Raw genomic sequence first — 114,416 nt, 5'->3', positions numbered from 1 at the left:
ATCGCTGGGTGCGCATCACCCTGTACCAGGGCGCGCCATTCCCCCATGAATTGACGAAAATGCCGGCGGACGATTGGTCCTGCCCGAGTCTGGACAGTCAGGAGCAGCATCGTGAATGCGTCGTTGAATGAAATCGAAAACCTCTGTAAGAAGGCCGCTCGCGGTGCTGGACTGTCTTGGGGACTGGCTGAAGAGGCGGGCAGAGCAGCGCGCTGGCTTAGCGGCAATGGTCTGGATGGTCCGGCGCTGTTGGCTGCGCAGTTGCGTCTGGATGACGGTTGCGTGTATCCCCAGCTCACTCCTGATATTGGCACTGAATGCTGGGAACGGGCGGGGAGGTCGATGTGCCCGCTGATCGCCGGGGTAACACTGAGCGACCATGCCTACTTGTTACACGAAAACGGCCGAGTCCTGCTCGGGAAAGTGACCCATCCACAGTTGCTAATGCCCTTTGCCACCGCCAGTGCCAGGCAGCTGGGCATTGCGCTGCAATTGTCATGGCAGGGTTGCACCCTCGAGTTTTCGCCAGCCGGGCAGGCCGTTCTTATACAGGCCGACAATTTCGCCAGCGCGCACGTCGAGGGCGTCAGTTGCATCTGCATCAAAACTACCAGTGGGGCTGGACAAGCGCTAAGCGGCTCTATCCCGACACTCTCCAACAGCGTCCACGACTATCTCGACAGTCTGGCCGCCCGCACCTACGTGCCCGCCTCCGAAGCCTCACGCCTGTCAGGCGCAGGGGCTGGTTTGAGCGACAACCTCTGATACCTCCCTACGTTAACCGAGAGCATTGCAATGTCGGAATCGATCCAGAAAATCGGCACCACCCCCCGTTTCAGCGAAACGGCAATTCACAATCAGACCGTCTACCTGTCGGGCAAGGTATCGCAAATGGTTGACGGCGATATTCACGCCCAGACCGCTGATGTGCTGAAACAGATCGATGAAACCCTGCAGAGGGCAGGCAGCGACAAAGGCCAGCTGCTTAGCGCGCAGATATGGCTGAAGGACATGGCAGATTACCAATCAATGAATCAGCTCTGGGATGCGTGGTTGGCCGACGTCGCAGCACCTGTGCGCGCTTGCGTGCAGGCGCCGATGGCCCAGCCGCATTACCGTATTGAAATCATGGTGATCGCGGGCCAGCGTATGCCGAATCTGTCTTGAGTGATGGGACTGTCGTTTGATTTGCCATTCTGGGAATCAAGCGCCGATCAAGCTCGATGGCTTGGAGCAGCCATATGCCGGCTTTGGGTGGATTTCTGCCGGACAGGCGGCTTTGGGCTAATTGCGGACGTTCGACTTCGATCGCCTACGACTCGGAATAGCCCTTACAGCGGGCCGGGTGCAGCTCTTTTGCTGCCCGACCCGTTTCTGTAACATCCCACTTCGCGGGTTAGCCGGCCGTACACCCAAACGCGGTCGAGTCGAAGCGTGCGTTGCTTTCACCAATCGAAATGTCAGACCGCCATGAAGCCGCCATCCAAAAAAAGTTCGTCCCCTGCAACGAAACTGCTTTCGTCCGACGCCAGGAAAAGCACCGCCCGGGCGACCTCATCTGGTTCACCGAGCCTTCCGAAAGGCGTCATCTGCTTTAACGCTTGCTCCGAACCCGCGTTATTTTGCAGGTACGTCTGCATCGCAGGCGTGTAGATCATACCAGGGGATATCACGTTAACGCGGATGCCCAGGCTTTTCAGATCGGTCGTCCAGGTTCGCGCGAACGAACGGATCGCGGCCTTCGTAGCGCTGTAGATCGACAGGCTGGGGAATCCTTTGCTCCCCGCTCCTGAACCGGTAAGGATCACTGTGCTTCCGGCCATCATCAGCGGTAACGCCTTTTGCACGGTGAACACCAGACCTTTGACGTTTGTGCCGAACACACGATCAAAGTGTTCTTCGTCAATCCCACCAAGCGGCGCGGACTCGGAAACCCCCGCATTGGCAAACAACACGTCGACCCTGCCGTAATCACGCTGGATACGCTCGTACAACCGGTCGAGATCCGCGGCCCTGCCAACGTCTCCCTGGATCCCTACGGCGCCGCGACCAATTTCCTGCACGGCCTTGTCGAGCCGCTCTTGTTGTCGTCCCGTCACGTACACATGCGCGCCTTCCGCCGCGAAGCGTTTGGCTGTCGCCAAGCCGATACCGTCACTGCCACCTGTGATCACCACGACCTTGTTTTCAAATCGATCTGTCATTTCATTTGCTCGCTTGGAGATTAAGTGGAGGATTGCTCCATTTAAAATATGGAGGTACGCTCCACTTAGCAAGTAACATCGAGAAAAAACTTTGACTAGCGAAAACCCATTGCGCGCGGATGCACAGCGAAACCGTGAACGTATCCTGATTGCAGCTGAAGAGGTCTTTCTGGAGCGGGGCGCAGGGGCCTCGCTGGATGACGTAGCAAAATGTGCAGGCGTGGGCATTGGAACCCTCTATCGGCGATTTCCAACCCGTGAAGCGCTTTTGGCGGCAATGTACAGCGAGCGTTTCCTGTCATTGGCAAAGGCGAGCCTTTCCCGCGATGCCGAGCTGGATCCTGCGGGTTCGGTACATATCTATCTTGAAGAACTGGTCATGCACACGAACATTTATCGCGGGCTCGCCACGTCGCTGGGAACGGTTCTACAGGCAGGCACGCCCGGCTGCCATGCGACGAGCCAGGAAGGCATGCGCCTGCTTCGTCGTGCGCAGGAGTCAGGGGCTTTGCGTCAAGACGTGAGCTTCGCCGACCTGGTGTGCGTGGCGACCGCGATCTCCCTCGCGGTTGAACAGGACGGCTCGCCGAAATCACGTGTCGCTCATTTGGTGGGGCTGTTCCTGAATGGTATTGCCACGCGTTGAGGCCGTTGGAAGAGCCAACCTGCCGGAAGCGGCCCTTTGCGGAAGGCCGCTTCCGGCCAATTCTGTTGAAAAGTCGGTTCTCCCAAACTGCCTGAAGATTGATCGGTGAAATCGCCTTCTTAGCACGGGCAGCAGGGACCTTATCACCCAAATCCCCAGGACGTTCTCGAACGCATGAACGTGTTCCAGGCGACTCGTTGAGGATGGAGAAAGTTAACGGCGTATAAGTGCTCAGCGCAGTCCGAGACCCTGGCACGAAATCCTGAGGCAGCTACCGACCCGTTGCAGACGCTCCTTATCGACCGCCGAGGTAGATGAGCCACGCTATGGCAGCTGCGAGAGGAGCGAGCAATACCAAGCCTCCGATGGCGACTGCCAAGCCCCACCCGAACCCGCTCTCTCCCTTGAAGCGACCGCGGGTCAGCAAGCTCAGCGCCAGAACGCCAATACGATGCGCGAGCAAATTGATTACAACATCTGATATGAAGTCCATCTGCTCTCGTATCCCGCATGGGTTTTATTGTTATGCCCTAACGACTGCTCTTGGACGAAAGTAGCCGCTCATTCCCTCTCACTGTTCGTTAAACCTATGCGCAGCCACAAGTCTACTCACACTCATCTCACCCCACTGAAAGCTCGTGATACTGCCGGTTGAAGTAAATCAGGCCACGTGCCTGCTCGCTGACGGTGATCGACATGATCTCGCAGATCAGGATGTCGTGGGTCCCCACTTCGGTGATCTGGCTCAGGCGGCAATCGAACGACACGCTGGCGTCATCTAGAAGCGGGCTTCCCGAGGCCCCCATCGACCAATCGCCTGCCGCAAAGCGCTCATCCATGGGCGTCTTGCCGCCGAACAGGTTGGAAATGTCCTGATGGCCCGCGCCGAGGACGTTCACGCACAGTACGCCGTTGCCCTTGAACGTCTGGTAGACGGAGGCGCTGCGGTTGAGGCAAACCAATAGGGTAGGCGGCTCATCGGTCACGCTGCACACGGCAGATGCTGTGAACCCTGCACGGCCTGCCGGGCCGTCGGTGGTGATGATGTTCACTGCCGCACCCAGGCGCGACATGGCATGACGGAAATCGGTTTTGCTGAGCATGACGTGATCGGCCTTGGGAGTGATGTTGCGGGTGGCGGCAAGTGAGGTGTGCATGATCGGATACCGGGTTCGAAAAGGGTCAGAGCAGGGTGCAGGCTTGGTCGAAGTCCAAGCGCGGCAAGCGGTCGTACAGTCGGGTTGAGTCACCATGGCCCAGGTTGATGATGAAGTTCACTGTCCAGGTGGAATCACTGAAAAATGCCTCGTTAACCCGCTTCGCGTCGAACCCCGACAAGGCGCCTGCATCCAGCCCCAGCGCCCGGGCTGCGATGATCAGATAGGCGCTCTGCAACGACGCATTGCGAAACGCGGTGTCGTGCGCGGCCTGGGGGCTGTGGGTGAACCAGCTTTTGGCGTCGGCGTGAGGAAACAATGTCGGCAGGTGGTTGAAAAACGCGGTGTCCCAGGCGGCAATCACCGTGACCGGGGCGGTCATGGTTTTCTCCAGATTGCCCTTCGATAGCGCTGGCGCCAGGCGTTGTTTCGCTTCGGCAGTGCGCAGGAATACAAATCGGCCGGGGGAGCAGTTAGCCGAGGTCGGGGCCATTTTCAACAGGTCGTACAGGCGATGCAAAACGACATCCAGCACTGGTTCGTCGGTCCAGCCGTTGTGGGTGCGCGCCTCGGTAAACAGCAGGCGCAGGGCGTCGTCGGCCAATGCAGGTTTCATGTTCATCCTCTGGAAATCGACGGGCCGAGGGTGGCGGCCCGTTTTCAATGTGTCGGTTACAGACGCGCGATGCGGCCTTCGATGGGGTGGTGCGGGTCCACCGGGCCCAAGGTCGAACTCTTACCGGGGGACACCAGTGCGTCACAGAAGCGCTCGTCTTCCTGCGTCCACGGGCAGGCCATCGCGGCGAGCGCGTCGTCCCATTGCTCAAACGTTCTGGGGCCTACCAACGTGCTGGTGATATGGGCGTTGCGCATGACCCAGGTCTGGGCCAGATGCGCAGGCTTGCGCCCGGTCTGCTCGGCATAGGCCACCAGTTTCGCTGCGACAGCCAGCGATTCGGGGCGCCACTCGGCTTCGAGCATGCGCGGGTCGGCGCGGGCGATGCGACTGTCGGCCTCGGGGGCGGCCCCTTCGCGATATTTGCCGGTGAGAATGCCCCGTGCCAGAGGGCTGTAGCAGACGGTGCCGACACCGTAGTGCGCTGCCGCTGGCAGGATTTCGACCTCGGCTTCGCGGTTGACCAGGTTGTACAGCGGCTGTGAGGCGACCGGGCCGCAAATGCCGGCTTCACGGGCCAATCGCACGGTTTCCGCCAGGCGCCAAGCCTTGAAGTTGGAGACTGCGAAATAGCCAATCTTGCCTTCGCGAATCAGATCGGCGAAGGCCAGCACCATCTCTTCGAGCGGTGCGCCGAAATCCGCTTTGTGCATGTATAGAATGTCGATGAAATCGGTGCCCAGGCGCTTGAGCGAGCCATGGGTCGCCTCACGAATCCACTTGCGCGATATGCCGCTCTGATTCGGCAACTCGCCCATTGGGTTGCCGACTTTGCTGGCCAACACCCAGCGATCACGCTGATGGGCGATGGCGCGGCCAACGGTACGTTCCGATTCGCCTTTGTTGTACATGTCAGCGGTGTCGATGAAGTTGACCCCGTGATCAGCCGCGCTGGCGATGATCCGCTGCGAGGTCGCTTCATCGGTGGCACCACCGAACATCATGGTGCCCAGGCACAGTTCGGAAACCTTGAGGCCACTGCGGCCCAAATAGCGGTATTGCATGTCAAACACCCTCACTTACAAACACAGATGCAGGTCGCCCAAAGGGCCGCGAGCTTTGCCCCAGCCCTCACGCGCTACTCAGGACGGGATGACTGCCGTGCTGGCGATCTCGACCAAGAATTCCGGCTTCACCATTTCCAGCTTCACGCAGAAACGGGCGGGCAGCAGCTTCGGGAAGTAGGTGACGTAGATCTCGTTGAAGGCGTGGTAGTCGTCCAGATTGCGAAGGAAAATCTGGTTCATGGTGACGTGATCCATGCTGCTGCCAGCGGACTCCAGCACCACCTTGATGCTGTCGAGCACGCGGCGGGTCTGCACTTCGATATCGCCTTCGCCTACCAGGCTGCCGTCAACCGGATCGGTGGACAGCATGCCTGCGACATACACATGGTTGCCGGCCTTGATGCCCCAGTTGAGATGATTGAGGCCGGTGGCGGTTTTGCCGATGATCCAGCCTTCAGGGTTGATTGCTTGGTTCATGTGTCACTCCTGATTGATGTGTCAAAACGTGGGTTGAATGGGTTCAGCGATGGCCGTGGATCAATGTCCGGCGCCGCGTAAAAACGGTTTGCCCAGATCACCCGGTGCAGCGCCTACGCGCCCCATGACGACCCACGCGACGAGGGCGACCACGAAGGGCGTGGCCATCAACAATGGGGTGGCAATCTGAATGCCGAGGTATTGCCCCTGAAATTGCAGGGCTTCCAGCAGGCCCAGGGCAAACGCCACCAGCAGCGTGCGCAGTGGCAGCCAGCGGGCGAAGATGCTAATCGCGATGGCCAGATAGCCGCGTCCGGCGGTCATGTCGTCGATGAACGTACCGCCCGACGCGATGATGCACAGGTAGGCGCCGCCCAGACCGGCCAGCATTCCGGTGAACAGTGCCGCGCCGAAACGCAGCCGCAAAACGGGCTGTCCGGCAGCGTCGAGGGCCGAGGCGTTTTCGCCCGCCGCGCGTAGCAATAGGCCCAATCGAGAGAAGCGAAACATCAGCCACAGCGCCACAGCCAGCAGAACCGCGGCATAGAACACCGGGCTTTGAGAAAACAACGCACGGCCCACCACCGGCAGATCCGAAAGCCACGGCAGCTTCATCATCGTCACTGAGCGCAGCGACCCTGCCGGGGGCGTATCGCCCAGTACCAGTTGACGGATCAGCGACGTGACGCCCATGGCCAGCAGGTTGAAACCGATGCCCATCACGATCTGGTTGGCTCGGGCCAGCACGGTGCCCAATGCCAGCACCACCGCCGCGAGAGTCCCGCCGAGCATGCCGATGGCCAGCGCCGCGACAGGAGAGCCAGTCATGGCCAGTCCCACCGCTGACGCAACGGCGCCGAACAGCATCAAACCTTCAAGGCCGATGGTGAAAACCCCCGCGCGTTCTGACACCAGTTCGCCCAGTGCCGCGAGCAAGACCGGCACACTCATGCGAACACCTGCGGCCAGAAACAGCGCGATCGTTACCGAGTTGAGGTCCATACAGGCTTTCCTTTGATGAGCATGACGCCGCTGATCACGGCCAGAAGAAGGATCGGCAAGCCGCTGAGCACGTCGGCCAGCGCCGCGGGGATCGACAGCGAACTTTGCAAGGCCAGGGCGGCGCTGTTGATCGCGCCGAAGTACAGCGACACGACCACTGCACCGAACGGTTCCAGGCCTGCGAGGAAGGCGACGGCCAGCCCTTCGAAACCGAGCCCCGAAGAGAAACCGTCGATCAGACGGTACTGCACGCCCAGCACTTCGAAAGCACCGGCCAGCCCGCCGATGGCGCCAGACAGCGCCATGCTCGACAGCGCCACCCGGCCCGCCGACTGGCCTTGCAAGCGCACGAAACCGGGGCTTTGGCCGCTGGCGCGTAGCTTCAGGCCGAACGCGGTGTGTTGCAGCAGGACCCAAATCGCGAGGGCGATGACCACCGCCAGAATCACGCCCAGATGCAGGCGAGTGCCGTCGATCAGCGGCACAAAGATGCCTTCCCGTGGCAGTTGTGCCGACATGTTGAAGGTCGACCCCACAGGGCGCATCGGACCCTGAACCAAATACTTCACGAAGTAGATGGCGATGAAGTTCATTAACAGCGTGACGATGATCTCGTCGGCGCCGCGCCACAGTTTCAGCACGGCCGGGATCAACCCCCACAACGCACCGCACAGTGCGCCACTAAGAATCGCCAGCGGCATCAGCAGCGGACCGATATCGCCAAACGCCAGGAAGGGCAGCATCGCGCCGATGGCCCCCATCTGTAGCTGGCCTTCACCCCCAAGGTTGAACAAGCCGCCACGAATGGCGATCAAGGCACCGAGGGCGACCAGCAGCCTTGGCGTCATGAACACCAGCGTGTCAGCCATGGCCCGCGCATCGCCGAACGCCCCTTCCACGGCCACGCGCATCGCTGACAGCACCGGAAAACCAAGCATCGCGATCAAGACCAAGCCCAGGATCAGCGAACCTGCGAACGCGCCGAGGGTGACCCGCAGCGAAAGGGGAACGCTGAGTTTCGCCAGTAACAGGCGCAGCGCCGCCATTTGTTGGGTGGGCTCAGGCATCGGCCGTCTCCAGTGCACTTGAATGGGATTGCCGACCGAGAGTCATCAACGGGCCGATAGCTTTGACGGACATTTCGGCGCCTTTGACTTCACCGGTCATTCGCCCGCCGTTGACCACCAGAATGCGGTCTGAAACGCGGATCAGTTCTTCGATGTTCGAGGAGATGACCACCACGCAGGTGCCGTTGTCGGCGGCTTGCGCCAAGCGCGTCAGAACCGCTTCGGCGGCGGCCACATCGAGGCCTCGCGTTGGCTGATACACCACGACGACGGACGCCGCCTGATCCAACGCGCGGGCCAGCACGATCTTTTGCTGATTGCCCCCCGATAGCGAGCGCGCTGGGGTGGCGTGGGAGTGCGTGCGAATGTCGGAGACATCGATCATCACCTTGGCCTGTTCGCCAACGGCGCCATGATCAAGCAGCCCGCCGCGACGGAATTCGCCTGCCATGATGCGTGGGTAGAGCAGGTTCTGAGCCACCGACAGGTCGAGCGACAGGCCTTCGTGGTGGCGATCCTGGGGCACCAGCGCCACGCTGATGTCCTGAGTGCTGTGCTTGAGCGAGCCGCTGTCCGGCTGACGCTGCCCGGCCAGCAGATCGAACAGCTCGGTCTGGCCATTGCCTTCGACACCTGCCACCCCGACGACTTCGCCTGCACGCAAGGTCAGGTCGATCTGATGCAGGCCCGGCGAGCCGCTCGAAGGACGTAGCGACACGTCACGCAATGCCAGGCATTCAGTGCCGGGCGTGCGCTCTGCGCCGATCCGGGCCGCGTTGGACACGGCATGCCCGACGATGCGTTCGACCAGCTGCGCCGAGTTCGTTTCAGCGATCAGGCCAGTGCCGTTGGTACGGCCACGCTTGAGCACGGTGTAGCGATCAGTATTGGCCAGCACCTCGTCGACGTTATGGGTGACCACGGCCACGGCGGTGCCTTGATCACAAATACGGCGCAGCGTGAAGTACAAATTATCGATTTCGGCAGGCGTCAGGATGGTCGACGGTTCGTCGAGCAACAGCACGCGCGTTTCGTTGACCAGCGCCTTGAGGATCTCGACCCGCTGCTGCAAGGCCAACGGCAATTGCCCGACCACGGCGGCTGGGTCCAGATCGATGCCGAAACGTTCCATAAAGGCGCGAGCGTCGGTGTGACGGCGAAACGCACTGCGCTTGGCGCCCTTGGCGACCAAAGCCAGGTTTTCGGTCACGGTGAAGGGCATGACCAGCTTGAAGTGCTGGTGGACCATACCGATCCCGTTGGCGATGGCATCAGCGGGGCGCCGGTGGACGACCTCGCGGCCCTCCATCAGCACGCCGCCTTCGGTGGGCTCATGCACGCCGTAGAGAATGTTCATAAGCGTTGATTTGCCGGCCCCGTTTTCACCCAGCAGGGCGTGGATGTCACCCGTGTGAAGGGCGAGCGACACGTTCTCCAGGGCGAGAAAGCCATTGGGGTAGCGTTTGGAAACGTGATCGAGCTGAATGATCGGGACTGGCATGTTCGTCACTCTTCAATCTTGATGTTGCCGGCCTTCAAGTCGTCCATGACTTTCGTGACCTTGGCTTGAACATTGGAATCAACGTGGGTAAACGGCATGACCAGCCCCCAGCCGTTGGAAGCCAGGTTTTCGGTGACGATGCGGTTGCCAAGCTTGCCCGCTGCGTAGTCCTCGCCGATGTCGGCGTAGGATTTTCTGAAGTTCATAACTGTGGAGGTCATGACCGAGTTGGGATACGCCTTCGACTGGTCGCCGTAGGAGCCGATGGTCAGGACGCCTTCTTCGTCGGCGGCCTGCTGCACCCCAGCGTCGGCGGTGTCGGCGGAAGGAATCACGAAGTCGGCACCGCGAGCGATTAGGCCGGTGGCAATCTCTTTGGCCCGTGCGACGTCAACGAACGAGCCGACGTAGGCTGAATCCACCTGCACCTTGGGATTGACGTACGCCGCGCCCTTTTTGATGAACTCAATGGTGCGTTCAGCCGAGGGAATCGGCTCGCCAGAGATGACTGCGATGTGCCCCGATTTACTGGCCGCTGCCGCCAGCGCACCGAGCACGAAACCGTATTCGTCCCAGTCCACCGACCACGCCGAGTAGTTGGGCAGGTTGGCGGTGGAACCTTCATAGGAATAGAGCACGAACTGGGTATTCGGGTAGGAAGGCGCCACTTCCTTGATCGCGGCCGAGTAGCCCGACGAGTGCGCGACGATGAGTTTCACGCCATCGGAGGCCAGTTGCCGCAGTGCTGCGGGCGCGGCTTCGTAGGAGGTGTTTTCCAGGTAGCTGGGCTTGAAGCCGTCTTTGTCGGCCATTGCCTTGAAGCCCGCGTAACCCGCGCTATCCCATGTACCTTGAGTGACTGTCTGAGTGAACAACGCGGCCACGCGCGGGGCGTCGGCTGCATTCGCTAATGAGCTCAAGCCCAGCGTGGTGGTGGCCGCGATCGCTAAGATTTGATGAACGTTCATGTCGAAACTCCTGGTCGCACCGCGACGATTGGCAAAGGGGCTGGCTTGAAGAATCTGTTCAGTCCTGCGGCAGAATCAGGGTCACGTCGATTTCGGCGAGCAGGTCTGCATCGGCAAGCCCGGCCACCACGACGAAGGTGCTGGCGGGCAGGTCGTAACCTTCGAAGAACGCCGAACGGGCGCGATGCAACGCCGGGATGGTTTCCCGAGACAACGCATAGGTGTTGAGCTTGACCACCACTTCCGGGCCGACCCCGAATGCAGCGAGAGCCAGGCCGATGTTTTCCCAGATCTTCTTCGCCTGGGTGTCGATGTCGCCTTTGCCGACCACGTTGCCGTCAGCGTCCCAGGCCACCTGGCCGGTCAGAAACACCGGTTGTCCGGCCCGCACCACCGCATGGTTGTAGTAGGTCTGCTGCTTGAGGCCTTTGGGGTTGCAGGGACCGATCTTCATCAGCGCTCCGCCTTTTGGTGGGCGCGTGCGTTGGTCTGCACGCCGTTGAGTTCGAGCACTTCCAGCACCTCGGTGCCTACGACTTTCAGGTCGTCGATGAAGTCGGGAACGATCACCGTCACGCCATCGAGCTGCGCGCCCTTGATGATTTCGGCGAGCTTGTTGCCGATGGTTTCCGGCGAGCCGACGAGGGCGGCGCGGGTCATGGAGTTGCGTTGTTCGCCCTGGGAGACGAACCGCTGGGCCATGGTGTTCTGCTTGAAGCTCTTGTCACCGGAGTATTCGCGGGTCTGGTTGTCCAGCGCGATGGTGTCTACGCCCGAGTCGTAAAGGGCGACGCGTTCGCGGGCTTCGGCGTCGGTGGCGCCGGGCACGATGGTGAACAGACCATAGGTCTTGAAATCCGTCTTGCCTTGTTGGGTCGCTAGTTCCTTGGCCCGCAGACCGGTCTTTATGAAGTCATCGTGATCGGAGCCCAGCATGAAGCTGCCGGTGCAGTGCTGCATGGTGAACAGGAAGCCACGGTCTGACGCACCCGCGCAGATGATCGGCGGCGGTGTGACGGGTTTCGGGTTGGACATGCAGTCGGTCAGTTCGTAGTGCTTGCCTTTGTGATCGACACGGTCCTCGGTCCACAGGCGCTTGAGCACGGTCAGCCACTCTTCAGCCATTTCATAGCGCTCGGAATGGTCGAGGTCTTTCCACAAACCCATCTGGCCCTGGTCGGTGGGGTTTGAGCCGGACACGATGTTCAGGCCAAAACGCCCGTTGGAAATCTGATCGAGCACCGCCGCCATCTTGGCCACGACGGCTGGGTGAAACACCATGGTGTGCACCGTGCCCCACACGCCGATGCGGCTGGTGGCTTCGGCGAGACCGGCCATGGTGGTCATGCTTTCCAGGGTGATGTCCCAGTGTTGCGAAGGGCCGCCGTAGCCGCGCCACTTGGCCATGGATAACGCGAAATCAAACCCCAGCGCTTCGGCCAGAATCGTGACTTGCTTGTTGTAGTCGTAGGTCGCAGGAAGCTGCGGGCTGGTGGTGGAGGTGATCCAGCCGCCGTTACCAACGGGCAGAAAAACACCGAACTCCACGCTTTTGCTGTCGTTGCCGGGCATGATGAACTCCTTGAATCAGAGGACTGAGGCTTCGGTTTTCAGGAGACCGATGCGAGATAAAAACTCGGAGACGAGGCCGTTGAACGTCGCGGTCTCGGTTTCCGAAAAACTGTGGCCGCCCTTGGGCACGATGCGCAGCTCGGCACTGGCGATGGACTCGGCCAGTAGGCGGGACTGATAGGGCGGCGTGAGAATGTCGTCCTCGGCGCAGACCACCAGGGTCGGGATGCGGATCATCGACAGCTGAGCCGTGGCGTCATGGGCCATGATCGCGTCGATGCGACGCAGGACGATTTCCCGAGCCGGGAAGTTGGCGACCGACGCCAGCAAGCCGGGAGAGAGCGACTCTGCGTGGTCACGGATGTGCTCAGGCGGATACAGAAACAGCGCGCTGCCGTGAACGTACTCATCCAGCGAGGTGCCTTCCAGCAGCGTCCGGCGCATCCGGAAACACCAATTGAAATGCGCATCGGATTTCGACCAGCTGGCGTATAGCACCATGCCAGCCAGCAGCTGAGGTTCACGGGCGCCCAGTAGCTGGCCGATCGCACCCCCGGTGGAATGGCCGATCAGCACGGGGCGGTCTAGTTCCAGCCCTTCGATCAACGCCTGAAGGTCATCGGCCAGCGTCTTGATGCTGTACGGTTCGTCCGGGTGGTCAGATTTGCCGGCGCCGCGTTGGTCGTAGGTCACGACGGTGAAGTGCTTGGCAAACAGTTCGACCTGAGGTGCCCAATAGCCGCCGGCGCCGCCAAGTCCGGAGACGAAAACCAGCGCGGGTCCACTGCCTTGAACCTGGTAGTGGGTCTGGATTCCATTGGTAAACATGCTCGGCATCTCGCTTCCCCTGGTCGGTTTTGTCGCGAATGTCAGATGGGTAATCTTCGCGGATGACTATTTATTGCACGGGGAATAGGGCGGTACGTAACTGCGATTGCTGCATGCCATGTTGCCCAAATTCGAACACCCTCACGCCGGGTGACCTAGCGGGAAACGGCTCTTGAGAAACTTGAGAAAAGCGTTGGTGGCGTAGCTCGGCACCCTCTCCTGGTGCACGCAGACCGCCGAGCGCACGTTTCTGAACGCGTCGAGGTCGATGGGAATCGCCTTGAGCAATCCGGCGTCGATCTCTCGCCGTGCCGAGATCTCCGGACCGATCGTCACGCAGGCGCCGAGTACCGCTGTGGCCCGGAGAATGTCCAGATTGTTGGCTTCGACGATGATGCGTGGCTTGAGTTGACGAGCCTCCGGGGTACGGTCGAACAACTGACGTAAACCGAAGCTTGGGCGAGGGAGAGCGAGCGGCCTTTTGCACAGTTGCTGCATGGTCACCACGGGTTCGCAGGCCAGCTCATCGTGCTCGGCGACCAGGCAAACCACGGGCTCCCTGCGTTCAGCCACCACACTGATCTCAAAGCGCAGCTCTGGGTTGTAGATGATGCCAATGTCGGTTTCATCGCGGATCAGCGCCTCGACGATGAGGTCGCTGGAGCACGTAGTGACCTGAAAATCGATGCGTGGGTGCAGTTGAAGAAAGGCCGCGATCGTTTCAGGGAGGAAGCTCGACAGTACACCTTCCATCGCATGGATTTTCACCTCGCCCTGATCCAGAGAGCGAAACGCGGCGATGCCTTCGCGTACACGCTCCAGGTCGCGAAACAGGGTTCGGGTGTAACGCTCCAACATGACGCCTGCGGCAGTCAATTCCACACCCGTATTGGTGCGTTCCAGCAGTGGCGTGCCCAGTTCATGTTCAAGCAGGGCGATTTGTCGGCTGACGGCGGAAGGTGTGACGTGCAAACGGTCGGCGGCGCGGCGGATCGCTTTGGATTGTACGACTTCGTTGAAGTATCTGAAGGCGGTGAAATTCAAGGTGTTCTCCAGACCGACCTTGGGGTGCGGATGCGTCTACCGTTGTGATCTGGTCAACAGTCAAGACGAACGGATTCGGTGCATTAGCCCGATCAGGCAGCGCATTGCGTCATCCAAGGTGTCGAGTGGGACGGCGGGCCGAAGGTCCTTGGCCGGATACTGAGCAGCTCAGCATCAGTGCCCATGCACAAGATGTGCCCTGGAGTTGCCAGACTATCGGCCTCGAAGTCGTCATAGGACTGGATGCCTCTTTAGATGCGCTGCTTACTCTGGCTGGCTACCCCCGCCGTGAGGGCGCGTGAGGAGCTAGTTCGAGACGCATACTTTTGAGTTGGGATGCCAGTTTGAACTGGCTTTCTGCGTGGCAGCCTGCTTGCCGACTAGACCGCTTTCGACCCATTACTGACGCTCCCTATCGACCTTTGAGGTAGATGAGCCACGCTATGGCAGCTGCGAGAGAGGCGAGCAATACCAAGCCCCGATGGCGACTGCCAGGCCCCATGCGAAACCGCTCTCTCCCTTGAAGCGGCCGCCGGTCAGCAAGCTCAGCAAAACGCCAATACGATGCGCAAGCAGCTTGATTACCACATCTGATATGAAGTCCATCTGTTCTCGTTTTATGTTCACCTGCTGGAGGGAGGCCACTCGGGGCTGGTGCGGCTGAATCGGCCGTCACAATGGAGAAAGTCAACCGATCCGGTCGGCGAAAGGGGGGCAAACACCGCATTCGATCCGGGGTGATGCCCCAGAATTTCATCATCTGTTTGCCACCGATGATGAGACATGCAAACCACCTCGACCGTCCTCATGGTTCGTCCAGCCTGCTTCGCATTCAATGCGGACACTGCAGGCAACAATCCTTTTCAGCACGATGACCTGGATCCCGTCCAGGTAAGAGTTCTAGCCTTAAACGAGTTCGACGGCTACGTGGCAGCGCTGCGTGATCAAGGGGTTCGGGTGCTGGTGGTGCAGGACACGGAAGTTCCGCATACCCCCGACTCGATCTTCCCCAATAACGGCTTCAGTACCCACCCGGATGGCACGCTGGTGCTGTATCCGATGCAAGGTGAGAACCGCCGGCTGGAGCGGAGTAAGGGGATTGTGCCAGCGCTTTGTGCGTTCGCCATCCACACCACGCTGGATCTGACGGCAAATGAGCAACAACAGCGTTTCCTCGAAGGTACTGGCAGTCTGGTGCTGGATCGTGTGGCTCGAATCGCATATGCGTGCCGTTCGATTCGCACCCACGATGCCTTGCTCGATGAGTTCGCCGAGCAGATGGGATACCGCGTGGTGGCATTCGATGCAGTCGACCGACAGGGCGTTCCGATCTATCACACCAACGTGATGATGAGCGTTGGCAGTGCCTTGGCGCTGGTTTGTTTAGCCAGTGTTGCCGATCCGAAGCAACGACAGAATCTGCTGCGCACTTTGCAGGACTGCGGCAAACACGTGCTGGATCTGAGCCTTGATCAGTTGGAGCGTTTCGCCGGCAACATGCTGCAGGTACACAACGATCAAGGCGACGCCTTGCTGATCATGTCGCGCAGCGCCTGGCGTTCACTTTCTCCAGAGCAGCGCACTTGCATTGAACTTCATGTGTCCCCCTTGGTAGTCGCCATCGACACCATTGAGCGGGTAGGAGGGGGCAGCGCCCGTTGCATGCTGGCGGAAATCTTTCTCCCACATAACGAGGTGCAGTTATGAGCGTTCGCGCGGATTTTGACCGGTTGATGGTGCCCACCTATGCCCCGGCCCCCTTTGTCTTGGTGCGAGCCGAAGGTTCGCGTGTTTGGGACAGTGAAGGGCGCGAGCGTATCGACTACACCGGAGGCATCGCTGTCAACGTGTTGGGCCATTGCCACCCGGTGCTGGTCGAGGCGTTGCGCAAACAGGTCGGCGAGATGTGGCATGTCTCCAATGCGTACACCAACGAGCCTGCGCTACGCCTGGCCCGCCGTTTGACGGAGGCGACGTTTGCCGAGCGAGTGTTCTTCTGCAACTCGGGGGCGGAAGCCAACGAGGCAGCATTCAAGCTGGCGCGCCGGGTGGCTTTTGATCGTGGCGGTGCTGGGCGGTACGAGATTGTCGCGGCCCACGGCAGCTTTCACGGGCGTTCATTGTTTACCGTCAGCGTCGGCGGGCAGCCCAAATATTCGCAGGGCTTCGGCCCCGCCATCGAGGGCATTCGTCACGTGCCGTTCAACGACCTCGATGCCCTGAGAACGGCGGTTTCCGGCAGCACCTGTGCGGTCGTGCTTGAGCCAGTGCAGGGCGAAGGCGGGGTGATACCCGCTGACCGTGAATACCTGCAAGGCGCCAGGGACATTTGCGACGAACACGGCGCCTTGTTGGTTTTTGACGAGGTGCAGACCGGGGTAGGGCGCGTCGGTGAGCTTTACGCCTATCAGCATTACGGCGTGACGCCGGACATCCTGACCAGCGCCAAGGGCCTGGGCGGTGGCTTTCCAGTGGGGGCCATGCTCACGCGTGCCGAACTCGCCGCGCATTTTCCTCCTGGCACCCATGGCACCACTTACGGCGGCAATCCGCTGGCGTGCGCGGTGGCGGAGGCGGTGCTGTCGGTAGTCGATACCGATGAGGTGCGCCAGGGTGTTATGCAGCGTCGTGCCGCGTTCGTCGACCGGCTCGACGCACTTGCGCTCAAGCACGGCATGTTCGGGCCTGCGCGCGGGCTGGGTCTGTTGATCGGCTGCCCCTTGCTCGACAACTGGAAAGGGCTGGCCAAGGTTATCGTCACGGCAGCTGCCGAGGAGGGTGTGCTGTTGCTCCAGGCTGGGCCTGATGTGTTGCGGTTCGCACCGAGTCTGGTGATCGACTCTGCAGACATCGACGAGGGTCTATTTCGGCTGGATCGTGCATTGAGCAAGATCAGAGAGGCTCGGGCATGAGTCAATGGATCGTTCGCCCAGCCCGACTTGCTGATTTGGATAGGCTTCATCGTCTGGCACAGCAGAGCTTGGTCGGGGTGACATCATTACCGGATGATCAAGCAAGGCTCGAGCAGCGGTTACATCGTTCCGAGGCATCGTTCGCCAGTGAAGTGGACTATCCCAGTGAGGAAGATTACCTGTTCGTGCTGGAGGATGGGGTCAGTGGCCAATTGCTCGGATGTGCCGGAGTTCAGGCCAATTGCGGTTTCAGCCAGCCGTTTTACAGTTTCCGTCACGATGTGTTCGTACATGCGTCGCCATCGCTGGGGATCAAGCACAAGGTGCACGCCTTGTCGCTGTGCCACGACCTTGGTGGTAACAGCTTGCTCAAGGGCTTTCATGTGACGTCAGCCTTGCGCGAGGGGCCAGCCTCACAGCTTATGTCCCGAGCCCGCTTGCTGTTCATTGCTGCACATCGCCGCCGGTTCTCTTCACGATTAGTAGCCGAAATGGTGGGTCATACCGATGAGGACGGGCATTCGCCGTTTTGGGATGCTCTTGGCCAACACTTCTACGGCATGCCCTACGCCCAAGCTGAGGCGCTGGACGCTTCCACCAATCGCACCTATTTCGCCGAGCTGCTGGCGCATTACCCGATTTATGTGTCGTTGTTGTCGGAGCAAGCGCAGGGGGTAATTGGGCAGGTACATGCCGGCGCCAAACGACCTTACGACATCTTGTTGCGCGAAGGCTTCGAGAGCGAGCGCTACGTTGACGTCTACGACGCCGGGCCGACCCTGGAAGCCAACACGGCTCAGGTACGCAGCGTGTATGACAGCCATGTCGTGCCGTTGCGTATAACCAGTCATATCTCCATGCCCACTGCGCCGGCTTGGCTAGTGAGTAATCAGCGGTTGGCGGGTTATCGCGCAGTGATCGTCCGCAGCAACTGGCTAGCCGGACGTCCATTGGCGATCAGCGCGGTCGAAGCCGCTGCGTTGCAGCTAAACGAAGGCGACCACGTGCGCCTGGCAAGGTTGTAGGAGAACAGCATGATCGTACGTCCCGTTCGTCAAGATGACTTGCCCTCACTGCTGGAGCTGGCGCGCAGTGCAGGTTCCGGATTGACCACCTTGCCTGCTGACCTGGAGCGCCTGGCCCACCGTGTCGGCTGGGCGGAAAAAACGTTCGCCGGAGCGGTGGAGCGCGCCGATGCGGACTACCTGTTTGTCATGGTGGATGATGATGACCAGGTGCTGGGTATTACCGGTCTCGCCGGGGCCGTCGGGCTGCGTGAGCCCTGGTACAACTACCGGGTCGGCATGACGCTCAGCGCTTCACCAAAACTGGGCATCTATCGGCCAATCCCCACGCTGTTTCTGGTGAACGACCTATGCGGCCTTTCGGAGGTGTGCTCGCTGTTCCTGCGCGCCGATAAACGTGTCAGCACCAATGGCAAGTTACTTTCGAAATCCCGGTTTCTGTTTCTCGCCGAGTTCGCCCATCTGTTCAGTGAGCGGATCATTGCCGAGATGCGCGGGGTGTCCGATGAGGAAGGGCGCTCGCCTTTTTGGGAGGGGTTGGGCAGGCATTTTTTCAAGATGCCGTTCGCGGAGGCCGACTACCTGACCGGCATTGGCAACAAAGCGTTCATTGCGGAGCTGATGCCGCGCTTTCCGTTGTACACGCCTTTGTTGCCGGAGGCTTCACGGGCGGTGATAGGCAAGGTGCATTGTCACACGGAAGCGGCTTTACGCCTGTTGCAGGGCGAAGGGTTCAGTCATCGCGGATACGTCGACATTTTCGATGGCGGTGCTGTGATCGAATGCGAAACCTCGCAGATTCGCGCCGTTCGGGATAGTCAGACTCTGGTTCTCTCGGTCGGCACTCCGGATAACGGCGAGGACTACTTGATCTTCAATCGCAGTTTGGCTGATTGCAGGATCACCTGCGCCCCTGCACGTCTCGCGGCGGGCAGCTTAGTGGTCAGCGCGACCACTGCTAGGCGCCTGAAACTCGATGCCGGTGCACAAGTGCGTGCCGTGCCATTAAGTGTGTCTTCATCGCACGCCCATTTGAGGGAACACCTGTCATGACCACACATTACATCAATGGCCAATGGTGCTCGGGCCAAGGGCAGTCCTTCAGCTCTGTTAACCCGCTGGATCAAGCATCATTGTGGCGAGGCCAGGAAGCGGACGAGCTCCAGGCAAATCAGAGTGTAGCCGCCGCTCGTGAGGCATTCGAAGGCTGGGCGTGCTTGACCAATCTTGAGCGCGCCGGGTATGTCCGGCAGTTTGCCCAAGTACTGGAACGCAATGCCGAGTCGCTTGCCATCGCCATCGGTGAAGAAACTGGAAAGCCGCTGTGGGAGGCCCACACCGAAGTTGCGAGCATGGTGGCCAAGGTCGAGATATCGATCCGAAGCCAAGCCGAGCGAGCCGGCGAGCGCCATACTGAAATGACCGATGCAAGCGTCTCACTGCGTCACCGACCTCATGGTGTTATCGCGGTGTTTGGCCCCTACAATTTTCCTGGTCATTTACCTAACGGTCATATCGTTCCGGCGTTGCTGGCAGGCAATACCGTAGTGTTCAAGCCCAGTGAGCTTACGCCCCGGATTGCCGAACTCACCATGCACTGCTGGATACAGGCCGGGCTGCCCAAGGGCGTGTTGAATCTGTTGCAGGGCGGACGTGAGACCGGTATCGCTCTGGCCAATCAAGCCATCGATGGTCTGTTCTTCACCGGTTCAAGTGTCACCGGGGCAGCCTTGCATCGACAGTTCGCAGGCCGTCCTGAATGTTTGCTGGCGCTTGAGATGGGGGGCAACAACCCGTTGATAGTCGAGCCGGTGACTGATCTGGACGCTGCGGTGTACACCATCATCCAGTCCGCATTCATTTCCGCCGGTCAGCGTTGCACTTGTGCCCGACGTTTACTGGTGCCACAGGGAGAATGGGGTGAACGGCTTTTACAGCGATTGGTTGAGGTTGCCCGGAGCGCGCGCATTGGTGCGTTCGATGAGCAACCGGCGCCGTTCATGGGAACTGTGATTTCGCTAGCGGCCGCCCATCAGTTGCTCCGGGCGCAACTGGGGTTGCGTGAACACGGCGCAAAGGTGTTGTTGCCTATGACGCAACCCGATGCGCAATCGGCCTTACTGACCCCTGGGATCGTCGATGTCACAAGTCTTGCCGAGCGACCGGACGAAGAGTTCTTTGGGCCGTTGTTGCAGGTCATTCGGTACAGCGACCTGGACAGTGCCATCAAGGAAGCCAACAACACTCGGTTCGGTTTGGCTGCGGGGATGATTTCGGATTCACCAGCGTCGTTCGAGCGCTTCAGCGTGTTGAGCCAAGCGGGCATCGTGAACTGGAACAAGCCGTTGACCGGTGCTTCCAGCAGTGCGCCGTTTGGTGGTGTGGGCGCCTCTGGCAACCACCGCCCCAGTGCGTGGTACGCCGCAGATTATTGTGCGTGGCCAGTTGCCTCACTCGCGGCTGATCAACTGACGCTACCAGCGGTGTTGGCGCCGGGGGTGCAGTTGTGAGCCTGGGTGAGCTGTTGCCGATCACCCTGTCGAACGAGTTGCCTGCGATCACCCGCCAGCCGCTGGATAATGGCGTAGTGCTGCGCTGGGTGGCCGAAGGCGTGCTACGAGTCGATCCCCCGCTGCCCGGCACGTGGCACCTGTTGCTATCGGCTGGTGTGCATGGCAATGAAACGGCGCCTGTGGAGTTGCTGGACCGTTGGCTGCGCAGGATCGTAGCGGGCGAAATTGTTCCGCGTCATTCGCTGATGTTGATGCTGGGAAATCCTGCGGCATTACGCGCGGGAACCCGATATGTCGAGCAGGACATGAACCGCCTGTTCAATGGTGCACATCTGCAAAGCCCAGGCTTGGAGGGCAGGCGAGCTGCTCGATTGGAACGCTTGGCAAGCGCTTTCTTTGAAGGTGCAACCGCCGGACTGCATTACGACCTACATACCGCGATCCGCCGCTCGCGTTTCGAAAAATTCGCGCTTTACCCCTGGCAACCAGACCGCTCTCTGCCGGACGCTGAATACCTGCGATTGGCAGTAGCCGGTATGCAGGCGGTGCTGAGTCATGAGCGTCCAGGTCACACATTTTCAGCATTCACTTCCCAAATCCCTGACGTGGAGAGTTTCACCCTGGAGCTTGGAAAGGCACGCCCTTTCGGCGCAAATACCGGTTTGGACACTGCGGCGTTCGAGCAAGCAATTACGGCGTTAAGCGAAGCTCGTGAGATGGCCACCCATCCTGACCTTGCTTTACCGCCGCGAATGCGGGCGGCCAGCAGTCTGATCAAACTCAGCGATGCCTTCCGTTTCCATCTTGACGATGAAGTGGAGACTTCAAACCACTGGCACCGGGCGCGCTCATTGCGGTGGACGGCTCGCGGCGTTGGTACGTCGAGCACGACAGGGCCTACCTTCTCTTCCCTAACCCAGACGTGGCAATCGGACAGCGCGCTGGATTGATCGTGGTGCATGAGGAGGGCATTGCGCCCGAATGCGGTGCAGAAAGGAACGCGATAAATTGACTATAAGTTCACTGACGAGAAGTTCTGTTTCGTATTTGGCAACCGTTAACCGCTGAAATAACCCACGTATGCAGGTTGTTCGCCATGCTTTGAAAGCTGGCCTGTTAATTGCTGGATAACAAAAAAGTACTTATCAGGTAACTGGCGATCATCATGTCAAAAACCCCGAAGGCCCAAAACCGTGCGATTGATGCGCCCCCCATCGGCATTGAGGGTTTCAACGTAGGAAGCCGTTTGCGCGCGGCTCGTCAAGCCAAAGGCTTGTTGATTGAGGATGTGGCGCAGCGTGTGGGAGTGAGTAAGTCGTTCATCAGTCGGTTCGAGCGGGACGTCGTGCAGGCATCAGTAGCGACCTTGCTCCGAGTCTGCGACGCCATCGGGATCAAGCCCGCCGAGTTGTTCTCGCCGCCTTCCACCGCATTCGTTCCAGCGGGCGAGGGCACGCCAATCAGTCTGGGCGGCGAGAAGATGCGCGAATACCTGATAGGCGGCGCGGGCAACGAACACATGATGGCGCTGTATTCAATCATTGAACCAGGCGGGGGTTCGGGGGATGAAACCTTCACCATCAAAGCTGACACCGACATGGTTCACGTGCAAACCGGCCAGATGGAAATGCGTGTGGGCGGGGATGTTTATCTGTTGAAGGCTGGGGACACTTTGACTTTCCCACCCACCATTGCTCACTCGTGGCGAAACCCGTCGGAGGACGAAACCTGTACCGCTTTGTGGGTGATCGTGCCTCCACCTTTTTGAGTGGTTGGATTTCAGGTTCATTTTAATTAGAGATCATGATGGACAAGCTAATCGTCACTGACCTGCACAAGCGCTATGGCGCCCATGAAGTTATCAAAGGCATCAGCCTCAATGCCAAGGCAGGCGACGTGGTGAGCATCATTGGCTCCAGCGGTTCGGGCAAAAGCACTTTTCTTCGTTGTATCAACCTGCTGGAGCGCCCTCACAAAGGCGAGATCCGCGTTGGTAACGAGTTGCTGGCGACGACCGTCGACCGCCGTACCGGCGAGCTGATGGCAAGTGATGCGCGTCAGTTGCAACGGATCCGTGCCCAACTGTCGATGGTATTTCAGAACTTTTGCTTGTGGTCTCACATGACCGTTCTCGAAAACGTCATGGAGGCGCCGATGCACGTGCGCGGTCTGACTCGATCCGAGGCACGAGAGTTGGGTGAGGCGAATCTGGCCAAGGTCGGGCTGCTGCCCAAGTCCTTCGGACAGTACCCGGCTCATCTGTCCGGTGGGCAGCAGCAACGGGTCGCGATCGCTCGTGCGCTGTGCATGGAGCCCGAAGTGATGCTGTTTGATGAACCCACCTCGGCACTGGATCCCGAGCTGGTAGGGGAAGTGCTAAAGGTCATGCAGGCGCTGGCCGAAGAGGGCAGAACCATGGTGGTCGTGACTCACGAAATGGGCTTCGCCCGTAATCTCTCGACTCAAGCCCTGTTTCTGCACCGGGGCTTGATTGAGGAGCAGGGCCATCCGGGCGAGTTATTTGACCGTCCACAGAGTGAGCGTTTGCAGCAGTTCCTCTCTGGCCGCCTGAAGTAAGCGAGTAGAGCCTGATGACCACTACGCCCAACGGTTCGGCTGCAAGTCTCGATCGCATCGACCTTGCGATTCTCGACGTACTGCGGCGCGATGGCCGGATTAGCTATCAGAAACTCTCTGAACGTGTGCACCTCACGCCGCGCCCGTGTCTTGAGCGTGTACGCAAGCTGGAACAGCGTGGATTCATCAGAGGTTACAGCGCGGTGGTCGACGAACAGCTGGTCTCACCAGGGCTTTGTTTGCGGGTGCTGGTCGCGCTTTCCAACCAGAGTGGGCGGGCTGCTCAGCGCGCATTTGAGACATGTGTGCGCGAGTGCGTCCAAGTCACCGAATGCCACTTGGTCAGCGGCGCCTTCGATTACACCCTGCGTATGCACTGCAGGGACATGAATCATTACCTGCAGGTGACCGAGCAGTGGCTTAACGATGCCAGCCTGCATATCGACAAGCTGGTGAGTCACCCGGAGCTGACCAGTATCAAGTTATCCAATGGGCCGCCTACGCGACCGATTCCGCTGTAACCGTTTCAAGCAACAACCGAATGCGCTGTCTATCGCGCCCCTAACGACCGGTTTTAACCCGGTCGTAGCGGCATGCTGGCAGCCATAAAAAGACCAGCACCACGCGTATTGACTCTGCCCCAACACACGACTCGACAGGAAATGCACATGACTTCCAAGTACAAATTGCTGTTCGCCGCCATGGCTCTGGTGATCTCGGGCAGCGCCGTCGCCGGCGACACCGTCACCATTGCTACCGATGCAACGTTCCCACCCTTCGAATCGGTCGATGCCAACGGCAAGCTGGTGGGTTACGACATCGAACTGGCAGAGGCTGTCTGCAAAGAGGCCAAGCTGGATTGCAACATCATCGGCGCCGCCTGGGAGGGCATGATCCCTGGCCTGATCAGCAAGAAATACGACGCGCTGATTTCTCAGCTGACAGTCACCGACGCACGCCGCAAGGCCATGGCGTTCAGTGAAGTGTATGAGTTGCCGACCTTTCGTTTCGTTGCACGCAAAGGCACGAATCTGACCATCACCCCGGACGGCCTGAAGGGCAAGACCATTGCCGTGCAGACCGGTACGCCGATGGATGCCTACGTCACCAAGAACTTCCCCGGTAGCACCATCAAGCGCTACGCCGGCGGCAGCGAGCCTTATCTGGAACTTGCGGCGGGCCGTGCCGATGTCCATCTGAGCTACGAAGCGCAGATTCTCTACAGCTTCCTACGCAAGGACGAAGGCAAGAACTTCGAACTGGTCGGCCCACGCCTGACCGGCAAGGACGCGCCAGAGTTCGGTGAAGGGGTGGCGATTGCCATCAACAAATCCAACAAGGCTTTGGTCGAGCGCATCGATGAAGGGCTCAAAGCTGTGCGTGACAGCGGCCAGCTCGACAAGCTCGATGCCAAGTACTTCGGCCCTCAAGAGTAAGCACGATGCTGAGCGACTACATCGCAACCGTCCTCGGCGCAGGCTGGATCAGCCTGCAACTGGCATTCATCTCGCTGGTACTGGCGGTCGTGCTGGGTTTGCTCGGCGCGCTTTGCAAACGCTCCGGCAGCCGTGTGCTGCGCTTCATGGTGGGCGTCTACACCACAGTCGTACGCGGCGTTCCTGATCTGGTGCTGATGCTCCTGATCTTCTACAGCTTTCCGGCCTTGCTCAACCAGTGGTTCGAATCCATGGGCTCGATGTACACCGTCGAGTTCAGCCCCTTCGTCGCTGGCTGCGCAACGTTGGGACTGATCTTCGGTGCGTACATGACTGAGACCTTTCGAGGAGCACTGCAAGGCATTCCGCATGGCCAGGTCGAGGCAGCGTATGCCTATGGCCTGGGGCGAGTACGCACGTTTCGCAGCATTGTGCTGCCGCAAATGATCCGGTTGGCCCTTCCCGGTTTCACTAACAACTGGTTGGTACTGGTCAAGGCGACTGCTCTGGTTTCGCTGCTGGGCTTGCAGGACATCATGTTCCGCGCACGCGGCGCCGCTGAGGCAACTGGCAAGCCGTTCACGTTCTACCTGTTGGCGGGCGGTTTTTACCTGGCGATCACGGTGCTGTCGCTGGGTGTGTTGGTCTGGGTCGGACGTCGGTACTCCATGGGTGTGAAGGAGTTGAGCCGATGAGTTGGGATGTCATTGCCGATAACTTCGCACGGTTTCTCGACGGCGCGCAGCTTACGTTGCTGCTGACGGTCATCGCGCTGGGAATCGCTTTCACCTTATCGATCGTTCTGGCGTTACTGCGCGATTCGCCTCGCTGGTGGCTGCGCCACATGATTGGTGCCTATACCCTCGTGTTTCGCGGTACGCCGCTGCTGATCCAGCTGTTTCTGATCTACTACGGCTTGGCGCAGTTCGAGATGTTGCGTCAGAGCTTCGTTTGGCCGTGGCTGTCGAGCCCGCTGATCTGCGTGCTGATCGCCTTCGTGCTGAACACGACCGCGTACACCACTGAAATCTTCGCCGGTGGTCTGCGTCATCTGCCGCCTGGCGAGATCGAAGCCGCGCGCGCCTACGGCATGTCGCCATGGACACAGGCGCGACGGATTTTGTTGCCGGCGATGCTAACCCGGTCGCTGTCGCTGTATGGCAACGAGACCATCATGATGCTGCACGCCACGTCTTTGGCCAGCACCGTGACCCTGATGGAAATCACCGGTGTCGCGCGCAACATCACCCTCAATTACTACATCCAGTTTGAGCCCTACGTCACGGCGGGGGCCCTCTATCTGCTGCTGACCTTCGTGCTGGTCGGTGCTTTCCGTTTCGCCGAATGGCGCTGGGCTGCCTACCTGCAGCCTCGCCGTGGCTGATTTCAACCTTCTGCAAGAGTGATCAATGATGAGTGAAAAACGCGGTTTCGACCTGCTGGGCGTACCTTTCGATGGCGAATCCACCCTCGGCTGGCCCGGTTCCCGGTTCGCCCCCGCCAAGGTGCGCGAGGCGGCCAAGTGGATCAACATGCGTATCCAGCAGGGCAAGGTCTACTGCCTGGAGACCGACAGCTTCATGGACGTGGGTGAGAATCTGTTCACCGACTGCGGTGACGTGGCGGTAGTGCCCCACGACACTCAGAAGACTTTCGATGCGACCAGCGCCGCCGTGCAACAGTCCATCGCCAATGGCCGTGTGCCTATCGTCATCGGCGGCGACGACAGTCTTCTGTTTCCTGTAGCGCGCGGTGTGCATGACGCCTTACCCGGGCGCATTGGCATCATTCACTTCGACGCTCATCTGGATTTGATGGACGAGAGTCCGAAGCAAGGTCGCTACAGTCAGTCGAGTGGCATGCGCCGCGCCCTCGAACTGGATCGGGTTCAGGCCGCCGATTGCATTCAAGTGTGTGAGCGTCACTTCAACTTCCCGGCATCGGGACAGTTCAAACACGATTACGGCCTGGTTCACATTTCAGCACGTGAAGCTCTTCGTTTGGGCCCGGTGGCAACGGTTGAGCGCATTTTGGAGCGCGTGAAGGGCGCCGATCATATCTATCTGTCGTTCGACATCGATGCGATCGACCCTTGCTACGCGCCAGGTGCCGGTGCGCATGAGCCGGGTGGGATCAGCTCTGATGAAGCATTGCAGATGATCGAGCTGCTGGCTCCGCATTGCGATGCGATGGCGATTACCGAGGTCAATCCGAGCACCGATGTGGGCACCATGACCTCGACCCTGGCGGCGTATCTGGCGTTCACGTTTGCTGTGTACGGTAGCCAACGCAAGGACTGAAGTCCCGATTGAACCACCTTTGATCTCACACACACAATCAACGTTCTTTCGGGGCTTGCAATGCGAATCAGAGTTGAGCGGCTGCAGGAAATTTATAAGAAATTTGCACTGAGCTATGGCGCTAATGATGCTGATGCTCAGGTTTTCGCCGACTGTCTGTTGCGAGCCGATCTGCGCGGCCACAACACACAAGGTATCGGGCTGGCTCCCTATCTTGAAGAGTTGTTCGCCAGCGGCGTGACTCGTTTTGGCCAGGCTTTCGAGGTGGTTAAAGAGTCTCCCGCTACGGCATTAGTCGATGGTCACGCTGGGGTTGGTCAGATCATCTCTACTCGCGCAATGTCCATGGCCATCGAAAAGGCTAAAGCAGTGGGGATTGGGCTTGTGACGGTGCGTAACTCAGGTGACTGCGGGATGGCATCCAATTATGCGATCCAGGCGATGGAGCAAGGGTTGATTGGTATTTCCATGAGTACCGGCCCCTCTTTGGTAGCCCCGTGGGGTGGTCGCGATGCACGTTTCTGCACTAACCCGCTGGCACTGGCCGTCCCTGCTGGAAGCAAGGATCCCATTGTCCTTGATATGGCGACCAGCGCCTGCTCGATGGGCGCAGTGGTTCTGGCTGCTCGGGATGGCGTCTTGCTGGATGGCAAGAGCGTGGTTGATGGAGAGGGCGTTTACACCGATGACCCTTCCCGAGTGATCCTCAACAACATGCACCGAGAGTCGCGGATGTCCGGCGCGCTTCTGCCCGCCGGGCCGAAAGGATTCGGCATGGTGTTGTTGGTCGAGCTACTGGCGGGTCTGTTGAGCGGCGAGCGATCCTGGGAGAACGAGACCGTGGCCACTTCGCAGGAGCGTCCGGCACACTACTCGCAGACGTTTATTGCCATCTCTATCGAGCATTTTCATGTGCCGTCCGCGTTCCTCGCAGCAGCCGAGCGGATGGTCGAAACACTTACAGGCAGTCGCCCAGCAGAGGGTTTTACGAAGGTTCGCCTTCCTGGTACCGGTGCTGTCGATAAGGAAGATGATTACCGGAAAAATGGAGTCATCGTGCGCGAAGAAGAGTGGGAAATGCTCGTGGCAATGGCTTCTCGTCTTGGGGTCGAAGTACCTGCGGCCTGAATCGGGGAGATTTCAATGAAGCGAACCAGGTATCGATTGCGCGTCACAGACGTACACGTAGGAGGTGATGTCCACCAAATCATACTGGGAGGCATCGGTTCGATACCGGGGCAAACAGTACTGGAACAACGTGACTTTCTACGTGATCGGGCGGACGATTTGCGCCGCATTGTTCTGGATGAGCCTCGTGGAGGGCATCCCTCGCACTTCGCCGATCTGGTGTTGCCTGCGAAAGATCCTTCTGCAGCTGCCGGGTTCGTGATCATGGAGTATCTGGGATACCCGCTATTTTCCGGGTCAAACACCATGGCAACTGCGATCGCATTGGTGGAAGAGGGCCATATCCCGTTATCTGATGGCTTACATACGCTCATGCTCGAATCGCCGGGAGGGTTGGTCGGGGTCGAAGTTGAATTGAGCGCAGCCAAAGTCATATCGGTTACGTTCCGACCGGACGACACGGCCAGCTTGATTGCAAGCGACTTGTCAGTGATGGTTGAAGGGCGTGGCGAGGTTGTTTACGACTTGGTGTGGGCTGGTTGCTGGTACGCCGTGGTCTCTGCAGAGCGATATGGCTTTGACCTAAACCGTGACGAAGAGGCCGCGCAGGGTCAGTTTGCTTACGAGCTCATGGAAGCTTTGGCATGGCTTGAAAACCCCAGACATCCCGTGCTTGGCGACCAGGGTCGCGTGGCACTGGTTCTGTTCGCCGCGACACCGACGATCGGCTCGACGACTGACTTCACTCGTCGCATTTCTCCTGTTGTCTACCCTCGTTCGGTGTCGCGCTGCCCAGCCGGCACAGGGACAACTGCGGCAGTGGCGCAAATGGTAGCGAAAGGTCTGATGTCGCGGGGTCAGACCCTCGAAGCCGTGAGCAGCTGGGGCACTTCTTTTCGCGGGGATTGCTATCACATACAGCCAGATCTCGGGGTTCGTGTTGCAGTATCTGGCCACGGCTGGATCATATGTCGGAAAGAAATAATCCTCGATTCGACAGATCCTTTGACCCCCGTTGCAACAATACGCAAATTACTCTCTGACTGTTTCTGAAAAAAAGTCGAGCGCACATGGGAAAACACGCTCTTTGATTTTTCTCAGTGGCAGATGACTTCACCGAGCACCTCCTCAGAGTTTTGTTTTCGAGCAAAGCTCGCCAGCAGCCGATAACGCTTCAAAGCAGGGAAGTCAGAAGTTTAAACAGTCTCGGCAGGAGCCCGAGAGGGGCAGCGACATCCGGCCCCTACCCGTATTAGGCTTCTTGCACCTTACTCTGGATATATACAGTCTGACTGTATATATTTGCTCTTCAAATATTGTGGAACTTGGAGGCGTCATGTCGGCAGCGAACAAATCTATCGTCTGTGATTTCAACCTTGAGGTCATTGAGAAATGCAACCGCGAGGCCTTCGAAATGCTCGTCGCCGAAGACTTCACCAACCACTCGGTAGCCGCCGGGCAGCCCAGCGGCCGGGAGGCGTTATGGCACACTTTCCAGGATGTTCTTCATCCAGGCTTATCCAGTCTGAAGGTCGAGGTGTTGGATCAGATCGCAGAAGGAGACAGGGTTACTACCCGAAAGCGCATTACTGGCTGCCATTCAGGCGCGCTTCTGGGCATACCGGCAACGGGACGCGCAGTATCTATCGACGTTATCGACATTGTGCGAATCAGTAACGGCCAATACATCGAGCACTGGGGGATCAATTCGTTGCCTGGTTTGCTGGCAGCTTTGCGATTAGCCTGATAAGCCGTTTTGATCTGTGGCCACTAGTTGCTCCAGGATCCTTACCGCAGCTTCCAGCGTCTGTAGCTGTGCTGGGGTGGTCTTCTCTTCTAGCTGACGAGCCAACCAGTCGCTGCGTTGATGGCGACTAATCTCCAGCGCGTCTCGACCCTGGCGGGTCAGTTCGATGAGCTGCTTGCGGGCGTCGTTCGGATCAGGCCCGCGGGACACCAGTTGGTGTTGCTCGAGTTGAGCGACCACCAGGCGCATGCTCTGGTGCTTGACATGACGATGCACGGCCATGGCGCTGATGCTGCTTGGGCCATGACGGTCGAGCAAGCCCAGCGTTTCGAACTGCGCAGAGGAAGGGGTCTGCGCTCCAGTACGCACTTCGCGGACAAGATTCCCGATCACTCTTCGCAGATTCTCGGCCAACTGATCAGCCGGCCCTCTGGTAGGGTCGGAATTATCACGGACAGGGGTTAAAGGCGAGGACAAAGCGCTTTCTCTGATATGGCTGTGTACCGTGCAAGCATACATCAGTCCGGCCGTCCGCTCTTGGCCGACGGCCGCCATCCACACTGCGGCTGCTCAACTGTCTGCAATGAATTGCCGAGCCGCTATGCGTCGGAGGATCGCTGATGCAAAACGAATCGGGGTGTGACCACCCATGAAGGGCTGATTTCAGTCTCAACTCATGACTTTCGTTGCGAGAGGGGTTTGGATTTGTCAGAATTGAGAACCATTTTCATTAGTGATCCTCGCAATGGCAGCCCATCCCAGTGTCGCCTGCGTCAACCTGACTGCTCGCCAGAGCCTGCTCCATCAACTGTTCGGCGATCACCATGGGTGGTTGTTCGACCGGTTGCGGGCGCGATTGGGTTGTCCCAACGATGCCGCTGACATGGCATCGGAAACCTTTGCCCACGTCGTGGCATTGGACGATCCACATTCGATTCGCGAGCCACGGGCACTGTTGACGACCATCGCCAAGCGTTTGATGTACGCCAGTTGGCGCCGTCGCGATCTGGAGCGTGCCTATCTGGAGGCGTTGGCCAGCGAGCCTGAGCAGTTTGCCCCGTCAGCAGAGCAGCAGGCGCTCGCAATCGAAGCGCTGGTCGAGATTGATCGCTTGCTTGAGGGATTGTCGTCCCGAGCCCGAGCGGCCTTCCTGTACAGCCAGCTCGATGGCATGACCTACCTCGAAATCGCCCGTGAGCTGGGGGTATCCGCGCCGCGGGTTCACCAGTACGTGGTCCAGGGGCTGCGTGCCTGTTTCGAGGCGCGGCTATGAAAGCTGCGTTACCTGCTGCCGTGCAGCAAGCCATTGACTGGATGGCCTGTCAGCGTTCCGGTTTCTTCGATGCGCAGCAGCAGCTGTCTTTCGAGCAGTGGCTGGCGGCCGACCGACAGCATCAAGAGGCCTGGCAACAGTTGCAGCAGAGATTGCAGGCAACGTTTGCGGGTGTAGACGGTGTGTCGGGCCGGATGCTGTCCAAGGACCGATCGATCCGTCGTCGTGCTTTTCTGCGTGGGGCGTTGGGGCTGGGCGGGATGGCTGCCGGCAGCTATTGCCTGACCCGACCGGGCTGGCAGTTGGCGGGGCTACGCTCCGATCTGAGTACCGGCACCGCCCAGCGCGAACGCATCGCTTTGCCAGACGGCTCGTCTTTGCTCCTCAACGCGCAAAGCGCCGTGAATCTGCGTTTCGAGGGGCACACGCGCGACGTTGAACTGCTCGACGGCGGTGCCATCGTCGACGTGCGGGCCAGCGAGCGGGATGCCCTGCGGCTGTGCTGCCGCCTGGGAATTGCGAGTATGGCCGAAGGACGCTGCATGATGATGCTCTTCCCGGATGAAACCCGGGTCTGGGCGTTGCACAATAGCGTGCGGGTGACACACCTCGATGGCTCGGGCGTGACGCTGGCGGAAGGGCAGGGTGTGCGGCTGACCGCCCGAGGCATCGCGCCGATCGGTACGTCCGCGAACAGTGCGTCGGCCTGGTCGCAGGGCATGCTGGAAGCGCACAACCAGACGTTGGCGACGGTCATTGAGGCGCTGCGACCTTATCACAGAGGCGTGCTGACCCTCAGCCCTGAAGCTGCGCGACTGAAAATCTCCGGCGTATTCAGCCTCGATCGAAGTGACCAGGCCCTGGCTGCAATGGCCGACGTCCTGCCGCTGCGCGTCGAGCATTTTCTGGGCCTCTGGACGCGTGTGACCCTGGGCTGAGGCCCGCCGGAAAATATTTTCAGTCGGCCCTTAATATTTCGCTGGCTCATCGCACAAGGAAGACAGTGCTGTGCCGTTTGCAGCTGTTCTGTCCTGACACCGGAGAGTCATTCATTCATGCGTCCCCAGCTTCTTTGCCCGTTGGCCATTGCTGTCAGCATTGTCGTTGCGCCTGTAAACATCACTTTCGCTGCCGAGCCGGTCAGCGCGGCGGCGAGCCAGATGTACGCCTTGCCCGCAGGTCCCCTGGAGGCGACCCTGATCGCGATCGGTCAGCGCAGTGGCCGTCAGGTGGTGTTCCTGCCGGATGACGTCAAAGGGCGACAGGCCCATGGCGTTTCCGGTCAGTTGACGGCAGAGCAGGCCGTCGAGCAGGCGTTGCAGGGCAGCGGGCTGTCGCTACTGATCAGTGGCAGCGGAGCGCTGAGCGTACAGCCCGAGACGGGTGCGCTGACGTTGGGTGTGTCGAACGTCAATGCAGTGTCCGATCAGGAATCGGCTTACGCTCCGGTCTACGGCTATGTGGCCAAACGCGCCGCCAGCGCGACCAAGACCGATACGCCCCTGATCGAAACGCCGCAGTCGATTTCCGTGGTTACCCGCGCCGAAATGGACGATCGCAAGAGTGACACCCTGGCCGATGCCCTGGGCTATACCCCTGGGTTCGTCAGCCAGCCCAATGGTTTCAGCCGGGTGGCGGACGATTACACCTTGCGCGGCTTCAACGTTGGCTCCGGGACCGGCGGCATTCTGCTCGACGGCATGAAACTGCAGTCCAGCGTCTACGACGGCGGCATCGAGCCGTTTGGTCTGGAGCGCGCCGAAGTACTCAAGGGTGCGTCTTCGGTGCTGTACGGGCAGTTGTCGCCGGGCGGGTTGATCAACGCGGTGAGCAAGCGGCCCACCGACACGCCGTTGCACCGGGTCACTGCCGAGTACGGCAGCCATGATCGCAAGCAGTACACCTTCGATCTGAGCGGTCCGCTGGACGAGCAGGGCGAATTCTCCTATCGGCTCGATGGTCTGTGGCGCGACGCCGACACTCAGGTGGACCACATCCGCGACGACAAACGCTACATCGCGCCCTCGTTCACTTGGAAACCGAACGACGATACGTCGCTCACCGTACTCGCCAGCCACACCGAAGCGCTGACCGGCCTGACGCCGCCGCTGACATACGCCATGACCACCTACAGCCCTACTTCGGGTCGCAAGATCGGCCGCGATGATTTTGTCGGCGAGCCCGGTTACGATCACTTCAACAGCCGCATCGACACCCTCGGCTACGTCTTCGAACATAGCTTCAGTGACACCCTCAAAGTCCGTCACGCCCTGCGCTATTACCAGTCCAACGTGTCGTGGAATTACCTGCTGCCGTACAGCATTTCGGGCAACACGCTGACCCGCCGTTACAGCGAACGCGAAGAACGCTCCACCGGCTGGACCAGCGACAACAACGTTGAATGGAAGATCGACGCAGGCCGCTGGCGCCACACGCTGTTGGCGGGCATGGACTACTACCACAAGACCTATGACACCCATCGCCACATCAGCGCCACGGCGGCGCAACTGGCACCTAGCCTGAACCTGTCGACCTTTGCCTATACCGGCGTCGGGGCCAACACCGCACCGGAGTCCGGCTGGGATATCCACAGCCGTCAGGTGGGTCTCTACCTGCAAGACCAGATCACCTTTGACGACCATTGGGTGTTCCTGCTGGGCGGTCGTCAGGACTGGGCGGAAAGCCGTAATTATTCCTTCGTCAATGGCGACCGTACGCCGCGCAGCGATCAGAAACCTACCGGCCGCATCGCGCTGTTGTATCTGTTCGATAACGGCGTGGCGCCCTATGTCAGCTACAGCCAGTCGTTCCAGCCTGCCGATGTCGCCAACCCTGGCGTAGCAGGGACGTTCGATCCGATCGAAGGCGAGCAGTACGAAGTGGGCATTCGCTACCAGCCACCGGGCAGCAACACGATGCTCAGCGCAGCGGTCTACGAGCTGACTCAGACCAACGCCATCACCTACGACGCCCTGACCGCGCAGTATGAGCAATACGGCAAGAGCCGCTCCAAGGGGCTGGAGCTCGAAGCCAAGACCGACCTGACCGACAACATGAGCATGACGGCGGGCTACACCTATACCGATGCCCATGTGCTAGAAGACAACGTCGTCACCAACATCGGCAAACGTCTTGAAGGGGTGCCATACCACAACGCCTCACTCTGGACAGACTATCGTCTGGCTGCGTTCGGTCTGCCGCAGGTCAAGGTCGGCGTGGGCGCGCTATACACCGGCACCACCCGCACCACACCGACCGTCACCGATCGCAAGATTCCCGCTTACACCCGCTTCGATGCGCGGGTCAGCTACGACATCGACGAGCATTGGCAGTTGGCCGCAAAGGCACAGAACCTGACCAATGAGTCTTATCTTTCATGCACCACCTCGTGCCGTTACGGCGACGAGCGCAGTGTCATCGGTTCTGTGAGTTACCAGTGGTAGAGCCTGGCAAAACCCTATTGTCCGGCCGCTATCGGCTAGCGGTACTCTTACGGATATTGACAGCGAGGGCAGGCGGATATGCCCACCGCGCTGGTCACCGTGTGCCCTGGGGTTGCCCCGTATCGTAGTGTCACAGCCACGCGGCGAGACGGTGTTGGCCCGCGACGTTGCCAGCATTCGCGATTCTGTGCATCGCAGTGATCGGGGTATTTGCGGCACGTTCAGCGCTGGCGCGCCAGGTCGGGGCCGCTCGCTGCGTGTCTGCTATCTGGGGGCGGGTGTTTCTGGTTGTCCGCGGCCTTGTGTCGGGAGCTGCGTGATGAACCAAGGGTTACACCAAAGCACGGCCTGGCTGGTTACAGACCTGGTTCGTCGTTTGGGTGAGCGGGAACGACGACGCTTAAGAGCTGCAGTCCTTTTGCGGCTTGGTGTTCGCGTCGTCCGAATCGAGTCCCTCCATGACAGGGTCTGCTTCCTTCGATAATGCACGGAGCGGTCCGACTCAGCAGTCCTTCAGCATCTTGCTAGGGCAACGTGTCGCGCTCGGCGAAGATTTTCGCCATGTGCGCCGCGTTCTCGGTTCCCCAGGTGCACAGGGGGATGATCGCGTCAGCCAGGCTGCCGCCGAGGGAGGTCAGGGTGTAGTCCACGCGCGGAGGCACCTCTTTGTAGTCGGTCCGCGCCAGCACTTGATCAGCTTCCAGATCCTTCAATGACTGGATCAGCACCTTGTCGCTCACGCCCGGGATCAATCGCTTGAGTTCGCCGTAGCGTTTCGGGCCGTCGCGCAGGAAAAACAGGACCAGCGGTTTCCACTTGCCCGAGATGATGCGCAGCGTGGCGTTGAGCCCGCATCCGGTACCGCAGATTTCAGAAGACGTCGTCATTTTTTGATACTTACCAAAAGGTGCATACTTGTCCTTAGGTTATCAGCGCTGCATCCTCATTCTCAAGCAGGCAATTCGTGCTTGCGTACAACGCCAACGAAGGATGCGCGATATGACGAGACTGAACGGAAAGACCGCAGTGATCACCGGGGGCGCCACCGGCATCGGTCGCGCGGCGGCAAAACGTTTCATCGCCGAGGGTGCCTTTGTCTTCATCTTCGGCCGTCGGCAGGAAGCGCTCAATGCCGCTGTGGCCGACCTGGGGCCCAATGCCCGCGCTGTGCAGGGCTCGGTCTCGGATGAGGCTGACCTCGACCGGCTCTACGCGGCGGTGAAGGCCGAGCGCGGCGCCCTCGATATCGTCTTCGCCAATGCTGGCGCGGGAAGCCCACTTGCGCTCGGCCAGATCACCGCCATGCACATTGACGAAACTTTCGACACGAATGTGAAGGGCACGATCTTCACGGTCCAGAAGGCCCTGCCGCTGATGGGCCAGGGCGGCTCGATCATCCTGACCGGATCGAGCGCTGGAACCACGGGCGCCCCTGGATTCACCGCCTACAGCGCGAGCAAGGCGGCAGTGCGCAATCTGGCGCGGACCTGGGCAGAGGACCTGAAGGGCACCGGCATCCGGGTAAACGTGCTGTCGCCCGGGGCGACGGCGACTGAACTCGCGAAGGAAGCGCTGGGCGAGGAGGGTCAGAAGGCCTACGGTGCGATGACTCCGCTTCAGCGCATGGCCGATCCGTCGGAGATCGGAGCCGTTGCCGCCTTTCTCGCGTCATCGGACAGCAGCTTCATGACCGCCAGCGAAGTCGCCGTCGACGGGGGCCTTGCGCAACTCTGACGTGCCAGGCCGCCAGTCATTCCATTCGATAGTCGGCGCCCCAGGGGCGCGGTAAACCAACAGGAAAATATATGAGCTACGCAATTATCGGCTTCGGCAACATCGGTCAGGCGCTGGCCAAGGCGTTTGCTCGCAACGGCATCAAGGTGTCCGTTGCCACCACGCGCGAGCCGGAAAGCTTTGCGTCCGACGCGGCCGCGATCGGACCTACGATCATTCCCAAAACACTGGCGGAAGCCGTCAAGGCGGACATCATCCTTTTGGCCGTTCGTTTCGAGTCGCACCCGGATGTCGCGAAGGCGCTGCCCACGTGGCAGGGGAAGATCATCGTCGATGTGACCAATGCCTACGGCGTGCCTCCCGAGAAGCTGGGGGGGCAGCCTTCTTCCAGGGCAGTGGCGCAGGCCTTCACTGGCGCACGGCTGGTCAAGGGCTTCAATCATTTGGTGGCAGCGGTCCTTGACCAGGATCCGGCCGTACAGGGTGGCAGGAGAGTCGTGTTTCTGGCGAGCGACGATGACGCTGCTGCAGCGGAGATTGGTGCGCTTGCGGAAAATCTCGGCTTCTCGCCGATCAAGCTTGGCGGGCTTTGCGAGGGTGGGCTGTTGGTTCAAGCGCGCGGAAATAGCTGGGGTCAACTGATCTTCAAGGACTTGGTCAAGTTCGAATGATGGAGCCGTGCGCAAATTTCGATCCGATCCTGCCTTGGTATACAACGCCTCCCACGAGTTGATTGAAGTTGGCTGCACGGGCAGCTTTCGACCCATGGCAGTCACCGTCGTAAATCACCTGTGATTAGGCGTGCAGAGGTCATCGCGAAGCCACTGCATGATAAGCGCGAAGGCAGGATGGGCCATCGCTGCGGGTTGCAAACGCAAAACGTAGACGCCTCGTGTCTTCAGAGGTTTTCCGAACGGAATCATCAGCGCACCTCGTTCTATCGATTCCGCTGCTAGCGTAAGGTCGGTCATCGCGACGCCCAGCCCTCGCGCAGCGGCATCCAGTGCCAGCTCATCGAGATTGAACGGTATATGCCGATACGTGTGTAGAGGCTTGCCGTCGTTGGCGACTAGCCACTTCTCCCAATCCAGGTTGTCCGCTGAACGATGTAACAACGAGAACTGTGCAAGCTCCTCCACGCAGGTCAAGGGCTGCCACCGCACAGCCATGAACCGGCGGATTACAAAAAAGCCGAGGCTGCGTTGTTTAAAATCCGGCCTTACATCCAGTATTTCCATGCGTCCAAATACATCAGCGACCTGGCCAACGGTAACGTCTGTGCGGTGATCGGCTTTAACGGCGACATCGTCCAGGCCGCTGCCAGCGCCAAGGAAGCGAAGAACGGCATCAACATCGGCTATTCGATCCCGGACGAAGGCTCGACCCTGTGGTTCGACATGGTGGTCATGCCGAAAAACGCGCCCCATGAAGCCAACGGCTACGCCTACATGAACTACTTGCTGACGCCGCAAGTCATCGCCAACATCAGCAACAGCATTAAATACTCCAATGCGAACCTTGCGGCCGACGCATATGTGGTTCCCGAAGTGAAACAGGACCTGGCCATCTATCCCCCCAAAAATGTGCTCGACAAGCTGTTTACGGTCGAGGAACTGCCGGCCGCCATTGCGCGATTGACCACCCGGCTTTGGACCAAGCTTAAAACCAACACCTGACAACAATTGCTCCCCCTAGGCCTTGGAAAGCTTGTCAACTGATCCATAGCGGGCTTTTCAAAACGTCGTAGGGTGGGCGGTGAAAGGGACGGTTTCACGTATGTTTTATTCAGCGGGTTCGCCGTTGGCCGTCACCGTTCCAGGCGCCGCTGTTCCATCTCGGTCAAGCGTTCGTCTATTCGCGCAATCCGCTGGTTTTGTGCCATTACCTGGACGCCTTCCATGAGCAGGGTTAGTTCCGGGGCCAATTGCTCCGGTTCGACGAGTTCAGGTTGGGTGCAAAGGATGGTCAAGCGAGAACATTGCTTTCGTTTTTGGGTATGGATCGTCGTCGGACCGTGTGCGCGGGTAATCTCTGATAGCGTGGGCTCAGTAAAAGAGCGGCCATCGTTTAATGATCGTCGCTCCGTTTAAGACCTCCTTGATCCAGTAGTTAAATCGTGCACCGAATGCAGTCGGCTATTTGCGACGCACACGCGGTGCGATACCCAACAGCTGTTCCCGCACGGTTGCCCAGGCAATACGCAAGACATTGCGCAGCGCTACAGCGTCCAGGGTCAGGATGCGTACCGAAACTCCACTGTCATTGGCTAACGCACTGACCCCCAGGTAGCTGTCAGGCAGGTCGCGCAGGGCCTTGCGCAACAGGGTTTTCAATACCTCGATCGGCAAGCCCTGGCCGATGAGCATGAAGGTCGCCAGCGCTTGAAACGGCCCACTCACACCCGGTGACCGCCGCGTCATGTCCAGGCCCGTCAGCGCCAGGCGATCTCCCGCCAGCAGTTGTCCGGATGGGGAGCGCACCTCCAGCTCTGCCCGGTAAAAGTCGAACAGGCCGCTGTTGCCCTGCGGCGTGTGCAGACAAAACGCATCACACAGCATTACCCTGGCGCCGGGATGCAACGTTATGTTTACCCGGCTGAGCAATTTGGCCTGGGGGAACAGGATCGTGGCCATCGGCAGGTACTCCAGCAACGCCCCCGCTTCGGCTGTCAGGCTGACGGTCTGTCGTGCCGACGCTTCGAGCATGCTGTGAGCGATGGTCGCCGCGCCAGTACTAACGTGGGCCTGGCTGCCCGGACCGGCCCGCAGCTGCACGTGCAAATCCTCGCCAGCGAAGATACCCCCCGAGCAGGATTGCAGATACACCGCCGCCATGCCGGCCGGATCATCCGGCAGCTTTAACGTGCGGCCCAGATGAAAGGGATAGCCCACCTGCTGGCCGCTGATATAACTGGACCCGGACGGCGCCTGGCTAAAAGCGATGCGTGCCTGCGCTTCAGGTTCAGCGCGTGTTGGAGGAGCCAATGGGCGAAACAGCTTTTGCGTCGCGTTCATGGTTGGTCGAACAGCACGGCGCGGCTGATGGCATCGACCACAGCATCGACTCCGTCACCGGTGGCGCAGTTGGTGAACAGCACAGGGCGCCCGTCACGCGCCTGGGCGGATTCGCGACGCATACGCGGCAGATCAACACCAACGTAGGGCGCCAGATCGTATTTATTGACCACCAACAGATCGCAACTCAACACCCCAGGCCCGCGCTTGCGCGGGATGTCGTCACCGCCCGCCACGTCGATGACGAAAATCCAGTAATCCACCAGATCCAGGGAGAATGTCGACGCCAGGTTATCGCCGCCAGATTCGATGAGGATCAGATCAAGGTTCTTGAAGCGCGCCTCCAGCGCATCGGCCATCTGCAGGTTGAGCGTCGGGTCTTCACGGATCGCCGTGTGCGGGCAGGCGCCGGTCTCCACCGGGATTACCCGTTGTGGATCGATCAGGCCGCTGCGCTGCACCCGCTCGGCGTCCTCCCGGGTGGCGAGGTCGTTGGTGATGATCGCCAGTTCAATACCGCGGGCGATGAAACGCGGGATCAGTTGCTCCAGCAGACGTGTCTTGCCCGAACCCACCGGGCCGCCGATGCCGACGCGTGCGGCGCCAGGATGGGCTTGCGGCAGGGGCAGGGCGTTCAGTGCAGTGCTCATCATAATGTTCCTTTTTATCAGACGCGATCAGCGCAGCATGTAACGCTGGGACAGGGGAACTGCGCTGACCGGTTCGCAGGTCAGGCGCTCGCCGTCGGCGTACACATCGAAGGTTTGCGGATCTACACGGATGTCCGGGCAGGCATCGTTGTGCAGCATGTCGGACTTGCGCAGCGTGCGAGTGCCGAAGGCCGGCAGCATGGCCTTTTTCAGGCCCAGCTTCTGCGCGGTATCGGCCTGCACCGCAAGGCGGTTGACGAAGTTCACCGACAGCGCTTGTTTGGCTTCGCCGAAGGCGCCCCATTGCGGGCGCATCATCAACGGCTCGCAGGTGTACAACGAGGCGGCGGAGTCGCCCATGACGCCATGCACGATGAAGCCGCCCTTGACCACCAGCTCCGGCTTGATGCCGAAGAAGGCCGGGCGCCACAGCACCAGATCGGCGATCTTGCCCGGCTCCAGCGAGCCGATGTAGCTGTCGATGCCGAACACTCGCGCAGCGTTGATCGTGTACTTGGCGATGTAACGCTTGATGCGTTCGTTGTCGCCCAACGCGGTTTTCTCCTCTGGCAAACGGCCGCGCTGATCCTTCATCTTCGACGCCAGTTGCCAGGTGCGGCAGATCACCTCGTTAATGCGGCCCATGCCCTGGCTGTCCGAACCGAGGATCGAAATGGCCCCGGTATCGTGCAGGATATCCTCGGCTGCAATGGTCTGCGGACGCACCCGTGATTCGGCGAATGCCACGTCTTCCGGCACATCCGGATTGAGGTGGTGACAGACCATGATCATGTCCAGATGTTCGTCGAAGGTGTTCACGGTGTAAGGGTTGGTCGGGTTGGTGGAGGAGGGGATGCAGTTGGATTTTCCCGCCACGCTGATGATGTCCGGCGCATGTCCGCCGCCCGCGCCTTCGGTGTGGTACATGTGGATCGTGCGGTCGGCGATGGCGGCCAGCGTGTCCTCGAGAAAGCCCGATTCGTTCAGCGTGTCAGTGTGCAGTTGCACCTGAAAATCGTACTCGTCGGCCACCTTCAGGCAGGTGTCGATGACCGCCGGCATGGCGCCCCAGTCCTCATGGATTTTCAAACCCAGGCAACCGCCGCGCAGCTGGCCCAGCAGCGATTCCGGCCTGCTGGAGTTGCCGCGTCCCAGAAACCCGAAGTTGATCGGCCAGGCTTCGGCCGCTTGCAGCATCTTGCCGACGTTCCATTCTCCGCCGCAGTCGATGCCCACAGTGATCGGGCCCAGAGAACCGCCAATCAGTGTGGTCAGGCCTGCCGCCAACGCGTGGTCGCATAGCTGAGCGGAATCGAAATGCACATGCACGTCTATGCCGCCGGGCGTGACAATCAAGCCCTCGGCGTCGCGCACGGTGGTGGCGACGCCGCAGATCAACTGTGGGTGCACGCCATCCATGACCTGCGGATTGCCGGCCTTGCCGATGGCGACGATCTTACCGTCCTTGATTCCGATGTCACCTTTGACGATACCGATCACCGGATCAATGATCAGCGCGTTGCAGATCAGCATGTCGAGGGCGCCGTCTTCACTGTCGTGACCGGGCATCAGGCCCATGCCATCGCGCAGGGTTTTACCGCCGCCGTGCAGGCATTCATCGCCCGGCATCGAATGATCGAATTCCACTTCGGCCAGCAGCGATGTGTCGCCCAGACGCACGGCGTCCCCTGTGGTGGGGCCGTACATGGCGGCGTATTCCTTGCGAGTCATTGTTGCCATGTTTCAAGCCCCCTTGAAGAACCGGGCACGGGCACGCTCAAGGGCAATCGCCTTGCAGGCCGGATCGTGCAGGTTGCCATTGGTCAAGCCACTGAAGCCGTGGATGTCGCCGCTGCCGCCGAATTGCACCAACTGCACCTCGCGCAACTCACCCGGTTCGAAACGCACCGCCGTGCCGGCCGGGATGTCCAGGTGCATGCCGAAGGCGATTTCCCGGGGGAAATCCAGCGCCTTGTTGACCTCGAAAAAGTGATAGTGGCTGCCGATCTGCACCGGTCGATCGCCGGTGTTGATCGCTCGCAAGCGGGCGGTGGGGCGTCCACTGTTGAGCTGGATATCTTCGTTCGGCGAAAGAATCTCGCCGGGGGTAGGCATCACCGCCAACGGCAAAAAGCCGGGGCGAATCGGCTGATGCACGGTGACCAGTTTGGTGCCGTCGGGGAACGTACCTTCCACTTGCAGTATCGGCAGCAGCTCGGCGACGCCGGGCATCACGTCATCGGTGTCGAGAATCGTTGAGCCGAAGCCGATCAGTTCGGCGACGCTGCGGCCCTCGCGGGCGCCTTCGAGAATTTCATCGGCGATCAGGGCCGAGGCTTCGGGGAAGTTCAGGCGCAAGCCTTTGGCGCGACGCTTGCGCGAGAGTTCGGCGGCGGTGTACAGCGTAAGCCGCTCAAGCTCGGTGGGGGTCAGCAGCATGTTGAAGCTCCTGTGTCGGCGGCAGGCCGTGAGCCTGCCCGCTCAATTGGCGAAAAGACGAAGGTTCTGGGTCTCGTGGCGCATCACGGCGATCTCGGCCATGGGCGTAAAACCGCTGGCGTCATCGGGCGCACAGGGCGCTTCGTCCAGTAGTTCCAGAAGCAGCGGCTGGATGTCAGTCAGCACCCGCTGTGCGTCCACATGGCCCATCACGCCCAACCGCACCGCAGCGCTGACCAGTCCGGTGCACAAGCCATGGGCAGCCGCCAGTTGGCAGTGATCGCGGTGCATGCCCAGCTTTTGCCAGATCAGGCCCTGAACCACCGGCAGATGCCCCGACGTCGTGCCCGCCAGGATGTTCTGCTGGTAGGGCGCGGCGCCCGGCGTACCCAGCGCGACATGCACCCCCAGCAACGATTGCCCGACCCGCCGCGATCCCTGGCGCAGTTCTTCGGCCAGTGTCAGCGCTTCGACCTGGGCGTCCAGCAGCATCAGCGATTGCAGGTCGTCGGCGGCCTGCCAGGCGGCGTCCAGAAACGCACGATCAAAACTGTTCCAGCGATGACGCAGCTGGCCTTCGACGAAGGCGCGCACCTCTTCGCTGCGGTCGTGCCTGAGGCCTCTCTGGCGACGCCCGATGGTGGTGATCGGCGACGTGCCCAGGTGCGCGTCCGCCACCAGTGTTTCCAGCCCCCATGACCAGGCGACGGCGCCGCCGGGGAAAAAGCTGTCGGCCTGTTGCAGTGCCAGCAGGCTGCTGCCGAGCGGACTCATGCGCGCTGCACCCGGCCGTCGGCGAGCATCGGCGCCAGGCGCTCCAGATAGTCGGTTTCGGGGCCGTTGAGCGGAATTTGCAAGGTGTCGCCGGCAAAACGCACGGTCCAGTGCATGTTGCCGGCGAAATAACCGAGTTCCAGCGCGGCCGCTGTATCCCGCGGTTGCAGGCTAAGGAACTGCTGGTCCTGCATCTGCACGACAATGGCGCGCTGGGCGTCGAGCATCAGCACCGAGCCGTTGCGCAACTGTTGATGGCGCTCCAGGCGAATGGCGCAGTCGGTGCCGCGATCACTGGCCAGGCGCAGGCGATGGCGCTGGATGTCACTGCCGGACAGACTGAGGATTTCTACCTGGCCTGCGTGGCTCAGGTCGTGCAATCGGTCGGCGAGGGCAGGGTCGCTGGCCTGGCCGAGGATGCGGTCGAGTATCAACATGGCGTGCTCTCCAAAGGTCGGATTCAGATCGTCAGGTAACGCAGGATGCGTTCCCGGTCGACGGTTTCGCGGACTTCGCTGTGGACGAATTCGCCCTTTTCGATGATCAGGTAACGGTCAGCCACCGCCATGGCGAACGACAGCACTTGCTCGGAGACGATCAGCGAGAAACCGCGCTCTTTTTTCAGCAGATTCAGGGCGCGGGCGATGTCTTTGATGATCGACGGCTGGATGCCTTCGGTGGGCTCATCAAGGATCAGCACCTTGGGGTTGGAGACCAGCGCGCGGGCGATCGCCAGCTGTTGCTGCTGCCCGCCAGAGAGGTTGCCGCCCTTGCGCCCACGCATCTCGAACAGCACCGGGAAGTACTCATAGATGTAGTCGGGAATCGGGGCGACGGGGGCGCCCTGCATGCCGGTGAGGATGTTTTCCTCCACTGTCAGGTAAGGAAAAATCATCCGTCCCTGAGGCACGAAGCCGATCCCGGCGGCGACCCGCTCATAGCTCTTGCCTGTGGTGAGTTCCTGCCCGGCCAGTCTGATGCTGCCGCTACGCGCTGGCAGCATGCCCACCAGGCTCTTGAGCAGGGTGGTCTTGCCCATGCCGTTGCGGCCCATGATCGCCAGCGACTCGGCAGGCGCCAGTTCCAGGTCGAGATTGCGCAGCACATGGCTGTCGCCGTAATACACATTCAGTTGATTGACGCTCAGCATGCTCAGTGCCCCAGGTAGACATCGATGACGCGAGGATCGTTTTGCACCTGATCCATCGAGCCGTAGGCCAGGGTCTTGCCCTGGTGCAGAACAGTGACCTTGTCGGCCACTGACTTTACGAATTCCATGTCGTGCTCGATGATCACCATGGCGCGCCCCTTGGCGATACGCTTTAGCAGGCCTGCGGTTTTTTCCCTTTCGCCGGCGCTCATGCCCGCCACCGGCTCATCAAGAAGCAGCAGTTCCGGGCGTTGCATCAGCAGCATGCCGATCTCCAGCCATTGCTTCTGGCCGTGGGACAACAGCCCGGCCTTGCGCTCCAGCTGGTCCTGCAGAAAGATCATCTCGGCGGTCTGTTCGATTTCCGCTTGCAGGGCTTTGTCCTTGCGGGCGAACAGGCAGTTGAAGATTCCGCGTTTGTCGGGCGAGGAGATGTCCAGGTTCTCGCGAACTGTGAGGTCTTCGTACACCGACGGGTTCTGAAACTTGCGGCCGACTCCGGCGCGGGTGATCCGGTATTCGATCATGTTCGCCAGTTGCAGGTCCTTGAAACGGATGCTGCCGGCACTGGGGCGGGTCTTGCCGCAGATCATGTCCAGCAGCGTGGTCTTGCCCGCGCCGTTGGGTCCGATCACCACGTGCACCTGGTTTTCCTCAACGTAGAAGTTAAGGCTGTCCACCGCCTTGAAGCCGTCGAAGGACACGGTCAGGTCTTCGACACTCAGCAACATGGCGCTCATTACTCCACCTCCTTTTTGCTCACGCGTTGCAGCAGGCCGGCAAGCCCGGTGGGCAGGAACAGCACCACGCCCATGAACAGGAAGCCGATGAAGTACTGCCAGAAATTGACGAAGTTCTCGGACAGGTAGGTCTTGGCCACGCCGATCAGCAGCGTGCCGTACACCGCGCCCACCAGCGACAGGCGTCCACCGAGGGCGGCGTAGATGACGATCTCGGTCGAAGGGATGATGCCTACCAATGAAGGTGACGCCAGGCCCACTTGCAGGGTGAACATCACGCCGCCCAGCGCCGAAATCAGCGCCGCGACCGCGAAGATGAACGCCTTGAACAACGCCGTGTTGTAACCGGAAAACCGCACACGGTCTTCGCGGTCGCGGATCGCCACCACCACTTTGCCCAGCCGGCTGTGCAGGATGAAGCCGCACAAGGCGACGCAGCCGAGCAGCAGCAGCGCGGTGATCAGGTACAGAATCCAGGGCGTCTGCGGCGTTTGCAGGCTCAGGCCGAAGGCGGTCTTGAAGTCGGTGAGACCGTTGACCCCGCCGGTGTAGCCTTGCTGACCGATGATCATGATCGACATGATCGCGGCCAGCGAGAGGGTGATGATCGAGAAGTAGACCCCGCCCACACGCTTCTTGAAATACGCGTAGCTGAAAAGGAAGGCCAGCAATGCCGGGAGGATGAGGATCGCGGCGAAGGTGAAAGTCGCCGACTCGAAGGGCTTCCACCACCAGGGCAGGGCGTCGACGCTGTTCCAGATCATGAAGTCCGGCAGTGCCGAACCGTAAAACGCGGCGAGGGCGCTGGCCGCTTCATCGTTAGCGGTGGCTTCAAGCTTGAGGTACATCGCCATCATGTAGCTGCCCAGGCCGAAGAAAATCCCTTGGCCCAGGCTCAAAATCCCGCCGTAGCCCCAGATCATCACCATGCCCACGGCGCAGAACGCCAGGCTCAGGTACTTGCCGGCCAGGCCCAGGCGGAAATCGCCAAGAGCCAAAGGCAGGATTACCAGCAACAGGATCGACAGCCAGATCAGGCTGTAGCGCTCGATCATCGGTAACAAGCCGCCACTGAACCAGTGCGGCACGTGCGCCGGAGCCTGTGGGCGATGGGCATACTTGTCTGTCATGTCATTCATCTCAGCGTCTCACTTTCGCGGCAAACAACCCGTTGGGGCGCAAGAACAGCAGCACGATCACCACCAACAGGGTGATGGCCTTGGCCATGGAACCGGTGGTCAGGTACTCCAGGGAAATCTGCGTCTGGCCGATGGCGAATGCCGAGAGGAAGGTACCCAATAGACTCTCGACACCGCCAAACACCACGACGATGAAGGTGTCCACAAGGTACTGCTGGCCGCTGACCGGGCCGGTGGACGCAAGCATGGTGAAGGAGCTGCCGGCGATCCCGGCGAGGCCGCAGCCCAGCGCAAAGGTCACGGCGTCGACGCGGGCGGTGTTGATCCCGGCGGCCCCGGCCATGGCGCGGTTCTGGGTCACGGCGCGGATGCGCAGGCCCCAGCGGCTGCGGTAGAGAAACAGAAACACGGCAGCGGCGATGACCAGGGTCAGGCCGATGATGAAAATCCGGTTAAGCGGCAATTCCAGTCCTTCGCTGATCTTCCAAGCGCCTTGCAGCCATTGAACGGTGGGCACGGTAACTTCCTTGGGACCGAAGACCTGACGGAACAGTTGCTGCAGCACCAGGGAGAGGCCCCAGGTCGCCAGCAACGTGTCCAACGGGCGCTTGTACATAAAACGGATGAAACAGCGTTCGAGCAGGAAACCAAAGGCGAACGTCACCACAAAGGCGACACCGATGCCGATGATGAAATACCAGCCCATGTGGTCCGGGAAATAGCGCTGGAACACCACGGAGGTGACGTAGGTCATGTATGACCCCATCGCCATCAACTCGCCATGGGCCATGTTGATCACGCCCATCAGACCGAAAACGATCGTCAGACCCAGCGCCATCAGCACCAGCACCGAGAACAGCGAGAACCCGCTGAATATCTGCATCACCAAAATATCGAATGTCATTGCGTCGCTACCTGTTGCTGCACGTTGACCGGCCACATGGGCGGAAAAGGGCGCGCATCACATCGCGCCCGACCCTACATCACAGTTTCGGAAATGGATTGGGCTCGATGGGCGCGGACTCGTAGATCACGTCAACCTGACCCTGCGCGTTGATGGTCCCAATGCGTGCGCGCTTCCACAGATGATGGTTGTCCTTGTGCACCTTGATCTCGCCTTCAGGCGCATCCAGAACCAGTTCGGAAGAGGCTGCGATCACTGCCGGCACATCGAAGGTGCCGGCTTTTTCCACCGCTTTCTTCCACAGGTAAACGGCGGTATAGGCCGCTGCCATCGGGTCGCCCACGACGCGTTTGTCGCCATAACGGGCCTTGAACGCAGCGACGAATTTTTCGTTGATCGGGTTTTTCAGGCTTTGGAAGTAGCTCATGCAGGTCAGAAAGCCGGTGAGGTTTTCTGCGCCGATGCCGGTGACTTCTTCCTCGGTCACGGCCAGGGCCATCAGCGTCTGGTTGCTGCTGTCGATTCCGGCGGCCTTGAGCTGTTTGTAGAACGCAACGTTGGATCCGCCGACGATGGTGGACAGTACGATGTCCGGCTTGGCGGCCTTGATTTTGTTGATCACCGAGGAGAACTCGATGTTGCCCAATGGCAGGTAATCCTCGCCGACGATGGAGCCGCCCTGCTTGGTCACCGATGCCCGCGCAAGCTTGTTGGTGGTACGCGGCCAGATGTAGTCCGAGCCCACCAGGTAGACGCTCTTGCCCTTGTTCGCCATCAACCAGGTGACGGCGGCCAGAGTTTGCTGTGAAGCTTCGGCGCCGGTGTAAATGATGGCCGGGGATTTTTCCAGGCCCTCATAGAACGTCGGGTAGTAGAGCAATCCCTTGTTGCGCTCGAACACCGGCAATACGGCCTTGCGCGATGCGGAGGTGTAAGCGCCGAACGTGGCGGCGACGTGATCGTTTTCCAGCAGTTTGCGGGCTTTCTCGGCGAAGGTCGGCCAGTCGCTGGCGCCGTCTTCGACAATCGGCTCAATGGTTTTGCCGAGCACGCCACCGCTGGCGTTGATTTGCTCGATGGCCAGTTTTTCTGCATCCACTACCGAAGCTTCACTCATGGCCATGGTGCCGGTCAGCGAGTGGACGATGCCGACTTTCACAGAGTCTGCCTGTGCCTGGCTAACCAGCGAAAACGGCAGCAGGCTGAAGGCTCCCAAGAGCAGAGCGTGCTTGATCAAGCGGCGTTTCTCGTTGTGCATTGCGTTTCTCCCCGGAAATAAAAAAAGCCCGACGTCCCGGTTAAATCAATAACCGAGAGGTCAGGCTTCTTGTGCCGAATCTGGCGGGACAACTGTGTCCGATCCAGTCGTACGCCAGGTGTCTCCCTACTTGCCAAGCGGGGCGTAGGGCAAACAGCTGGCGCGATGTCTCAGAGGAGTTATAGCAAGGGCGGTGCCAATTACCGACAGCTCGGCTTTTCGGCATCTGTGCGGTGGTACGGTTCATGTCCCTGCATTTATAGAACCGTCGAAGCCGCCTGCGCCGCTTTGGCGCGAAACGGTCGTCCGCGCACCAAAACTGTGAGCCAATGCGCCGGGATTTTATGAGACGGCGTTACGCCCAATACCGAAATTAAGCCTTTGCAGTAGGGGCGCTGACGAGCACCGCAAGGCTGCGATAGGGCTCCAGGATGTTCTGCGGTAATCAGGCTTGCGTTGGCGATGGCCCACTATCTGCATTAGTCTTGGACGACACCCTCGCAGGGTGCCTTGTCACACGCCCATTCTCGGCAGGTGTGGAAGGCCTCTCGCATGACTGGCCCCGACAGCGTTGTCGCGCCAGCCCCAGGCACAACCGGCCTGAGAGCAGCCGTTGCGGTATGACGGCGTTCCGCTCAGTCTTCCTTCGCACAGTTTCCAGACCCCCGACCACGAGCGGGCGTCTCATCCCACGTTGAACAAGGTTTTTACCCATGGTTGAGCAGTCGATCCGCATAGGCGGTCTGTTTTCCGACACCGGCGTCACCGCTGCCGCCGAGGGCTCGACGATGCGCGGTGCGCAGTTCGCGATCCAGCAGATAAACGCAGCCGGTGGTGTCGATGGCAGGCTCCTGGAGCTGATTACCCGTAATCCCGACTCGACCCCTGCGCTATACGCCATGCACATCGAGTCGCTGATCCGCGAAGAACACCTGCGTTTCTTCTTCGGTTGCTACACCTCCGCCGCGCGCAAAGCGGCGCTACCGATTGTCGAGCGTTACGACGCACTGCTGCTTTACCCGGTGTACTACGAAGGTTTCGAATATTCGCGCAACATCATTTACACCGGTGCCACGCCGAACCACAACGCACTGCCGCTGGGCAACTACATGCTGGAAAACTTCGGCAATCGCGTGTTGATGATCGGTTCGGAATACGTCTATCCCTACGAAACCAACCGCCTGATGAGCGACCTGCTATACGAACGCGCAGGCACCAAGCTGGGGGAGTATTACCTGCCGCTGAAAAATGCCCGGCCTGAAGATTTCGCCAGGCTGATGCTCAAGGCGAAGGAGCTGAAACCGTCGTTCATCTTCTCCACTGTAGTTGGGGAAACCATGGGCCACTTGTATCAGGCCTACGCCGACGCCGGTTTCGATCCTGCGATCATGCCGATTGCCAGCCTGACCACCAGCGAAACCGACCTCAAGCAAATGGGTGTGCATCTGGGGGCGGGGCACATTTCAGCGGCCACGTATTTCCAGTCGGTGGACACGCCGAACAATCGTGAGTGCATCGCGCGGTACCGTGAGCTGTTCGGTCAGCATCAGGTCACCGACCGCTGTTGGGAGGCCGCGTATTTTCAGGTACACCTGCTGGCCAAGGCGATCATCCGCGCGGGCAGCACCGAAGTGGAGGATGTGCTGCAAGCCATGCGCGGCCTTGAGTTCGAAGCGCCGCAGGGTCGCATCCGAGTAGACGCCAACAACCACCACACGTACCTGTTTTCGCGGATCGGTCGAGCCAACGCCGAAGGCCAGTTCGACATTCTTTACGAAAGCCAGGCCGCGCTCAAACCCGATCCTTACGCCATCGCACCGAATTTCAATGACTGGTCCAGCTCCGCCGGGAGTCTGCCATGACCTTGCGTGCCGCCAAAAAACGCCTGCGCAGCGACAGCGCCGGGGGCATCAAGGATCTGCGTGACATCAGTGTGCTGGTGATGCACCCGGACGATGACGACGGCCGCAACCTGATCGAGCAGTTGCAGCGCATCGGCTGCCAGGTGCGTGTGCAGTGGCCGATCCCGGAGCGTTTGACCCTTGAAACCGATGTCATCGTCCTGGCGGTATCGCCGGAGAGCCTGTCAACCAACACCCCGTGGCTGTTGCACGCCAGCACGCCGCCGATCATTCCGGTGATCGCTTATGAAAACCCGATCATCGTCGAGGCGCTGGTGCAGCTCAATGCCTGCTCGGTGATCCCTTCACCGGTCAGATCATTCGGTCTGCTCACCGCGCTGGCGATCACCCTCAGCCAGTCACGCAAGGCCCGCGAGCGCGAAAAGCACGTCAAGCGGCTGGAAGGACGCATGGCGGTAATGCGTACGGTGCAGCAGGCGAAAATAATCCTGATCGAAACCAAGGGCATGTCGGAAATCGATGCCTACAACGCCTTGCGCGATCAGGCCATGGCCAAACGCGAACCGGTGGAGAAAATTGCCGAGGCGCTGGTCAAGGCCCACGAGTTGTTTCAACGCGCCTGTACCTGAACAGTCTTTGAGCCCGGCCTTCGCGGACCGGATCCTCTTCTGCGTGGACGTTTGCCATACGCCCTCACTCGGCAAGTATGGAGCGCTGCGTGGCGACCGGCCTGGACAACGGAGTCCTCCGGAGAGCCGCAGCCTGTGCATCGAGCACAGCCGGTTCGAGTCGATGATCGCCCGATCTGCGGGCCATCGTTAATCTGATCTGGAGAACACACCATGTCCGTAAAACGCCCCAGCAAAGCCGACTTTTTGATCGCTGCCGAAGATCATGGCTATCACCTGTCCGACAGCCAGATGGAGTCCTTCCTCAGCCTTGCTGATGAAACGCTGGATTCCTACGAAGCCATCGACAAGCTGTACGCCGCCAACGTTGCGCAGCAGCCACCCAAGCGCGAGTACAGCAAGGCGCCCGACGCCGATAACCTGCATGGCGCCTGGTACGTGAAAACCAGCATCGCCGGTGCCGCACAGGGGCCCTTGGCGGGCAAGACCGTTGTGATCAAGGACAACGTGTCGGTGGCCGGTGTGCCTATGGCCAACGGCTCGTTGAGCCTGGACGGCTACATCCCTTCCGAAGACGCTACGGTGGTCAAACGCCTATTGGCGGCCGGCGCTACGGTAGTCGGTAAGTCAGTGTGCGAAGACCTGTGTTTTTCCGGGGCCAGTTTCACCGCCGCCAGCGGTCCGGTGAAAAACCCCTGGGACATGACTCGCAACGCCGGCGGATCTTCCAGCGGTAGCGCAGTTCTGGTTTCACTCGGCGAGGTCGACATGGCCATTGGCGGCGACCAGGGCGGGTCGATCCGTATGCCTTCGGCCTGGAGCGGCGTTGTCGGGCATAAACCGACGTACGGCCTGGTGCCGTACACCGGTGCATTCCCCATCGAACGCACTATCGATCACGTCGGCCCAATGGCTAATAACGTGCGCGATGTGGCGATGATGCTCGACGTCATCGCTGGGGCCGACGGCCTTGATTCACGGCAGAAAAGCCCGCCTGCGGTCAACTGCGTTGCGACCCTGGATCAGGGCGTGGCCGGCCTGAAAATCGGCTTGTTGCGCGAAGGGTTTGCCATTCCAGGCGTCTCTGACCCCCAAGTCGACGCATTGGTGAAAGCGGCCGTCGAGCAGCTTGAAAAACTGGGCGCTACCGTCGGTGAGGCCAGTGCCCCCTGGCATTCGGGCGTCGCCATGAACCTATGGAACGTCATCGCTACCGACGGTGCGGCCTACCAGATGCTGCAAGGCAATGGCTACGGCATGAACGTCGACGGCTACTACGATCCGGACATCATGAGTTACTTCGGTGAAAAGCGTCGCGAACACGCAGACGCGTTGTCCAGCAGCGTGCGAGCGGTCGCCCTGACCGGTCACTACAGCCTGAAAAACCTGCACGGCGCGTACTACGCCAAAGCGCGGATGCTGGTGCCTGAACTCACCCGGCAATACGACGAGGCATTCAAGCATTTCGACGTGCTGGTAATGCCGACCATGGCGTTCCTGGCGACTCCGTTGACCGCGGCTGATGCGCCTGTCGAGGAGTATGTGCACAGCGCCCTCGACATGCTGGCCAACACGGCGCCGTTCGACTTGACCGGGCATCCGGCAACGTCAATTCCAGCCGGCCTTGCAGACGGCTTGCCGGTCGCGATGATGATCGTCGCACCACGCTTCAAGGACGCCTTGGTACTACGTGTTGCCCAGGCTTATGAGCTGGCCCGCGGAGCATTCCCTAAACCGCCGCGCGTGCAAGCACGTTAACGATGACGCAGCGCTGGCGACGTGTTCGCTGGCGCCTGCGTTCACTCCCGGGCACTCTTTTAACAACTCCTGGTTAACCCATTATCCTTCGCCGAAATCTGCCGGATGCATCGTTTCGAGTTGTCCGTTTAAAACAGGTGCGCATCTGGTCGATAGCGGTCACTCACATACGCAATCAACAGCATGACCATGCCTCCTCGACAGGTCGCGGCCAACTCGGACAACCTCACGAATAGGACGCACGAACTTCAGGGAAGACTGTACGAGCTCGCCGCGACCCAGCAATCCGGGGCATTCAGCGCGCGGACTTGGCTGAGAATCCTCATCCGTGCTGGATCGTCCGCAATACGTTCTTTCAACCACCGTTGCTGCTCCATGAATTTACTCGGATTGTCCGTCATCTCGAATGATCTTCTACGCCGAGGACTGAATTCAGGCGGTGAGTGGTTTCAGCAGCGTGTGTCGAGTCCAAGGACCGCAGTACTCAGGCACCTGGACGAGGGTGATGTAGCCTGTTCGTTGATACCATTGGGCGATGCCGTTATCCAGGGTCTCAATAATGGCGTCTACACAGCCTCGTTCAGCGGCGAGTGTCTCGATCCTGTGCAATGCCTGCGCCCCGAGCCCATGGCCTCGCCACTGCGGAGCGATCCATAGAAAGTCGATGAATAGCCGTTTGAACTCGGTGCGGCCTGTGACGCCTCCGACCAGCGACGAATGTTCGGTGATGGCGCAGGCAATTGATTGAGCGTTCCCGCCATACGTCCGGGCCAATTCACGGCCCGTATCGATCACACCGCTTCTGATCGCCTGCATGAAGCTTGTATCGACCTGCTGATTCGTGATCCATTCTTTCATCCCATGACTCCGTGCGTGCTCAGGCTGCCGATGCACAAGCAATTGAAGGGCCAATCAGGCTGGAGCCATTGCATTGCCAAGCAGCGGGTCGGCGTGGAAGGCGCGGTCAAAGCATCAGGCGCATTGATTACGAGGAAAGTATTAAAATAGGTTTCATCGTGCGACAGCGCAGTTGTCTGCAATATCGCGAATAGGAGCATTAAAGAGAATGGATAAGTCGATCAACTGCCGTCAGGCTACCGCCGCTGATGTGCCTGCTATTTGTGAGTTGGGTCAGTTGCTCAACACGATCCATCACTCGGCACGGCCAGAAATCTACACCGCTGCTACACATGACCCCTCTCGGGATGCCCCCCATTGGATGAGTTTTTTCGAGAGACCGGGGCAGATTGTCTTCATGGCACATGTCGGTGAGATAGCGGCGGGGTTCATCACTGCCAGCCTATCGGCAGGCAGTGGTCCCCTGATGCAACCAATGGAATTTGTTCGAATCGGCTCGGTATGCGTGGCGCAGCGCTTTTGGGGGCGCGGTATCGGTCGCAAACTTGTGCAATTGGTCCAGGCGTGGGGGATTGAACACGGCGCCAAAGATATAAGATTGGCCGTTTGGACGTTTAACACCCCTGCGATTCGGTTGTATGAGGAGCTAGGGTTCGAGACGCGTGCTTTTGAGATGGGAATGCCACTTTGACCTGGTTTTTACGTGGAAACCCGCTCGCCCGGCCGACCGCTATCGACCCATTGCGGATTTCTCCAGACCTACTCCCTTGCATCTTTCTCCCCATTTCGGCGCTCAGAACGTTATAGATGACTGTACCCTGGAGACGCCTAGCTCAGTTTAACCGCTGCCGAATTATGAGGGTGGTACTTCGTGACAGCGCTCGCCGCTGTATCCCCGAGGCGGCTCAGAACCTCCTCCACAGAAGCATACCGAGTACGCCGATCAGCGCCGTACGTCAGGAAACGCCACCTCAAATCGTTCAGCCCATGGGCGCAACCGCGATATGATTTCATCGCTCAGAGAAATGCCCTCAGATAGTTGCCGTTCGCGGTTAGCCATTGCTCGTTCCCCAGGCAATCTGACCCCTGCCGATCCAGCGCGAGGTCTGCTTTGTCGACAGCTGGCAACGAGATACTCCATCTCGTCCAGGAAAAGTTCGCGTCCAGCGAAGCTATCTGGATCGATGACTTGAATGAAGACTCCCTGGCCATACATATCCGGTGATTGGCGCCTACCGCTCCCACCTAACGCCAGGCTGAAGGCTTCGACCATCAGACCCAAACCAAAACCTTTGTACCCCTGATCCAGTCCTCCTAAAGGCAAAATGCTTCCTGGCGGTGTGCGTTGCAGCACCGCAGGGTCAAGGGTTGGTTCTCCCTCACTGTCAAGCAACCAGGCGGCTGGTAGCTCGCGGCCTTGCGTGGCGAAGTCCCTGAAAAAAGTGTTGGTGGCCACCGAGGTGCATTGGTCTATGAGAATAGGCGTACCTCGCGTTGGAATGCCCCAAGCAACCGGGTTGGTCGTCAGCACAGGATCTCTTCCGCCGAAGGGCGCTACTGAACGAATTCCTGGGTTTGTAGCGTTGAGCGTCACCAGCAGGTTTTTTTGCACAAGGGGAAGCAGGTAAGCCTGAAGACAACCTATGTGCGAGCAGTCCGCGATGGTTGCACTGACCACCCCCTGATCCGCAACACGCTTGAGCAACTCTTTCATGGCCAGACCCATCACCCATGCGCCGGGCGCACGCTGGGCATGCCAGGAGAATGCATTGGGTTGGTCGTGGAGCACTGACAATTCGGCGCGCGGCCGAATGTGCCCTGCCTCTATCCGTTCCAGGTACGCACTCATATACGCAAGCCCGTGGGTGCTATATCCGAACAGATCAGCGTCCAGCATTCGTTGCGCCATGGGGATCGCTCGCTCCTTGGGTACGCCGCCGCGCTCCAAGAGTTTGCAGGCGAAGCCTTCGAGTGCGTGAGGGTCAAAGCGTTGAGTTGCAGCAGGCATTAGTGTGCTCCAGCTTCATCAGAGGTTTTTTCGGGCATGTCGAGACGTCGCAGCGGGCCGACAATCAGCAGGTAGCTGAGCATGGCGACCAACGCGTGAGCTGCCACAAAATACAGCGCGACGGTAAACGAGCCTGTGGCTTGAACGGTGTAGCCGATCACGATCGGTGTGATGATCCCGGAGATATTGCCGGCGATGCCAAACACACCGGTCGCCATGCCGACGATTGGGGGAGGAGATGTGTCAACTACCACCGCGAGGCCGATTTGTGCGAGACCTTTGCCAAAAAGTGCCAGGCACATGAGGCCGACGATTACGTAGATCGAGTCGGTGAAGTTGCAGAAGACCAAGCCCGAGGCCAAGGCCATTCCGACAATGAACGGGGCTTTGCGCGCAATCGTCACCGAGCCTCGACGCTTGAGCAAACTGTCAGAAAGCACTCCACAAAGAATACTTCCGATAAAACCGCAGATGGCGGGCAATACGGCGATAAATCCTACTTCGAGAATGTTCATGCCCCGGCCCTTCACCAGGTAGATCGGAAACCAGGTGATGAAGAAGTATTGCAGCCCCGTGATGCAGTACTGCCCGATGTAAATACCCAGCATCATGCGACTCTTGAAGAGCACGCAGATGGAGGACAGCTTAGGCGGCAGGGTCTTGCGTTTGGCGCTTTCAATGTCGATCAGGGCGCCGTTTTCTCTGAGGTACTCAAGCTCCGCTTTGTTCACCCTTGGGTGGGTATCTGGAGTCCGCATCTGCCAGAACCAGAACAGTGACAGCAACATGCCAATCGCACCCATGAACCAGAAGACGTAATGCCAACTCAATGCATGGCTCAGCATGCCCATGATCGGGACGAACAACACGACGGCTACGTATTGCGCGGAAGAGAAGATCGACGTCGCCAAACCGCGTTCTTTCAGCGGGAACCAGGCTGAAACGATGTAATTGTTCGCCGGGTAGATGGGGGCTTCGACGAAACCCACCAGGAAGCGAAGCACGAAAAACGTACCGACCACCATTCCTGATGGCAGCCAACTTATCGTTCCTTGCAAGGATGTCAGGAACGACCAGAGGAACAGCGCGGCCCCATAGACCTTAACCGAGTTGAAGCGGTCGAGCACCCATCCGCCTGGCAGTTGCCCCAGTACGTAAGCCCAGGCGAACGCTGAGAACAGATATCCCATGGTGATTGCATCGAGCCCAAGCTCATGGGACAAGGCGTCACCGGCGATCGACAGATTCGCCCGGTCGCCAAGATTGATCGCCGTGGCAAGCACGATCAGCGCCAGCACGTAATATCGGACATGGGTCCTCGCAGCAGTGCTCGCTGCTGCATGAACGGTGTGCGCTTTCAGGGACGTGGACATGGAACCTCCGTCAGCCTAACGACTTGTTATTTTCAGAAGACGATGTACAGCACCAGTGAGGCTTTTAGGCCTTATCACATACGGCGCGGATTGATGGGGTGTGCCAGCGGATGGATCTTTCCGACAATCAGCAGGTAGGAGAGGGCACCTATCAAGCCATGAGCGGCGACGAACCATAGGGCCTGGGTAAATGAACCTGTGGCTTGCAGTGCATAACCGATCACGATCGGGGTAACGATGCCCGAGATGCTGCCGAAGAGGTTGAACAGCCCACCGGCAAGACCAACCAGATGGCGGGGAGCCGTGTCCGCGACCAATGCGAAATTGACGGCGGCAAGGCCTTTGCCGAAAAGTGCCAAAGTCATTAGGCCCACAATGACGTAGGTGGAGTCGACGAAATTGCAGAACAGCACGCTTGAGGACAGCAACAAGCCTGTAACGAATGGGACCTTGCGCGCTATAGAGAGGCTGTAACCCTTCCTGGTCAGTCCATCCGAAAGCATCCCCCCGAGAATACCGCCAATGAACCCGGCGATTGCCGGTAGCATCGCGACAAACCCTACGTCGACAATATTCATTCCGCGTCCTTTGACCAGGTAGATAGGGAACCAGGTCAGGAAGAAATATTGCATCGACGTCAGGCAGTACTGGCCCAGGTAAATCCCGAGCATTTGACGGCTGCCCAAGAAGAGCTTGAGATCCACTAGACGGATTCTGCTGTTCTGGCGCTGGGCCGAACCACCTTCAACATTTGCCCCTCCTTCGCGTAGGTGCTCAAGTTCAAGGGCGTTGACGCCAGGATGCTGCATTGGGGTATGCATCGTCTTGGCCCAGACGCCGGCTAGCACTACACCGAGACCGCCCATTACCCAGAAGACCCACTCCCAGCCAGCTTTATGGACCAGGATTCCCATAAACGGCACAAAAACCAATACCGCGACGTACTGTGCAGAGTTATACACAGACGTGGCGGTGCCGCGTTCTGAAACAGGAAACCAACTGGCCGTAATGCTGCTGTTGCCAGGCGAAAGTGGAGCCTCTACCAGGCCCATCAGGAAACGCAGGGCAAAAAGCCCTGCAACCACCCAGCCCGTGGGGCCCAAACCGATGAATCCTTGGGCGAGGGTGATAGCCGACCAGATACACAAGGCCAAGCCATACACCCTGATAGCGCCGAAGCGGTCAAGCAACCAGCCTGCGGGCAACTGTGCGAGCACATAGGCCCAGGAAAAAGCCGAGAACAGATAGCCCAGTTGAATCGGGGAGATGCCCAATTCTGCGCTCATCGCGGAACCCGCGATGGACAGGTTTGCTCGGTCAGCCAGTGCAACGGCGCTTGCAATCACCAGCATGGCAAGGGTGCCATATCGAACGCGTGAGCGCTTCTCGACCACTGCAAGGTCCAGGGTTTGGTCTTTCATCTAACGTCTCCAGGATTATTTTTATTCGGAGAAGGGAAAGCGTTACCGGCCCAGGCGTTTCTCCAGCCGTGTGACTAAACGGTCGATCTCGCCGAGATCTTCTGTCGACAACTTCGGCCCTGGGGTACGCATTGTGGCGTGACGAATCGCACCGCGCCGCCGCATAACCTCCTTGCGAGCGCTGACCCCCCAAAAGCCCATGGCTTCGTAGCGCAGCAGTGGCAGGTAAATGTCGAACAGATCGTCTGCCTCCTCGAAGCGCCCAGCGCTGTGCAGCTTGTAGACCTGAGACAGCATCTCGGGGTAGGAGAAACCGGCCATCGGCCCGTCCGCGCCACGCTGGAGTTCAAGCGGCAGATACATGGCGTTGTTGCCAGTGAGGATTGCTACACGTCGACTCAACCCGGCACGAAGGCGGCTGATCTTGTTGAGGCATGGAAGGTCTTCTTCCTTGATCAACTGGATCTCTTCATGCCGATTGATGAGCTGATGAATCAACGGTACGGACATCGCCACCTTCGAAGCAAAGGGGAAATCCTGGAGCACCGTGGGTGTGTCCTCGACACGACGAAACGCTTCGCCAAAGTAGTTCAGAATGTCTTCATCGGTTTGCAAGCCTGCGGGTGGAGCGATCATGACGCCCGCTGCACCCAGATCCATGACCTCGCAGCTGAACTGCGAGAGTTGCGCCAGGCTCGGATTACTGACGCCGACCACCACGGGCAAACCTTCTGCGCACTGGATATAGCGTTGTGCAACCTGGCGCGCTTCCTCGGCCGAAAGCTTGCCCGCTTCGCCACTGACGCCAAGAACAGTAAATCCGCTCGCGCCATGTTCCCGGTAGAAGTCAACCAACGAATTGATGCTGTCCAGGTCGACGTTACCGGCCTCGTCGAATGGTGTTTGCGCCACGATATAGACGCCCTTTGCAGTATTGAGCATGTGACCTCCTCAAGGTCCAGAAAGATGGAAGGGCGCTTAGCGTTTATTTAGATCAAACACGTGATGAGCAGTGGTATGACGTTTGATGTAGTCCCAGTCGTAAGTCACACCAAGCCCTGGGCCCGTTGGCACCGGTACGGTGCCGTCTGCATCGATGCAGTCGAGCTGGTCGGAGTAGTCGCAGGCGTAAACCTGTGGAATGTTGTTCGCGCAATCGGGGCCTACCAGCGCAATCTCATAGAAGTTCGAGTTGCGGATCGCGCCCATGACATGTCGGTGCGCAGGGCCGACAGCATGAATTTCAACATCCAGGCCAAAGGCTTCAGCCATGCGCGCGGTCTTGATGGCCCCGGTGATCCCCATGTCATATTCAGGATCGACCCGTACGAAATCGGTGCCACCGGCAATCAGAAAATCGGTCTTTGGCTCAAGGCCACGAACATGCTCACCAATGAGCAGTGGGGTCTTTAGCATTTCACGCAATTTTTTGTGGGAGAAGGCAGATAGCCCTGCATCGCGATACGGATCTTCGAACCAGAAGTAGCTGGCTTCGTCACAGGCCTTGCCCACGTAAAGCGCATCGGCGAACGTTTTCAGGTCACAGGCGCCGTCATACATCAGCTCCATGCTGCTGCCGACAGCCTTGCGCGTTTCCAGAATGGCTGCGGCTTCTTCTCTTGGGTTGCCGTCAAACCAGCCATGAATCTTGTAGCCCTTGTAGCCCATCTCGCGGCAACGTACAGCGAACTCGCCGTAAGCCTGTGGGCTGTCCAGGCCACCGTTGCGGTCGCCATGGAAGGTGCTGGCGTAGGCTTTCAGCCGACTGCGATAGCCGCCAAGTAGCGTTTGGATGGAGGCACCGAGCTGCTTACCGGTCAGGTCCCACAGCGCGATGTCGATCGGGCCGTGGCCCATGTGGTCGAAGTGATGAAGCTTGCGCTTGAACTCGTCATATATCGCTTCGCGGTCATTTGGATTGCGGCCCAGCAGGTCGGGGGCAAGCATCAGAGATTGTGCTAAAGCGGGGCGGGTGCCGCCCCACATCGCGACATATTCTCCGCGCACACCGTCATTGGTTTCGATGACCACGGCGTATTTGGAAAGGGTCATCTTCGCGCCTTTTTTATACGCCACGTGGTTGTGGGTGTGCTCGCCTGCTGCGGCGAGGTTGTGCACGTCGTAGGTGAAGTCGAAGATTTCTACGCGGGTGATGTGGGACATAGGTTCCTTCTCCATTTGTTTTTGTTTTGGAGTGCGTTACCGAGATGCTGCTAGCCCAACATGGGTCGGTCAGCACTCCCTTGGGACCGAGAATAAGTTGGCAATCAATTCGTGTCTAAGCCATATTTGGTATCTGAACGATCCAAAAGGTGAATCGATGATTGGCTTTACCCAACTCCGTTGTTTCGTCGCTGTAGCGACTGAACTGCATTTCGGCCGGGCAGCATTGCTCCTTCATATGACGCAGCCACCGCTAAGCAGGCAGATACAGTTGCTGGAGGATCATCTAGGGGTAGTCCTGCTTCAGAGGACGTCACGCTCGGTGTCGCTGACTCCTGCCGGCACGGCATTTCTGGGGGAGGCGCGCAAGTTGCTGGAACAAAGTGAACGTGCAGTCCAAGTGGCCAGACGGGCTGCAAACATGCTCAGTGGATCGGTGACCATTGGCTTTATGGGGTCTGCGGCTTACAGCTTCATCCCAAAACTGGCAGAACTCGCCCAGATTGAACTGCCAAACATTGATGTCATTTTTCGAGAGATGACTACTCGTGATCAGTGGGAGGCTCTGCCTTTCGGTCGTATCGATCTGGGCATCATTCGCCCTGGCCCCAAGCACGAGGGCCAGGAATCGATTTGCATCGATAAAGGCGATCTTGCTCTGGCAGTTTCCAGAAACCATCCGCTGGCATCCCGTCGCCAGGTCGTGGCTTTGAAACAGTTGGAGGACCTGCCCTTCATCATGTACAGCCAAGTCGGTTGGTACTTTCATGATCTGCTGATGGCAATGTTCGAGCGTGCGAAGGTGAAACCGAGGTACGTGCAGTTCATGGATCAGACTCACGCGATTCTTTCACTCGTCAGTGCAGGCATGGGGGTGGCGATCGTGCCGGAGGACGCGCGCAACGCATGTTTCGAGAATGTCGTGTTCAAGCCGATCCAGAGCCAGACACAGTACGAAAGCCATGCTATATGGCGGGTGGACGACTACGACCCCGCGATTTCTGCCGTGCGTGAACTCGTTCTGCGGCAACGGGTGAGCAGTTAGATCGCCTTCGTGCCACCCGGCGCCAGGGGATCATGTTTTATCGTTTCGCGCAGAAAGCGGCCCACCGGAGTGGGCCGCCAGGCATCAGAAGTAATAGCCGATGTTCACGTTCGTGCGGTAGTACCACTGGTTACTGCCAATGGATGAGGTACTGGTGAAGCCCGTGCCGTTCTCCGCGCCTCCAAAGGGGTTGGAGTTCTTGGCCCAGGTCAGGTCGACCCACGCCATGATCGGCATGGCGAACAGTTGCGCACCGACGGTGTACATCTGCGAGTCATCCCAGCCGCTCTTGTCTTTCATCATCCGGCTGTAGTCGTTGTAGAGCTTGACCTTCTTCAGTTGGCCCAGACCCGGGGTCGGGATGTCATAACTGATGTTGAGCGCTGCAATCGTTGCTTTTGAGGCAATCAGATACGCCGGAGTCAGACCGTTGCCAGCCATCAGAACAGAATCCTTGCTGACGCCGTTCGGGTTTTTCGGATCGTATTCGTAACGTATGGCCTCGGCCCTAGCGCCCCAGGCACCTTTGCTCAGCACGGTGTGCAGACCTGCCGCCCAGTAGCTGCCGTTATCGTCCGTGGTCTCGTTATAGAGCTGGGAGGCAGCTAGCGATGCGCCCACTTCGGCTTTGAAGTCGCCGCTGGTAAAGGTTCGAGCCACACGGCCGTTGACTTGGTTACGCTTCTCGTTGTCCTGCCGGGACTGGGTGACTGCTACAGCGTTGTCTTTGGCGTCGGCGTAGCGGGAAATTTCACCGGAGTAGCGAACATTGTTCGGCGACATGCGCGGGAAAAAGCCCACTTGCACGTCCCACTCAGGGTCTTTGTAGCTGTACTTGGCTCCCAGGCCGTTGCTCACGCCATAGCCCAGGAAGAAGGGCAGGTGATAGCTCCAACCGTATTGCGGATAAGGTTCCAGCCCGAATGGTTTGAACGGCAGACCGACTTGCAGGTTGGACTGCGAGGTCAGGTTATAGCCGACATAGCCGCGGTCGATGGAGCGCTTGTTCAGGTCGTAGAACCAGTAATTGATGTCGAAGAAAGCTTTCTTGTAAGTGCCTTTGACATCGAAGCGCACAGTATCGAACAACCAGCGGGTATTGTTTTCAGTGGTGTCCCAATGCTCATCACGCCAGTTGGTACGAATGGCACCTCCCAGATCGAAGCTCGCGTCGCCAGTGTCGCTGCGCCACGAAATGTGCGGGAATGGTTTCTGCGCTGCAGGTTTCGGCGTGATCGGCGCAGCCGGAGACGGCGTAGTAGTGACATCGGGGCCCTGTTCAGCGGCACACATGCCCGCACTCAGCAACAACCCCGCTCCCAAGATGTATTTTTTCATTGCGACTTCACCCGCACGTTATTCGGCAACTGTTTTGGCTGGCAACAGGAGGCCGCTTATCTCTACGGACAAGTGTTCCTGAAGTTGCACACGTTGATGTTTTTTTGTTTCAAGGGTGGCACACCGTCTTGCCTGTGAGCCTATTAGATAGAGAGCAGAAACTATGCCAAGCCGCCGAAAACTTTAAATATATTTAAATCCCTTGAATATCAATTAATTACCTGTGAAACAACATGCTTCGTACCACCAGTGAAACCACGGTGTCCATGAGTTACTCATCCACCCTAATAGCGGGCAAAGGTGGTGCGAATAGAAACTTATTGGGGCAGTTTTTAGTGCGGCGATGACCGTGAATAAAAATTAAACGTGGAGTGCCTTACTTATCCGACGCGCAAAAAAAGACCGACAGAAATGTCGGCCGAAGTTTTAAGGAGCACAGTTAAATATCAAGTACCAAACGCCGACTCTTGCAACCGGATACGCACACCATCATGGACTGATTGGCAGCGCGCTCCGCTTTACTCAAAACGCCGTCGCGGTGATCCACATCGCCCTCAATGACCCGAGTCTCGCAAGAACCACACACGCCTTCGCGGCAGCTGTAGTCAATGTCGCAACCCGCTTCGAGCAGTACATCGAGCAAATTAAGCCCTGGCTCGACCGACAGCATCTTGCCGGATCTCTTCAACTCGACGCTGTAGCTGTTGAGAGCATCCTCGGCAGGCGGCATTTCGGCGGCCGCAAAGCGTTCGATATGCGCGTGTGGGTAGCCGAGGCTTTCGCAAGTGCTTTCAAAAGCATCCAGCATCGGCGTTGGGCCACAGCAATAGAAATGCGTATCGGCCGGTTGTCCCGCCAGATAATGGTGCAGGTCCGGAGCCGCTTCCTTCTCATCGTTGAAGTGCAGGATCACCTTGGCGTCCAGGCCACCGAGTTCCTCCACGAGGGCGGCTTCGCGACGCGAACGGGCGCAGTAGATCAGCTCCGCGGACTTGCCCAGTGCCAGTAACTGGCGAAACATGCAGTAGATCGGCGTGATGCCGATGCCACCTGCAACCAGCACGCTATGTGAAGCCTGGATATCGAGGGAAAAGTTATTGCGGGGCCGCGAAATCTGCAGGGTAGTGCCGACGCGCAGCTGGTCGTGCACCCAGTGCGAGCCCCCGCGGCTGTTGCGGTCCCGCAGAATGCCGACGACATAACGGCCCTCATCGGTCGGTGAGTTAAGCAATGAGTAACTGCGCACCAAGCCGTTCGGCAGGTGCAGATCAATATGTGAGCCTGCGTCGAACGGCGCGAATACGGTGTCACCGTAGGGGCGCAGTTCGACGCTCATGATGCCTTCGGCTTCATGGCGCAGGGTATGGACCAGCGCGGTAATGGTAGACGCATTGGACATGATTCAGCCCTTCTCCAAAGACGTTGTAACAGGCGCCACTGCTGCGCGCAGATCGATGTCCAGCCGCGCACTGGCTTCGATTTCCACCACCAGTTCGGGGAACACCAGGCCGCTGACCTGCACCAGCGTCGAGGTCGGGTAGGCGGAGAAGCCTTCGAAAAAATCGCGGCGCGCGCGGCCTACTTCGTCCTTGTCGGCAATGTCGGTGACGTACACCGTCAGCCGATACAGGTTACCGATATGCCCCCCGGCGGCTTCGACCAGAGCCCGAGCCTTGTTCAGGACGACCAGCGTCTGCTGATAGGCGCCCAGAGGCGTGCCGACTTCAGCGGCCTGGCGCGTAGCGGGATGGCCGGTCATGCCGGACATCACCACCTCGTTGCCAATCAGCAGGGCGTTGGACCATGTGGCGGTGGCGAGCTCGCCAAGGCTTGGGGCCCTGACGCGCTGCACTGCGGTGTTGGCGGTGCATACGGTGCTCATGAGACAGCCTTCGTCTCGATCAGCGCCATCTGCTCCTTGGCCTTGCTTTTCAGGTAGCGGCGGATGCGGACGACGCCGAGGTCGTGCTGATAAAGGTTTTCACGCTGGTTGGCGTCGAATTCCATGAACTCCAGCAGCACACGATCCTGTTCCAGAACTGCCCAGTGCCGTGCCTCGAGGCGATTCTTGTAAAGGAACCGCCACGTGTCGCGCTGCCAGCCTGTGAGTGGACGTGCGCGCCAGTGAAAGACGCCGCACATCTGGGTGTTGCCTGGGGTATAGCTGCCAATGATGGTGAAGTTGCCGCCCGGGCCGCCGGTCTTCGGATAAGGGATTTCAAGGCGCAGCCAGTGACAGCCGTTATCGACGAATTCTGTCCAGTCGAAGTTGACGCCTCGCTGACCTTCTTTCTCGAAGATGAATCCTTGTTCGGTGTCACGGGTCACGAACCTGGCGGTTGCTTCGCCTTCGCTCATGGAGTGCGACATCTTGTGCAGGTAGGTGCCGTGCATTGGGTCCATGACGTTGTCGATGACGTAGCGGTAGTCGCCTTTCCATTCGGTGTAGCAAAGGAAGCTGCTCCACTCGGGCGAGGTCAGCTGCTCCGGGAGGACCAGTTCAGGAGGCTCAGGCAGGTGCGGATCCGTAGCGTTGAAGACAAAGATCGCGCCCGCCGCTTCACGCACGTGAAACATGCGGGTGGGGCGGCTGCCTTCCAACTTGCAACCCGGGCTGCCGGGCACCTTGGTGACGGTCCCGTCATGGCGAACTTCGACACCGTGGTACGGACACTGCAGGCGGTCGCCCAGCACCGGCCCCTGGGAAAGCGGCGCACCGCGGTGCGGGCAGTGGTCTTCCAGAGCGTGAACGGTGCCATCGTTGTCGCGCCATAACGCGATCTTGTAGCCCAAACGACGAATCGAGACGGGTTTGTCACCCAGTAGCGCTGAAGGCAGCAGCGGGAACCAGAGGTCCTTCAGGCCTTTGACGAGAATATTTTCAACAGGATCTACGGTCAGTTGCATGTTCATTTCTTATCCTCCGAGGCTCACGCGCCGAGCTTGGCCATCAGGGTGCTATAAGTTTCCGGGGTCCATTCGCCGCTGTTGAGCGGGCAAGGTGGCCCCGCCATGTTCAGGTGCTCGAGGAGGCTGGGCAGGTCGTGCTTGCCAGCGCCGAACGCCCGTTCGATGGAGTCGCCCAGCAAGTCTTCGAATGGGGTGTTCGGGCGCGCGCGGGTCTGGTGGGTTTCGTTGTAGGGTTCACTCATCTCATTGGCCTCCGTTACGAACCCGTTCGCGGATCATTTCGCGTACCGGGACAAAGTCATAGGTGGGGTAGCATTCGGTGCGAAAGACACCCCATGCAGAGCGTTCCAGCTCGACATTGAGCTTGGGCAGCAATGCTGGCGGCAGACGCAACGTGACGATCTGTCCAAGGCCCATCGCCACGGTCCAGGACACCACGTCCACGCCGTCTACGGGAAAGCGTTCCCACCAGTCGACCTGTTTCATGTGGCTCTGAATGTCGCCGAGGTTCTTTGACTGATCGTGCTTGAGCAGCACCGTCAACAGCATCGTGTCGGTCATGGCTTGGGTTTGTCCGTAAGGAATTTGCCCTGGGGGGCTTCGACGTTGTGCTGACGACGGGTATTGCCGTCGATACCACCGGCAATTGCCCACTCGGCGAACACGGTCGGGCCGGGCTCGAATACCCGTGGCTGCCACTCGGCAGTCAGTTGGTCTTCATCGGCGTAATACTCGACCAGCGCGCCGGCAGGATTCTTGAAATACCAGAAGAAGGCGGACGACACCGGATGACGTCCCGGGCCGATTTCCGTGGCCCAGCCGCGGCGCGATACGTGCATGCCACCGCCGAATACTTCATGCACGTCACGGACCGTGAACGCCACGTGATTGAGGCCGGCGCGCGGGGAGGGCAGTTGCAGCATGAACAGGTCGTGATGACCGCCTTCCTCGGCAGTGCGCAAAAAGGCACCACGATCAGGGTAGCGGTCCGACGCTTGAAAACCGAAGCGTTCGTGGTAGAAGGCTTCACAGGCGTTGACGTCAGTGACAAAAAACACGACGTGGCCGACTTCGATCGGCGTGGCGTGTTCGTATACCGGGGCAGGCTTGTTGATACGTCCCTTGACCTGCCAGGTATTGTGGCCGCTGCACTCGATGTCCACAGAGCGCTTGCGCGTCACTTGCAGACGGATCGCCAGCCCGTTGGGGTCGGTGCAGCCGATACGGCCGTTACCTTCGACGAAGCCTGGATCGTTGGCGATGCGTTGACTGTAAAGCGCCAGATCAGCTTCGCTTTCCACGCCCCAGACCACTTCGCGGATGGTCGAACCGCCCTCGATCGCCACTGGCAGACCTGGCTTGTCGTGGGCGGCAAGCACCACGCGGCAACCGTTCAACGTTTCGAAAACCACTTCATCGCTCGCTTCGCTGACCTTGTTCAGGCCCCAGTCGGCGAAGAAGCGCACGCAGGTGTCGAGGTCTTCGACGCCGTAGGTGACTTCATCAATACCCAATACGCTCATGGCGCTACCTCGCGGTGCTCGCTGGCCCAGGCCAACGGCTGTTCGTTCATGCCCCAGTAGAGGCTTTTCTGTTCCATGTACTGCAGGATCCCCAGGCGGCCTTTCTCTCGGCCCAGACCGCTGTCGCGCCAGCCGCCAAATGGCGTGGAGATCGAGAACTGCTTGTAGGTGTTGATCCAGACGGTGCCGGCCTGAATCTTGCGGCCCAGGGTCCAGGCGCGCTTGTAGTCGCGGCTCCAGATACCTGCGGCGAGCGCGTAGATGCTGTCGTTGGCCTGTTTCACCAGATCGGTTTCGTCATCGAAAGGCATGGCCACCAACACCGGCCCGAAGATCTCCTCCTGACACACCTGCCGGTCGTTGCTCAGACCTTCGAAGACGGTCGGTGGAAAAAAGAAGCCCTTGTCGTAATCGCCACCGCGCAGACGCTCGCCGCCCAAGCGCAGACGTCCGCCTTCTGACAGGCCGAGCGCGACATAGCGCTCTACCGACTCGCGGTGTGCGGCGCTGATAAGCGGGCCCATTTGCGTCGTTTCATCCTCCGGATTGCCGACTCTGATGGTGGCGGCTGCCGCGCACAGTCGCTGCATGAACGGTTCATACAGCGAGCGAGCGACGAACAGCCGCGAACCCGCGATGCAGGCTTCGCCCGAGGAGCTGAAGATGCCGTACAGCACGCCAGCCACGGCGTGATCCAGATCGGCGTCATCGAGCACGATGGTCGGTGACTTGCCGCCGAGTTCCAGCGACACAGGCATCATCTTGTCGGCAGCGATATGAGCAATGTGTTTGCCGGTACGCGTGCCACCGGTGAACGACACGCGCTTGACCAGCGGATGCTGGGTCAGGGCATCGCCGAGTACGGAGCCCTTGCCTGGCAATACGCTGATCATGCCTTTGGGCAGGCCCGCTTCTTCACAGATTCGCGCCAGTTGCAGGGCCAGTAACGGAGTGATCTCCGCAGGCTTGATCACCACTGCGTTACCGGCTGCCAGAGCAGGGGCAACTTTTTGCGCTTCGCTGGCAATCGGTGAGTTCCATGGGGTAATGGCGGCTACCACCCCCATGGGTTCGTAGACGCTCATGGTGACGAAATCACCCCGCGACGGGGTGATGGTCTCCTCCAGCGTTTCGCAAGCAGCCGCGAAGAATTGGAAGGTGCCGGCCGCGCTGGCCACCAGGTTGCGGGTTTCGCCTATCGGCTTGCCGTTGTCCTGGCGTTGCAATTGCGCCAGCTCCTCGCTCTGCTCACGAATCAACTGAGCGATGCGGTACAGCACGCCAGCACGCTCGTGCGGCTTGCGTTGCGCCCAACCGCTGTGCAGGAAGGCCTGATGAGCGCCCAGCACGGTTTCCTCCACGTCCTCCAGGCTGGCGGCGTTGAGCCAGGCCACGGCTTCACCTGTGGCGGGGTAATAGCTGGCGTAGCGCTCGCCACGGCCCAGACGCCATTGGCCGGCGATGCAGATGGGTAAAGTTTGTTCGGTGGTCATCGGACTTCTCCTGAAACAGTAGCCCTAGATGGAAATCGCATGGGCGTGGTTGCCGAGGGCGCGCACCACGCTGTAAACGGTCAAAGCGGAGGTCTTTGGATTGGCCAGCAGCGGTTTGCCGCGCAGGGTCAGTTCGAAGCCGCCGAATGCGCCGCGCGCTTCGAATTGATGGACATTCTCCTCACTCAGCGGATCGGCAATCAGCGTCACGTGCGTGCGGTCAAGGCCCAGCCCCGCCAGTGACAGGGTCGCGGCGACGTTGGCGTTCTTCGGGTAAAGGCGCGCGGCTTCGCGGGCGCTGCCCTGAAAAATCACAGTGGCTTCGCTAATGGTGTCCAGGTCGCAGACAAGCGCTCCTGGCGTGTTTTTCCACGCCTTGGCCGGCTTGCGACCGGTATAGGCCACTGAGTCCAGCCCGCCGACTTTCGCGGCGGACAACGCGTCGATGCCACCAATGGCACCAGGCAACAGCTCGATGCGGGTGTTGCCACGTTGGGCGGCAGCCTCCAGACGCTCCACCAGGCCGACCTGCGAAAGCGCGCCTACCGAAACGATCAGGCAGGCGATTCCGCGCTCCAGGGCGGGTAGCACATGCTGTTCGATGGCCCGGTGGCCTGCGCATTCCACCAGCAAGTCCGGATGCGCATCGGCTGGCAATTCGGTCAGCACCTGCGGCGGCTGTTTGAAGCTGGCCAGACGCTGACGCACCAGGTCTTCGGAACCTGCCGAAGCGATAACGCTGTCGACGCACAACTGCGGGTCTTTCTCCAGCAATTCCAGAACGCCAACGCCGATGGCGCCGCAGCCGATCATGGTGATATGAAGCATGACGCGATCCTCAGGCTGTCGCTTTCTGGGCTTTGGTTTCGCTGTTTGGCGGACCGGCGAAGTGGGTGGCAAAATTGCCAACCGCCAGCATGTCCACTTCCAGCAGGAAAGGGCCTGGCTGGCTGAAGGCGTTCTCCAGCATGCCGCCGAAATCCTTGAGGTCGCTGACCACTGCGTGGCGGATGCCCATCGATTCGGCCAGTTGGGTGTAGTCAGGTGTGTGTAGCTCTACGTATGCGTGGCGGGCGCCGTAGATGGCATCCTGGATGTTGCGGATCACGCCGTAGCGCTGGTCGTTCATCAGCAGAATCACCACGTTGGCTTTTTCTTGCACCAGCGTTGCAAGTTCCCCGAGGTTGAGGATGAAACCGCCATCGCCGGCCAGGGCAAATACCTTGCGGTGTGCATCGTATTCGGCGGCAGCGATACCGGCACCGATGCCCATTGCCAGACCCTGACCAATACCGCCGCCCAAGGCGTGTACGCCGGCCAGCGGGTGGTACAGGTTGAGCAGGCGGTTGCCCCAGATACTGTTCGACAACGTTACATCTCGCACCCAACTGAAGTTGCGTCCGGTCAGGCTCTGCAGCTGTTCGACCATCGCCGAGTAAGGGCCCAGATCAGCGACCAGTGCAGCGCGGGCTTTTGCACGCACCTCTTTGAGTTCGACCAGAAATTGCGGATCGGCCTGCAGGCGACCTTCAAGGCGATCGGCCAGACCGTCCAGCGTCAACGCCGAGTCGCCGCACACGAACATGTCGCTGGAGTAACTGCGCCCCTCAATGGCTGGGTTGGCGTCGATGCGCAGCGTCTTGGCTGGCAGCTTCAGCGCGTACTTGAAGGTCTCGTTGCTGCGCAAGCGCGAGCCTGCAATCAGTAGCGCGTCACAGCTTTGCATGAAGGTTTCAACCAGACGGTTTTGCGAAAAAGCCCCCAGGCAGCGCTCGTCGTCTTCGTTGACCACCCCACGGCCCTGGGTCGAGGTGATCACGCCAACGCCCATGTCCAGCAAGCGCTTGACCGCCTTGCCTGCGTGACGTGCGCCACCACCGAGCCACAGCAGCGGACGCCTGGCTTGCAGCATGCATTCTGCCAGTTGATCCAGCGCTTCGGGAGAAGGTATGGCGACCGGCACCGGCAGTGGCGCAAGGTCAGTGGGCATGGTGATGAAAGTCGACTGGATGTCGATCGGAATCTCGACGCTGACCGGCCCGGTGGGCGCTGTCAGCGCGGTCTGCACGGCCAGCTTCATGGTGCTCAGTGCGGTTTCCACGCTGCGCACGCGGAAGGCGGCCTTGGACACGGCCTTGAGCATGGTCAGTTGGTCCCGTGCCTCATGGATGTAGGCAAATTCCTGGTCCAGGTAAGGCGTCTCGATCTGCCCGGTGATGTGCAGCAGTGGGGTGCCGGCGGTCAACGCTTCAACCATCGCGCCCGCTGCGTTACCCGCGGCTGTGCCGGTAGAGGTCAGGCACACCCCGAGTCGGCCGCTGGTGCGGGCATAGGCGTCAGCCATATTGGTTGCGCCAGCTTCACCGCGGGCCATCACGAAGCGGATGTTGCCACGCACCGCGAAGGCATCGAGGATTGGCATGTTGTGAATCGAGATCACGCCAAATGCCGCTTTTACTTCGCACTGTTCGAGAAAGGCGGTGATCGCAGCGCCCACAGTTACTTGGTTGTCATTACGCATGGCGGGACAGGCCTCCGGAAACGTCGATATGGCTGCCTGTGGTGTAAGCCGACAGGGGTGATGCCAGGAAAAGAATGGCCTGTGCTGCCTCAATGGGCAGGCCCAGGCGGGCTAAAGGAATCTGTTTTTTGGCCGCCAGTTCGCCGGTCCACTGCGCCCAGTCCTGACCGCGATCTTCGCGGGCTTCGAAGCGGCGTCGCCATTGGCCTGACTCCACCAGACCGATGAGGATGCCGTTGACGCGGATCTGGTCCGGGGCAAATTCGAAAGCCATCGAGCGCACCAGGTTTTTCAGCCCGGCACGGGCAGCCGAGGTGGCGACCATGTGCGGCTCTGGCTGGCTGGCCAGCAGTGAATTGACGCAGACGATGGCCGCATTGCTGCACGTCTTCAGCTGCGGCAGGAAAGCCCGCACCGGGTAGATCACCGAAAAGAATTTGAGGTTGAGCTCTTCGCTCCAGGCCTCATCCGTGGTGTCTGCAAAGGTCGATACACGCCCTTGGCCAGCGTTGTTGATCAGCACCTGCGCCGGACCGAACGCGTCCAGGCTGGCGGCGGCAAACGCCTTGACCGACTGCGCGTCCAGAACGTCGCATAACCGAGCCAGCAGGCGGCCTTCAGCAAACCGCTCGCGCAGACTGGCTTCGGCGCTGCGCAGGCGTTGTTCGTTGCGCCCGCAGAACGCCACGTTGGCACCCGCTTGCAGCAGAAGCTCGACGCAGGCCAGGCCAATGCCCGACGAGCCACCGGTCACGATGGCTGTGCTGCCCTGGAGGGGATAAAGGCTCATTTCAGTCTCTCATCAGGGCAGTCACACGGCTGCCATGGTTTGGGGTGTAGTTGAGCAACCGAGACAGCTCGTCTGCGCTGCGGCGAACCTGGCCGAGCAGTTCCTCGAAATTGACGTGAGCGATCTGCGTAGTCGGGATGGTCACGCCCAGTGCGGCCGCGATACGGCCGGTGTGATCGCGGACCGGGGCAGCTACAGTCGAGATCGCTGACTCGAAAAAGCCTTCGCCACTGACGAAGCCGCGTTCGCGGTCGTGCTGCAGCAGATCGAACAGCTCCAGCACGGTCTTTGGCGTGCAGTGCGAGTGCTGCTCCAGATGTTCTTCGGGATACAGCTCACGCAGCTCACTGAGTGACAGGTCTTCGAGCAGAACGCGCCCCAGCACCGTTGCGTGGGCCGGCAGGCGGGTACCGACGTTGACGGCGCTTGAGAACACCGACGGCGGCGACACCTTGGCCACGTAGACAATCGAGCGGCCGTCGCGGACCACCAGGTTGCTCGGGTAGTTGAGCTTGTCGCACAGGCGTGCCAGCAGCGGCTGACCGAGTTCAGTCAGCTCCAGCGAAGCCAGGTACTCGAAACCCAGACGCAGCACCGACATGCCCAGGCGGTATTCGTTACCGGTGCGGGTCACGAACCCCATGGTTTCCAGAGTGGTCAGCAGGCGAAAAATGGTGGAGCGCGGCAGTTCCAGCCGACGCGCCAGTTCCGGGGCCGTCAGGGTGCGGTTCTGGCGACTGAATTCGCACAGCAGCAAAAGACCGCGCTCCAGTCCCGGCACGATGTATTTGTCCTGCGAATCTCTCGGTTCGGAGTCGTTCATTCAACAGTACCTGTCAGTGATTCCTTGAGGGCGAAGGCCAGGCGGCCAGCTACCAGGTGGGGTTGTTCGATGGGGCTTGCGTGCCCGGCATCGGGGATCAAGGTGAAGCTTGCGCCCAGCGCCCTGGCCAATGTCAGGCAGGCTTCGGGGGCGGTAATACCGTCGGCTTCGCCGCAATGCACATCGCAGGGCACCGTCAGCGGTGAATGGCGCAGCAGGTCATCGCCACATAACAGCTCGATGGCCTGTCGATAGCCATGGGGAATCAATCGCGACATGTTCCAGCGCACCCACTCCAGTGCCTTGACTGAGGGACGCGGCGAGAGCATGGCGCTGCTGCGCTGGGCAGCCGTTTGCGCAATGCCCAGTTGTTCCAGGCTGCCCAGGCGTTTGGTGCGCACCTGCTGGCGCTGGACCTCGCGCGCCGGGTCGCCATAGCCGCGTGCCGGGCTGATGAGTACCAGACGGCTTACACGCTGCGGATGCAGACGGGCAAACGCGCAGGCGGTGATAGCGCCCAGGGAATGGCCGACCAATACGCATTTTTCTATGTCCAGCGCGTCGAGGGTCAGCAGCAGGCGTGCCGCGTAATCTTCAGCTTTGGGTGCCTGCGGGGACAGCGGCGTCGAGTCGCCATAACCGGGAGCATCCCAGGCCACTACACGGGCGTGCTGGCTCAGCTGCATCGCCACTTCCAGCCACGATCCGGCACCCGAGCCGATGCCATGCAACAGCACGACGGCGGGGCCACTGCCGATTTCGCGAATCGCCTGACGGCTCTCGTTGAACACCAGTGAGCGTTGTCCGAAGCGCTGTTCGAGCAAGGCTTCAAGTTCAGCTGTCGCAGCGAGGGTTAGGGTGGCTGGCAACATGAACTTATCCGCGTTTGATCGAGGCCAGAGGATGCTCTGGCGGGTAGGTCGGGGTGACTGGTTTTTTCGCGCCAAGCATCACGCACATCAGGGCGTCTTCGTCACCGACGTTGATCTCTTCGCGGTACACACCTGGCGGCACGGAAATCACGTCACGGTCAGTGAGGATGGTTTCGTAGCGCTCGCCGTCCTTCTCGATGATGACCTTGAGCTTGCCGCGCAATACGAAGAACACCTCTTCGACGTCGGTGTGCAAGTGCGGCGGGCCTTCGTGGCCGGCCGGAATCACCATGGTGCTGAAGGTGAAATTCTCCGACGGGATGGTGTTCATGTCAGTGTTTACCCCAGTCCCACCGGTGCCGATATAGCGCATCTGTGCACGACGGAACTTGGGGTCGTAGTCGGCCTGGAACTTCAAGGCGTTCCAGTCGTATTTGCGCGTCTCGTAGCGGGCAACGCGGGTCTGCATCCAGTCTTGGAGACTGGCGCCTTCTGGGCGCTCCCAGCTTTTCGGGGCGGCGGTGGTGGTGGAAAGGTCAGTCATGGCAGTCTCCGTTTTCAGGGGCGTTGATCAATCAGGGCATGACAAACCCGCCGTTGACCGGCAGGGTTTGTCCAGTAATGAAACGGGCCAGGTTCGACAGGGCGAACACCACGGCGCCGCTGACGTCTTCAGGCAGCTGAGGCCGTTGAATGGCGCGTTGTTCGGTGTACAGGCGATGCCGGGCTTCGGGCACGTAGGCGGTGGCCTCTACCAGCACCAGGCCCGGCGCGATGGCGTTGACGGTGATGTTGTCGGTCCCCAGTTCCCGCGCCAGGCTGCGGGTCATGGCGATGATCGCGCCCTTGCTGGCAACGTAGGCGATCAGGTTCGGCGCGCCCCACAAAGGCGTGTCCGATGCCAGGTTGACGATCGCGCCCTGGCCGCTCGACCGTAGCGCTGGCAAGCAGGCGGTGGTCATCAACCAGGTACCGCGTACGTTGACTTGCATGACCTGATCCCAGGTATCGATACTCAATTCTTCGCACGTCTTGCCGCCGGAGTTAGTCACCGAAGCGTTGTTCACCAGCCCGTCGAGACCGCCGAGCAGTTCAGTGGCCTGCGTGGCGCAGGCGGTTATCGACGCGGGGTCAGCGAGGTCCACAGTCAGTCCGCAGACATCCAGGCCTAGCGCTTGCAGATCGGCAGCAGCCTTCTGTACACGGTCGGCAAGAATGTCGGCGATGACCACACGCCCACCGGCTTGAGCGATTGCCTGTGCGAAGGTGTAGCCCAAGCCGCGGGCGCCACCGGTGACCAGCACGCGACGGCCTTGTAGCAGTTCAGTTGTGGTATTCATCAGTTGGTGCTCAGCATGGCTTTAGGCATGTAGTGCAGAACGCGCTTTTCGGCCCAGACCACGGCACCGTAGGCCAGCACGCCGATGACAGTGAGCATGACGATGGCGACGAATACACCGCTCGTGTTGCCTTGACCTTCAGCGTCAACCAACAGAAAGCCCAGGCCCTGATTTCCGCCAACCAGCTCGCCGACGGTGACGCCGATCACTGCCAGGGTGGAAGCGATTCGCAGCCCGGAGAACAGCGCTGCCATGGCAGAAGGGAACTCCACCAGACGGAAGATCTGCCAGCGGCTGGCGTTCATGGTGCGCACCAGGTTGATCATGTCCGGATCGACGGTACGAATTGCCGAAAGCACGTTGATCATCACCGGAAAGAACACGATCAGCACGGCAATCAGGATCTTCGGGTACACGGTGTAGCCGAGCCACATCACGAACAGCGGGGCGAAGGCCACTTTCGGCGCAATCTGCAGCGCCAGGATGTAGGGAGAGAGCATCGCTTCAGCCTTGGGCGACAGGCCCAGCGAGGTGCCGATGACGATGCCCAGCAGCGCGCCGAGGGCGAAGCCGACGACAATTTCCACAGCGGTAATGAGTGAGTGTTCCAGCAGACCGCTGGTACGCCACATTAGAACGCCTTCCTCGGCCACGCGGCTTAGTTTGGGCATGACGAACTCAGGCATGTTCAGCAGGCCAGGGCCCCATTGCCAAAGTGCAAGAAACAGGATCAGCAGGGCAACGCTGCCGAACATTGAGTTGTTGAGACTTTTCATCACGGTCGTACCTTTTATTTCACACCATCTTTCGCAACGCCTTCACGCCGCGTGGTTATTTGGCGGCGGTGGTCGGGGTGTCGATGAACTGATTGGTGTAGAGGTCTTCGAGCTTGGGTTCCTTGTTCACGATGCCTTCGCTGACGTAGAACTGACGCACCTTGTCCAGACGTTGCGGGTCGATGTGGCCAGGCACGGTCTGATTGGCGTAGACGTGCTCGACATAGAGCTTGAAGGTCTTCTCCAGTTGCTCTTCCTTGCCGGCGTAAGCGGGTACGGCTTTGGCAAAGGTGATTGCGGCAGCGTGAGGATCACTGATGATGTCGCGCATGCCTCGCACGGTGGCCTGGACGATGCCGCCGATGATTTCGGGGTGGTTGGCGATGGCATCGTCGGAAGCCATGATCGACTGCGCCATGCTTTCGAATATCTGGTCTTGAGGAATCAGCTTGACGTTGAGGCCTGCTTCCTGCGAATCGGTGACCCAGTCAGGCACGCCTGCCATGGCTGAGGATTTCCTGGCTGCAAACAATTGCCATACGCCGGCTGGGCCAGCGGCCTGGACATTGACGTCGGTCTTTTCCAGGCCCGCTTTGCGCAGTGAGGCAAGCAGGGCGTAATAAGTGGTGTCGGAGTAGGACATCACGGTCAGGGTCTTGCCCTTGAGGTCCTTGACCGAGTTGATGTTCTCGTCAGCGTTGGTGGCGATCATGGTCACGCCACCGGCGCCGAGCACGGCAACGTTGCGCACAGGAATGCCGTTGGCACGCACCACGATTGGCGTGTCACCGATGGCGCCGCCGATCATTGCGTTACCTGCACCGATCTGCTTGGCCACGTCGACACCGCCCTTGGCGGCGATGAAGGTGACGTTCAGGGCCTTGCTGCTGTAGTAGCCCTGTTGCTTGGCAATGATCCACGGCGCGAAGGCCGGTGAGTTTGGAGGAGCAGGCAGCAGGTAGGTCACGTCAGTGGCGGCCTGGGCGGTGTATGCCAGGCTCAGGCCGATTGCAACCGAAAGCGTCATGACAGCGGTTTTGAACATGGTGACTCCTGAATACGTTGAGGGTCTGTAGGGGGCAGTGTTCAATGCAGTTCGGTGTCTTCGCCCACTTTGAGCAGCTCCATCAGCCGACCGGCCAAGGGGCCGATTTCGGGCAGCTTGCGACGCTCCAGAGGGTTTTCACGGTAGGGCAGATCCACGACGATCTCTTCGACGATGGTGCCGGGACGGGCGCTCATTACCAGCAGGCGATCGGACATGGCTATGGCTTCGACCAAGTCGTGTGTAATGAACAGCGCGGTCTTCTTTTCTTCGAACAGCATGCGTGCCATGTCTTGCTGCAGGACCATCTTGGTCTGGGCGTCGAGCGCCGAGAACGGTTCATCCAGGAACAAGACCTGCGGGTCCATGGCCAGGGTGCGAGCCAAGGCTGCGCGCTGGCGCATACCGCCGGACAGTTGGAACGGGTGGTGGTCAGCAAAACCCTGAAGGTGGCAACGGTTGAGCAAGTCTTCAGCGATAACCTTGCGTTCGGCCGGCGCCATGCCCTGAATTTCCAGACCCAGTTCGACGTTCTGGCGAATGCTGCGCCAAGGCAGCAGAAGGTCTTTCTGCAACATGAAGGCGACCCGCTTGACCGGGCCGTTGACGGCTTCACCGCCGACCAGTACTTCGCCTTCGCTGGGACGATAAAGCCCCGAGCCCATGTTGAGGATGGTGCTCTTGCCGCAACCTGACGGGCCGATGATGGAGACCACTTCGCCACGACGGATCTTGAAGTTCACGTTACGAATGGCAAATGGCGCTTCAGCCTTACCTTTGGCAGGGAAGCATTTACCGACACTGCGAAACTCGATCTCGGTCGGCTCGGGGGCCTGACGTGCGGCTTCGTTCCAGTCGGGGTTGATTGCAAACAACTCTTTCACAGCCATTGGGAAGGGTCTCTGGTCTGTTTTACTAGTGATACAGTGTTTAGTGCATGAACAATGCCAGATATAAACTTGGCATTAATAATTATGAAAATACATATAGATCAGAAGGTTAAGTAAAGTTATAGCTTTTATCGATGTTTCGTATATAAAACGCTGTCTACTTAGTGATACGCCCCTGCACGTTTCTCGTGCGCTGTTACCTCGCTGCGCGTGTTTTAAGTGCTTTTTCGAAACGCTGTTTTATATATAAAACAGCGGATGTTTAATCAGTGAATAATTGGAGGGGCATCTTCGCGAGTACAGCGAGTTCGCGAAGACACCCAGTTAACGCGGGGGTTGTAGAGTACTTGCAGTGAATAATCAGTGAATCAGTTTCATGCTGCAGGTTGTGTAGGCGCGCTCCAGGCGTCATAGCCATAGACCCAATCGGCGTTGCCACCGGCCTTGAGCCATTGGTTGCCCCGCGAGCCCACCTGGATCTGGCTGGCGCGTTCCATACGTGCCTGTTGATAGCCGGTCAGCGCCGAGTCGACTTCTGCCAACGCCTGAACCTCGCTCAATGCTCGGGCCAACACCACGGCATCCTCGATTGCCTGACCCGCGCCCTGTGCCATGAACGGCATCATCGGGTGACAGGCATCGCCCAGTAGCGCCATGTGATTCTCGGTCCAGTAAGGCAATGGATCGCGCTCATACAACGCGGTCTTCAGGACTTCATCGCAGGCGTCGAGCAGGGCGCGAGCGTCGGGATGGAAGTCGGCATAGCTTTCGCGCAGCTCGGTGACACTGCCCGGCGTAGTCCAGCTTTCTTCATGCCAGTTGTCTTGCGCGGTGGTGGCGAAGATAAAGATGTCCTCACCGCGGTTCAGCGGGAAGGTCACGATCTGGCTCTGTGGCGTTGGCCCCCACCATTTAGTGAATGCCTGGATGTTCGGCACGTGTGCGACGCGGGTGGCTGGCACCACCGCGCGAAATGCCACCACGCCGGTGAAGCGCGGGTGTTCCTGGCCAAACAGCGCGTTGCGTACCACCGAGTGAATGCCATCCGCACCGATCAGTACATCCATCCTCGCCTGGGTCCCGTCGGCGAAGTTCAGGACCGTGGCGTCACCTTGCCTGCTTGCCTTCACGGCGCGCTTGCCGAACTGCACGTGCTCCAGCGGGAACGCTTCGGCCAATGCGCTCAGCAGGTCGGCGCGGTGGATGGTCAACTGCGGTGCGCCATATTGGCGTTCGGCAGCATCGGCCATTTCAAGGCGAGAGGTTTCTTCGCCGGTGTCCCACATCCGGCTGATGCGATGGGTCGGGCGCGCGGCGAAGCGACGGATGCCTTCACCCACTCCGAGGCCATCCAGTGCTCTGACCGCGTTAGGGGTCAAGTTGATGTCGGCACCCACGCGCATGAAGGCCTTGGCCTGTTCGAATACGGTGACGTGGTGACCTGCGCGTTGCAGCGCGATCGCGGCGCAGAGGCCGCCAATACCGGCGCCCAGGATGCCTATGGAAAGTGCTTTCATGAATCCGCTCGCTATTTTGTGGAGGAGGCCGCGGTTCATGCAGGGCCGATGCCATTAATTCCTTTTTGAAGGAAATAATTATTTATCTTTTTAAATCAATTGGTTATCCGTTTATTCATAGGTGAAACGCGCTATTCATGACGTGCTGTGGCGCTACGGGTATCACCACGGTGCAGCTGTGATACTTTTTGCCACCGAATGAACGTTATTAACCTGGGCGGTAGAGCAGATATGGTGGGGACCAATAAAAAACGCGAAGCCGGCCGGCCGCGGGAAACCCAAGGAGTAGGGCGTGAAGGATTGATCGACGCGACCCTCACGCTGTTGCAGCACACGCCACCGGAAGCGTTGACCTTGTTGCAGATCGCCACCTCGGTGGGTGTCGACCCGGCGCTGGTCCGTTACTACTTCGGTAACAAGGATGGTCTGCTTCGGGCTGCGACGCTCAGTTTGATGGACCGTATCCAACAGGCATCCGAACGACACGTCGACGAGCCATCGCTGGCGGCGATGCTGGGCAATCGGGTGCGGCTTATTATCGATACGGGTCGTCAGAACCCGCATTTTCTGAAGCTGGTCATGCGCGAGATCTACGCTGCCGGTGAGCGCGGCGAACGTGATGATCCCACTTGGGACTCACTCAATCTCACGGCCCGTCGTGGCGCCGCACTGAGTGATGCCTTACTGCAGGCGCGCCCCGCAGAAGCACAGGCGATCAGCATGGATGCACGCTTTCTGCATGTCGCCTTGCTTGGCGCCTGTACCTTCTTTGCCACGGCGCAACCTTTGTTCAAGGCGCTGTTCGATCACGAACCCGACGAGGATGCATTGGCCGCACGTTACAGTGATTTTCTGACAGACCTGCTGCTTCGCGGCATGGGCGTGAACGGTCAGATTGATGGCGCTGCGCAGACCTGACTGTGAACATATCCATACTGCCGCTTTGGACCGCTGCGTGTCCCGTCCGACAGCCTTCGATGTAGAGCGCATAGACCCAGCGCGTCGACAACAAAGCCCACCGGCCCTGGCGTGAATGCCGACAGCATTCACGATGACGCGGGTTGATCAGTCGCGATACCCCAAATCGCGGCTGATCTTCGCGCTGCACTCCAGCAGCAGGTCCAGAAACCGTTCCCGCGCACCGTCGGGATCCATCACGGCATCTGGCCCGGACAGGTTGATCGCCGCGCTGACCTGGCCCGTGTGGTCCTTCACCGACGTGGCGATCGCTGTCGAATAGTCCGAGCGATGCAGCACCCAGCCTTTTTCACGATCACCTTCGATCAACGCCTGCAACGCCGGCAGGGTTCGTGGCGCCGGGGTGGGGTAGTCATCCAGGCGAATGTGTTGATACAACGCGCCCAACTGCGAATCGTCCAGCGCGGTCAGCAGCATGCGGCCCATGGCCGTGCAGTGACAGCCGATGCGCGTACCCACCGGGATGTTCACGGAAAGCCGTTGCGCCGCAAACGCGCGATACAGGTACAGGCTGTCGGTCTGCTCGCGGATGCTCAGGTGGCAGGACAATGAGGTGCGATCACGCAGTTCGTTCAGGTGTGGCATCGCCACTTCGACGATGTCGCGACTGGCCAGATAACTGAAGCCATCGCTGACGACTCGCGCGCCAAGTTCGTATTGAGTGTTGTGCTTGTTCAGGTAACCCATGTTGGTCAGCGTGAACAGAATGCGGTACACCGCCGAGGTGCTGACCCCCAACCGCTCGGCGATTTCCTGAATGCTCAGGCTGCGCGTGCGGACGTTGAACATGCCCAACACACTGAGCCCGCGGGCGAGAGCGGGGACGCTGTAGTCGGTCTCTTTGTCGGGCGTTTCAACCATGTTCATGGTGTGGCTCCTTGATAACAGCCCTCCTGCGGCCCATAGCAGCACGACTTGCCAGTGGTGGCCTCTTTGAAAATCTTCACCGCCGGCATTCCGTGCTGCTACAGGAATTGAGTTCACTGGAGTGCTTCGATCTCCAGCACCTGTCCATCGAACTCGGCCATGGCATCCAGCACCGCGTCCTTGAAATACTCCAGCGACGCGCGGTCGAAGAGGATCTGGAACGCCGCTTGACCCTTCGATCCCAGGTTGATCACGATCACGTTGATTCGCGCCGCTGAGGTCTGTGCGACTGCGCCCGGCGGGAAGGCGGCGCAGCGCAGGTCGACGCCGCAGAGCTTGGCCATGACTTCGGCGATGCACACACCACTCAGCTGCAGCCAGGCGTGGCTGTCTTCCCGGGGCAGCAGGTAGTTGGCGCTGTGATCGAGCTCCCAGCGCGCTTGCTCATCAGCGATGCGTTCACCGCGATCCTGCAGGCTGCCGAGAATCAGGTATTCGGTCTGTGATAGCCGCGCCACGTGGCTGCCATCGGCCTGAGTGACAGCCCGGTTCGGCGCATCCGGCAGGGTGAAGCCCCGCGCCTGCAAGTACTCGGCGCTCTGCTGACCGCGAAAGCCGACCCTCGGTAGCTCGGTCAGATCGACCAACGTGCATTGCTCAAGTGTGCCGAGTTGAAGCGGAGCGGGTTCGATGTGGCTTTCAGTATTGAGACTCGACATATCAGTGCTCCTGGCGCTGGTTTTCAGGATCGAAGAAAGGCAGTTTCACCACCGTGGCATGGACGATCACGCCATCCTCCACACGAATCGGGATCTGTTGCCCTGGCTGGCTTTGATCGAACGCGGCGTAGGCCAGGCCGATGATCTTGTCCAGCGATTGCGAGTACTCACAGGAGGTCACGTTGCCGCTGATGTCCGCGCCGCTCAGCACCAGATGGCCTTCCAGCGGCCGGGGGCTGACCCTGGGCAACGTGAAACCCACCAGTTTGCGCTTCTGCGGCTGGGCTTCGAGAATGTCCACCGAGCGCCGCCCGACGAAAAACGGCTTGGTCCGGCTCACTGCCCAACCCATGTCGATCTCGGCCGGATGAGTCATGCCATCGGTGTCCTGGCTGATGATCACGTGGCCCTTTTCCAGACGCAGCAAACGTTGGGCTTCGACGCCGAACGGGCGGATGTCGAACGCCTGGCCCGCTTGCATCAATGCGTCCCACAGTTTCAGTGCGTGACGAGCGGGAACATGAATTTCGTAGCCCAGTTCGCCGACGAAACCGACGCGCAGCAAGCGTGTCTTGATCCCCGCCACGGTACCCTGGCGCACGCCCAGATAGGGAAATCCTTCAGCTGACAGGTCAAGGTCCTGACAGACCTTTTCCAGCACTTTGCGTGAGTCCGGACCTGCGACGTTGACCGCCGAAATAGCCGCGGTGACGTTGGCGATGTCGACGTTCAGCCGCCATTGCGCATTCCACTTGAGCATCTGCTGATAGATGCGATCAACGCCGCTGGTGGTGGCCGTGACGTAGAAATGGTTCTCGCCGAAGCGCGCGCAGACGCCGTCGTCGATCACCACGCCATGCTCATTGGTCATCAGCGCATAACGCGAGCGACCAATCGGCTGCTTGAGGAAGGCGAAGGTGTACAGACGGTTGAGCAGCTCGGCGGCATCCGGTCCGCGCACGTCCAGACCGCCCAGCGTCGAGACATCGATGATGCCGACCTTATTGCGCACGTGCAGCGCCTCGGCCTGCATGCACGCGTCGCGCTCGCTGGCCTTGCCGTAATAGGCCGGACGCTGCCAGATGCCGGCGGGCATCATTTTGGCGCCTGCATCCATATGCCGTTTGTGCATCGGCGTCTGCCGGTACGGATCAAAGGCACGTCCTGCGACATGGGCCAGTTTTTCTGCTTCGAAAGGTGGGCGAGCCGTGGTGACGCCGGTTTCGCTGATGCCGCGTTGGGTGCAAGCAGCGACCAGCCGCGCCGTCGGCAGTGCCGAATGACGTCCCTGGGACGGGCCCATCCCGACCGTGGAATAACGCTTGACCAGTTGTATGTCGCGATAGCCGATCTTGGTAGCGTTGATGATGTCGCGAACTTGCAGGTCTTCATCGAAGTCGACGAAATCCTTGCCTTTGGGATGCGGGAAGATCGGCCACGGAAAGTTGACCTGTGCTTCAGGGCGCGTCGCCAGTGGTTTGGATGTCAACTCCAGATTCAGCGCCACGACGATCTCGGCAGCGGCATGAATGGCGTCAGCCAGCACATTGTCCAGTGCGTGATAACCGTGGGCCGAGCCTGCAACGGTGAGGTTTTTCGGCAGGCCGCTGAGGGTGAATTCTGCCAGTTGATCGTCGTAGGCCAGTTTGCCGCCGGCCTGGCACAACAGCTGATAGACCGGCATGTAGCCGCCGGACATGCACAGCAGATCGCAATCCAGAACCAGGCCGCTGCTGGCCACCTGGCCAAGCCCGGTGATTTTTCGGATGTCGGCACCGCTGACGTGACGCATGCCTTTCTCGTGCAGCGCCTCAAAAACGGTGCTGCCCAGATGGCAGACGATGCCGCGCCGTTCCAGCGCCAGCAGCAGGGCGCGGTCGGCGGGGTTGTTGCGCATGTCCACCAACGCCGCGACTTCAACGCCTTGATCATGCAGGTCGAGCGCGGCCAGATAACCATCATCGTTGCCGGTCAGCACAACTGCGCGCTTGCCCGGCTTGACTGCATAGAGCTTCATCAGCCGTTGCGCGGCACTGGTCAGCATCACGCCGGGCAGATCGTTGTTCCGGAAAATCACCGGCTGATCGAACGAGCCGCTGGCGATCAGGCATTGCGTCGCGCGAACCTTGTACATGCGCTTGTTCTGAATCACTGGCAGGTAATTGTCAGTGAACCAGGCGTTGCAGGTGGCTTTTTTGAGCACGCGAATGTTGGCGTGGCCTTCGACCGCATCGACCAACTCGCGGCGCAAGGTCTGGGCGCGATTGCCTTCGAGATCGAAGCGGGCGTAAGTCAGCGAGCCGCCGAGTACCGGCTGCTGCTCGATCAGCAGCACCTTGGCGCCAGCGTTGGCCGCAGTCAGCGCGGCCTGCAGACCGGCAGGGCCTGCGCCGATCACAGCCAGATCGGCAAACAGATACGCCTTGTCGTAATACTCGGGCTGGAACTTCAGATCGAGCACGCCCAGGCCGGCCTTCTTGCGGATGATCGGTTCCCACAGTTTCCACGCGCCCTTGGGTTTGTAAAACGAGCGGTAATAAAAGCCCACCGGCATGAACTTGGAGAACTTGCCGAGGTAGGCGTCGTTGTCGTTGTCCAGCGAGCCGTTGAAGTTCTGCCCGGTGACCTGCACGCCGCTTTCCAGCAGGTGACTGTCGGCCAGCACGTTGGGCTCGCTTTGCAGTTGAACCAGCGTGTTGGCGTCTTGCCCGGCCATGGTCAGCGGCCCGCGCGGGCGGTGGTATTTGAACGAGCGCGACAGCAGAAACCGGCCGTTGGCGAGTAGGGCGCTGGCAATGCTGTCGCCGGCCAAGCCCTGATACGGCTTGCCATCGAAACTGAAATCGAGCGGCTGATTGCGATCGATCAACAGACCCATGGGGGCGGGAAGTCGGCTCATCGGGCGGTCTCCTTGGCGGTAACAGCAGTGAATTCCACGCGGGCGTTAAATACTTCTTTCGGATCGAAGGTGCGCAGGATTTCGTCGCTGCCGGTGTGGCGCTCGACAAGGAACCAGTAGCTGGACGGGTTGTGCATCCACCATTCGCGGACCACGCCCAGGATGTCTTCACTGTTGAACACGTAATCGGCCCATTCGGCATCGCTGCAGGTCTGCGGATCGGGCATCTGCTTGAACTCGCCGCCGTAGGTGAATTCGCTGATATTGCGCGGCCCGTTGAGCGGGCAAGTCATGACTTTCATGTGTCTCTCCTTACTCAATGGCGGTCAGTGGCTGGCCGCTGTGGCGCCCATTTCGTTGACTTGCTGGAAGGTCGAAAAGCGTTCCAGACCGAACGGTCTAATCAGCTCAGGCACCTTGCCGCCGCTGGCCACCAGTTCGGCCATGGTCTTGCCGCAGATCGGCGTGGCCTTGAAGCCCCACGTGCCCCAGCCTGCGTCGAGGTAGTAATTGTTCACCGGGGACAGGCCCATGATCGGACTGTAATCCGGAGTCATGTCGGTGATCCCGGCCCACTGGCGCATCAGCTTGGCGTTGGCCAGGAACGGGAACATCTCGATGGCGTGGGCCAGCAGGCTTTCTTTCAGATCGAGCGTGGAACGGGTGTTGAGCAGCGGGTATGGGTCTGAGCCGCCGCCAAACACCACTTCGCCACGACTGGTCTGCTGCACGTAGCAGTGCAGAGCCGACGAACTCACCAGCGGGTCCAGGAATGGCTTGAACGGCTGGGTGACCATGGCTTGCAACGGGAAGGTCTGGATCGGCGACCGAATCCCGGCCTTCTTCATCAATTGCGAGCTCATGCCCGCGACGGCCTGAACCGCGCAGCCGCACTTGATGGTGCCGCGATTGGTTTTGACGGCAGTGATGGTGCCGTTTTCGATGACCAGTTCCTGCACTTCGGTCAGCTGATGAATCTCCACGCCACGTTTGGCCGCCTGCTTGGCGTAACCCCAGGCGACGGCATCGTGCCGGGCGGTGGCGCCGTCGATGTGCCACAGACCAGCGATCACCGGCAGATGGCCCGGATCGAGGTTGAGGGACGGCACCAGTTCGCGGATCTGCTGGCGGTCGATCATCTCGGTGCGGCCGCCGAAGTGTTTGTTGACCTCGGCGCGCTGGCGGAACGAGCGCACGGTGGCGTCGGTGTGAGCCAATGTCAGCTGACCTCGGTGCGAATACATGATGTTGAAGTCGAACTCGTTGGACAGGCCCTCGAACATGCGCACCGATTCGGCGTAGAAACGCACGCCTTCGCTGGTCAGGTAGTTGGAGCGGATCACAGCGGTGTTGCGCGCCGTGTTGCCGCCACCCAGATAGCCCTTTTCCAGCACCGCGATGTTGGTGATGCCGTGGTATTTCGACAGGTAGTACGCCGTGGCAAGACCATGGCCGCCGCCACCGATGATCACCACGTCGTAGGAGGATTTCAGCTCTTTGGGCGCAGGCAGATCGACCTCGACCGGGTATTCCGAGCTGAGCCCGTATTTCAGGAGATTGAAAGGCATACGGCCTCCGAGGCGCTGTTTTGCGTTTGGGCGTGCTGCGCCTGCTGAAGGGCAGCGGTCACCGTGTTTTTCATCAGGAAGGCGATGGTCATCGGGCCAACGCCGCCCGGCACCGGGGTGATCGCCGAAACCTGTGGCAGGGCGCTGTCGAAATCGACGTCACCCACCAGGCGGCTGCGGCCATTCTCTTCAATGCGGTTGATGCCGACGTCGATCACCACCGCGCCGGGCTTGAGCCAGCCGGCGTCAATCATCCGTGGACGGCCGACGGCGGCGACGACGATGTCGGCCTGGCGGCACAGGGCCTTGGCGTCGACACTGCGCGAATGCACGACGGTCACTGAGCAATGGGCCTTGAGCAGCAGGGCGGCCATGGGTTTGCCGACGATGTTCGAGCGGCCGATGACCACCGCGTGCTTGCCGCTCAGGTCACCGCAGGCGTCTTCGAGCAGCTGCATGCAGCCGCTGGGCGTGCAGGGCGTCAGTACGTCGCGACCCTGGCTCAGACCACCGACGTTTTCGCTGTGAAAACCATCGACGTCCTTGCCCGGCGCAATGGCCTGCAGGACGCGGGTTTCTTCGATATGCGCAGGCAGCGGCAACTGCAGCAGGATGCCGTTGACGCTGTCGTCCGCGTTCAATTCGGCGATCAGCTTGAGCAACTGCGCCTGAGTGGTGTCGGCGCTCAGGCGGTATTCCAGCGAGCGAATGCCGGCCTCTTCGGCGCGCAGGATCTTGTTGCGCACGTAGACCTGACTGGCCGGGTCCTGCCCCACCAGGATCACTGCCAGCGCAGGCTCGATGCCTTTGTTTTTCAGCATCTGCACCTCGGCTTTGACGTGAGCGAGTACGCGGGCGGCTGCGGCATTGCCATCGATTATTTTGCAAGTGTTCACCGGAAGATCACCGTTCTGTCCTTGTTGAGGAAAACCCGGTGCTCCAAGTGGTACTTCACCGCCTTCGACAGGGCTACGGTTTCGGTGTCACGGCCGGTGGCGACCAGATCGTCCGGCAGGTACACATGATCCACGCGCTGAACTTCCTGCTCGATGATCGGGCCTTCGTCCAGGTCGCTGGTGACGTAGTGGGCAGTGGCGCCGATCAGCTTCACGCCGCGCTCGTAGGCCTGGTGATAAGGCTTGGCGCCTTTGAATCCTGGAAGGAATGAGTGGTGAATGTTGATGGCCCGGCCCGACAGTTGCTTGCACAGGTCATCGGACAGAATCTGCATGTAGCGGGCCAGCACCACCAGATCGGTGCCGGTCTCGTCGACCACTCGCATCAATGCCGCTTCCTGCTGGGCCTTGGTGTCTTTGGTCACTGGCAGGTAGATGAAACGAATGCCCTCGCGCTCGGCCATGGGCCGCAGGTCGAGGTGGTTTGACACGATGGCGGTGATGGTCATGTCCATCTCGCCCTTGTGGTAGCGGTAGAGCAGGTCGGTGAGGCAATGATCGAACTTGCTCACCATCAACAGCACACGCATGGGTTCGCGAGTGTCGTGCAGTTCCCACTGCATGTCGAACGCCTTGGCGACGTCATCGAAACCCGCCTTGAGCTGGGCGATTTCGCCCGCGTGACCGTCGTTGAAACGGAACACTGCGCGCATGAAGAATTTGCCGCTGAATTCGTCGTCGAACTGCGCCATCTCACCGATGTAGCAGCTGTTGCCCGCCAGATACGAGGTGACCGCCGCGACGATGCCGGAGGTCGCCGGACAACTGATCTTGAGAATGAAATGGTTCTTGTCGTGTTGCATGGTATGTCCTCTGGAAGATGGCGGCAGTTCAGCAAGCGGCTAACGATCAGCGCGAAAAATTCCGGGGTGAACAGATATTTCGTGCGTGAATAAAAATTCCCAACAGGAATTAAATATTCTCGAAGGCTGTTTTATAGGCGAACGGAAACTGCACGTCCAGAGATTTCTGGAAACTTTCTTAACTGGTGGGAAATATTTGAAATGGCGGACAGTTGTAGGAGCGTGCTTGCTCGCGATCGAGGTACATCAGGCGCCTTAACGTGTCAGGACTCACGCATCGCGCTACAGAGGAAGGCTGCACGGCTCTGCTGTGCGGGAGTGAGCTTGCTCACGAAGCGTCAATACAGGCGCTCGATTTTGAGCGGCCGAAAGCCCTTCGTGAGCAAGTCCACTCCCACAGGATTTGTGCCGCCGACAGGTTCTGAAGGGGGCTTGCGTGTTTTTTACTCCCCCTGCGCACCGTAATTCATGATCGACAACAAGCGGATCGGCACCTGCACCAATTCCTCCGGACCATGAGGGATATCGCCGTCGAACGTCAGGCTGTCGCCCGCCTCCATGTGGTACAGCTGATTGCCGTGGCGGTATACCAGCTCGCCTTCCAGCAAATGCAGAAACTCGGTGCCGGGGTGGGAGAAGGTCGGGAACTCCTCGCTCGCGTCGTCCATGGTCACCATGTAAGCCTCGAAACTCTTCTTCGGCCCGCGGGTGTGGTTCAGCAGGTGGTAGGTGTGGCCTTTCTCGGTGCCGCGGCGTACCACCTCAAGACCTTCGTCATGCTTGACCAGCAGGGCGCTGCTGCCTTGCTGATCGTACTGACTGAACAGCTTGGACATGGGCATGCCCAGCACGTCGCACAAACGGCTCAGGTTATCCAGGCTGGTGGAGACCTGGGCGTTTTCGATTTTGCTCAACATGCCCTGGCTGATCCCGGCAATGCGCGCGACGTCGGCCAGTTTCAGTTCTTGCGCCTGGCGCTGGCGTTTGATCTGAATGCCCAGATATTGCTCGAGTTTCAACTTCGGCTGGTGTTCTTCAGGCGTATTCATCGGTTCTGCACGGTTTCCGTTCAATAATTTTAAATTCGCACCAGGAATGTGCGATTTGCCTTCCGGCTGTCAGGTCAGCAGCGGATTATTCTCACAGTGAAAACGAGTTTCACATATATACAGCGCAAATTCCGCTGTGGCGTGAATCTGATTCCTGGCATACCAAACTGGCAAGGCACTTGCATTCCTGATGGGAAAGTAAGTTTCCTGATCGGAATAACCTCCGCCCAGGCAGCGAAACTGCGGTTCTTAACCTCAACGTTTTGCCTTTCTCCAGGAGTGAACGCTCATGTTGCCACCCGAAACACAGCGGCTGATCGAGGAGCACGGAATCAAATACGTGCTGGCCCAGTTCGTCGATATCCATGGTTCGTCCAAGACCAAATCGGTACCGGTGTCGGGCCTGGAAATGGTCGCTGAAGACGGGGCCGGTTTCGCTGGTTTCGCCATCTGCGGCATGGGCATGGAGCCCCACGGGCCGGACTTCATGGCCAAGGGCGATCTGTCGTCGCTGACACCGGTGCCATGGCAAAAGGGTTATGGCCGCGTCGTGTGCATCGGTCACGTCGAGGGCAAGCCATGGCCGTACGACAGTCGTTACGTGCTGCATAGGCAAGTCCAGCGTCTGAGCGACCGTGGCTGGACCCTCAATACCGGCCTGGAACCTGAATTCAGCCTGTTCAAGCGCGACGCCGCAGGTGCGCTGCAACTGGTCGACGGCAGCGATTCGCTGGACAAGCCATGCTACGACTACAAAGGTCTGTCGCGCTCCCGCGAATTTCTCGAGCGCCTGACCGAAGCGCTGCAACCGGTTGGTTTCGACATCTATCAGATCGACCACGAAGACGCCAACGGCCAGTTCGAGATCAATTACACCTACAGCGATGCGATGGAGTCGGCCGACCGTTTTACTTTCTTTCGCATGGCTGCCGGCGAGATCGCCAACGACATGGGCATGATCTGCTCATTCATGCCCAAGCCTGACCCGAAACGTGCGGGCAACGGCATGCACTTCCACCTGTCCATCGCCAGCGCCGCCAACAAGAACCTGTTCCACGACGCCAGCGACCCGAGTGGCATGGGCCTGTCGAAAATGGCCTATCACTTCGCGGCAGGTCTGCTCGCCCACGGCCCGGCGCTGTGTGCCTTCGCCGCGCCGACGGTCAACTCCTACAAACGCCTCGTCGTCGGCAACTCTTTGTCCGGCGCGACCTGGGCGCCAGCCTTCATCGCCTTCGGCTCCAACAATCGCTCGGCCATGGTTCGCGTGCCTTACGGCCGCCTCGAATTCCGCCTGCCGGACGCCGGTTGCAACCCGTATCTGGTCAGCGCCGCGATCATCGCAGCGGGCCTGGACGGCATCGACCGCAAGCTGGAGATCGACAACGTCTGCAACGAGAACCTCTACAAATTGAGCCTGGAAGAGATTGCCGCGCGCGGCATCAAAACGCTGCCGCAATCGCTCAAGGAAGCCTGCGATGCGCTGGAAGCCGACCCGTTGTTCGCCGAAGTGCTGGGCAACGAGATCGTTGGCGAATTCCTTAAGCTCAAGCGCATGGAGTGGGTCGAATACAGCCGCCATGTGAGCGACTGGGAGATCAAGCGCTACACAGAATTCTTTTGAAAGCAGCCGCAAGCCCAAAGAAATGGCGACTCGGCGGCGAATACAAGATTTTCAATCAACCGGGACAGCTTGCAGCTCGTAGCTCCCGAACGAAGTGAGGACTGCCTCAATGTGCGGAATCGTTGGTTTGTATCTGAAAAACCCGGCGCTGGAATCTCAGCTCGGCAAGCTCTTCGAGCCGATGCTCGAAGCCATGACCGATCGCGGTCCGGACAGCGCAGGATTTGCTCTCTATGGCGATGAAGTGGGCGACGGCTGGGTCAAGCTGACCTTGCAGGCAACCACTGAAAACTACGACTTCAAAGCGCTGATCGCTGCGCTGGAAAGCAAGATTGCTGCGCCTTTGGACTGGTTCCAGAACGCCAGCGCCATCGTCCTGAAGATCAAGGCTGAAGAAGCCGTCGTGCGCGCCGCGCTGGGTGAATTGGCGCCGACCGTGCGCATCATGAGCGCTGGCAAGAGCATCGAAATTCTCAAGGGCATGGGCCTGCCCAAAGAGATTTCCAAGCGTTTTGGCCTGGGCAGCATGACGGGCAGCCACATCATCGGCCACACCCGTATGGCCACTGAAAGCGCCGTGACCATGGAAGGCAGCCACCCGTTTTCCACTGGCGCCGACCTGTGCCTGGTGCACAACGGCTCGTTGTCCAACCACTTCCGTTTGCGTCAGGAACTGCGCCGCGAAGGGATCAATTTCGACACGGAGAACGACACCGAAGTCGCCGCCGGCTACCTGGCCTGGCGTCTGCAACAGGGCGATTCGCTGAAGACCGCGCTGGACAGTTCGCTGCAAGCGCTGGATGGTTTCTTCACCTTCGCTATCGGCACGCGCAATGGTTTTGCCGTGATCCGCGATCCGATTGCCTGCAAACCGGCCATCCTCGCCGAAACCGACGATTACGTCGCCATGGCCTCCGAGTATCAGGCGCTATCGAGCCTGCCGGGCATCGAGAAGGCCAAAGTCTGGGAACCCGTTCCCGCCACCCTGTACATCTGGGAACGAGGAGCTCGCACATGAAAACCATCGATCTTTCCACTGCCAGCGTGCGTGATCTCAATCAGGCGCTGCACGATCAAGTCAAGAATCTCGAAGAGCGCGAGTGGGTGGTGACCCATCCCAACGGCGCCCATAACCTGGCTGTCGGCGTTAACGAAGCGGTGTCCGTCGATATCCAGGGACACGCCGGTTACTACTGCGCGGGTATGAACCAGAAAGCCTCGGTCACCGTGCATGGCAACGTCGGCGTGGGCTGCGCCGAAAACATGATGTCCGGTTATGTGCGGGTCAAGGGCAGCGCTTCGCAGGCGGCCGGTGCCACGGCCCACGGCGGTTTGCTGGTGATCGAAGGCGATGCCGGTGCCCGTTGCGGGATTTCCATGAAGGGCATCGACATCGTGGTGGGCGGCAGCATCGGTCACATGAGCTGCTTCATGGGCCAGGCCGGGCGTTTGGTGGTGTGCGGCGACGCGGGCGATGCGCTGGGCGATTCGCTGTACGAAACCCGCATCTACGTCAAAGGCAAGGTTGAGTCGCTGGGCTCGGACTGCATCGCCAAGGAGATGCGCGCCGAGCACCTCGAGGAACTGCAAGAACTGCTCAATCGCGCCGGTTTCAATGAGAAAGCCTCGGACTTCAAGCGCTATGGCTCTGCCCGTCAGCTGTACAACTTCAAAGTCGATAACGCCTCCGCGTACTGATTCAGGAGCAAGAACATGAGCGATTCCAACAGTCCGAAAGCCCCACCCGTCCTGCGCGAGTCGGCCACCTTCGATCGCCTGACGATCCAGGAGATCCAGCGCGCCGCGGAAACCGGTATCTATGACATTCGCGGCGGCGGCACCAAGCGCAAGTTGCCGCACTTCGACGATTTGTTACTCCTCGGCGCCAGCGTTTCCCGTTATCCGCTGGAGGGTTATCGCGAGAAATGCGGCACCGACGTGATCCTCGGCAACCGCTTCGCCAAAAAACCGATTCACCTGAAGATCCCGGTGACCATCGCCGGCATGAGCTTCGGCGCGTTGTCGGCCAACGCCAAGGAAGCCCTGGGCCGCGGCGCGACCATCGCGGGCACCAGCACTACAACCGGCGACGGCGGCATGACCCCGGAAGAGCGCGGTCAGTCGCAGCATCTGGTCTATCAGTACCTGCCGTCGCGTTACGGCATGAATCCGGACGATTTGCGCAAGGCCGATGCTATCGAGATCGTGCTGGGGCAGGGCGCCAAACCGGGTGGCGGCGGCATGCTGCTGGGGATGAAAGTGACTGAACGCGTGGCGGGTATGCGCACCTTGCCGATTGGCGTGGATCAGCGCTCGGCTTGCCGTCACCCGGACTGGACCGGGCCGGACGATCTGGCGATCAAGATTGCCGAAATCCGCGAAATCACTGATTGGGAAAAACCGATCTACGTGAAGATCGGCGCCAGTCGCCCGTACTACGACGTCAAGCTGGCGGTGAAGGCTGGCGCTGATGTGATCGTGCTCGATGGCATGCAGGGCGGTACTGCCGCGACCCAGGAAGTGTTCATCGAGCACGTCGGCATCCCGATTCTTCCGGCCATTCCGCAGGCGGTTCAGGCACTCCAGGAGATGGGCATGCATCGCAAGGTGCAGCTGATTGTCTCGGGTGGCATTCGCAACGGTGCCGATGTGGCCAAAGCAATGGCATTGGGCGCTGACGCCGTGGCTATCGGGACGGCGGCGTTGATTGCGCTGGGTGACAACCATCCGCGTCTGGATCAAGAGTTGAAGAAGATCGGCTCTGCGGCAGGTTTCTATGATGACTGGCAGAACGGTCGCGACCCGGCAGGCATTACCACCCAGGATCCGGAGCTGTCCAAGCGCCTGGACCCGGTCGAGGGTGGCCGCAGGTTGGCCAACTATTTGCGTGTGTTGGTGCTGGAAGCGCAAACCATGGCCCGCGCCTGCGGCAAGTCGCACCTGCACAACCTCGACCCCGAGGATCTGGTGGCCTTGACCGTGGAGTCGGCGGCCATGGCCCGGGTGCCACTGGCAGGGACGTCGTGGATTCCGGGTTCGCAGTACTGACAGGCGCCACAGCCTGTAGGAGCGCGCCTGGTCTGGGCAGTATTCGAACGATAGTGTCGTGTCAGACAACCCTTTGTTTAGACATATCGCAGTCGTCCGGATGCAGCCCAGACCAGGCGCGCTCCTGCACGGGATCACGTTCATCGAATTAAAAAGAGGCCAGCAAAGCCCGAGGCTTCATCACATCGCTTTCTGCCAGACAATTTTCCATTCATTGCAGGAGCTTCGAAAATGGTTAACCGTCTTCCCGGCAAATCTCTTCTCGCGTCTGTCTCTGCGTTCGGGGCGCTCGGCGCATTCGTTCCCCTGGCCCATGCGGCCGAGGCCCCGACACTTAACACTGGCTGCACCGCCTGGATGGTCACGGCAGCGGTGCTGGTACTGTTCATGTGTCTGCCGGGCCTTGCACTGTTTTATGGCGGTCTCGTGCGGGCCAAGAACATGCTTTCGTTATTCACTCAATGCTTCGGCGTGGCAGGGCTGGTGGGTGTGTTGTGGGTGATCTACGGCTACAGCATGGTGGTAGACACCACCAACATGGTCGAAGGGCAGGTCAGCTTCAACAGCTTCGTCGGCGGGTTGAGTCGCGCATTTCTGGCGGGCATGACGCCTGAGAGCCTGGTGGGCGATATCCCTGAAGGCGTGTTCGTGACCTTCCAGATGACCTTCGCGATCATCACGCCGGCGCTGATCGCCGGTGCTTTCGCAGAACGCATGAAGTTCTCGGCGGCGTTGCTGTTCATGGCCGTCTGGTTCACCCTGGTTTACGCCCCGGTAGCCCATATGGTCTGGGGTGGAGCGGGCGCGTTGATGCACAACTGGGGTGTGCTGGATTTTGCCGGTGGTACGGCGGTGCACATCAACGCAGGCGTGGCAGCACTGGCGGCGTGTCTGATGCTGGGCAAGCGCAAAGGCTACGAAAACGCGCCGATGCCTGCGCATAACTTGAGCCTGACCATGACCGGTGCGGCGATGCTCTGGGTGGGTTGGTTCGGTTTCAACATTGGTTCGGGCGGCGGGCTGAATGGGCTGTCCGGGATTGTCATGCTCAATACCCAACTGGGCGCTTGCGCTGGCATTCTGGGTTGGATGTTCACTGAGTGGTTCAAGGTCGGCAAACCCAGCGCGTTGGGGCTGGCCAGTGGTGCGTTGGCGGGGCTGGTCGGCATCACCCCGGCGTGTGCGTACGTCGGCGTCGGCGGCGCCTTGGCGATCGGCTTGCTGTGCGGTGTGTTCTGCTATCTGAGCGTGACCGTGCTGAAGAAGCGTTTCGGTTATGACGATAGCCTCGACGTGTTCGGCCTGCACGGCATTGGTGGCATGATCGGCGCAGTGCTTACGGGCGTGTTCTGCGTGCCTTCGCTGGGCGGTCTGGTGGAAGACGTGACCTTGGGTGGTCAAGTCGTCGCGCAGATCAAAGGCGTGCTGTTCACCACGGTGTACTGCTTCGCGATCAGCTGGATCATCCTCAAGGTGATCAAGGCCGTGATCGGCTTGCGCGCTGACGAGCATGTGGAGGAGATGGGACTGGATCTGGCTGAGCACAATGAGAGCGCTTATAACCACTGAGTTGCGCGACAGCCTGTAGGAACGCGCTTGCCCGCGATTGCGGTGAGCCAGTCGACCTCGCAGTGACTGGGCTGACGCATCGCGGGCAAGCGCGCTCCTACAAAAGCCAAATCAACGGAAAGATGGGACAACGTGCTTGATAAACAGCTCCAGCGATTTCTTCTTCTCGGCATGGGGCAGGCTGTTGTCGCACCAGAAGCTGAATTCGTCGACGCCCAGTTCCTGGTAGTACTTAATGCGCGGAATGATTTCTTCCGGTGTGCCAATCATCGCGGTCTTGTGCAGGCTTTCCAGTGCGAACTCCGGACGCTCCGCGAATTTCTCTTCCGGGCTTGGCGCGAGGAAGCCATTGACCGGCGTGGTCTTGTTGCCGAACCAGGCATCGAAAGTGCGGTAGAACTTCGAGATCGCCTTGGCGCCGATTTTCCAGCCTTCAGGATCATTGTCCGCATGCACGTGGGTGTGGCGCAGGACCATCAGTTGCGGGCGCGGCACGTCAGGGTTGTTGGCTAGCGCGGCTTCGAACTTGTTCTTCAAATCGACGACTTCCTCGTCGCCCTTCATTAATGGCGTGACCATCACGTTGCAGCCGTTTTTTACTGCGAAATTATGCGAGTCCGGGTCGCGGGCGGCGATCCACATCGGCGGGGTCTTGATCGGTTTCGGCACGCTGGTAGACGTGGGGAATTTCCAGATTTCGCCGTCGTGGGCGTAGTCGCCTTGCCACAGCGCCTTGACCACCGGAACCATCTCGCGCAACGCCTGGCCACCGGCAGAAGCCGGCATGCCGCCAGCCATGCGATCGAACTCGACCTGATACGCGCCCCGTGCCAGGCCCACTTCCATGCGGCCATTGCTGATCACATCCAGCAGCGCGCATTCACCGGCGACCCGCAGCGGGTGCCAGAACGGCGCAATGATGGTGCCGGCGCCCAGGTGAATGGTGGTGGTCTTCGCAGCCAGGTAAGCGAGCAATGGCATCGGGCTTGGTGAAATGGTGTATTCCATGGCGTGGTGCTCGCCGATCCAGACGGTGCTGAAGCCGCCTTGCTCGGCCATCAGCGTCAGTTCGGTCAAGTCCTCGAACAGTTGGCGGTGGCTGACTGACTCGTCCCAGCGTTCCATGTGTACGAACAACGAAAATTTCATGACGCTTTCCTCGGATTTTTCTTACCGTCCGCTGTAAAACGGTCGGGCGTTTTCGGTATACCGTAATACTTCGTATTGTCGGTCATCAAGTACAGGAGGCTCACGCGAAAGCGGGCAGGGCGCCCATCTTCCCGCGGCAATACACCAGCGGGCCGGCGGGCTGCGCTGGCAGGATCAGGTTTTTTACCGCGCCGACCATGATCGCGTGGTCGCCGCCTTCGTATTCGCGCCACAACTCGCATTCAATGATCGCACTTGCATTGGCGAGCAGCGGGTTGCCCAGCTCGCTCAAGGTCCATTCGATACCGGCGGCCTTGTCCTTGCCTTTGCGGGCGAAAGCATAGGCCTCGCTCTGCTGGGTGCCGGAAAGCAGGTGAATGGCGAAGCGCTTGTTCTTGATGAGCGTCGGATATGAATCTGAACTGTAGTTGGGGCAAAACAGCACCAGCGGCGGATCCATCGACAGTGAGCTGAAAGCGCTGGCGGTCAGGCCGACCACTTCGCCATCGTCATGGAGCGTGGTGATCACGGTTACGCCGGAAGGGAAGGAGCCCATGACGTTCTTATAAGCGTTTGCGTCGATCATTTTGCTACCTCTGCGGTCAGGCCGAAGGTGATTAGTTTTGTGTGTCTGATGGTATACCGTAATACTAATCGTGCAAGCATTTTTTCTATTTTGCGGGTCGCTTCAGATGATCGATAACGAAGCCTGCACCCCATGTAGAACGGCGTTACAGACAGCGCTGAACCGGTTTTTCAGTCACTGTCTGACCCTTGCAATCGATCAGAAAAGCACAATCAGACGGTTGTAAATTGTTGGCATACCATAATATGGTTATGTCGCTCGTGACTGCAGGGAAGTGTCTACGACATTGAAAAAGCGCAGTGAGGTCTCCGCGACCGCCAGCGCTTCATGGTTTTAGCTGCGCACAACGACAAGAATTCAGGCGAAACGATGACTACTTCCGATTCCCACGACTGCAAAGCAGCTCCGCTCATTGAAAATCACACCGTCGACTACGTGCCCTTGGCCGAACGCCATGGCAAGGCACGGGACCTGTTCACGCTGTGGTTCAGCACCAATATCGCGCCATTGCCCATCGTGACCGGGGCGATGGTGGTTCAGGTGTTCCACTTGAATCTACTCTGGGGCCTCATCGCCATTGCCCTTGGTCACATGATCGGCGGGGTGGTGATTGCCCTGGCCTCGGCGCAAGGGCCACGCATGGGTATTCCGCAGATGGTCCAGAGCCGTGGGCAGTTCGGTCGCTATGGCGCGTTGCTGATCGTGTTCTTCGCGGCGCTGATCTACGTCGGCTTCTTTATCTCCAACATCGTACTGGCCGGGCAGTCTATTCACGGCATGCTGCCTGCTGTGCCGATGCCGGCGGGCATTGTAATCGGCGCGCTGAGCGCCACGGCCATTGGGGTGATCGGTTACCGCTTCATTCATACCCTCAACCGCATTGGCACCTGGGTGATGGGCGCGGCGCTGCTGGCCGGGTTCATCATGATCTTCAGCCAGCACCTGCCGCTGGATTTCTTCAGTCGCGGCAGCTTCAACCTTTCCGGCTGGCTGGCGACGATTTGCCTGGGGATCATCTGGCAGATCAGCTTCTCGCCATACGTGTCGGACTACGCGCGTTACCTGCCGTGCGATATCGGCATCGCCAAGCCGTTCTGGGCTACCTATTTCGGCGCGACAATGGGCACGATTCTGTCGTTCAGTTTCGGCGCGGTGGCGGTGTTGGCGACACCTGAAGGCACCGAGGCGATGGTTGCGGTGAAGCAGGCCACCGGGTTTCTCGGGCCGATTCTGATGCTGCTGTTTCTACTCAATATCATTAGCCACAACGCGCTGAATCTGTATGGCGCGGTGCTTTCGATCGTCACTTCGATTCAGACCTTCGCGGGCGACTGGACACCGAGCATCAAGGTGCGCGTGGCGCTGGCGACCGTGATTCTGGCGGGCTGCTGCGTAACCGCAGTTGGCGCCTCCAGCGACTTTATTTCGCAGTTCATCGGCCTGATCCTGACCCTGCTGATCGTGCTGGTGCCATGGGCGTCGATCAACCTCATCGATTTCTACCTGATCAAGCGCGGCAGCTATGACATCGCCTCGATCTTTCGCGCCGATGGCGGTATCTACGGACGCGTCAACCCCCATGCGATCATTGCGTATTTCATCGGCATCATCGTGCAGCTGCCGTTTGCCAATACCTCGCTGTATGTCGGGCCGTATGCGAATTACCTGGAGGGCGTTGACCTGTCCTGGCTCGTGGGGCTGCTGGTGACCTGCCCGTTGTATTACTGTCTGGCCACGCGGGGGCAGGGTGCGCGAGCCAAGGCGGCGCGGTTGGGGTACGCGGAGTAGGCCTGCTTGTGATTCTGCCCAAGGCGTAGGCGCTTGGCATCAAGGTCTGCGCTGCACATCCGCCGAATGCCGCCTTGGCGTTCGGCCACGGCGCGTAACCTCTTGAGCGTCACCGTCGGCGCGTCGATCACGAAGCGGTTCGCCAGCCACGACGGGATGTTTGCGGCGGGCTCGGCGTGCAGCTGGTAAGTCACCTCGGTTTCCCGCTCGCCCTTGGGCACCATCTGCCACACACCTTGCAACTGCTCGACACGAATCAGCCCCGGGACCACCGGTTCCATGCCGATCACTGCGCTCAAATGCCGTATCACGCTTCCATCCTCGATCTGTTCGGTCTGCACTCGCGGCACCATGTCGCGGGTGTCGGCGGGCCATGGCAGGTCGGTGGTCAGGTAAACGAAAGTGCTGTCGCCATCGATTTTCAGCAGCTGCATGTCGGCACAGGCGTAAAGCCATTTACAGACGATGATCAGATCTCTTGCGGACGGCTTGGGGTTGGCACGTCGGCCTTGATCTGCGCAGCGAAAGCGCGGGGATTGGGATTGGGATAGCAGGTTAGTGCAGTAACTGTGGGAGTGAGCTTGCTCACGAAGACTGACTTTCAGGCGGTGGATGTCATGTGAATGTACCGGCCCCTTCGTGAGCAAGCTCACTCCCACAGGTTTGTGGGTCGCACGCGCTAGGACATGGATGTCCGTTAGGTGCGGGCCCACGGAGCCTCGTCGGAGTGTGAGTATCCGACGAGTCGGACCAAGTCGGCAGCAAGCACCTTGATTACTTGGGGTGCTTTTCCAGGTAACGGGCCGAAGGCGAAGCAGTGCTGCCGTTAGGCAGAATCAATACCCGCAACTTCGATGATCAATGCGCCCCAGCCGCCTTGTTCAGGTCACTTTCGGCCCATTGCGTATACACACACGCATCGGCCGTGGCCCAGCGGACGCGCACCTGTTCGCCGGTCTTCAGCGGCATGCCAGCAGCAGACAGCGCCTTGACCGTCATTGCCGTCCCACCCTGTGTCAGCACTGCGCAGGTCTGGCTCTCGCCGAGAAACAACACTTCGCCAACTTTGGCGCTGACTTCGTTCCAGCCCGTCTGCAAAGGTTGGGCTGCGGCCTGTTCGACGCTGAGCGCCTGCGCCTTTTCCGGGCGAATCATCAGCAGCGTGTCCTGACCGGTTTGCAGGCCGGCAGTCAATCGAATCGACAGCAATTGCCCTTCGAACGTCGCCACTGCATTACCCTGCGCCTTGAGCCTGAGGAAGTTGGAGTTGCCCAGGAACGACGCAACGAAAGCGTTCGGCGGGTTCTGATACAGGTCGTAACCGCTGCCCAGACCGACGATTTTGCCGTGGCTGAAAATCGCGATGCGCTGAGACAGGCGCATGGCCTCTTCCTGATCGTGGGTCACATAGACGATGGTGATGCCCAGCCGACGATGCAGCTGACGCAGCTCATCCTGCAGGTCCTCGCGCAGTTTCTTGTCCAGCGCGCCGAGGGGTTCGTCCATCAGCAGAATGCGTGGCTCATAGACCAGCGCCCGGGCGATGGCGACACGCTGCTGCTGGCCACCGGAAAGTTGCGAAGGGCGGCGGTGGGCAAACTGATCCAACTGCACCAGCTTGAGCATGGCATCGACGCGTTTGTTGCGCTCGGCCGCCGCCAGTTTGCGGATGGCCAGCGGGAAGGCGATGTTGTCGCGCACCGACAGATGCGGGAACAGCGAATAACGCTGGAAGACCATGCCGATGTCGCGCTTGTGTGGCGGCACGTTCACCAGGGATTTGCCGGACACCAGAATTTCGCCGGAGCTTGGCGTTTCGAAACCTGCCAGCATCGACAGCGTGGTGCTCTTGCCCGAGCCGCTGGATCCGAGGAAGGTCAGGAACTCGCCGTCCTGGATGTCCAGCGAGATATTGTCCACCGCAGCGAAGTCGCCGTAATGCTTGTTCAGGTTGCGCAGGCAGACCAGCGTCTGGGGTTGTTGTGCAACGTCTTTGATCACGGCACTCATGAAGGCATCCTCGCTTCGTTGCGGCGACGCAGGGTCGCGGCGATAAACATGACCAGCACCGACAGGGCGATCAGCAGCGTCGAGGCGACGGCAATGACCGGGGTCAGGTCCTGGCGCAGGGTGGTCCACATCTTGACGGGCAGCGTCTGCAGGTTCGGGCTTGCCATCATCACGCTGAGTACCACCTCGTCCCACGAGACCAGAAAGGCGAACAGCGCGCCGGCCACCATACCCGGGCGAATGCCGGGGAAGGTCACCTTGAATACCGCCTGGATTCGCGACGCGCCGCAGATCACCGCAGCGTCCTCGATGGACTGATCGAACAGCTTGAGCGAGTTGATGATCGAGATGATGGTGAACGGCAGCGCAACGATCACGTGGCTGACCACGAACGAGAACAGCGTGCCGGTGTAGCCCAGCTTGAGGAACAGCGCGTACACCGCCACCGCGATGATCACCAGTGGCACGATCATCGGAAGGGTGAAAATGCCGTACAGCATGTCACGTCCGGGGAAGCGTCCGCGCACCAGCGCAAACGCGGTCGGTAGCCCCAGTGCCACGGCGAAGATCGTCGTCAATACGGCGACTTTCAGGCTGGCGAAGGCAGCAGCCATCCATTCCGGATTATTGAAGAACTGCTGATACCACTTCAGGGTCCAGCCAGGTGGCGGAAACACCAGCCACTGGGAGGAGCCGAACGACAGCAGCACGATGAAGACGATCGGCAGCAGCAGAAACAGCGCGATCAGCCCGGTGACCGAGTACAGCCCCCAGCGCAGGCGCGGGCTCATGGCATTAGGTGTCAGGAGCATGGCGGTTACCTCGTGTTATTGGCGCCGACCGGGGATTCCGGCTGCAGCTTGAGGTAGAAATAGAACAGCACCAGGGTGATCGCGATCAGCAACGCTGCGGCCGCACTGGCCAGGCCCCAGTTGAGGAACGACTGCACCTGCTGAACGATGAACTCCGGCAGCATCATGTCCTGCGCGCCGCCGAGCAGGGCCGGGGTGACGTAGTAGCCGAGGGACATGACGAAGACCATCAATCCGCCCGAAAACAGCCCCGAGCGACACAGCGGCAGGAACACCTTGAAGAAGTTGGTCCATGGGCTGGCGCCGCAGATGGAACCCGCCTGCAACACCATCGGGTCGATGGCGGCCATGGTGGCCTGCAAGGGCAGCACAATGAACGGGATCATGATGTAGCTCATACCGATCACCACGCCGGTCAGGTTATGCACCATCTCCAGCGGCTGATCGATGATGCCCATCGCCATCAGCGTCTTGTTGATCACCCCGGAAGCCTGCAGCAACACCAGCCAGGAGTAAGTGCGCGCCAGCAGGCTGGTCCACATCGACAGCAATACGATGTTGAGCATCCAGCGGCCCCAGCCGCGAGGCACCAGGGTAATGGCCCAGGCTAGCGGGAAGCCCAGCAACAGACTGAACAACGTCACCAGGCCTGCCACCGAAAAGGTGTTGAACAGCACGCGGGCGTAGGCGGAGTTGGCGAACAGTTGCTCGTAGTTGCCAAGGCCCGGCGTCGGTTCGAGCACGCCGCGCAGCAGCAGGCCGATCAAGGGCGCAAAGAAGAACAGGCCGAGGAAAATCAGGGCGGGGAACAGGTTGCGGCTGCCTTTCCAGCGCTGTGACAACACAACCGTCTGCTTGATCGTCACGACCTGAGCGGGTGCCGTGCCGGCGGTGCTGGGCGCACCACCGACCGGCTTGGATTGACGGGACGCAATGGCCGTCATTTTTACTTGACCAGCCATTCGTTCCACCGTGTCGCGATGTCCGGTCCATTCTTGGCCCAGTACGCGAAGTCGAGAGTGATTTGATCCTCGGCGTAGGCGGTAGGCAGGTTCGGCGCGAGGGTTGAATCCAGGCGCTGCACGCTGTCCAGATTGACCGGGGCATAAGCGGTGAGGTTGGAGAAATCAGCCTGCCCCCTGGCACTGGAGGCTTCGGCGATCAGCTTCATCGCGGCGTCCTTGTTCTTCGCACCTTTTGGCACCACCAGGAAGTCGGCCATGACCAGGTTCTGCTTCCAGCTCACACCCACTGGCGCTGCGTCTTGTTGCAGGGCGTAGACCCGACCGTTCCAGAACTGGCCGAGCGAAGCTTCACCGGAGGCCAGCAGTTGCTGCGACTGGGCGCCGCCGCCCCACCAGACGATATCTTTCTTGATGGTGTCGAGTTTCTTGAAGGCCCGGTCCAGGTCCAGCGGATAGAGCTTGTCGGCCGGTACGCCGTCAGCCAGCAGGGCCAGTTCCAGTACGCCAGGGCTTGGCCATTTGTACAGCGCGCGTTTGCCAGGGAAGGTTTTGGTGTCGAACAGGGCCGTCCAGTCATCGGGCTTGGCTTTGCCGAGTTTGCTTTCGTTGTAGCCGAGCACGAAGGAGAAGTAGAAAGAACCGACGCCGTGATCCGCGACAAAGCGCGAATCGATGCGATCTTTCTTGATCACGCTGAAATCGAGGGGTTCGAGCAAGCCTTCGCTGGCAGCACGCAGAGCGAAGTCGGCTTCGACATCCACCACATCCCACTGCACGTTGCCGCTCTCGACCATGGCCTTGAGTTTGCCATAGTCGGTCGGGCCATCCTGCACAACGGCTGTGCCCGAACTTTTGCTGAACGAATCCGCCCAGGCCTGCTTTTGTGCATCCTGAGTAGAACCGCCCCAGCTGACGAAATTGACGCTGTCCGCCGCCATTGCCGCGTGACATGAGAGCGCCAACACACCTGCTGTCAGAACCGCTGTTGCACGTTGAATCAACACCATTTTCACGCCCTCATTTGTTGTGTTTTTGAGCGGGCCTTTATTGCCCACCTGTCGGGAGCAGTGGATCCATTGGATCTGAAAATCGGGGCCGGTCAGAGGCTGTTGTTTGTGCTGTCCCTTACGGGCGCATCTGACTGAAAATGCTTCGGCCTACGGAATGTCATATTATGGTATTCCAAACTTTCTGCAAGCACTTTGCCGTTTTGAATGACGCGTATTTTTAAATTATTTGTGAGGCCCGGCCCCGTATTTACGGGGCCAAACGCCGATTGACCGGTGAAGCGGAAGAGCCAGGGGCGGGGCGGTTTTTCAACCGGGAAATGGAATGCTTTCAACCACTTCCAGATCATATCCAGTCAGCCCCGCGTACTTGAGCGGCGGGCCCAGGTGACGCAGTTTGCCGACGCCAATGTCTTGCAGGATTTGCGCCCCGGTGCCGACTTCCGAATAAATTCGTGACTGGGAACGGGTGTATCGGCGCGGGGGTTGAATCAGTTGCGGGATGCGTTCGAGCAGCGCCTGGGACGACTCGTGATTGGCCAGCACCACAACGACGCCGCGCCCCTGTTCGGCGACCTTTTGCAGGGCGGCCCAGAGCGTCCAGTTGGCCGGGCCGTTGTACTCGGCGCCAACCAGATCACGCAGCGGGTCGACCACATGCACGCGCACCAGCGTTGGCTCGTCGCGGCGCACCTCGCCCATCACCATGGCCATGTGCACACCGCCCTCGATGCGGTCTTCGTAACTGATAAGGCGCAAAGTGCCATGAACCGTCGGCAGCTCGCGTTCGCCGATGCGCACGATGGTGTGTTCGGTGCTCAAGCGGTAGTGAATCAGGTCGGCGATGGTGCCGATGCGGATTCCGTGTTTCTCGGCGAAGCGTTCCAAATCGGGCCGCCGGGCCATGCTCCCGTCGTCGTTCATCACCTCCACGATCACCGAGGCGGGCGTGAATCCGGCCAGGCGGGCGAGATCGCAACCGGCTTCGGTATGACCGGCCCGGCTCAATACGCCACCTTCGCGGGCGCGGAGCGGGAAAATATGGCCAGGCTGAACGAGATCGTCAGGCTTGGCGTCAGTAGCGACGGCGGCCTGAACGGTGCGAGCGCGGTCAGCAGCAGAGATGCCGGTCGTGACGCCAGTCGCTGCTTCGATGGACACCGTGAAAGCGGTGGAGAACACGCTGCCATTACTTGGCACCATCTGCTCAAGGCCCAGGCGCTGGCAGCGTTCGTCAGTCAACGTCAGACAAATCAAGCCGCGTGCTTCGTTGGCCATGAAGCTGATGGCCTGCGGGGTGCAGCGGTCGGCCGCGAGCAGCAGGTCGCCTTCATTCTCCCGGTCTTCATCATCAACCAGGAGGACCATCTTGCCGTGGCGGTAATCTTCGATGATGTCTTCAATGCGGTCGAACGCCATACTGGGATTCTCTGTTTTATCATGGAAGAATTGCGGTATACCATAAGACAGAATATTTCACAGATTTGGCTGATTTGAAATCACATCATTGAGAAAAAGCGAGAGTGCGATGAAGGCTTACTGGATTGCCCACGTAGACATCACTGACCCGACGCAATACGCCGAATACACCCAGCGCGGCCCTGCGGCGTTTGCCAAATACGGTGGAAAGTTTCTCGCACGCGGTGGCCGCGCCGAAGCACTCGAAGGCAGGAAGACCCCGCAGCGCACCGTGATCATCGAGTTTGACTCCTATGAGCAGGCGCTGGCCTGTTATCACTCGGCCCAGTATCAGGAAGCGATAAGCCACAGAAAGGGCGTTGCCCATGCGGAGATCGTGATTGTCGAGGCGTTTGCGGGGTAGGGCGCGGGTTGCTTGATGGTTCGCATGACATCGGCCATGCGCTGATTCTGTGAGAGTGAGCTTGCTCACGAAGGCGTCGGGTCAGTCCTGATCCACTGCATTCGTGAGCAAGCTCACTCCCACAAAGAGCCTGTGTTCGACCTTCGGTGCGTGACTGTCTGGTCGCTGGCGATGTTTGGCATCTCACCGAATGAAATGGATCTTCCCGGCATCGTCATTGCCCACATAAATCCCATACACCCCGGCCTGTCGCTCGGCGATGTAGCGTTCCAGAATCTGTCGGATGGCGGGGTAGTAAATGCTGTCCCACGGGATGTCTTCAGGGTCGAAGAACTTGCAGCCCAGGGTCTCCGGGCCGAACTGGTCGGTGACCTCAAGCGCGATGGCGCGAAAGACGATGTACACCTCGCTGATCTGCGGGACGCTGAAGACAGAGTAGGGCGAGATGATCTCGGCGCGCACGCCGCTTTCTTCCCAGACCTCGCGCAATGCCGCCTGCTCGGTGGTTTCGCCCGCTTCCATAAAACCCGCCGGCAAGGTCCACGTGCCGGGACGCGGCGCGATGGCGCGCTGGCAGAGCAGATACTTGCCCTCGCGCTCGATGATGCAGCCGGCGATGATCTTCGGGTTGACGTAGTGGATGTACTGACATGCTCCGCACATCAGCCGCTGATGGGTATCTCCGTCAGGAGTGCGCTGAGCGAGGTCAGTGCTGCCACATTGCGGACAAAAGCGCGGGGCGGGCATGTCAGCGTCCTATGCGCGGTTCCTTCAGAACCACGGGTTCGACGATATCGCGCACTTTGGTGCCATCGTCCTGTTTGGATTTGAGGTAATCCAGCGCAACCTTGGCCGCACTGCGTACGTGATCGACCGAAGCCTGATGCGCAGCCAGCGGGTCACCGCTTTTGATCGCCGCAACGATTTTTTCCATTTCCCGATTGCTCGCGCCGCGACGGTTTTCCTGAGAAACGGAGGTCGCGCGCAGATAACTGATGCGTGCCTGCAACTGGCGCAGCTGAGTGGCGGCAACGTGGTTGCCCGAACCTTCGAGCAGCACGTCGTAGAAGCTCTGCACCGAATCAAGCACCTGCTGCAGCTCGCCTTCTTCCAGCGCCTTGCTGTTCTCGTTCAGGGCTTTTTCCAGGGCTCGAATGTCCTTGGCCTTGGCGCGCAGGGTGAACAGTTGAACGATCAGCCCTTCGAGCACGCAGCGCAGCTCATAGATGTCACAGGCGTCTTCAAGGGTGATGATGGCGACGCGCGGGCCCTTGGCGTCGGCGAATTCCACCAGACCTTCGGATTCCAGGTGGCGCAGGGCTTCGCGTACGGAAGTGCGGCTGACACCGAGGCGATCACAGAGGTCGCGTTCGACCAGGCGATCGCCGGGCAGCAGTTGGAAGTTCATGATCGCGCTGCGCAGTTTGTCCAGCACGATTTCCCGCAGGGTGACGGGGTTGCGATTGACCTTGAAGCTGTCGTCGAGTGGCAGGCGTTTCATGGGGTCCGCTCTGAAGATGGCTGTCCATGCGAAAAAAGCGGCTTGATGATCGAGCGCGCAGTCATTTCAGGCAGCCATGTAGTTGACTGGGGTGACCCTAGGGCCAAAACGTTGCGCAGTTTACCACGCTGTGTGCCGCCAACCAGCAAGCCCATCGCCGGGATGGGCCTGATTTCAACTCTCTATCAGCGAATTTCACGCCAGAACCGGTAAAGGTCCCAGTTTGCCCCGGTGATAGACCATCGGCGTAACCGGCACCTCAGGCAGGATCAGGTTTTGCACTGCGCCGACGATGATGGCGTGATCGCCGCCGTCATACTCGCGCCACAGTTCGCACTCGATGATGGCAGTGGCCTTTGCCAGCAGCGGGTTACCCAGTTCACTCAGATGCCACTCGATGCCCTTTGCCTTGTCCTTGCCTTTCCCGGCAAAAGCGTAAGCCTCGGCTGTCTGGTCGGCCGACAGCAAATGAATGGCGAACCGCTTGCTGTCACGCAGAATCGGATAGGTGTCGGAGGCGTAGTTGGGGCAGAACAGCACCAGTGCCGGATCGATCGACAGCGCGCTGAACGCGCTGGCGGTGATGCCGACGATGCCGCCGTCCGGATCCAGGGTGGTGACCACCGTGACCCCAGAGGGAAATGACGCCATGACGTCTTTGTAAATCCCGGGTTCGATCATGTCGAAAACCTCTTAACGCATCACGAAAGGGTCGGGCATCGGTTCTTGCGAGAGGTTGATCCACACCGTTTTAAGCTCTGTGTAGGCCAGTACCGAATCGATACCGCTCTCGCGACCGTAGCCGCTGTTCTTGAAACCGCCGATCGGCGCCATGGCCGACACGGCGCGATAGGTATTGACCCAGATGATCCCCGAGCGCACATCGCGAGCCAGGCGATGGGCGCGACCCAGATCGCGAGTCCAGATACCGGCGGCCAGGCCGAATTGCGAGTCGTTGGCGATGGCCAGCGCTTCAGCCTCGTCCTTGAAACGGATCACTGAGGCCACCGGGCCGAAGACTTCTTCCTGCATGATCTTCATCGAGTTGCGGTCGCATTCGAACAGCGTCGGCTCGTAGTACCAGCCATCGTTGTCTAGCTGCGCACGCTTGCCGCCCGTACGAAGACGCGCGCCTTCTGCCAGCGCATCGGCCACAAGTCCTTCGACCACGGCCAGTTGCTGAGCAGTGGCCATGGGACCCATTTCGCTGGTTTCGTCCTGCGGATTGCCAATGCGGATACGTTGGGCGCGTTGCACCAGACGCTCGACGAACTCGTCGTAGATTTCGTCCTGCACCAGCAGGCGCGAGCCTGACACGCAGCTTTGCCCCGACGCCGCGTAAATCCCGGCGACTGCGCCGTTGACGGCACTGTCCAGATCGGCGTCAGCGAAGATGATGTTCGGTGATTTGCCGCCCAGTTCCAGCGACAGTTTGGCGAAGTTCTCGGCACTGCCGCGCACCACATGCCGGGCTGTTGCGGCGCCGCCGGTGAAGGCGATCTTGCGCACCAGCGGATGGCGGGTGAGGGCGGCACCGGTGCTTGGGCCGAAACCGGTGACGACGTTGACCACCCCCGGCGGAATACCGGCTTCGAGGGCCAGACGCGCCAGTTCAAGAATGGTCGCTGAGGCATGTTCAGAAGGCTTGAGCACGATGGTGTTGCCAGCGGCCAAGGCCGGGGCGAGCTTGATCGCGGTCAGGTACAGCGGGCTGTTCCAGGGAATGATGCCGGCCACCACGCCCATCGGTTCGTGCACCGTGTAGGCAAACAGGTCGGGCTTGTCCAGCGGCAGGGTGCCGCCCTCGAGCTTGTCGGCCAGGCCTGCGGTGTAGTGGAAAAACTCTGGCAGATAACTGACCTGGCCGCGGGTTTCGCGGATCAGCTTGCCGTTGTCGCGGCTTTCCAGCTGTGCCAGATGCTCTTTGTTTTCGGCGATCAGATCGCCCAGACGACGCAGTAATTTGCCGCGGGCAGTGGCGGTGAGTTTGCGCCAGGCCGGATTTTCAAAGGCCGCCTGCGCGGCCTGAACGGCGCGCTCGACGTCGGCTTCATCGGCGTCGGGCAACTCGGCCCAGGGCTGGGCCAGCGCCGGGTTGAGGCTTTCGAAGGTCTTGCCGGACAGTGCATCGACCCACTGGCCGTCGATGCACATCTGGAAACGGGTGAGACTCATGCAACGATCCCCTTTACCGAATTGTTTTGCGCGTCTGAATGCTTGAGGAAATCCAGCAGCATCTGGTTGACCAGCCGCGGCGACTCCACCGGCATCATATGCCGCTGCTCGGCAAGTATCTGCACCTGTGCACCATGGATGCGCATCGCCAGCTGGCGTGCCATGTCAGGCGTCGAGCCAGGGTCCAACTCACCGGTCGCGATCAGTGTCGGCGCACGAATCTGCCCCAGATCGTCGGCGCGGTACATGTCCTGAGTCGCGAACAGTTGATAGGTGGTCAAATAACCCTGTGGATCATTGCTGGCAAGAATCTGCCGGATCGCAGCGATCTGCGCCGGATTGGCGGCCTGGTATTCGCGGCTGAACCAGCGTGACAGTGCCTCCGCAGCATTGGCATCAGGGCCATGTTCGGCGGCCTGGCTGGTGCGGGCGATGACCGCGGCGCGCTGTTCGGCACTGCGATTGAACACGCTGTTGAGGATGACCATCCCCGAAAGGTGCTGCGGGAAGTGCAGGGCAAACGCCCGTGCCACCAGACCGCCCATGGAAAAACCGATGACCGTAGCGCTCGGCAGGCCCAGGTGCTCCAGCAACTCGCGCAGTTGTTCGGCGAAACCGGGCAGCCCTGTCTCGGGATCCGGACGCGGGCTGGCGCCGTGACCGAGCATGTCGTAGGCAATGACTCGATAGTGCGGGGACAGACCGACTATCTGTCCTCCCCACATCTCCTTGTTCAGGCCGACCCCGTGAATCAACACCACGGGGTGGCCTTGGCCGGTCGCCAGATAACTGGTGCCGGCCGGGGTGCGTTCAGCGGTGAGCCGAATCATGGATCGCTCCTGCACAGGCCTTATTAGTATGTCGAACGGGTCACTGAGCCTTCTCGGCCGCCAGTTCTTCGAGGTCCATGTAGCGGTTGCCGATGCGCGGGTGCAGGCGGCCGCCGTTGGCAGCGCCCAGCACGACAATGATCTCATCGGCGCGTGGGGAGTCTTCGATGTGCATTTCCAGGGTGATGTAATGCGAACGCAAACCCTCGTCGTCCTTGTGCATCATCGGGATCTGGATCGAGGTGCCCTGGCCGCCACGCTTGTTGGTGAAGCTCAAGTAGCTCTTGGCTTTTACTGCCTCGCGATAGTGGTTGCCGAAACGCAGCGTGTGAATGACCGCAGAGGCGTGTTCGATTTCGCCCTCGGCACCGACCACGGCCGCCTTGCCATAGGCCTGAATCTTGTCGGCGCCGCCGATCAAACCGGTCAGACGCTCAACCATCAAGGCGCCCAGGTCGGAGCAGTTGGCGCGAATTTCCGGCTTCAGGTCTTCTACGAAACCGCGGCCCAGCCAGGGGTTCTTCATCACCACGGCAAGACCCACCATGGTCACCGGCGTGTCGGTGGCCTTGCCGCCTTCGATCAGGGTCTCTTCGAGGTAGCTGACGATTTTGCGGATTTCAAAACTCATGAATGGCTCCCGGGTTCTTGATCAGATTATTCGTGGGGTTTGTATTTGGTATGATGGTATACCATAAGATTGATCGTGCAAGTGGTTTGTGTGGGGTTGCGGGAAAAAGTGTCAGCGTTAAAAGATAAATCTGGCTGCGCCAGTGATCCGTATCGATACCATTTGGCTCGCTACCGAACCGATGGACACGTAGCTGCGAATATGGCTAGATAATTAGCGAAGACTCAGACAGATGCCGTATTTAACATAATATACATTATACGAAGCCCCATAGCGTTGCTTGAGCGGTGATGTGAGCAGCTGTTAAACATGGCAAAAAAGCAGGTAAACATGACAAGCCAATTTTTTCAGGGATTTACGGCAATCTTCTCATGCCCATTGAGACGACATTGCCATCCTAATCTGTCTCTGGCTCAGCCCAAGACATATCAACGGTACGCATCCCGCCACACAGGCCGCAGACTGAGTGCTTAAGGACGCCCGTGCCGCAGCACGACTGACAATCCTCCATATCCTCAGATAAACCCGTTGCATCACATTCACCGCATTCAACGTCGGTACACTCGCCAGAGCCGTTACATGCGGGACAGGTTATGTTCACAAATTGCCTCTTCCGGTAACTGGCTATTTGCATGGTTTCCGACAGTAAGAGCCAGAACCGGCTGATTGCCACTGAGAGCCATTGAGTTCGGACAGGCTACCCGGGATCGTCTGACGCTTGCATTCATGTGATCGGAGCGATCGCCGCTCAATAACTCGATCGCCAAGCCACCAGTCGCGTCAAGACGCGAGGCATCGACATGGAGCAGGATACTGCGGAAGCTTGAAAGACTGCAGCAGCCGAGGTGCTCTGTAAATCCGTCAGGATCAAGTGATATCCGAATACCTACTACCTAGCGACTGTTGAGGATGCCCTCCACAGTAATCAGCACCGCCCACGTAATATCCGATAAATGCCAGACCCGGATATTGCAACGTATTTATGATATAGCGTCATCTTTTTGGACCTGGCTGCTCATCGTTTGGCTTGGACACGCCTAGGTTTAGCATCCTGCTTCTAGTGAAGCGTTCGCGAAACTAGTAGAAAACCACCCCGGCCTTCCTTGAACCCCGCGTCAGACGTGACCTCCAGCGTTCTTGCCGGGCTTGCACAGGACGTCGATTTTGCAAAAACCTGTAGACACCAAATATCGAGCTATCCCGTTGTTATACATGAAGATTATTGGATTTCAGTCCGAGTTTTCGCCCATTGACGGCATAGCCCTTTTTTGCAAAAACTACGAGAACGGTCGAACACTCATCTATTCACCCAAAATAGCCTGATAGCCCCGGACTGCGTGGCCTGCAGCCAATTTTTCACAAACGACGATAAGCGCCCACCTTTCATTTACTAGGAGAAACGTCAGCAGGTTCGGTGGCTGGATTGATGCCTAGGTAGCCCTTGCGCCTGCAGGCCTTGCTGTGTCGGCCTACAGGGTGTTTTTCTGTACTAACACCGGCACCTCCGACGCAACGTTAGCCCAGTAGGTACTGACACGCTCAATCTACTCCCTCAATGTTGGGGGTTAGCCCAAGATTGCCGCTCAACCACGTCGTATTCACATGCGTGTTCCCGTGAATCCGGCTAGTTAAGGGCTGTTTGTTCAACAACAAGTAGAATCGCCATTATTTCAACAATCTGTAGAAATGTTCATTGTTCACTAATCTGTAGAAACGTAAATTGCAAAAACCTGTAGAAACTCATTCTTTCCTAATTCTCTCTGATGGGATGAGTACATGAGCTGCTCGCACTGCAAAAAATACCTGCGGCACATCTGCACAATAAGAGTCTGTTGAGCACTTGTAGGTATTGCAATAAATTGTTGTCATCGAGAGTTGCTCTAAATTCAAGACCGTAAACACGCGTAAGGCCGTGTAAAGAACTTAGGTCGGCAATAATTTTCAGCCACACACTGAAAAATAAGTATTAGCTCTATTCTATTGCCCGCTACATTTATCTGTAATCGGCCTGGCCGGCCATAGGCAAATGCCCATCGGTATTGCGGTCGATTTCGGGCCGGCCGCTCCAATCTTGTCGACATGCCCTGCGCGGGCTGAGACTGTCCCCGCCAGCCGCCAGCCGCCAGCCAACGCCCGGACTTGGCCCAGGCAAGCTAACCCTAAGGGGAGCCACAAAGCCAATCCACACCTCCCGGCAATCCCGGTACTCAATTTAAGTCAAAACAGATTGATACAGACATCCTAACTGGTACTCTCAATTAACAAGAAAACCATATGATAAGAAATACCAGAAAATAGAGTGAACGCCTTTAATTAATAACCCCAGCGACAATATACGTTTAAACCGAAAAATCGGATATTTCAGACTGTCTCCCTAGTGCGATCGCAAGCTTAAGTCAAGACTTAAGATCGAATTCTATCGATCATGTACGCATCATGGAATTTGAAGAGCGGAGTTGCACGCAAGCACAGAGAGGACTAGTATCGGGCATTGTCAAACGATCATTCTATTAATCAGCTGATGGCGAGGACGGGATTATGAAAGACACCCTTCTAACTTCCAGTTACTTCCAATACTGGAAGTTTCTCGCTGAAGCTAATCACTCGGTAAAGCCTTCTAATGTCTCAACTGCCGCGGCCTATATTTGAGTCCTATGAGATCTTCATTGATCAAGACTTTAGTTCGCCTGAGCCTGGCATGGTGTGTGTTCGAGTTTACCTGGACTCATTTGAGCCCATGGTTGAGGCACACAAGGGTTACCTAGCGGTGCGTAGTTTTCTGAGGTCATTCTCGGACAACAGTTTCACCTTCACGTCTTACCGCACACATGTGGAACGATTGCTCCTATGGTCGATGCTTGTTAAGCGCAAACCATTTAGCCAGCTCAAGCGTCAAGACGCCGAGGACTACCTTGAGTTCTGCCGGAACCCGCCGGCAGACTGGATTGGCCCAATTGTTCGCGGGCGGTTTGTCTCCAGCAGTCACACAGAGTCAACGTGGGGCGATCTGGTTATGCCGAACGACAAATGGAGGCCTTTCAGCCTGAAATCTTCCAAAGCTGCTCGTCGTGAGAAGGAAAGCTGCGGTCAGCACCCAGGGGTGGAACTACCCGAGAGCTACAAAGCGTCTCAAGGCACCATCAATCAGGTGTACTCAATCAGTAGTCGTTTTTTCGAACATCTGGTCGAAGACGGAGCAGTTGCTGCCAATCCGTTCCGCATGATCAAGAAAAAGGGGCAGAATCGGAGCACTCCGCAAGAAGAAGGCGCTCATCGCGCATTGACGCCTCTTCAGTGGGACTACGTTCTGGAAACCGCTGAACAGATGGCGTTGACCGAACCTGAGCGTCATGAGCGAACGCTGTTCATCGTAGCTACCCTCTTCGCCATGTACCTTCGGGTTTCAGATATCGTCGGCAGACCTAATTGGCACCCGATCATGGGAGATTTTCGACAGGACGAAGAAGGAAATTGGTGGTACCACGTCATCGGCAAAGGCAACAAAGCCGGAAAGATTGCCGTTAGAGACGAGTACGTCACTAAATATCTCAAGCGCTATCGGCGTTTCGTTGGCCTGCCCGAGTTGCCACAGTGGGAGGAAAAGACACCCCTGCTCACTACGCTGCGCGGCAGATCAGGTCTTTCAGGACGACAGGTGCGCGCCCTCCTCCAGGCTGTTTTTGATAACGCGTTGTCTCGGATGCGAGATGAAGACCGAGAGGAGCACGAGCTGATCAGCCTTAAAGCTGCTTCTGCCCATTGGCTTAGGCACACGGCGGCCACGTTCGATGCGCCGCTGC

The 114,416-nt window shown here is 59.5% G+C and carries 111 protein-coding genes and 4 pseudogenes (1 of these 115 cut by a window edge); 41 read left to right on the top strand and 74 right to left on the bottom strand.

What is annotated here, in order from left to right:
* The 3 genes in view from CE491_RS16235 to CE491_RS16225 are tightly spaced (at most 30 nt apart) and all read left to right on the top strand, a layout consistent with a single transcriptional unit that may run on beyond the window.
* On the top strand, positions 1–131 hold the final stretch of the coding sequence (locus CE491_RS16235; protein ID WP_110949343.1) for a hypothetical protein. Its footprint begins 1,564 nt before the window's first position; the window shows 131 of its 1,695 coding nt (coding positions 1,565–1,695); its start codon lies off the left edge, out of view; it ends in the stop codon at positions 129–131.
* On the top strand, positions 112–765 hold the full coding sequence (locus tag CE491_RS16230) for a DUF3726 domain-containing protein (protein WP_110949342.1): 654 nt from the start codon (positions 112–114) through the stop codon (positions 763–765). The genes CE491_RS16235 and CE491_RS16230 overlap by 20 nt, the downstream gene beginning before the upstream one ends.
* A gap of 30 nt (positions 766–795) precedes the next feature.
* A complete protein-coding gene (locus tag CE491_RS16225) occupies positions 796–1,167 on the top strand; it encodes a RidA family protein (protein ID WP_110949341.1) in 372 nt (123 codons plus the stop codon).
* A 293-nt stretch (positions 1,168–1,460) separates the two neighbouring features.
* Here the strand turns inward: CE491_RS16225 and CE491_RS16220 are convergent, their stop codons facing one another.
* Positions 1,461–2,204 carry an SDR family NAD(P)-dependent oxidoreductase gene (locus CE491_RS16220; RefSeq protein ID WP_110949340.1) on the bottom strand — a complete coding sequence of 248 codons (744 nt, stop codon included), beginning with the start codon at positions 2,202–2,204 and terminating at the stop codon, positions 1,461–1,463.
* Positions 2,205–2,295: 91 nt separating this feature from the next.
* Between CE491_RS16220 and CE491_RS16215 the strand changes: the two genes are divergently transcribed.
* Complete coding sequence (locus CE491_RS16215) at positions 2,296–2,850, top strand: TetR/AcrR family transcriptional regulator (RefSeq protein WP_110949339.1); 555 nt, start codon at positions 2,296–2,298, stop codon at positions 2,848–2,850.
* Between the two features lie 620 nt (positions 2,851–3,470).
* On the opposite strand, the gene rutF is transcribed toward CE491_RS16215, so the two are convergent.
* From rutF to CE491_RS16150, 12 genes are all read right to left on the bottom strand, one after another.
* Positions 3,471–3,953: an NADH-dependent FMN reductase RutF gene (gene rutF, locus CE491_RS16205; RefSeq protein WP_234407617.1), complete on the bottom strand. Its 483-nt coding sequence runs from the start codon at positions 3,951–3,953 to the stop codon at positions 3,471–3,473.
* A 79-nt stretch (positions 3,954–4,032) separates the two neighbouring features.
* Positions 4,033–4,623: a malonic semialdehyde reductase gene (locus tag CE491_RS16200; RefSeq protein ID WP_110949336.1), complete on the bottom strand. Its 591-nt coding sequence runs from the start codon at positions 4,621–4,623 to the stop codon at positions 4,033–4,035.
* 56 nt (positions 4,624–4,679) lie between these two features.
* Positions 4,680–5,687, bottom strand: coding sequence for an aldo/keto reductase (locus CE491_RS16195; RefSeq protein WP_110949335.1), 1,008 nt, complete (start codon positions 5,685–5,687; stop codon positions 4,680–4,682).
* A 78-nt stretch (positions 5,688–5,765) separates the two neighbouring features.
* Positions 5,766–6,167 (bottom strand): Rid family hydrolase, encoded by a 402-nt coding sequence (locus CE491_RS16190; protein ID WP_110949334.1) that lies wholly within the window; start codon positions 6,165–6,167, stop codon positions 5,766–5,768.
* Between the two features lie 60 nt (positions 6,168–6,227).
* Complete coding sequence (locus CE491_RS16185) at positions 6,228–7,169, bottom strand: ABC transporter permease (protein WP_110949333.1); 942 nt, start codon at positions 7,167–7,169, stop codon at positions 6,228–6,230.
* Complete coding sequence (locus CE491_RS16180) at positions 7,151–8,236, bottom strand: ABC transporter permease (RefSeq protein WP_110949332.1); 1,086 nt, start codon at positions 8,234–8,236, stop codon at positions 7,151–7,153. Before CE491_RS16180 ends, CE491_RS16185 begins: the two co-directional genes overlap by 19 nt.
* Entirely contained in the window at positions 8,229–9,737 is a 1,509-nt protein-coding gene (locus CE491_RS16175) for an ABC transporter ATP-binding protein (protein ID WP_110949331.1), read from the bottom strand. The genes CE491_RS16180 and CE491_RS16175 overlap by 8 nt, the downstream gene beginning before the upstream one ends.
* Positions 9,738–9,742: 5 nt before the next feature.
* Positions 9,743–10,705 carry a BMP family protein gene (locus CE491_RS16170; protein ID WP_110949330.1) on the bottom strand — a complete coding sequence of 321 codons (963 nt, stop codon included), beginning with the start codon at positions 10,703–10,705 and terminating at the stop codon, positions 9,743–9,745.
* 58 nt (positions 10,706–10,763) lie between these two features.
* The gene (locus CE491_RS16165) at positions 10,764–11,159 is read right to left on the bottom strand and encodes a RidA family protein (RefSeq protein ID WP_110949329.1); all 396 of its coding nucleotides are present in this window, start codon (positions 11,157–11,159) and stop codon (positions 10,764–10,766) included.
* Positions 11,159–12,277: an LLM class flavin-dependent oxidoreductase gene (locus tag CE491_RS16160; protein WP_110949328.1), complete on the bottom strand. Its 1,119-nt coding sequence runs from the start codon at positions 12,275–12,277 to the stop codon at positions 11,159–11,161. Before CE491_RS16160 ends, CE491_RS16165 begins: the two co-directional genes overlap by 1 nt.
* A gap of 15 nt (positions 12,278–12,292) precedes the next feature.
* Positions 12,293–13,105, bottom strand: coding sequence for an alpha/beta fold hydrolase (locus tag CE491_RS16155; RefSeq protein WP_199885134.1), 813 nt, complete (start codon positions 13,103–13,105; stop codon positions 12,293–12,295).
* A 141-nt stretch (positions 13,106–13,246) separates the two neighbouring features.
* On the bottom strand, positions 13,247–14,149 hold the full coding sequence (locus tag CE491_RS16150; protein ID WP_110949326.1) for a LysR family transcriptional regulator: 903 nt from the start codon (positions 14,147–14,149) through the stop codon (positions 13,247–13,249).
* 783 nt (positions 14,150–14,932) lie between these two features.
* Between CE491_RS16150 and ctlX the strand changes: the two genes are divergently transcribed.
* The 17 genes and pseudogenes from ctlX to CE491_RS16065 all read left to right on the top strand — a co-directional run bounded on the left by ctlX (position 14,933) and on the right by CE491_RS16065 (position 29,787).
* Positions 14,933–15,856: a citrulline utilization hydrolase CtlX gene (gene ctlX, locus CE491_RS16140; RefSeq protein ID WP_110949325.1), complete on the top strand. Its 924-nt coding sequence runs from the start codon at positions 14,933–14,935 to the stop codon at positions 15,854–15,856.
* Complete coding sequence (astC, locus tag CE491_RS16135; protein ID WP_110949324.1) at positions 15,853–17,061, top strand: acetylornithine/succinylornithine family transaminase; 1,209 nt, start codon at positions 15,853–15,855, stop codon at positions 17,059–17,061. The genes ctlX and astC overlap by 4 nt, the downstream gene beginning before the upstream one ends.
* Positions 17,058–18,086, top strand: a complete 1,029-nt coding sequence (locus CE491_RS16130) for an arginine N-succinyltransferase (RefSeq protein WP_110949323.1) — start codon at positions 17,058–17,060, stop codon at positions 18,084–18,086. The genes astC and CE491_RS16130 overlap by 4 nt, the downstream gene beginning before the upstream one ends.
* A gap of 9 nt (positions 18,087–18,095) precedes the next feature.
* A complete protein-coding gene (gene astA / locus CE491_RS16125) occupies positions 18,096–19,139 on the top strand; it encodes an arginine N-succinyltransferase (protein WP_110949322.1) in 1,044 nt (347 codons plus the stop codon).
* Positions 19,136–20,596 (top strand): succinylglutamate-semialdehyde dehydrogenase, encoded by a 1,461-nt coding sequence (gene astD, locus CE491_RS16120; RefSeq protein ID WP_110949321.1) that lies wholly within the window; start codon positions 19,136–19,138, stop codon positions 20,594–20,596. Before astA ends, astD begins: the two co-directional genes overlap by 4 nt.
* A pseudogene (locus CE491_RS16115) lies at positions 20,593–21,372 on the top strand (succinylglutamate desuccinylase); the annotation flags it as partial. The gene astD and the pseudogene CE491_RS16115, both read left to right, overlap by 4 nt.
* Positions 21,373–21,455: 83 nt before the next feature.
* On the top strand, positions 21,456–21,611 hold the full coding sequence (locus CE491_RS31460; protein WP_456107152.1) for a succinylglutamate desuccinylase/aspartoacylase domain-containing protein: 156 nt from the start codon (positions 21,456–21,458) through the stop codon (positions 21,609–21,611).
* Positions 21,612–21,764: 153 nt separating this feature from the next.
* Complete coding sequence (locus tag CE491_RS16110) at positions 21,765–22,367, top strand: helix-turn-helix domain-containing protein (RefSeq protein ID WP_110949320.1); 603 nt, start codon at positions 21,765–21,767, stop codon at positions 22,365–22,367.
* Between the two features lie 38 nt (positions 22,368–22,405).
* Complete coding sequence (locus tag CE491_RS16105; protein WP_110949319.1) at positions 22,406–23,176, top strand: ABC transporter ATP-binding protein; 771 nt, start codon at positions 22,406–22,408, stop codon at positions 23,174–23,176.
* A gap of 14 nt (positions 23,177–23,190) precedes the next feature.
* On the top strand, positions 23,191–23,697 hold the full coding sequence (locus CE491_RS16100; protein ID WP_110949318.1) for an Lrp/AsnC family transcriptional regulator: 507 nt from the start codon (positions 23,191–23,193) through the stop codon (positions 23,695–23,697).
* Positions 23,698–23,844: 147 nt separating this feature from the next.
* Positions 23,845–24,612: a transporter substrate-binding domain-containing protein gene (locus CE491_RS16095; protein ID WP_110949317.1), complete on the top strand. Its 768-nt coding sequence runs from the start codon at positions 23,845–23,847 to the stop codon at positions 24,610–24,612.
* A gap of 5 nt (positions 24,613–24,617) precedes the next feature.
* Positions 24,618–25,307 (top strand): ABC transporter permease, encoded by a 690-nt coding sequence (locus CE491_RS16090; RefSeq protein ID WP_110949316.1) that lies wholly within the window; start codon positions 24,618–24,620, stop codon positions 25,305–25,307.
* The gene (locus CE491_RS16085; protein ID WP_110949315.1) at positions 25,304–25,996 is read left to right on the top strand and encodes an ABC transporter permease; all 693 of its coding nucleotides are present in this window, start codon (positions 25,304–25,306) and stop codon (positions 25,994–25,996) included. Before CE491_RS16090 ends, CE491_RS16085 begins: the two co-directional genes overlap by 4 nt.
* Positions 25,997–26,021: 25 nt before the next feature.
* The gene (locus CE491_RS16080) at positions 26,022–26,912 is read left to right on the top strand and encodes an arginase family protein (protein WP_199885133.1); all 891 of its coding nucleotides are present in this window, start codon (positions 26,022–26,024) and stop codon (positions 26,910–26,912) included.
* A 60-nt stretch (positions 26,913–26,972) separates the two neighbouring features.
* Positions 26,973–28,040, top strand: a complete 1,068-nt coding sequence (locus CE491_RS16075; protein ID WP_110949314.1) for an Ldh family oxidoreductase — start codon at positions 26,973–26,975, stop codon at positions 28,038–28,040.
* A 15-nt stretch (positions 28,041–28,055) separates the two neighbouring features.
* Positions 28,056–29,093: a proline racemase family protein gene (locus CE491_RS16070; RefSeq protein ID WP_110949313.1), complete on the top strand. Its 1,038-nt coding sequence runs from the start codon at positions 28,056–28,058 to the stop codon at positions 29,091–29,093.
* Positions 29,094–29,376: 283 nt separating this feature from the next.
* Entirely contained in the window at positions 29,377–29,787 is a 411-nt protein-coding gene (locus tag CE491_RS16065; RefSeq protein ID WP_110949312.1) for an ester cyclase, read from the top strand.
* Here CE491_RS16065 and CE491_RS16060 read toward each other — a convergent pair.
* A complete protein-coding gene (locus tag CE491_RS16060; RefSeq protein ID WP_199885132.1) occupies positions 29,779–30,180 on the bottom strand; it encodes a MarR family winged helix-turn-helix transcriptional regulator in 402 nt (133 codons plus the stop codon). The genes CE491_RS16065 and CE491_RS16060 overlap by 9 nt on opposite strands.
* Before the next feature lie 352 nt (positions 30,181–30,532).
* Between CE491_RS16060 and CE491_RS16055 the strand changes: the two genes are divergently transcribed.
* The 3 genes from CE491_RS16055 to CE491_RS16045 all read left to right on the top strand — a co-directional run bounded on the left by CE491_RS16055 (position 30,533) and on the right by CE491_RS16045 (position 34,503).
* The gene (locus tag CE491_RS16055) at positions 30,533–31,060 is read left to right on the top strand and encodes a sigma-70 family RNA polymerase sigma factor (RefSeq protein WP_110949310.1); all 528 of its coding nucleotides are present in this window, start codon (positions 30,533–30,535) and stop codon (positions 31,058–31,060) included.
* Positions 31,057–31,998 carry a FecR domain-containing protein gene (locus CE491_RS16050; protein ID WP_110949309.1) on the top strand — a complete coding sequence of 314 codons (942 nt, stop codon included), beginning with the start codon at positions 31,057–31,059 and terminating at the stop codon, positions 31,996–31,998. Before CE491_RS16055 ends, CE491_RS16050 begins: the two co-directional genes overlap by 4 nt.
* A 117-nt stretch (positions 31,999–32,115) precedes the next feature.
* Complete coding sequence (locus CE491_RS16045; RefSeq protein ID WP_110949308.1) at positions 32,116–34,503, top strand: TonB-dependent siderophore receptor; 2,388 nt, start codon at positions 32,116–32,118, stop codon at positions 34,501–34,503.
* Between the two features lie 524 nt (positions 34,504–35,027).
* Here CE491_RS16045 and CE491_RS16040 read toward each other — a convergent pair.
* The gene (locus CE491_RS16040) at positions 35,028–35,390 is read right to left on the bottom strand and encodes a winged helix-turn-helix transcriptional regulator (protein ID WP_110949307.1); all 363 of its coding nucleotides are present in this window, start codon (positions 35,388–35,390) and stop codon (positions 35,028–35,030) included.
* Between the two features lie 112 nt (positions 35,391–35,502).
* Here CE491_RS16040 and CE491_RS16035 point away from each other — a divergent pair, with 112 nt between their 5' ends.
* Positions 35,503–36,237 (top strand): SDR family NAD(P)-dependent oxidoreductase, encoded by a 735-nt coding sequence (locus CE491_RS16035; protein WP_110949306.1) that lies wholly within the window; start codon positions 35,503–35,505, stop codon positions 36,235–36,237.
* A gap of 71 nt (positions 36,238–36,308) precedes the next feature.
* Positions 36,309–36,908, top strand: coding sequence for an NADPH-dependent F420 reductase (locus tag CE491_RS16030; RefSeq protein ID WP_110949305.1), 600 nt, complete (start codon positions 36,309–36,311; stop codon positions 36,906–36,908).
* A 114-nt stretch (positions 36,909–37,022) separates the two neighbouring features.
* On the opposite strand, the pseudogene CE491_RS16025 reads toward CE491_RS16030, so the two are convergent.
* Positions 37,023–37,391, bottom strand: a pseudogene (locus tag CE491_RS16025) (LysR substrate-binding domain-containing protein); the annotation flags it as partial.
* Here CE491_RS16025 and CE491_RS16020 point away from each other — a divergent pair.
* A pseudogene (locus CE491_RS16020) lies at positions 37,386–37,913 on the top strand (extracellular solute-binding protein); the annotation flags it as partial. The pseudogenes CE491_RS16025 and CE491_RS16020 overlap by 6 nt on opposite strands.
* Positions 37,914–38,372: 459 nt before the next feature.
* Here CE491_RS16020 and CE491_RS16015 read toward each other — a convergent pair.
* The 11 genes from CE491_RS16015 to urtA form a co-directional block, all read right to left on the bottom strand.
* Positions 38,373–39,251: an urease accessory protein UreD gene (locus CE491_RS16015; protein ID WP_110949304.1), complete on the bottom strand. Its 879-nt coding sequence runs from the start codon at positions 39,249–39,251 to the stop codon at positions 38,373–38,375.
* Positions 39,248–39,901 (bottom strand): urease accessory protein UreG, encoded by a 654-nt coding sequence (ureG, locus tag CE491_RS16010; protein ID WP_234407612.1) that lies wholly within the window; start codon positions 39,899–39,901, stop codon positions 39,248–39,250. Before ureG ends, CE491_RS16015 begins: the two co-directional genes overlap by 4 nt.
* Before the next feature lie 27 nt (positions 39,902–39,928).
* Positions 39,929–41,641, bottom strand: a complete 1,713-nt coding sequence (gene ureC / locus CE491_RS16005) for an urease subunit alpha (protein ID WP_110949302.1) — start codon at positions 41,639–41,641, stop codon at positions 39,929–39,931.
* Between the two features lie 3 nt (positions 41,642–41,644).
* Entirely contained in the window at positions 41,645–42,340 is a 696-nt protein-coding gene (locus CE491_RS16000) for an urease subunit beta (protein WP_110949301.1), read from the bottom strand.
* A 42-nt stretch (positions 42,341–42,382) separates the two neighbouring features.
* A complete protein-coding gene (locus CE491_RS15995; protein WP_110949300.1) occupies positions 42,383–43,114 on the bottom strand; it encodes an urease accessory protein UreF in 732 nt (243 codons plus the stop codon).
* Complete coding sequence (gene ureE / locus CE491_RS15990) at positions 43,111–43,551, bottom strand: urease accessory protein UreE (RefSeq protein WP_110949299.1); 441 nt, start codon at positions 43,549–43,551, stop codon at positions 43,111–43,113. Before ureE ends, CE491_RS15995 begins: the two co-directional genes overlap by 4 nt.
* A gap of 23 nt (positions 43,552–43,574) precedes the next feature.
* Positions 43,575–44,264 (bottom strand): urea ABC transporter ATP-binding subunit UrtE, encoded by a 690-nt coding sequence (urtE, locus tag CE491_RS15985; RefSeq protein ID WP_110949298.1) that lies wholly within the window; start codon positions 44,262–44,264, stop codon positions 43,575–43,577.
* Between the two features lie 2 nt (positions 44,265–44,266).
* Positions 44,267–45,004 carry an urea ABC transporter ATP-binding protein UrtD gene (gene urtD, locus CE491_RS15980; RefSeq protein WP_110949297.1) on the bottom strand — a complete coding sequence of 246 codons (738 nt, stop codon included), beginning with the start codon at positions 45,002–45,004 and terminating at the stop codon, positions 44,267–44,269.
* A complete protein-coding gene (urtC, locus tag CE491_RS15975) occupies positions 45,004–46,143 on the bottom strand; it encodes an urea ABC transporter permease subunit UrtC (RefSeq protein WP_110949296.1) in 1,140 nt (379 codons plus the stop codon). Before urtC ends, urtD begins: the two co-directional genes overlap by 1 nt.
* A gap of 1 nt (position 46,144) precedes the next feature.
* The gene (gene urtB, locus CE491_RS15970) at positions 46,145–47,047 is read right to left on the bottom strand and encodes an urea ABC transporter permease subunit UrtB (protein WP_110949295.1); all 903 of its coding nucleotides are present in this window, start codon (positions 47,045–47,047) and stop codon (positions 46,145–46,147) included.
* A gap of 79 nt (positions 47,048–47,126) precedes the next feature.
* Entirely contained in the window at positions 47,127–48,305 is a 1,179-nt protein-coding gene (urtA, locus tag CE491_RS15965) for an urea ABC transporter substrate-binding protein (protein WP_110949294.1), read from the bottom strand.
* 713 nt (positions 48,306–49,018) lie between these two features.
* Between urtA and CE491_RS15960 the strand changes: the two genes are divergently transcribed.
* The 3 genes from CE491_RS15960 to CE491_RS15950 all read left to right on the top strand — a co-directional run bounded on the left by CE491_RS15960 (position 49,019) and on the right by CE491_RS15950 (position 52,554).
* Positions 49,019–50,167, top strand: a complete 1,149-nt coding sequence (locus CE491_RS15960; RefSeq protein ID WP_110949293.1) for a transporter substrate-binding domain-containing protein — start codon at positions 49,019–49,021, stop codon at positions 50,165–50,167.
* Entirely contained in the window at positions 50,164–50,796 is a 633-nt protein-coding gene (locus CE491_RS15955) for an ANTAR domain-containing response regulator (RefSeq protein ID WP_110949292.1), read from the top strand. Before CE491_RS15960 ends, CE491_RS15955 begins: the two co-directional genes overlap by 4 nt.
* Positions 50,797–51,009: 213 nt before the next feature.
* Complete coding sequence (locus CE491_RS15950) at positions 51,010–52,554, top strand: amidase (protein WP_110949291.1); 1,545 nt, start codon at positions 51,010–51,012, stop codon at positions 52,552–52,554.
* 432 nt (positions 52,555–52,986) lie between these two features.
* Here CE491_RS15950 and CE491_RS15945 read toward each other — a convergent pair whose 3' ends face one another.
* The gene (locus tag CE491_RS15945) at positions 52,987–53,412 is read right to left on the bottom strand and encodes a GNAT family N-acetyltransferase (RefSeq protein WP_110949290.1); all 426 of its coding nucleotides are present in this window, start codon (positions 53,410–53,412) and stop codon (positions 52,987–52,989) included.
* Between the two features lie 208 nt (positions 53,413–53,620).
* Here CE491_RS15945 and CE491_RS15940 point away from each other — a divergent pair, with 208 nt between their 5' ends.
* Positions 53,621–54,103, top strand: coding sequence for a GNAT family N-acetyltransferase (locus CE491_RS15940; protein WP_110949289.1), 483 nt, complete (start codon positions 53,621–53,623; stop codon positions 54,101–54,103).
* 252 nt (positions 54,104–54,355) lie between these two features.
* Here CE491_RS15940 and CE491_RS15935 read toward each other — a convergent pair whose 3' ends face one another.
* The 5 genes from CE491_RS15935 to CE491_RS15915 form a co-directional block, all read right to left on the bottom strand.
* Positions 54,356–55,420 carry an Ldh family oxidoreductase gene (locus tag CE491_RS15935; RefSeq protein ID WP_110949288.1) on the bottom strand — a complete coding sequence of 355 codons (1,065 nt, stop codon included), beginning with the start codon at positions 55,418–55,420 and terminating at the stop codon, positions 54,356–54,358.
* Entirely contained in the window at positions 55,420–56,718 is a 1,299-nt protein-coding gene (locus tag CE491_RS15930; protein WP_324881055.1) for an MFS transporter, read from the bottom strand. Before CE491_RS15930 ends, CE491_RS15935 begins: the two co-directional genes overlap by 1 nt.
* A gap of 149 nt (positions 56,719–56,867) precedes the next feature.
* On the bottom strand, positions 56,868–58,214 hold the full coding sequence (locus CE491_RS15925; RefSeq protein WP_110949286.1) for an MFS transporter: 1,347 nt from the start codon (positions 58,212–58,214) through the stop codon (positions 56,868–56,870).
* Between the two features lie 42 nt (positions 58,215–58,256).
* Positions 58,257–59,156, bottom strand: a complete 900-nt coding sequence (locus CE491_RS15920; protein ID WP_110949285.1) for a dihydrodipicolinate synthase family protein — start codon at positions 59,154–59,156, stop codon at positions 58,257–58,259.
* Positions 59,157–59,192: 36 nt separating this feature from the next.
* Positions 59,193–60,377 carry an enolase C-terminal domain-like protein gene (locus CE491_RS15915; RefSeq protein WP_110949284.1) on the bottom strand — a complete coding sequence of 395 codons (1,185 nt, stop codon included), beginning with the start codon at positions 60,375–60,377 and terminating at the stop codon, positions 59,193–59,195.
* 97 nt (positions 60,378–60,474) lie between these two features.
* Here CE491_RS15915 and CE491_RS15910 point away from each other — a divergent pair, with 97 nt between their 5' ends.
* Positions 60,475–61,422, top strand: a complete 948-nt coding sequence (locus tag CE491_RS15910) for a LysR family transcriptional regulator (protein ID WP_234407611.1) — start codon at positions 60,475–60,477, stop codon at positions 61,420–61,422.
* 84 nt (positions 61,423–61,506) lie between these two features.
* Here the strand turns inward: CE491_RS15910 and CE491_RS15905 are convergent, their stop codons facing one another.
* The 19 genes from CE491_RS15905 to CE491_RS15815 form a co-directional block, all read right to left on the bottom strand.
* A complete protein-coding gene (locus CE491_RS15905; RefSeq protein WP_110949282.1) occupies positions 61,507–62,760 on the bottom strand; it encodes a hypothetical protein in 1,254 nt (417 codons plus the stop codon).
* Positions 62,761–63,199: 439 nt separating this feature from the next.
* A complete protein-coding gene (locus tag CE491_RS15900; protein WP_110949281.1) occupies positions 63,200–64,159 on the bottom strand; it encodes a PDR/VanB family oxidoreductase in 960 nt (319 codons plus the stop codon).
* Positions 64,160–64,162: 3 nt separating this feature from the next.
* Positions 64,163–64,642, bottom strand: a complete 480-nt coding sequence (locus tag CE491_RS15895) for a Rid family hydrolase (RefSeq protein ID WP_110949280.1) — start codon at positions 64,640–64,642, stop codon at positions 64,163–64,165.
* Positions 64,639–65,673 (bottom strand): aromatic ring-hydroxylating oxygenase subunit alpha, encoded by a 1,035-nt coding sequence (locus CE491_RS15890; protein WP_110949279.1) that lies wholly within the window; start codon positions 65,671–65,673, stop codon positions 64,639–64,641. Before CE491_RS15890 ends, CE491_RS15895 begins: the two co-directional genes overlap by 4 nt.
* 17 nt (positions 65,674–65,690) lie before the next feature.
* A complete protein-coding gene (locus CE491_RS15885; RefSeq protein ID WP_110949278.1) occupies positions 65,691–65,912 on the bottom strand; it encodes a recombinase-like helix-turn-helix domain-containing protein in 222 nt (73 codons plus the stop codon).
* A 1-nt stretch (position 65,913) separates the two neighbouring features.
* Positions 65,914–66,231: a hypothetical protein gene (locus CE491_RS15880; RefSeq protein WP_110949277.1), complete on the bottom strand. Its 318-nt coding sequence runs from the start codon at positions 66,229–66,231 to the stop codon at positions 65,914–65,916.
* A complete protein-coding gene (locus CE491_RS15875) occupies positions 66,228–67,193 on the bottom strand; it encodes a VOC family protein (RefSeq protein ID WP_110949276.1) in 966 nt (321 codons plus the stop codon). Before CE491_RS15875 ends, CE491_RS15880 begins: the two co-directional genes overlap by 4 nt.
* Positions 67,190–68,686 carry an aldehyde dehydrogenase gene (locus CE491_RS15870; RefSeq protein WP_110949275.1) on the bottom strand — a complete coding sequence of 499 codons (1,497 nt, stop codon included), beginning with the start codon at positions 68,684–68,686 and terminating at the stop codon, positions 67,190–67,192. The genes CE491_RS15875 and CE491_RS15870 overlap by 4 nt, the downstream gene beginning before the upstream one ends.
* Before the next feature lie 24 nt (positions 68,687–68,710).
* Entirely contained in the window at positions 68,711–69,514 is an 804-nt protein-coding gene (locus CE491_RS15865) for an aspartate dehydrogenase (RefSeq protein WP_110949274.1), read from the bottom strand.
* Between the two features lie 10 nt (positions 69,515–69,524).
* Complete coding sequence (locus CE491_RS15860) at positions 69,525–71,207, bottom strand: thiamine pyrophosphate-binding protein (protein WP_110949273.1); 1,683 nt, start codon at positions 71,205–71,207, stop codon at positions 69,525–69,527.
* The gene (locus CE491_RS15855; protein ID WP_110949272.1) at positions 71,200–71,997 is read right to left on the bottom strand and encodes an SDR family oxidoreductase; all 798 of its coding nucleotides are present in this window, start codon (positions 71,995–71,997) and stop codon (positions 71,200–71,202) included. Before CE491_RS15855 ends, CE491_RS15860 begins: the two co-directional genes overlap by 8 nt.
* A 1-nt stretch (position 71,998) precedes the next feature.
* Positions 71,999–72,820, bottom strand: a complete 822-nt coding sequence (locus CE491_RS15850; protein ID WP_110949271.1) for an IclR family transcriptional regulator — start codon at positions 72,818–72,820, stop codon at positions 71,999–72,001.
* Positions 72,817–73,692 (bottom strand): alpha/beta fold hydrolase, encoded by an 876-nt coding sequence (locus tag CE491_RS15845; protein ID WP_110949270.1) that lies wholly within the window; start codon positions 73,690–73,692, stop codon positions 72,817–72,819. The genes CE491_RS15850 and CE491_RS15845 overlap by 4 nt, the downstream gene beginning before the upstream one ends.
* A gap of 4 nt (positions 73,693–73,696) precedes the next feature.
* On the bottom strand, positions 73,697–74,236 hold the full coding sequence (locus CE491_RS15840) for a cupin domain-containing protein (RefSeq protein WP_110949269.1): 540 nt from the start codon (positions 74,234–74,236) through the stop codon (positions 73,697–73,699).
* A gap of 31 nt (positions 74,237–74,267) precedes the next feature.
* Positions 74,268–75,032, bottom strand: a complete 765-nt coding sequence (locus tag CE491_RS15835; RefSeq protein WP_110949268.1) for an SDR family oxidoreductase — start codon at positions 75,030–75,032, stop codon at positions 74,268–74,270.
* The gene (locus CE491_RS15830; RefSeq protein WP_110949267.1) at positions 75,032–75,808 is read right to left on the bottom strand and encodes an ABC transporter permease; all 777 of its coding nucleotides are present in this window, start codon (positions 75,806–75,808) and stop codon (positions 75,032–75,034) included. Before CE491_RS15830 ends, CE491_RS15835 begins: the two co-directional genes overlap by 1 nt.
* Positions 75,809–75,863: 55 nt before the next feature.
* The gene (locus tag CE491_RS15825; protein WP_110949266.1) at positions 75,864–76,853 is read right to left on the bottom strand and encodes an ABC transporter substrate-binding protein; all 990 of its coding nucleotides are present in this window, start codon (positions 76,851–76,853) and stop codon (positions 75,864–75,866) included.
* Between the two features lie 41 nt (positions 76,854–76,894).
* On the bottom strand, positions 76,895–77,743 hold the full coding sequence (locus CE491_RS15820; protein ID WP_110949265.1) for an ABC transporter ATP-binding protein: 849 nt from the start codon (positions 77,741–77,743) through the stop codon (positions 76,895–76,897).
* A 374-nt stretch (positions 77,744–78,117) separates the two neighbouring features.
* Positions 78,118–79,260, bottom strand: a complete 1,143-nt coding sequence (locus CE491_RS15815) for an FAD-dependent monooxygenase (protein ID WP_110949264.1) — start codon at positions 79,258–79,260, stop codon at positions 78,118–78,120.
* A gap of 231 nt (positions 79,261–79,491) precedes the next feature.
* Between CE491_RS15815 and CE491_RS15810 the strand changes: the two genes are divergently transcribed.
* A complete protein-coding gene (locus tag CE491_RS15810) occupies positions 79,492–80,178 on the top strand; it encodes a TetR/AcrR family transcriptional regulator (RefSeq protein WP_199885131.1) in 687 nt (228 codons plus the stop codon).
* A 147-nt stretch (positions 80,179–80,325) separates the two neighbouring features.
* Here the strand turns inward: CE491_RS15810 and CE491_RS15805 are convergent, their stop codons facing one another.
* From CE491_RS15805 to CE491_RS15770, 8 genes are all read right to left on the bottom strand, one after another.
* Positions 80,326–81,105 carry an IclR family transcriptional regulator gene (locus CE491_RS15805; RefSeq protein WP_110949262.1) on the bottom strand — a complete coding sequence of 260 codons (780 nt, stop codon included), beginning with the start codon at positions 81,103–81,105 and terminating at the stop codon, positions 80,326–80,328.
* Positions 81,106–81,218: 113 nt separating this feature from the next.
* Complete coding sequence (locus CE491_RS15800; RefSeq protein ID WP_110949261.1) at positions 81,219–81,824, bottom strand: sarcosine oxidase subunit gamma; 606 nt, start codon at positions 81,822–81,824, stop codon at positions 81,219–81,221.
* Position 81,825: 1 nt separating this feature from the next.
* A complete protein-coding gene (locus tag CE491_RS15795; RefSeq protein ID WP_110949260.1) occupies positions 81,826–84,723 on the bottom strand; it encodes a 2Fe-2S iron-sulfur cluster-binding protein in 2,898 nt (965 codons plus the stop codon).
* A complete protein-coding gene (locus CE491_RS15790) occupies positions 84,720–85,025 on the bottom strand; it encodes a sarcosine oxidase subunit delta (RefSeq protein ID WP_110949259.1) in 306 nt (101 codons plus the stop codon). The genes CE491_RS15795 and CE491_RS15790 overlap by 4 nt, the downstream gene beginning before the upstream one ends.
* Positions 85,026–85,049: 24 nt before the next feature.
* Positions 85,050–86,291: an FAD-dependent oxidoreductase gene (locus CE491_RS15785; RefSeq protein WP_110949258.1), complete on the bottom strand. Its 1,242-nt coding sequence runs from the start codon at positions 86,289–86,291 to the stop codon at positions 85,050–85,052.
* Complete coding sequence (gene folD / locus CE491_RS15780) at positions 86,273–87,187, bottom strand: bifunctional methylenetetrahydrofolate dehydrogenase/methenyltetrahydrofolate cyclohydrolase FolD (protein ID WP_110949257.1); 915 nt, start codon at positions 87,185–87,187, stop codon at positions 86,273–86,275. Before folD ends, CE491_RS15785 begins: the two co-directional genes overlap by 19 nt.
* On the bottom strand, positions 87,184–88,050 hold the full coding sequence (gene purU, locus CE491_RS15775; RefSeq protein ID WP_110949256.1) for a formyltetrahydrofolate deformylase: 867 nt from the start codon (positions 88,048–88,050) through the stop codon (positions 87,184–87,186). Before purU ends, folD begins: the two co-directional genes overlap by 4 nt.
* A gap of 443 nt (positions 88,051–88,493) precedes the next feature.
* Positions 88,494–89,099 carry a helix-turn-helix domain-containing protein gene (locus CE491_RS15770; RefSeq protein WP_110949255.1) on the bottom strand — a complete coding sequence of 202 codons (606 nt, stop codon included), beginning with the start codon at positions 89,097–89,099 and terminating at the stop codon, positions 88,494–88,496.
* A 289-nt stretch (positions 89,100–89,388) separates the two neighbouring features.
* On the opposite strand from CE491_RS15770, the gene glnT reads away from it, so the two are divergent.
* From glnT to CE491_RS15745, 5 genes are all read left to right on the top strand, one after another.
* Positions 89,389–90,723, top strand: coding sequence for a type III glutamate--ammonia ligase (gene glnT, locus CE491_RS15765; protein ID WP_110949254.1), 1,335 nt, complete (start codon positions 89,389–89,391; stop codon positions 90,721–90,723).
* A 109-nt stretch (positions 90,724–90,832) separates the two neighbouring features.
* Positions 90,833–91,741 carry a class II glutamine amidotransferase gene (locus CE491_RS15760; RefSeq protein ID WP_110949253.1) on the top strand — a complete coding sequence of 303 codons (909 nt, stop codon included), beginning with the start codon at positions 90,833–90,835 and terminating at the stop codon, positions 91,739–91,741.
* Positions 91,738–92,421, top strand: coding sequence for a GltB/FmdC/FwdC-like GXGXG domain-containing protein (locus CE491_RS15755; protein ID WP_110949252.1), 684 nt, complete (start codon positions 91,738–91,740; stop codon positions 92,419–92,421). Before CE491_RS15760 ends, CE491_RS15755 begins: the two co-directional genes overlap by 4 nt.
* Before the next feature lie 15 nt (positions 92,422–92,436).
* The gene (locus CE491_RS15750) at positions 92,437–93,771 is read left to right on the top strand and encodes an FMN-binding glutamate synthase family protein (protein ID WP_110949251.1); all 1,335 of its coding nucleotides are present in this window, start codon (positions 92,437–92,439) and stop codon (positions 93,769–93,771) included.
* A gap of 231 nt (positions 93,772–94,002) precedes the next feature.
* Positions 94,003–95,340 (top strand): ammonium transporter, encoded by a 1,338-nt coding sequence (locus CE491_RS15745; protein ID WP_110949250.1) that lies wholly within the window; start codon positions 94,003–94,005, stop codon positions 95,338–95,340.
* A gap of 111 nt (positions 95,341–95,451) precedes the next feature.
* Here the strand turns inward: CE491_RS15745 and CE491_RS15740 are convergent, their stop codons facing one another.
* Together CE491_RS15740 and CE491_RS15735 are read right to left on the bottom strand one after the other, a co-directional pair.
* Entirely contained in the window at positions 95,452–96,489 is a 1,038-nt protein-coding gene (locus CE491_RS15740; protein ID WP_110949249.1) for an LLM class flavin-dependent oxidoreductase, read from the bottom strand.
* 100 nt (positions 96,490–96,589) lie between these two features.
* Positions 96,590–97,075, bottom strand: a complete 486-nt coding sequence (locus CE491_RS15735) for a flavin reductase family protein (RefSeq protein WP_110949248.1) — start codon at positions 97,073–97,075, stop codon at positions 96,590–96,592.
* Positions 97,076–97,444: 369 nt separating this feature from the next.
* On the opposite strand from CE491_RS15735, the gene CE491_RS15730 reads away from it, so the two are divergent.
* Entirely contained in the window at positions 97,445–98,863 is a 1,419-nt protein-coding gene (locus tag CE491_RS15730) for a purine-cytosine permease family protein (RefSeq protein ID WP_110949247.1), read from the top strand.
* A gap of 74 nt (positions 98,864–98,937) precedes the next feature.
* Here CE491_RS15730 and CE491_RS15725 read toward each other — a convergent pair.
* The 6 genes and pseudogenes from CE491_RS15725 to ribBA form a co-directional block, all read right to left on the bottom strand.
* Positions 98,938–99,339, bottom strand: a pseudogene (locus CE491_RS15725) (START domain-containing protein); the annotation flags it as partial.
* A 382-nt stretch (positions 99,340–99,721) separates the two neighbouring features.
* The gene (locus tag CE491_RS15720) at positions 99,722–100,873 is read right to left on the bottom strand and encodes an ABC transporter ATP-binding protein (RefSeq protein WP_110949245.1); all 1,152 of its coding nucleotides are present in this window, start codon (positions 100,871–100,873) and stop codon (positions 99,722–99,724) included.
* Positions 100,870–101,685 carry an ABC transporter permease gene (locus CE491_RS15715; RefSeq protein WP_110949244.1) on the bottom strand — a complete coding sequence of 272 codons (816 nt, stop codon included), beginning with the start codon at positions 101,683–101,685 and terminating at the stop codon, positions 100,870–100,872. The genes CE491_RS15720 and CE491_RS15715 overlap by 4 nt, the downstream gene beginning before the upstream one ends.
* Positions 101,686–101,690: 5 nt before the next feature.
* Positions 101,691–102,647: an ABC transporter permease gene (locus CE491_RS15710; protein WP_110949243.1), complete on the bottom strand. Its 957-nt coding sequence runs from the start codon at positions 102,645–102,647 to the stop codon at positions 101,691–101,693.
* Positions 102,632–103,657, bottom strand: a complete 1,026-nt coding sequence (locus tag CE491_RS15705) for a polyamine ABC transporter substrate-binding protein (RefSeq protein WP_110949242.1) — start codon at positions 103,655–103,657, stop codon at positions 102,632–102,634. Before CE491_RS15705 ends, CE491_RS15710 begins: the two co-directional genes overlap by 16 nt.
* A gap of 309 nt (positions 103,658–103,966) precedes the next feature.
* Positions 103,967–105,076 (bottom strand): bifunctional 3,4-dihydroxy-2-butanone-4-phosphate synthase/GTP cyclohydrolase II, encoded by a 1,110-nt coding sequence (gene ribBA / locus CE491_RS15700; RefSeq protein ID WP_110949241.1) that lies wholly within the window; start codon positions 105,074–105,076, stop codon positions 103,967–103,969.
* Between the two features lie 109 nt (positions 105,077–105,185).
* On the opposite strand from ribBA, the gene CE491_RS15695 reads away from it, so the two are divergent.
* Entirely contained in the window at positions 105,186–105,479 is a 294-nt protein-coding gene (locus CE491_RS15695) for a DUF1330 domain-containing protein (protein WP_110949240.1), read from the top strand.
* Between the two features lie 183 nt (positions 105,480–105,662).
* Here CE491_RS15695 and CE491_RS15690 read toward each other — a convergent pair whose 3' ends face one another.
* The 6 genes from CE491_RS15690 to CE491_RS15665 all read right to left on the bottom strand — a co-directional run bounded on the left by CE491_RS15690 (position 105,663) and on the right by CE491_RS15665 (position 110,616).
* Positions 105,663–106,226: an NUDIX hydrolase gene (locus CE491_RS15690; protein WP_110949239.1), complete on the bottom strand. Its 564-nt coding sequence runs from the start codon at positions 106,224–106,226 to the stop codon at positions 105,663–105,665.
* A 1-nt stretch (position 106,227) separates the two neighbouring features.
* The gene (locus CE491_RS15685) at positions 106,228–106,980 is read right to left on the bottom strand and encodes a GntR family transcriptional regulator (RefSeq protein ID WP_110949238.1); all 753 of its coding nucleotides are present in this window, start codon (positions 106,978–106,980) and stop codon (positions 106,228–106,230) included.
* 195 nt (positions 106,981–107,175) lie between these two features.
* The gene (locus tag CE491_RS15680; RefSeq protein ID WP_110949237.1) at positions 107,176–107,661 is read right to left on the bottom strand and encodes a flavin reductase family protein; all 486 of its coding nucleotides are present in this window, start codon (positions 107,659–107,661) and stop codon (positions 107,176–107,178) included.
* Positions 107,662–107,673: 12 nt separating this feature from the next.
* The gene (locus CE491_RS15675) at positions 107,674–109,155 is read right to left on the bottom strand and encodes an aldehyde dehydrogenase (protein WP_110949236.1); all 1,482 of its coding nucleotides are present in this window, start codon (positions 109,153–109,155) and stop codon (positions 107,674–107,676) included.
* On the bottom strand, positions 109,152–109,985 hold the full coding sequence (locus CE491_RS15670) for an alpha/beta fold hydrolase (RefSeq protein ID WP_110949235.1): 834 nt from the start codon (positions 109,983–109,985) through the stop codon (positions 109,152–109,154). Before CE491_RS15670 ends, CE491_RS15675 begins: the two co-directional genes overlap by 4 nt.
* A gap of 40 nt (positions 109,986–110,025) precedes the next feature.
* Complete coding sequence (locus CE491_RS15665) at positions 110,026–110,616, bottom strand: amino acid synthesis family protein (RefSeq protein WP_110949234.1); 591 nt, start codon at positions 110,614–110,616, stop codon at positions 110,026–110,028.
* Between the two features lie 3,013 nt (positions 110,617–113,629).
* Here CE491_RS15665 and CE491_RS15660 point away from each other — a divergent pair.
* Positions 113,630–114,416, top strand: a 787-nt coding sequence (locus tag CE491_RS15660; protein WP_407681345.1) for a tyrosine-type recombinase/integrase, incomplete at its 3' end; no start/stop codon positions are given.

This window comes from Pseudomonas bohemica (genome assembly GCF_002934685.1).
Taxonomy (GTDB): Bacteria; Pseudomonadota; Gammaproteobacteria; order Pseudomonadales; family Pseudomonadaceae; genus Aquipseudomonas; species Aquipseudomonas bohemica.
The sequence above is the reverse complement of the archived record's forward strand: the minus strand, read 5'-3'. Positions and strand labels throughout refer to the sequence as shown.

Coding starts and splice junctions, on each gene's coding strand:
- CE491_RS15950 (WP_110949291.1), top strand. CDS start 51,010: ATGTCCGTAAAACGCCCCAGCAAAGCCGACTTTTTGATCGCTGCCGAA.
- purU (WP_110949256.1), bottom strand. CDS start 88,050: ATGCAACACGACAAGAACCATTTCATTCTCAAGATCAGTTGTCCGGCG.
- CE491_RS15835 (WP_110949268.1), bottom strand. CDS start 75,032: ATGAATACCACAACTGAACTGCTACAAGGCCGTCGCGTGCTGGTCACC.
- CE491_RS15800 (WP_110949261.1), bottom strand. CDS start 81,824: ATGTCGAGTCTCAATACTGAAAGCCACATCGAACCCGCTCCGCTTCAA.
- ctlX (WP_110949325.1), top strand. CDS start 14,933: ATGCAAACCACCTCGACCGTCCTCATGGTTCGTCCAGCCTGCTTCGCA.
- CE491_RS15785 (WP_110949258.1), bottom strand. CDS start 86,291: ATGCCTTTCAATCTCCTGAAATACGGGCTCAGCTCGGAATACCCGGTC.
- CE491_RS16155 (WP_199885134.1), bottom strand. CDS start 13,105: ATGTTTACCAATGGAATCCAGACCCACTACCAGGTTCAAGGCAGTGGA.
- CE491_RS16085 (WP_110949315.1), top strand. CDS start 25,304: ATGAGTTGGGATGTCATTGCCGATAACTTCGCACGGTTTCTCGACGGC.
- CE491_RS16090 (WP_110949316.1), top strand. CDS start 24,618: ATGCTGAGCGACTACATCGCAACCGTCCTCGGCGCAGGCTGGATCAGC.
- CE491_RS15995 (WP_110949300.1), bottom strand. CDS start 43,114: ATGAGTCCGCTCGGCAGCAGCCTGCTGGCACTGCAACAGGCCGACAGC.
- CE491_RS16180 (WP_110949332.1), bottom strand. CDS start 8,236: ATGCCTGAGCCCACCCAACAAATGGCGGCGCTGCGCCTGTTACTGGCG.
- CE491_RS15680 (WP_110949237.1), bottom strand. CDS start 107,661: ATGATCGAACCCGGGATTTACAAAGACGTCATGGCGTCATTTCCCTCT.
- CE491_RS15960 (WP_110949293.1), top strand. CDS start 49,019: ATGGTTGAGCAGTCGATCCGCATAGGCGGTCTGTTTTCCGACACCGGC.
- CE491_RS15865 (WP_110949274.1), bottom strand. CDS start 69,514: ATGCTTCATATCACCATGATCGGCTGCGGCGCCATCGGCGTTGGCGTT.
- CE491_RS16095 (WP_110949317.1), top strand. CDS start 23,845: ATGACTTCCAAGTACAAATTGCTGTTCGCCGCCATGGCTCTGGTGATC.
- CE491_RS15730 (WP_110949247.1), top strand. CDS start 97,445: ATGACTACTTCCGATTCCCACGACTGCAAAGCAGCTCCGCTCATTGAA.
- CE491_RS16070 (WP_110949313.1), top strand. CDS start 28,056: ATGAAGCGAACCAGGTATCGATTGCGCGTCACAGACGTACACGTAGGA.
- CE491_RS16170 (WP_110949330.1), bottom strand. CDS start 10,705: ATGAACGTTCATCAAATCTTAGCGATCGCGGCCACCACCACGCTGGGC.
- CE491_RS15770 (WP_110949255.1), bottom strand. CDS start 89,099: ATGAATACGCCTGAAGAACACCAGCCGAAGTTGAAACTCGAGCAATAT.
- CE491_RS16035 (WP_110949306.1), top strand. CDS start 35,503: ATGACGAGACTGAACGGAAAGACCGCAGTGATCACCGGGGGCGCCACC.
- CE491_RS15795 (WP_110949260.1), bottom strand. CDS start 84,723: ATGAGCCGACTTCCCGCCCCCATGGGTCTGTTGATCGATCGCAATCAG.
- urtE (WP_110949298.1), bottom strand. CDS start 44,264: ATGCTGAGCGTCAATCAACTGAATGTGTATTACGGCGACAGCCATGTG.
- CE491_RS15855 (WP_110949272.1), bottom strand. CDS start 71,997: ATGAGCCTTTATCCCCTCCAGGGCAGCACAGCCATCGTGACCGGTGGC.
- CE491_RS15940 (WP_110949289.1), top strand. CDS start 53,621: ATGGATAAGTCGATCAACTGCCGTCAGGCTACCGCCGCTGATGTGCCT.
- CE491_RS16040 (WP_110949307.1), bottom strand. CDS start 35,390: ATGACGACGTCTTCTGAAATCTGCGGTACCGGATGCGGGCTCAACGCC.
- astD (WP_110949321.1), top strand. CDS start 19,136: ATGACCACACATTACATCAATGGCCAATGGTGCTCGGGCCAAGGGCAG.
- CE491_RS16045 (WP_110949308.1), top strand. CDS start 32,116: ATGCGTCCCCAGCTTCTTTGCCCGTTGGCCATTGCTGTCAGCATTGTC.
- CE491_RS16225 (WP_110949341.1), top strand. CDS start 796: ATGTCGGAATCGATCCAGAAAATCGGCACCACCCCCCGTTTCAGCGAA.
- CE491_RS15810 (WP_199885131.1), top strand. CDS start 79,492: ATGGTGGGGACCAATAAAAAACGCGAAGCCGGCCGGCCGCGGGAAACC.
- CE491_RS16175 (WP_110949331.1), bottom strand. CDS start 9,737: ATGCCAGTCCCGATCATTCAGCTCGATCACGTTTCCAAACGCTACCCC.
- CE491_RS15875 (WP_110949276.1), bottom strand. CDS start 67,193: ATGAGCGTATTGGGTATTGATGAAGTCACCTACGGCGTCGAAGACCTC.
- CE491_RS15955 (WP_110949292.1), top strand. CDS start 50,164: ATGACCTTGCGTGCCGCCAAAAAACGCCTGCGCAGCGACAGCGCCGGG.
- CE491_RS15735 (WP_110949248.1), bottom strand. CDS start 97,075: ATGATCGACGCAAACGCTTATAAGAACGTCATGGGCTCCTTCCCTTCC.
- CE491_RS15900 (WP_110949281.1), bottom strand. CDS start 64,159: ATGTCCAATGCGTCTACCATTACCGCGCTGGTCCATACCCTGCGCCAT.
- CE491_RS16185 (WP_110949333.1), bottom strand. CDS start 7,169: ATGGACCTCAACTCGGTAACGATCGCGCTGTTTCTGGCCGCAGGTGTT.
- CE491_RS15895 (WP_110949280.1), bottom strand. CDS start 64,642: ATGAGCACCGTATGCACCGCCAACACCGCAGTGCAGCGCGTCAGGGCC.
- CE491_RS16100 (WP_110949318.1), top strand. CDS start 23,191: ATGACCACTACGCCCAACGGTTCGGCTGCAAGTCTCGATCGCATCGAC.
- CE491_RS15790 (WP_110949259.1), bottom strand. CDS start 85,025: ATGAAAGTCATGACTTGCCCGCTCAACGGGCCGCGCAATATCAGCGAA.
- urtC (WP_110949296.1), bottom strand. CDS start 46,143: ATGAATGACATGACAGACAAGTATGCCCATCGCCCACAGGCTCCGGCG.
- CE491_RS15845 (WP_110949270.1), bottom strand. CDS start 73,692: ATGTTGCCAGCCACCCTAACCCTCGCTGCGACAGCTGAACTTGAAGCC.
- CE491_RS15890 (WP_110949279.1), bottom strand. CDS start 65,673: ATGAACATGCAACTGACCGTAGATCCTGTTGAAAATATTCTCGTCAAA.
- CE491_RS15820 (WP_110949265.1), bottom strand. CDS start 77,743: ATGGCTGTGAAAGAGTTGTTTGCAATCAACCCCGACTGGAACGAAGCC.
- CE491_RS15695 (WP_110949240.1), top strand. CDS start 105,186: ATGAAGGCTTACTGGATTGCCCACGTAGACATCACTGACCCGACGCAA.
- CE491_RS15830 (WP_110949267.1), bottom strand. CDS start 75,808: ATGAAAAGTCTCAACAACTCAATGTTCGGCAGCGTTGCCCTGCTGATC.
- CE491_RS15885 (WP_110949278.1), bottom strand. CDS start 65,912: ATGAGTGAACCCTACAACGAAACCCACCAGACCCGCGCGCGCCCGAAC.
- CE491_RS15740 (WP_110949249.1), bottom strand. CDS start 96,489: ATGAAATTTTCGTTGTTCGTACACATGGAACGCTGGGACGAGTCAGTC.
- CE491_RS15665 (WP_110949234.1), bottom strand. CDS start 110,616: ATGAGTTTTGAAATCCGCAAAATCGTCAGCTACCTCGAAGAGACCCTG.
- CE491_RS16075 (WP_110949314.1), top strand. CDS start 26,973: ATGCGAATCAGAGTTGAGCGGCTGCAGGAAATTTATAAGAAATTTGCA.
- CE491_RS16055 (WP_110949310.1), top strand. CDS start 30,533: ATGGCAGCCCATCCCAGTGTCGCCTGCGTCAACCTGACTGCTCGCCAG.
- CE491_RS15935 (WP_110949288.1), bottom strand. CDS start 55,420: ATGCCTGCTGCAACTCAACGCTTTGACCCTCACGCACTCGAAGGCTTC.
- CE491_RS15755 (WP_110949252.1), top strand. CDS start 91,738: ATGAAAACCATCGATCTTTCCACTGCCAGCGTGCGTGATCTCAATCAG.
- CE491_RS15805 (WP_110949262.1), bottom strand. CDS start 81,105: ATGAACATGGTTGAAACGCCCGACAAAGAGACCGACTACAGCGTCCCC.
- CE491_RS16195 (WP_110949335.1), bottom strand. CDS start 5,687: ATGCAATACCGCTATTTGGGCCGCAGTGGCCTCAAGGTTTCCGAACTG.
- CE491_RS15670 (WP_110949235.1), bottom strand. CDS start 109,985: ATGATTCGGCTCACCGCTGAACGCACCCCGGCCGGCACCAGTTATCTG.
- CE491_RS15840 (WP_110949269.1), bottom strand. CDS start 74,236: ATGACTGACCTTTCCACCACCACCGCCGCCCCGAAAAGCTGGGAGCGC.
- CE491_RS15870 (WP_110949275.1), bottom strand. CDS start 68,686: ATGACCACCGAACAAACTTTACCCATCTGCATCGCCGGCCAATGGCGT.
- CE491_RS16160 (WP_110949328.1), bottom strand. CDS start 12,277: ATGCCCGGCAACGACAGCAAAAGCGTGGAGTTCGGTGTTTTTCTGCCC.
- CE491_RS15880 (WP_110949277.1), bottom strand. CDS start 66,231: ATGACCGACACGATGCTGTTGACGGTGCTGCTCAAGCACGATCAGTCA.
- CE491_RS16015 (WP_110949304.1), bottom strand. CDS start 39,251: ATGAACGCGACGCAAAAGCTGTTTCGCCCATTGGCTCCTCCAACACGC.
- astC (WP_110949324.1), top strand. CDS start 15,853: ATGAGCGTTCGCGCGGATTTTGACCGGTTGATGGTGCCCACCTATGCC.
- CE491_RS15825 (WP_110949266.1), bottom strand. CDS start 76,853: ATGTTCAAAACCGCTGTCATGACGCTTTCGGTTGCAATCGGCCTGAGC.
- CE491_RS15750 (WP_110949251.1), top strand. CDS start 92,437: ATGAGCGATTCCAACAGTCCGAAAGCCCCACCCGTCCTGCGCGAGTCG.
- ureG (WP_234407612.1), bottom strand. CDS start 39,901: ATGAGCACTGCACTGAACGCCCTGCCCCTGCCGCAAGCCCATCCTGGC.
- CE491_RS16050 (WP_110949309.1), top strand. CDS start 31,057: ATGAAAGCTGCGTTACCTGCTGCCGTGCAGCAAGCCATTGACTGGATG.
- CE491_RS16220 (WP_110949340.1), bottom strand. CDS start 2,204: ATGACAGATCGATTTGAAAACAAGGTCGTGGTGATCACAGGTGGCAGT.
- CE491_RS15850 (WP_110949271.1), bottom strand. CDS start 72,820: ATGAACGACTCCGAACCGAGAGATTCGCAGGACAAATACATCGTGCCG.
- urtB (WP_110949295.1), bottom strand. CDS start 47,047: ATGACATTCGATATTTTGGTGATGCAGATATTCAGCGGGTTCTCGCTG.
- CE491_RS15745 (WP_110949250.1), top strand. CDS start 94,003: ATGGTTAACCGTCTTCCCGGCAAATCTCTTCTCGCGTCTGTCTCTGCG.
- CE491_RS15690 (WP_110949239.1), bottom strand. CDS start 106,226: ATGCCCGCCCCGCGCTTTTGTCCGCAATGTGGCAGCACTGACCTCGCT.
- CE491_RS16030 (WP_110949305.1), top strand. CDS start 36,309: ATGAGCTACGCAATTATCGGCTTCGGCAACATCGGTCAGGCGCTGGCC.
- ribBA (WP_110949241.1), bottom strand. CDS start 105,076: ATGGCGTTCGACCGCATTGAAGACATCATCGAAGATTACCGCCACGGC.
- CE491_RS15945 (WP_110949290.1), bottom strand. CDS start 53,412: ATGAAAGAATGGATCACGAATCAGCAGGTCGATACAAGCTTCATGCAG.
- CE491_RS15915 (WP_110949284.1), bottom strand. CDS start 60,377: ATGTCCCACATCACCCGCGTAGAAATCTTCGACTTCACCTACGACGTG.
- CE491_RS16065 (WP_110949312.1), top strand. CDS start 29,377: ATGTCGGCAGCGAACAAATCTATCGTCTGTGATTTCAACCTTGAGGTC.
- ureE (WP_110949299.1), bottom strand. CDS start 43,551: ATGTTGATACTCGACCGCATCCTCGGCCAGGCCAGCGACCCTGCCCTC.
- ureC (WP_110949302.1), bottom strand. CDS start 41,641: ATGGCAACAATGACTCGCAAGGAATACGCCGCCATGTACGGCCCCACC.
- CE491_RS15760 (WP_110949253.1), top strand. CDS start 90,833: ATGTGCGGAATCGTTGGTTTGTATCTGAAAAACCCGGCGCTGGAATCT.
- astA (WP_110949322.1), top strand. CDS start 18,096: ATGATCGTACGTCCCGTTCGTCAAGATGACTTGCCCTCACTGCTGGAG.
- CE491_RS16110 (WP_110949320.1), top strand. CDS start 21,765: ATGTCAAAAACCCCGAAGGCCCAAAACCGTGCGATTGATGCGCCCCCC.
- CE491_RS15815 (WP_110949264.1), bottom strand. CDS start 79,260: ATGAAAGCACTTTCCATAGGCATCCTGGGCGCCGGTATTGGCGGCCTC.
- CE491_RS15715 (WP_110949244.1), bottom strand. CDS start 101,685: ATGCTCCTGACACCTAATGCCATGAGCCCGCGCCTGCGCTGGGGGCTG.
- urtA (WP_110949294.1), bottom strand. CDS start 48,305: ATGCACAACGAGAAACGCCGCTTGATCAAGCACGCTCTGCTCTTGGGA.
- CE491_RS15720 (WP_110949245.1), bottom strand. CDS start 100,873: ATGAGTGCCGTGATCAAAGACGTTGCACAACAACCCCAGACGCTGGTC.
- CE491_RS15675 (WP_110949236.1), bottom strand. CDS start 109,155: ATGAGTCTCACCCGTTTCCAGATGTGCATCGACGGCCAGTGGGTCGAT.
- CE491_RS15925 (WP_110949286.1), bottom strand. CDS start 58,214: ATGAAAGACCAAACCCTGGACCTTGCAGTGGTCGAGAAGCGCTCACGC.
- CE491_RS16130 (WP_110949323.1), top strand. CDS start 17,058: ATGAGTCAATGGATCGTTCGCCCAGCCCGACTTGCTGATTTGGATAGG.
- rutF (WP_234407617.1), bottom strand. CDS start 3,953: ATGCTCAGCAAAACCGATTTCCGTCATGCCATGTCGCGCCTGGGTGCG.
- glnT (WP_110949254.1), top strand. CDS start 89,389: ATGTTGCCACCCGAAACACAGCGGCTGATCGAGGAGCACGGAATCAAA.
- CE491_RS15860 (WP_110949273.1), bottom strand. CDS start 71,207: ATGCGTAATGACAACCAAGTAACTGTGGGCGCTGCGATCACCGCCTTT.
- CE491_RS15710 (WP_110949243.1), bottom strand. CDS start 102,647: ATGGCTGGTCAAGTAAAAATGACGGCCATTGCGTCCCGTCAATCCAAG.
- CE491_RS15705 (WP_110949242.1), bottom strand. CDS start 103,657: ATGGTGTTGATTCAACGTGCAACAGCGGTTCTGACAGCAGGTGTGTTG.
- CE491_RS16200 (WP_110949336.1), bottom strand. CDS start 4,623: ATGAAACCTGCATTGGCCGACGACGCCCTGCGCCTGCTGTTTACCGAG.
- CE491_RS15685 (WP_110949238.1), bottom strand. CDS start 106,980: ATGAAACGCCTGCCACTCGACGACAGCTTCAAGGTCAATCGCAACCCC.
- CE491_RS16190 (WP_110949334.1), bottom strand. CDS start 6,167: ATGAACCAAGCAATCAACCCTGAAGGCTGGATCATCGGCAAAACCGCC.
- CE491_RS16080 (WP_199885133.1), top strand. CDS start 26,022: ATGATGAGTGAAAAACGCGGTTTCGACCTGCTGGGCGTACCTTTCGAT.
- CE491_RS16000 (WP_110949301.1), bottom strand. CDS start 42,340: ATGCTGCTGACCCCCACCGAGCTTGAGCGGCTTACGCTGTACACCGCC.
- urtD (WP_110949297.1), bottom strand. CDS start 45,004: ATGAGCGCCATGTTGCTGAGTGTCGAAGACCTGACCGTGTCCTTCGAC.
- CE491_RS15905 (WP_110949282.1), bottom strand. CDS start 62,760: ATGAAAAAATACATCTTGGGAGCGGGGTTGTTGCTGAGTGCGGGCATG.
- CE491_RS16105 (WP_110949319.1), top strand. CDS start 22,406: ATGGACAAGCTAATCGTCACTGACCTGCACAAGCGCTATGGCGCCCAT.
- CE491_RS16165 (WP_110949329.1), bottom strand. CDS start 11,159: ATGAAGATCGGTCCCTGCAACCCCAAAGGCCTCAAGCAGCAGACCTAC.
- CE491_RS15920 (WP_110949285.1), bottom strand. CDS start 59,156: ATGCTCAATACTGCAAAGGGCGTCTATATCGTGGCGCAAACACCATTC.